The organism is Embleya sp. NPDC055664 (assembly GCF_053618075.1).
This window is the reverse complement of the sequence record NZ_JBSHGZ010000002.1, coordinates 173014-286679: the sequence shown is the minus strand read 5'-3', so window position 1 is coordinate 286679 and position 113666 is coordinate 173014. Positions and strand designations below refer to the sequence as shown.

The following is a 113666-nucleotide window of genomic DNA, read 5'->3' as shown; positions in this document are numbered from 1 at the left end:
CCGCGGAACACACCACGCAGCCGTCGGCCGCCGCACCGCGCGATGACCGCCTCGACCGATCCGGGGGTCGCGGGTGTTGGGTCACGAAGTGGTGGTCACATCCCCGATGTTCCGGCCGATTCAGCACCCGGGATCCAGTGCCGAACCACGATGGCGACGTGCAAACCGTTCGGACGTGATCCCTGCGCTCGTTCGATCGACGGTACGAGCGGCGGCGCGGCGGTGCGCGGTCGTCGTCGAGCCGGCCCCCACACGGCGGGCCCGACGACGACCCGCCTCCCTGCCCTCACGGAACGCAGGCGCGAAGACGGGTTCGGCCATGCCGTGGTCACCCACCACGCCGGGCCATCCCTCCCCCACAGGACCCAACGAAACGGATACCTCCGGGGGTCGGGCAGGCCACCGGTCGACGGCGCCGCCCCCATCCCGCAGCGCACCTCCGACGCCGTATACGTACACGTCGACCCCCGCGAACGGCCCGTCACCGGGCTGACTCGGCCAAGGGTCGTCGTTACCCCCGACGTCGAACGTCCCGCGTCGGTGGCGTGCGCGTGATCCGGATAGCCGGTCGCGGGGTGGGCCATTAGCGTGATCCGCCGACCGTGATCACGCGGTGGCCGATGTGTCGCCGACCCAGCGTGTCCGCGCCATGTGCGGGCAGGAACGGGGATTGATGAGATCCGTTACGTCAGAACGCGGTTTCCGGTGGCAGTCCACGAAGCTGCGACGGCGAGTAGGTGTGGCGGTCGCGTCCGGGGTGCTTTTGACCGGCGGCGCGGTGGCGGTGGCTCCCGGGGCGTCGGCCGCGTCGCACCCGTCGTGCGACGTCGACCTCCGGGACCAGACGGCGAAGATTTCCGGCAGCAATGTTCGCCTGCGTGCCAAGCCGAACACCAACTCCACGGTGTATCGACTGCTGCAGAAGGGCGCCACCGTCACGGTGTACTGCCAGAAGAACGCCGGCGAGGCGAACTGGTGGTACTACGTGAAGCACAACGCCAGTGGGGTCAAGGGCTGGGTGTGGTGGGCCTACGTATAGGTCCGGAAGCACGGACCACGCGACCGTCCGCTGACGGATACGCCTGGTGAATCGCGAGGACCCGCGGGCAACACCCGCGGGTCCTTCGTGTGTCGTCATGTCCGGGTGTTCGCGAGCGGGGGTCGGGAGACGGCTGCGGTGATGTGGTGCGAAGCGGCGGCGACGGTCGGTGACCAGGGTGGCCGCTCGGGGTCGAAGCGGATGACGGATCATGGACGCATGTGTTCCGTCCCCGATACCGTCGCCTATCTCGTCGGCCGCTGGTCCATCGACCGCACCGTAATCGACGAACTCTCCGGCGCCCGGGGCTCCTTCATCGGCACCGCGGAGTTTCGGCGCGTCGGCGACGAGCTGCTCGAAGAGGAGTCCGGCGAGTTCGAGTGGGGTGGCGTGACCAACCCGGCGAGCCGCGGTCACCGGCTTGTGCCGCGCGCCGACGGCACCGCCGACGTACTCTTCGCCGACGGCAGGCCGTTCCACGACCTCGACCTGCGTACCGGCCGCTGGAGTACCCGCCACCCCTGCGCAGCGGACTTCTACGACGGGGAGTTCACCGTCGTGTCCCAGGACGAATGGCACCTGCGGTGGCGGGTCTCGGGCCCGGCGAAGACGCAATTGCTGACCTCCGTCTACCGACGGATCCCCCCGGCCGGCCGGGACGCCGGCACGCCGGGACGAAGTCGCCCCGGCGGTGCCGCTATCGGGTGAAGTACGGTTCGAGGACGGACACGATCACCACACTGCTCCCGGGTGGTCGGGGCGCACGGTCCGGACATCGATACCCCGGCTCGTTACCTCGCGCCGCGATCATGCGCGTGCCCCCGCCGACTCACAGGGTGTCGAACCCCGACCGCCAGGACGGATGGGTCGGGATCCAGCCCCGGTGCTTGCGGGCGAGGTGGTTGTCCGCGCCTCGGGCCCAGGCGGCGTGCGGCACGCCGGCCGCTGCGGCGGGCGATGGCGCGCCCACTGCCCGAGCGAACGCCGGCACCCATTCGTCGGCGGTCGCCGGCTGGTCGTCGACCACGTTGACCACGCCGCTCGGCCAGTGCAACGCGGCCACCGCTGCGGCGGCGGCATCGTCGACGTGGACAAAACTCGAGACGTCCGGGCCGCCGGGCAACCGGCCCGCCCGCGCGTCGGCCGCCTTGGTCCCGTCTGCCGCGAACCACGTACCCGGGCCGTAGAGCAGGCCGTAGCGCAGCACCACCCACTCGGGGAGTTCGCGGACCGCTCGTTCCAGGGCGATCACCCCTTCGATCGTGCCGCGTCGCGGTTCGACGCTCGTGTCGTCCAGCGGCGTCGTCTCGTCGGCGGGCTCGTCTCCCGCCTCGTACACCCACGCGATGCTCTGCGCCACGATGCGCCGAACTCCCGCCGCCTGTGCGGCATCGACGAGATTGTGGGTGCCGACCGTGCGCATCCTCGCGTTGGCCGCGAGGTCGACCGCGGACAGATCGGTGAGTTGATGCATCACGACGTCGGGCTCGGCCCGCCCCACCACGCGGGTGAGCGCCTCGCGATCGAAGACGTCCGCAAACGCGACCTCGGCGCCGTGTGCCCGCAGATCGGCCGCGGCCTCCGGGCGGCGCGTCAGCGCGGTGACCCGGTGCCCCGCGCCGACGAGCGCGGGGACGACCCGGCTGCCCAGGACGCCGGTCGAGCCGGCAACGAGAATATGCATGTTCGGAACTTCGGCTTTCTGTCGGGGGCGGGCCGAGGCTTCGGCGACCCGTCCGGTGTACGGGTTCGGCGGTTACTTCGTCGGTCGAGGCACCCGGCGATCCTGCCGCGCGAGCAGTTCCGCCGCCTCGACGAGGGTGAGCATGGGTTCGCCGGGGACGCCGACCATGACCACCACGAACCGGCTCCACGCGTCGGTGAGATTGTTGCCCGCCTGGTAGTGGATGACATCGCCGCCCGGCTCCCAGAACGCCTCGCCGGCGCGAATGACCCGCTCGGGTTCGCCTTCGAGCTCGAACACCATCTCGCCTTCGAGCATGTAACCGAAGACCGGACCCGAGTGCCGATGGGGCGGCGTGCCCGCGTCACCGGGCGGCAACTCGACCGTCATGGTCATCACTTCGGCGGACGCGGGCAAAAACGGCGGAGTCTGGTGGAGAAGGGTGGTCAGTACGGTCCCACCGCGTTTTTCGATCATGACCGCAACGGTAGGCGTGGTCCGGTCCACACGAATGGTCCACTCGGAGTCGAATCCGATGGACCGGTTACCCGGCGCGCCGCGGGTTCACGATGAGAAGGCGGCGCACCGGACGCTTCACCGGCGTCGGAATATCCATCGCGGTGGCGGTCGCGGGTCTGACCGCACTGCCGGCCGTCGGCACCGCGCAGGCCGCACCCGGGACACCGGGTGTACCGCAGGCACCTGCGGCGATCTTCGCCGAGGGCTTCGAGAACGGCCAGGGTGCGACGCCGACCCTGCTCACGAACTACACCGGCGCTCCGCCGGTGGGCGAGACGTACACCGCCGATCCGGCCTGGTTGACCGCGTGCAACGGCTGGGTCACGTCGCCGGCCGCGTCGACCACGCCGTGACGGCGTACACCGCGGGCAATCCCGGTGCCGACAAGGTGCAGTTGGAAACGGTGACGCCGATTCCGTTGCCCGCCGGTCGGCGCTTCATCGCGTCCTCGGTCGACGTCGGCGGGACGCGCCGGCGTCCGCGACGTAGGCGTCGACGAAGAGGAGTTGCCGGTTTCCGTTGCACTTCGACGATCGATTCGGCGCTCCGGCCGGTGGGGGCGCGTCCGCCGGCCACCGGGTGGCGCGCGGTCACAACGGCGGTCGTTCGTCCGGGTTTTGCTCGCGCCCGCGTGGGCGGCGCGTGCGGGGGCGCGCACCCGTGTGGTGATCTGTGTGCGCTTCGTGCGCCCTACCGGAGTCGTCGAGTCGTCGTGATGATGAGCGAACCACAGGTGGCCCAGGCGACTCCGCATCGGCTCATGACGAGCATGCGGGGCGGAAGGAGTCCGCGTTGTTGCTTCTCATCTCTCCCGACAGTGTCGAGGAAGCCCTGGATTGCGCGAAGGCGGCGGCACATCTCGACATCGTCGACGTCAAGAAGCCCGACGAGGGATCGCTCGGCGCGAACTACCCCTGGGTGATTCGGGAGATCCGCGAAGTGGTCCCGGCGGACAAGCCGGTTTCCGCCACGGTGGGCGACGTCCCGTACAAACCGGGGACCGTGGCCCAGGCCGCGTTGGGCGCGGTCGTCTCGGGGGCCGGCTACATCAAGGTCGGTCTGTACGGATGTACGACGCCCGAACAGGCCGTCGAGGTCATGCGAGGGGTCGTTCGGGCGGTGAAGGACTACCGCCCGGATGCGTTGGTCGTCGCCTCCGGCTATGCCGACGCCCATCGGATCGGGTGCGTGAATCCGCTCGCGCTCCCCGACATCGCGCATCGCTCCGGCTCCGACGCGGCCATGCTCGACACCGCGATCAAGGACGGGACACGGCTGTTCGACCACGTTCCACCCGACGTCTGTGCGGAGTTCGTCCGGTTGGCCCACCAGGCCGATCTGCTCGCCGCCCTCGCGGGCAGCATCAAGGTCGGCGACCTCCGCGAACTCACCGCCATGCATACGGACATCGTGGGCGTGCGCGGGGCGGTCTGTGCGGGCGGTGACCGCGACAGGGGGCGGATCGAGGGGCGATTGGTGGCCGACTTTCGCGCGGAGATGGATCGGCATGCCCGGGCGCACACCACCGGTACGGGCTGAGCACCGTCGTGACGATCGAGGTATCGCGCGAGGTGTCCGAGTCCGGCGACAGACGCTTCCCCGTCGTGGACCCGGCGACGGGTGAACCCTTCGACGAGGCGCGGGATCGGCGGTCGCGGGAACTGGACGCCGTCGTCGTACGGGCCCACCATGCCTGGCGCACCTGGCGAGCCGACTCGGCCGCGCGGAGCGCCGCGCTGCTCGCGGCGGCGGACGCGGTGGCGGCGGCCGCGGGCGACCTCGCGCCGCTGCTGACCCGGGAGCAGGGCAAGCCGCTGGCCGAGTCGCACGCGGAGGTCGCGCGCACGGCAGCGCGGTTGCGGTATTTCGCCGCGCTGGATCCGGGCGTGCACCCGATCGTCGACGGCCGACCGGTGCGCAGCGAGGTCCGCTGGCGCTCGCTCGGTCCCGTGGCCGCGATCGTCCCGTGGAACTTTCCTCTCCAACTCGCATCGGCGAAGTTCGCGCCCGCGCTCGCGGCGGGCAACACCGTGGTGCTCAAGCCCTCCCCGTTCACTCCCCTGGCGACGCAGCTGCTGGGGTCGGTCGTCTCGTCCGTCCTGCCCGAGCACGTCCTGACGGTGGTCACGGGCCGAGAGCCGCTCGGCGCGTGCCTCGCGTCCCATGCGGGAATCCGACACGTGACGTTCACCGGTTCGGTTCCCACCGGGCGGGCCGTCGCACGCGGTGCGGGCGCTTCGTTGGCGCGCGTGACCCTGGAGTTGGGCGGCAACGACGCCGCCGTGCTGCTCGACGACGTGGATGTGGACGGCATCGCGGATCGGCTGTTCCAGGCCGCGTTTCGCAACTGCGGGCAGGTCTGCATGGCGATCAAACGGGTGTACGCCCCGGCCCGACTGTACGCGCGGGTGGTCGAGGCCCTCGCGGAGCGCGCGAGGGCGGTGGTGGTCGGCCCCGGGCTCGATCCCGGTTCCCGGATGGGGCCGGTCAACAACCTTCCCCAACTGGCACGGGTCGAGCGGTACACCGCGTGGGCGCTGGCCGATGGCGCGCGAGCGGCGGCGGGCGGTCGGCGGCTCGACCGGCCGGGCTACTTCTTCGCACCGACGATCCTGGCCGATGTCCCGCCCGACAGCCCGGTGGTGACGGAAGAACAGTTCGGCCCGGTCCTGCCGGTGTTGGCGTACGACAACCTCGATGAGGCCGTGGCGGCGGCCAACGGCACCGGCTTCGGGCTCGGCGGCTCGGTGTGGGGAACCGATCTCGACCGGGCGGAGGCGGTCGCGGAGCGGCTGGAGTGCGGGACGGCGTGGATCAATCACCACGCCGAGTTGTCTCTCGCGCAACCCTTCGCGGGGGTGAAGGACAGCGGCGTCGGCGTCGCGGGCGGTCCCTGGGGGCTGTACGGGAACCTCAGACCGTTCGTGGTGCACCGCCCCGGGGCGAGCGCGGAGCCGGCGACCGAGCAGCCACGGGACCGGGAGCCGGACGGCCGCCGACCGGACGCGGATCCGCCGTCGAGGGAGCGGCCGTGAGATTCGACGCCGCGGTACTGCGCTCCTACGACGGCCGGTTCGTCGTCGAGACGGTGAATTTGGACGGCGGTCCGGGGCCCGGTGAGGTACTGGTCGAGATCGCGGGCTGCGGAATGTGCCGGACCGATCTCGCGGTGCGGCACTCCGCCGGCCGTTCACCGCTCCCGGCCGTGCTCGGCCACGAAGGAGCGGGAGTCGTGCTGGAGACGGGCGGCCCGGACACCGGATCGCAGGTCGGCGACCATGTCGTGCTGAGCTTCGACTCCTGCGGGCACTGCCGGAGTTGCCTGGGCGCGTCCCCGGCCTACTGCGACTCCTTCGCCTCACTCAACCTCTACGGCGGCCGATCACACAACGCGGCCCGCTTCACCGACGCGGCCGGGCAGCGGTTGGCGCCACGATGGTTCGGCCAGTCCGCGTTCGCCGCCTACGCGATGGTCTCGGCCCGAAACGCGGTCGGGGTCGACCCGGCCCTGCCCATCGAACTGCTCGGACCGCTCGGCTGCGGATTCCTCACCGGCGCCGGCGCGGTGCTGAACTCGTTCGGGATCGGCCCCGGCGACACCCTCGCGGTCTTCGGCGCGGGAGCGGTGGGCCTGGCCGCGACCATGGCGGCCGTCGCCGCCGGAGCGTTGGTCGTGGCGGTCGATCGTCGTCGCGAACGGCTGGGACTGGCCGAGCGGTTCGGCGCGATCCCGTTGCCCGCCGCGACAACCGGACTGGCCGATCGCATCCGGCGACTGACCGACGGCGGCGCCCGCTACGCGCTGGACACCACGGGCTCCGAGCGGTTGATCAACGACGCGTTGGAGGCACTGCGCCCCACCGGCCGGCTCGGCTTGGTGGCCCGCCTGCACACCGCGTTGTCGCTCGCGCCGGGATCACTCGACCGTGGCCGAGGGATCGTCCACATCTGCGAGGGCGACGCGGTCCCCGCACTGCTCATTCCTCGACTGACGGCGCTGTGGCGGGCCGGGCTGTTCCCCTTCGACCAGTTGATCCGCACCTACCCGCTCACCGACATCAACGACGCCGAACGGGACTGCGACGCGGGCCTGGTGGTGAAACCCGTCCTGATCCCGTAGGGCGCGGGCGAGCAGGGATCGGCCCACGGTCGGGCGACGACGAACGAACCGCTCATCGTGCGGGCTTGCTCGCGAACACCCAGCGATTGCCCGCCAGCGCGTCGTTGTGTTCGGGCAACGGGCCGCGCCCGTGCCGACGGGTGAAGTCGAACGGGGTGTGGATCGAGGTGGACCAGCCCTTGCCGGCCAACTCGCCCGCGGAATCGGGTCGCGCGCCGTGGGCGAACAGCGCGAGCAGGTCGATGCCGATCTGATGCTTCGTCGAGGTGTAGATCGGACTGTCCCGGTACTCCCACAGATCCTTCTCCAGCTTGACCTCGAACGCGAGTGCGCTGCCTCCGGTGCTCAACCGATCCACCGTGTCGATGAGATACGTCTCGGCGAGGCGGGGCAGGTAGAACAACAGCCCTTCGGCCAGCCAGACGCTGGGAGCGCCCGGTTGGAACCCGGCATCGGTCAACGCACCTACCCAGTCACCGCGCAGATCGATCGGGATCGGTACACGGGCCGACTTCGGCACGGCGGACAAACCGTCGAGCACGTCGTGCTTGAACGCCAGTACGCCCTCCCGGTCGACCTCGAAGATCACACAGTCGGACGGCCATTCGAGGCGAAACGCACGAGCATCCAACCCCGCCCCGAGCAGCACCACCTGGCGCGCTCCGGCATGCACCGACCGAAGGAGAAAGTCGTCCAGGACCCGCGTCCGCAGACCGAAGTAGCGTGCGAAGCGCCCCCACAGGGGGTTCTGGTCCCCATCCGGGACCTGCTCCATGCGCACCGGCCATCCGGCGGACGCCGGGGCGGCCCGCACGAAGTGCTCCGCGTAGACGTCCCGCGCCAGGCTGTCGCGGCGTCGGGTCTCGATCGCCCGCGCCGCGGCGACCATCAGGGCGGTCAGCCCGACGCCTCCTCCCACACCCTCCGCGTGGACGTCCCGACGCACAACGCCGACCATGAGTCCCCCTGAGACGAGCCGTGACCGCGAATGACAAGGACGACGGCCCCGAACCACCGATGCCGAACCGCATCCGAGCACGGAGGCGGACGTCGTCTTCCCATCCACCATCGCGCCGCGCTCCCGCAGCCGCGCCAAAATCGCCCCGATTCCCCCGTTGGAGTGAATTCTTGGTGACGGACGGTCCGGGTCGGGTCGGCTGTCTTACCGAGCCGTCTTCCAGAACGAGAAGGTCCCGGTCGTGGAGTTCCGCGACATCCCCGGCACACGTGATGTTCGCGGAAGTCGAATAGCCGCCGGACCACGGCACGCACACCCCACACGTTCGGGCGTGGCCCGACACCGAGTCCTCGGTCGAAATCGCGCCATGCGTCCAGGGCGATCCACCACCCACACACCGCTCCTCGCCCGGTCTCCGGATCCGTACAGCACTCGATCGGCGGATGGCGCAAAGCCGCGCACCGGGACCACAGTTCCCGAAGGGCCCGCACCGTAGCGGACGGGCCGCCATCGGAAGGACAGGGCAGTGGAATCGCGTATGAACGTCGGCCTGATTCGACCCCGCCCCCGTCGACACGTCCCGGGACGTCGCCTGCCGGTTGTACTGCTCGCCGGCCTCGGACTGGCCGTGTCGACCGTTGCGGGCACGTGGGCATCGCCCGCCGCAGCCGCCGCGCCGTCGATCGCCCCCGCGATCCGAGCCGGCGTCTGTGACCCGGGCCACGTCTGCATCTACAAGGGCGACATCTGGGACGACACCCCCAATCACCCCAAGGTGTACGACTTCTACCGCTACGGCACCTACAACGTGGCCGGCCTCGTCGGCGACTACACCGTGTTGAACTGCCAGACCGGCGGCGCGGGAGTCAAGGGGTATACCGGTCGCAACGGCACCGGCAAGGTCGACTGGGACCTCGACGTCAACAACTGCAACTCCGGCCTGTGGACCAGCCTCACCAAGACCAACTCCGTACGCTTGTACGCCTGAACACCCGCCCACCCCCGCGGGCGCGACAGAGGCAGGTCGGCGGCGCCGCAGTGGGTCGTAGTGCCGGGTCCCGTTTGTCGCGGCGGCGCGCCCGATCCGGTTCGGGCAGGCGGGCAGGCAGGCAGGCGGGCAGGCGGGCGGGCGTCGGAACGGGTGACCCGTGCTGGGGGCCGGTGATCGGCATGCCCTTCCAGATCGTGAATCCGCGGTGTTCGCCGAGGGGTCGCGGGTCGCTGTCGTAGGAGGTTCCGCCCAAACGGGTCACGATGCCGGGGTACGACGCGGGCTGCCGGCGGTCACGCACCCGCCGACGCTCGCGCTCGGTGGCGAGACGCCTCTTGGAGATCCTGTTCTGACGTGCCGTCATACCGTATCGGCGCGATGGCGCCCGTGGCCGACCACCGTCCGGACGCGGGCATCCGTCAGGGCCCGCACGAGTCGGCGGCGGGGATACTCCGGCGAGGGCGTCCGGTGTCCGCTCGGCCTGTCGGGCGGCTCGCCGAATCCCTGCAACGATTTCGGCGATCGATGCTTCTTTTTCCGACAATGGCCGAAAACGATGAAGATCGCGCCTCCCGTCGACAACGCGGGTTATTTCTCGCCTCTACTTTCTCTCGGGTTGCGAGCGGGCGGTAATCGATCAATGGATTCGGGCCGTTGATCGATTCGAAGAATGCTCCCCAAAATCGCCCGAGCACCGAAGAGGGCGCGGCATCGACTCCGGGACGGGGTTCGCATCCGATGGATTCCTCGCCCCCGTACGAACCGACGGGGATCGAGGAAATGGGTCCGACCGGGCCTGATCAAGCCCGGGTCGAGGCTGGGCACAACACGGCAGCCGCGCCGCGGCCGTGGCATCCGCACCCACGCCCTCACCGTCCCGGGCACGCGTCGTGATCGTCGAAGGCGTCGCACCGGGCGAGCCGTCGCGATGCCTTCCGGGAAAACCGGAATGGTCGACGGATTTCCATTCACCACGCGAAGGAATTTATTTCGATCCGGCCCTCTCGATCCGATTGGCCCTGGTCGAGTCGGGTAGCGATCCGGCGAAGGTTTCCATCGGCTCGTGAATCCCCACACATCCGATTCGGCGGGCTCCTTCGATTTCGAGATCTTCGACAGCGGGACACGAATGGTCCCGGTCGAGTGCGATCGGGAGCCGCACGGCTCGGCCGTCCCACGACCGTGGGACGACGCATCGCTGTCGCGTCGGGCAACGCGGCCACCGATCCCCTTCGGGCCGAGAGGCGTACGAACCCTCCCCGCGCGGTCGTGCGACGGCGTCGAACACGGCGCGAGGGCGCGCGGGCGCTGCCCACGGCGATCGAAGCCGGGACGTGACCCGGGCGACACACGGACCCGTATCCGAGAGGTCTCGACGGCCCTGTCCACGACACCGAGAAAGGAACATCGTGAAAGCCCAGGATTGATCGCAAGTATGCGACCCGACGTGGAGCGCTGCATCGCCGACAACGAGACCGTGACACGCGTGCGCGCCCAGGAAGCGGACCGGGACCTGCTGCGCCGGCTGGTCATCGCGGAGTTCAACTGCCAGGAGTCCGAACTGGTCACCTATGGACTGCTGGTCGCCCGACACCACGACCAGACGTCCCTCGACCTGTTCTCCCTCGTCATCCGCACGGTGACCGAGGCGCGCAAACTGCTGAACGAAGCGGCCCGATCGGTGGATCTGGGACCGGAGGACCTGACCCTCGCGGGCGAAGGGCGCCTGGGACGCGCCGTCAGCAGCCTGGTCGCTCCGGGCCTGCTCGGCACGCCCGGAGCGGTGGCGCTCTACCTCCACAGCGATCTCGCCGTGTGGTGCGCCCTGTTCGATCGGATCGCGTCCGCGGCGCGCGAGGCGAACAATGTGCCGAAGCCGCTCCTCGAGTACATGGAGTGGTGGGGAAGCGAACCGTCCGCGGAGTTCGTCGACAACACCGTCGAGGTGATCACCCACAGCCTGGCGCATGGTGAGGATCCGGCACGGATGCTCGCCTCGAGCCGGCAACTGGAGTCGATCGTCTCGGACTACTGGGGCTTCGTGAACCACGGCGGCTAGCGCACGGGGAACATCGCCCTCACCATCGTGCCGCCGGGCGCGGGGCGGCGTCCGGCAGCACGGCCTCCCCGCCCGATCGCGGATCGCCGGCCGGCCCCGGCGCGGCGCCGCCCAACGTCACCTCACCTCACCGTGCGAAGGAGAACCCCCGTTATGCCCACCGTCCGCGACGCCGTGCTCGACGTGTTGCGCCTGCATGGGATGAACACGTTGTTCGGCAACCCCGGAAGTACCGAGATCCCGTTCCTCGCCGACCTGCCTTCGGATTTCTCCTACATCCCGGGCCTGAACGAGGTCGTCGCCGCTTCGATGGCCGACGGTCACGCGCGGGCCACCGGTCGGCCCACGCTGGTGAGTCTGCACAGCACGGTGGACCTGGGCAACGCGATGGGCGCGCTCGTCAACGCCCAGCACGCGCACAGCCCCGTCGTCGCCCTCGTGGGTCAACAGACACGCGCGCTCGTACACTCGCGCGCGGTTCTGACCAACGAACACCCCCACGTCCTGCCGCTGGGCACGGTCAAGTTCGCCGCCGAGCCGGTCCGCGCCGCCCGGGTGCCCGCGGTCCTGAGTCAGGCCATCCACCTGGCCCGACTGTCGCCCGCGGGCCCGGTGTGTGTTTCGGTACCCATGGACGACTGGCACCGGGAGTGCGATCCGCTCGATGCCCGGTACACCCTGCCGCGGCACGTCTTCGCCGACAGCGTCCTGAATCCCTCGGCGTTCGCGCGGCTCCTCGATCGGGTGCGCGCGGCACGCAACCCGGCACTGGTCGTGGGCCCCGCGCTGGACACGGAGGAGGACTATCGCCACACAACCGCGCTCGCCGAGCGGCTCGGCGCCCCGGTGTGGATCGACTGGCTGCCCGACCGCTGCGGCTTCCCCACCGGCCACCCCGCGTTCCGCGGCACGCTGGGCCCCGACGCGCCTTCCACCGCCGCCCTGTTCACCGGACACGACCTGGTCGTGGCGCTGGGCTGCCGGGTGTTCCGCTACTTCGTCGACGCCCCGGCTCCGCACCTGCCCGCTGGGACCGAACTGGTCTCGGTCACCGCCGATCCCCAGGACGCGGCCACCGCCGTCGTCGGCGACTGCTATCTCGGCGCACCCGCCGCCGCGGCCGAACTCCTCGCCTCCGCGCTGCCGGCCACCGCCCGCGCCGCTCCCGGCGGCCGCGTCCTTCCACCGGCGTACACCGACGCGGCCCCGCGACTCCTCACCGCCGACGAGGTGTTCACGACCCTGGCCGAGGTCGTGCCCCCGGAGAGCGTCATCGTCAACGAGGCGTATCGCCAACAGGAGCAGTTCTGGGCACGCGTGCCCGTGGAGCGCCCCGGCGGATACCACCTCGCGGGAGCCGGTGGCCTGGGCTTCGGCATGGCCGGAGCGGTCGGGGTGCAACTGGCCCAGCCTCGGCGACCGGTGATCGCGATCCTGGGTGACGGCGCCATCCAGTACACCGTCCAGGCCCTGTGGAGCGCGGTCCATCACAGGGCCCCGGTCACCGTCGTGGTCCTGAACAACGGGCAATACGCCATCCTCCACGACGTGGAGACCCGGGTGGGTGCGGGTCCGGTACCCGGCCTGCGCCTGCCCGGTCTCGACCCGGTCGCCATCGCACGCGGATACGGCGTCACCGCCACCCGGGTCCACACCACACGTGAACTGCGCGCCGCGCTGATCTCGGCCGTCGAATCCCCCGAACCGCACCTGATCGACGTCGCCTTCGTCGACGATCCGACCCCCGACCCGCCGCGACGAACGGGGTGATGATCAAGACCGTTCGACCGGTCCGAACGGCCTCGTCCCCTCGACCGCACGGCCGGCACGACCACGTGCCACCGCCCTACCGCGCGTCCACGGGTCTCCCGACGGTGCATGCCCCGACCGCGCCGATCGGCGAGATCGCCGCGTGCCTCCGCTCACGCCGCCCCTACGGCCAGACGACTGCGCCGTCACGCACAACCAGCGGCTCGGCCTGCCGCGATTCATGGAACCGGGTCCACCCCAGATCGACACCGCCGTCGATGCGGAGATGACGATCACCGGCCCTGGCCGCCGGCCAACCGAGCAACTCGCCCAGGAGATCGAACTCGTCCGGGTGGATCTCCTGCCGACTGGTCAGGGCCCACCTTCCGTCCCGCCGCCGAAGCAGAACCGACACAAGCGCACCGCCTGCCTTGTACGCCTCACCGTGACGGCCCAGCAAAGGCTCGGGCCGGTCCTCGACGACAGGCGCGCCGTCATCGCCCTCGTACACGAACGGAAACCCGGTCACGATGTGAAGCATCTCCGGCTTCGGACCGAGCCCCAAGTGCCATCGGAGCTCGGTGAGCTCGTCCTCGGACAGTTCATCGCGCAGGTCCACGGCGAGCACGAGCTCGAAAATGTCGGCCATGGACGCACACGCTAGCGTCCGCGTGCGACCCCCACCGGCGTCATTCCCCGTTCGCGAACACGACCCGGCGGCGCAGTTCGGCCATGTCCGGTTTTCCGGTGGGAGTGAGCGGCAGTTCGGAGGTCAAGCCGCCCCACGGCCACGCGTCGGTCGACATCCTGCGCCTGCGGGCGGCAGGCCCCGACGGCCCGCACCCCGGCGGGCCCGGCACCCGAACGGGCATTCTCGTCCGGCACCTGCTGCCACGCCATCAGGCGCTGTGTGTACAGCGCTACATGGCCAACCCCGGCCGCGATCTGCGGATCGTGGTGGTCGGATCGCGGGTCGTGGCCTGCTACGACCATATGAACACCGCGCCCGACGGCAACACCCATCACCCGCTCCATCCACATGGCTGGACGGCAGCCGAACTCCTCCCTCGGGCAGAAGAGTTGGCGCTCCTGGCGACCGGGGTCCTCGGTCTCTGCTCGAAGGTCCGGACGGTCCCGTGGGTCACACCCCGTGTCCTGTGGCCGGCACACGGCGTCGAACGTGGTGTGAAGGATCCGGTTGTGTGGTTTGGGTCGGTGCGCGTGCCGGTACGGAGGCTGTACGCACTGCCACGAACACGGGAGAGACCTGCCGATGGGCACTTCGGAACGCTACATGCGCGCGTGGGAGGGGTTCTGGGCCGAGAACACGGGCGAGCCGGGTGCGGCGTTCTGGGACGCGGACGCGGCGCTGACGGCGGCTCCGCACACCGAGTTGCTCGCGGCCCACGCCGATCCGACGCTGCCGATCGTCGACCTCGGCTGCGGCAACGGCACCCAAACCCGGTACCTGGCCGGGCAATTCCCTCGCGCGGTGGGCGTGGACCTGTCTCCCTCGGCCGTGGCACACGCCCGGCGCGCGGACCGCGACGCGGTGGCCGAGTTCGAACAACTGGATCTCACCGACCTGGCAGAGGTGCGGGGGCTCGGCGACCGGCTCGGCGAGGCGAACGTCTACCTGCGGGCCGTGCTCCACCAGAGCGATCCGGCCGATCGGGCACCCGTCGCGACCGCCGTCGCCCTGCTGCTCGGTAGGCGCGGACGGGGCTTCGTGATCGAGCCGACCGCCGCCGCGAAGGAGGTGCTCCGGCAGGTCGCCGAACGGCCCGGTGGAACACCGGAGAAGCTGCGCCAGGTCCGCAAGCACAACCTGCGCCCGGCCGAGGTCGCGCCGGGGGAATTGCCCGACCTGCTGCGCGGCGCCGGACTGGAGATCCTCGACCAGGGCCGGACCGACCTCGTGATGAGCGAGCGCCATCCGGACCTCAGCCCCGTCACGCTTCCCGCCGACTGGTTCGTGGTCGCCGTGACCGAGGACGGCCGACCGGTCGGCTGAACGAGAGCCGGCGGCGGTCGGAGCGGGCGCACCCCGGGCGGTCGAAGGCCACCACCCGTACGCCGGCACGGTTCGGCCCCTGCCATCCGCCGGGACCCCATTCCCGCATCAGCAGCGTGCCGCCACGACCGATGTCGCCGCGTCGTTCGCGGCACGGCGGCACGGGGCGGGCAGTGGATGCGGACCCCGGGGTCTCGGCTGCCGCGCTCACCGGTTCGCCACCTGGAGCTCGGGCGCGAGCGAGGAGAGGAACCGCGGCTCCCCGTCGGTGAACACGACCGTGTCGACGAGCGGGCCTCGTCTCCGCCCCCCGCGGGTGCGCGAGACGCGGCGCGAGCGGCCGGACGGCGCCCGCGCGGCGTGTACGGGTCAGCTTCGAGGCTGCCGGGTGGGCACCGCCTCCGGAGGCGGTTCACACCCCGGTTCGAGCCGGATCTCGCGCCCGCGCCAGCGCCGACGGAGCCAACGGTCGTGGCAGGCCACCACGATCGCCCCCGGCCCACTGCCCAGGGCGGCCTCCAGTTCGTCGCACAGACGGGGGGAGAGATGGTTGGTGGGCTCGTCGAGCAACAGCAGTTGGGGCGGGCGGGCCACCAGGAGGGCGAGGGCGAGCCGGCGCCGTTGCCCCACCGACAACTCGCCGACCGGTTTGCCCAGGTCCGAGGCGTGCATCAGACCGAGTGTGTCCAGCGGAACCCGCTCGGCCCGCGCCGCGCCCAGCGACAGCTCGTAAGTGTCGCGGACGGTGCGTTCGGGTCGTTCGAAATCGGTGTCCTGGGTGAGCAGTCCCACCGTCAACCCGGGACGCTCGCGCACCTCGCCCACGGCCGTGAGGCGTCCGGCGAGCACGGCGAGCAGCGTGGACTTGCCGACCCCGTTGCCGCCGGTGATCAGCAGTCGGTCGGTCGCCGACACCTCCAGGTCGATCGGGGCGAGCCGGCCAGGCACCCCCGCCCGCCGCAGGGACACCAGCGGCCGCGGGCTCCGCGTCGCCGGCGCCGCGAGGTGGGCGGCGAAGCGCAGGGGGCGCGGCGGCTCGGCGACCCGGTCGCGCTCCAGTTCCGCCAGCCGCCGGGTGGCGTTGCGCACCCGCCGGGAGATTTGGTTCTGCACCCGACCCGCGCGGCGACCGTAGCCCATTTTCTCGTTGTCGGTGGGCCCGCGGTCCGGTGCCACGCGGTGCGCGGTCACGCCCGCCGACCGGCGCAGGTCCGCCAACTCCTCCTGCTCCTCGGCGTAGCGCCGCTCCCAGCGCGCCCGTTCGGCGTGCTTTTCGGCCAGATAGGCGCGGTAGTTGCCTCCGTAGCGGACGGGGCCGTCCAACGCGGGGTCGAGGTCGATCAGGTCGGTACAGACGGCGTCCAGGAACGCCCGGTCGTGGGTGGCGATCACCACGGTCCCGGACAGGCCGCGGACCTGCCCCTCGAGGAAGGCCGCGGCATCGTCGTCGAGATGGTTGGTCGGCTCGTCCAACAGCAGTGCGGATGGCCGCCGTACGAGCAGCGCGGCCAGAGCCAATCGGGCGCGCTGCCCGCCGGAGAGCGAGCCGAGCCTGCGGTCGGGCGTGAGGGCGCCCAGGCCCAGGCCCGCCAACATCAGTGCGGCGCGGCGGTCGGCGTCCCAGGACTCCCGATCGCGAGCCTGCTCCAGCCGCTTCCCGTAGGCGTCCAGGAGAGTGTGCCTGCTCGCATCGTCCTCCGCGACGCGGGCCAACTCCTCGCCCAGTCGGTCCAGTTCGGTGAGGTCCTCGCGGGCTTCGCGCAGCGCCTCGTCCAGCACCGCGGCCGGGGTGGAGTCTGCGTCGAAGGGCATCTCCTGCCGGAGGTAGCCGAGATCGCCGGGGCGGGTGACGGTCCCCGAGTCGGCTTCGTCCACACCTGCGAGCACCCGCAGCAGGGTGGACTTGCCGACGCCGTTCTCCCCGATCAGGCCGATGCGCCGGCCCGGGGAGGCGGTGAGGGAGACGCCGTCCAGGACGCGTCGGCCGCCCAGGGAGAGGACGAGGTCGTGGGCGAGCAGAGCGGGCTGAGGCATGGTCGTCCGTCCGATGTCGTCGGTGGTCGACCCGCCGGGCATGGCGCCTCCGGCGCGCAAGCGACCTCGGAGACGGGAGTGCGGAGCCTGAACTCCGCCCGGCAGGTGCGGGAAACGGGGTACGACGAAAGCGGCCACGTCGGCGGCGCCTCTGGGGCGCCGGCCGGAGGCCGTCACATCCGGATCTCAGCCGGAGATGTCGTCTTCGCCCGCCACGTCTGCAACTCCTCGATGCCTCGAATGCCGATCGCCGGCAGCCTAGCAGCCCACGCCCCCGCTCGATCCGACCGGACACGAACACGCCCTGCCGGGGTACTACCGGTGTACCGCGCCTGGTTGTAGCGGTGGACGCGGGGCGCGGACGGTGTGGTGGATCTGCCGGCCGCGCCACATGCCCGGGAGCATCCACACAGCGGTCCCCAGGGACATCAGCGCGGTGATGGTGCGGCGTGCTCGGGTGCCCGGGTGTCCATAACGAGGAGCCGCCGGAGTGCCGTCGGGGTGTGGCCGAGATATTGGCGCATGGTTCGGCAGAGGTGGGCCTGGTCGGAAAAGCCCAGGTCGGCGGCGAGGGTGGCGAGGCTTTCCTCACCGGCGTCCAGACGGTCGAGGGCGCGGCCGACACGGACCCGGTTGCGATAGCGGGTCAGGGACACCCCCAGTTCGCGGGTGAAGGCGCGGCTCAGCCGGTAGGGCGAGGCGCCGAGGAGTTCCGCGAGCGGCAGCAGTCCTTCGGAAGCGGGGTGGGCCTCGCCGATCGCCCGCCGGGCCGCGGCGACGAGCGGCCCCTCGTCCCGGCCGGGGCGCGCGCCGGTCGGGACGGCTCCGTCGACGGCCTGTCCGACGGTGGCGGCGAGCAGTGCGAGAAGTTCCTCCGTCACGGCGTGGTCCACGTCGCCGGTGTGGGCGGAGGCGAGGACGCGACGGTGGGCCAGATCGAGGCGGGCGTCCACGTACACGCTCTGCCGGGCCGGGCGGGCGTCCTCACCGGCCAGGGTCCGCCACAGCGTGGGTGTCAGGCTGATCGAGGTGCACTCGTCGCCCCCTTCGGCCGGGTGTGCGAATCGCTCCTCCTCGCCCGGTACGCCGAGATACGCCACGGTCGGGTCGACCTCGGCCGGGATGCCGGCCGCCTGCCTCCGGAACCGGCCGCGCCGCACGAGCACCACCCGGTAGTCCGAACGCACCTCCGTCTGTGACCAGCGGGTGTGGTCGTCCCGGCAACTGACGGTGGTGACGCGGAAGTCGGGCCGAGTGGCGAGGACCGTGGTGGTGAGCACTGTCGAACGCTACGTCGCAGGTCCGACAGTCGTCCCGCGCAAGGATCTTCAAGACCGGGAACGGGCGTGCCAGGCAAGCTCGGCAATGTCGTACTCGACGCCGCACCACACTCGAGGAGTCGCCATCATGTCCGTTCTTGCGCAGATCAGCACCGTAGTCATCGATTGTGGTGACCCGATTCGGCTCGCCGAGTTCTACAGCAGGGTCACCGGTTGGGAAATCACCCACAGCGGCGAGGACTTCGCCTCCCTGGCCAACGGGGACCACCCCGGCCTGGCGTTCGTACGCGTCGAGGGCCACCGGGCCCCCGACTGGCCCCACGACGCCAAGCATGCCCACCTCGACCTCACGGTCGCCGACCTGGAAGAGGCGACCGACCGGATCCTCGCCCTCGGAGCGTCGAAGCCCGCGTTCCAACCCGGCAAGGACCAGTGGGTCGTCCTGACCGACCCGGAGGGGCATCCGTTCTGCCTGACCACCGGTTCCTGACAGGTCCCCCTACCGGAGAAGCGCACATGGCTCACGACGATGCGGCCCGCCGGGTGGCCTACGCGGTGATCGGCGGCTCGATGGCGCCGAAGCACCATCATGCCTCGATGCAGGTCCTCGCCGACGCCGAAGGGCACAGCCGTTTCGTCCGGACGATCGACGTGATGCCCGACGAGCTCGCCGGGGCCATGGGCGAGATGGCCGAGCAGGGCGCGCGCGTCATACGGGAGGCGCTGAAGGCCGCCCCGGTCCCGACGCGCGGGTAGAGCCCTCGCGCCGGGGGCCGGACCGAGGGAGTCGCGGTCCGGCCCCCGGCATTGCGACCACGGGTCACCCAACAGGGTTGATCGACCGTGGGGGATGCCACGAGGGTGGTCGAGCCTGTCGAACTCGTCGTACTCGACTGCGACGACGCGCCTTGCCCGCGCGCCGCCACCGGCCATCCCGCCTTGTCGCCATGGCAGCTCTCCCCGCTCGGTGGCACACGGTGGGGCGGTGTTCATGGTGGGTGGAGGCGGTGAGTCGGCTCGGTTGTGGGTGACTTCGGGGAAGCAGGGCGAGGGGCCGTTCCGGAGTTCGCCTCGGTCACCGCGCAGGTGAAGGTCGAAGAAGGCGCGTGGGTAGGCCCGTTGGTGCCATCGTGGCCTCGAGCCGTGTCGTCCATGCCGAGCGGGCGTTGTCACTCGATCGGGTCGGCCTTCGGGGATACGAAGCGCGCCGCCACGGATCGGCAGGAAGATCGTCCTCGGGCCGGTCCACGGCTCGTCGGAGCGCCGGATCCGTCCCGGCGCGACGTCACCGTCACTGCCGGGCCGTGTGTGCCGGGCTTCGTATGGAGGACAACCGTGATCTCGAACGTCAAGAAGGCCGTCGGCTCCCTGGTCATGGCGCTCGCCGCGGCGGCGTCGTTCACCGTCGCCGGACCGACCGGCACCGCCTTCGCCATCGACCACGTCGAATGCGTCGGCGGCGAGAACTTCCTGAAACTCTGGTCCCACCTCGACGGCCGGGAAAGCGTCGACTGCTACGCGAACGCCGGCAGGACCGACTTCGGCGGATGGTGGGTCGACCGGATCTCGACCGGCAACAACGACTTGATCTACTACGACGTCAACGGCGACTCCGTGAGGATCAACAGGTGGACCGACATCACCTTCCCCAACCGTCCCCCGCGCGTGAAGTCCATCCAGATCCTTTGAGCGCCTCGCGCGAGCCGAGACGCCGACGGAGTTCGACCATGAAGTCACACGCCGGCTCGTGGCGAGGCTTCGCGACGGCGCCGACAGGTCGTCAACCGTGCAACCCACGCGTCGTCCGGGCACGGGCCGGCTCGTGGGGGCAGAGGCCGTCGACCTGTTGAGGAACCTCGTCGAACGCATCGGCGCGACATCCGTACACCCGGCCCCGTCCCGTCCCCGACCGGCACCGCGGTGCCGGTCGGGGACGCGGAAATCGCCTGGGTGAACACAGCAAACCGGCTCCCGACCCATCCCAGGACACCCCGCCTCCGGGGAACAAGGACAGACAGCCCACGCCGGAGCCGACTCCGGACGGCCGCCACAAGAAGGACCCCAAGTAGGTGACCGACCCACTCGCGGAACGTCGCCGCATCCTGGACGAGGCGATGCGCACGCGCGGTGCGTGGCCCCAGGACGCCCCGTGGGTACGCGACGCGTTCGACGCGCTGCCCCGCCACGCCTTCGCGCCCGACCGTCTGTGGGACTGGGACGGGACCGGATACGTGCCCGTCGACCGCGGCGCGGCCCCGACCCGATGGGTCGAGCTCGTCTACGCCGGGCCCGACAACGCGGCCCTCACCGAGGTCACCGACGGCATCCCCTCGTCGTCCCTGTCGGCGCCCGCGGTCGTGGCGACCATGCTCGACTCCCTCGACGTCGAACCCGGCCACCGGGTCCTGGAGTTGGGGACCGGGACCGGCTGGAACGCGGCACTGATCGCCCACCGCGTCGGCGCCTCGGGACGGGTCACCAGCGTGGAGGCCTCGCCGGAACTCGCCGACGCGGCGGCCGGGAGGCTGGAGTGTGCCGGGGTGCGCGTGGACGTCGTGGTCGGCGACGGCGACCTCGGTCGGCCCGCAACGGCCCCCTACGACCGGGTGATCGCCACCTACGCCGTCGACCGCGTCCCCTGGGCCTGGATCGAACAGACCGTCCCCGGCGGCGACCTCGTCTTCCCCCTCGGCCGCATGGGGCACTTCGCCGTCACCATCGCCGACGACCATCGCAGCGCCCGCGGCTGGATGCACGGCCTCGCCCAATTCATGAACGCGCGCGACACACCGGCTCCCGCCGCCACCGTCCGCTCCTACACCCAGGTCCGCGCCGGCCGCCCGCCCGACGACAAGCGCGCCGTCGACCGCGACATCACCCCGCTGCACACCGACGTGAACCTGCTCTGGGCGCTGCGCATGGCCCTGCCCGACGTCGTCTACACCACCGACACCGACCAGGACGGCGTCAACGCCTGGATCCACGACGGCACCTCCTCCTGGGCCGTCGTCACCACCGGGCCCGACGGCGACGCACGCACCGAACAAGGCGGACCACGCCGCCTGTTCGACGCCCTCGAAACCGCCTGGGACGCCTGGACCGCGCACGGCGGGATCAGCCGCCGGCACCACGGCATCACCCTCACCGAACACGAGCAATACGTGTGGGAAGGCGACCCCGACACCGGCCGCCGCTTCCACCTCCCCGGTCCGGTACCCGCACACGCCTGAACCGCCACACCGCGACCGGGATCGACAAAAAGGGGTCAAATCCCGTCGGTGGCAAACGCGGTGTCGTCTTCGTCCGCCACGATCGCTCATGGGCGTGTGTTCGGACGCCGCGCCGCCGGACGCACACACCCGCGCGTCATTGGACGGGTGGGCTACGACCTGTGGCGGCGGCGCTTCCTTCCGAGAAGGCCACCACGCACCTGTCGTGAGGAGGCCATTCCCGTGCTTCGGCCCGATCCGGTCTCCGTCCGGCGCGGTTCAGCCCGAGCGGGCGAATCCGGGGACCTCGGTGTCCTGCGCGTCCGCACTCGCGGCAAGGTGCTCGTACTGGGCGAGTGCCAGGCCCAGGCCGAAGAAGGTGGGCGCCCATTCGCCAACGAAAATGCCCCAGCGGTCGGCGCGTTCCGCGTCCTCGGCCTTGTTGCTGACCAGCCACGACGCGAAGGTCAGGCCGATCGAACCAAGCGCTGCGGTGTACGCGTGCTCGCTTCGCAGGCCCATCTTGTACAGCTTCCTGATGATCACGACGTCCTCCGGGGTCGGCGGGGTGTGGTTTGGTCATTCGCTGCCCGGGCGGGCGCCGGGATTGTTCGTGGTCACGACCGGACCGTGTGCGGCTGCCGGCATCGGGGTTTGGGCCGCGGTCGCGGCGACGGCGCCCGACGTCCGCCCGGAGGTGATGGCTTCGCGGAACGTGTCCTCGCGGGCCGCCTGTTCGGGGTGCCGGGAGCGCCAGTAGGGATTGTCGTGCGGAAGGTTGCCGCTGACGCGCCCGTACAGGCCGAAGGTGAGCACCATCAGACCGACGCAGAAGCTGAAGATCACGTTGGGCATACGGAAGGCAAGGATGTTGGCGTCCCTGCCGATCAGCCCGAGATTCACGAAGCCGCTGAGGATGAACGAGGCCCCGACCATGATGTTCAGGGTCGAGGCCAGGTTCCCACCGATCACGGCGCCGGCGATCAAAATCGCGCCGACGACGACGGAGATCGTACTCAGCGCGCCATTGGTGCTGAGCCCGGCGACCCGTTCGCCGGAGGTGTCGAAGAACGTCAGCTGGTCGGCGAATCCCAGGGCGCCGAACACCAACAGCACCATGCCGGTGAAGCCGGCGCCGAAACGGTAGACATAGGCGAGCCGGTGGTCCACCGGCATCTCGTCGGACAACTTCACAACCGCCTCCAATGCGTGAGGCCCCCTACCGCAATGGTTCGCACCACCCGCCGCTTGCACAAGTTGCATCGTTAATGCATCGTTTTTTGGGACCTCGACCATAGAGCCATAGAGGGAGGCCGTTCTTTGTCCGAACCACCACCACCCACGAGCATCGGCCCCGGCGATCCCGAACAGGAGCTGGACCTGACGGCCGGCGCGGCCGCGAGCAGGCTCGGTGTGGCCGTCACCACCCTGCGCTCGTGGGACCGGCGATACCACCTGGGCGCGAGCCGGACCAGCGCCGGCGGGCACCGCCGCTACTCACCCGACGACATGGCCCGCCTCCGGCGCATGTGCGAGCTGGTCGCCGACGGCGTCCCGGTCGCCGACGCCGCCCGGGCGGTCCTCGGCAACGGAAAGGTCGGCCCGACGAAACAGCGCCCGGCCGGGCGGTCCGGAGGAGGTCACACCTTCGCCGTCGGTACCCGCGCAAGCCGTCAAGCGCGCGGCCTCGCGCGCGCCGCGATGCGACTGGACGGCGCGGCCGTGCACGACATCCTGGACCGGGCGATCACCGAACGCGGCGTCGCGGCCACATGGGAGGACCTGGCCCAGCCGGTGTTGTACGGGATGGGGCGCAAATGGGAAGGCGGGAGAGGCAATCGGGACCCGAACACGTACGTGGAGGTGGAGCACCTGCTGTCGGAGTGCGTGCTCGCCGCGCTGCACCGTGCGTGTGGCCGCAGCCATACGACCGAAGCACAGGGACCGTGCGCGTTCGGCACCCGCGGGGTGCTCCTGGCCTGCACGGACAAGGAACTCCACACCCTTCCCCTGCACGCTCTCAACGCCGCACTGATCGAGCGCGGGATTCCCACGCGCATGTTCGGCGCCGCTCTCCCCGCCGACGCCCTGGGCCGGGCGATCGCCCGCACCCGACCCTCTGCGGTTGTCCTGTGGTCCCAGAACCCCGACACCGCGGACGCGCGTTCCCTCGACCTGCTGCGCGACATCCCCGGCACCACCGTGCTCGCCGCGGGCGCGGGTTGGGACGCGACGCCGGCCCGCGGCACCGTCCGACTGACCAGCCTCACGCAAGCACTCGCCATCCTGACCCCGACCCGCCAACCGCACCGCCCGGCATCACGACGCTCGACCGGCAGCCAGACCACCGAGCCTTGGCACGAGCGAATAAACCGCGGGATCACGGCGTTGCCTGTCGTATGGAACGAACGAGGATCACCGTGATGGCCCGGCTGACCGCGAAGCCCGGGTACGAAGAGCAGGTCCGTGCACAGTCGATCTCGCTGGTCGAGCCGTCACGCGCCGAGGCCGGCAACGTGTCCTACAGCACCTTCAACAGCGCGACCGACCCGCGGGAGTGGGTCGTGGTGGAGGAATGGGAGAGCCGCGAGGCATTCGAGCGGCACCTGGCCAGTCCGCACATGCAGGAGGCCTTCACGGCCGGCGCCGAGTGGCCGGCCGGGCCGCCGGTCGACACGGTGATCGAGGGGTGAGCCACGGATCCCCTTTGCGGCACTGTCGAATAGTTCTCGGTTCTCGACCGCGTCGACCGAGTCCGGCCGGTACCGCCGGTCGGAACTCGGCGACGTAGTGGGGCCGGCACGGCCGCGGCGGTGACCGGCAACCCGGCTGCGGCGGCACCTGACCGCGCGGCGTGCGTCGAGGACGTACACGCAGTGGGTGTTCGAAGGGGCGTCTCCGTGGACAGGGAAGCCCTCGCCCTCACCCGTCCGTCGACACACGACGTACACGCGAGCCGGTTTGTACGTCGCGGCGCGCAGCATGCGCAGACGCTTGCGGACCGATGCGCGGATCGGTCGGCGGGGGTGAGGCTTGGCGGTATGCGACGAACAGGCAAAACTCCCAGGCGGACCGGGATCCGCTCTCGACAGGCGACCGGAGGGACGCGACGTGCGCGCGGTCGCGGCGTGGCCGCTGCCGTCGTGGCCCTGCTGACCTTGGCGGCCACGACACCGGCCGCGGCGTCCGGTGAGGCGACGGCGGGGCGCCGGCCCTCCCTTGCCGACCGGCTGGACGAGGACTCGGCGGCGCTCGTGGCCGCGGGTGCCACGGCCGCCCAGGTCCGGGTCGATGTCCCGGGTCTGCACCGGTCGTTCGCGGCCGGGCTCGCGGACGTTCCCGGTGGCGTGCCGATGACACCGGACGCGACGTTCCGGATCGGCAGCACGACCAAGACGCTCGTGGCGACGGTGATGCTGCAACTGGTCGGGGAGGGACTGATCGGGCTGGACGTCCCGATCGAGCACTATCTGCCGGGACTGGTGCCGGGCGGCGGTGCCATCACGGTGCGGCAGGTTCTGGATCATCGCTCCGGCCTGTACGACTACGTGTACGCGTTGGATGTGGGCACCGAGGACTGGTTCACGCACGGCCGGTTCCGGACCTAAACGGCGCGGGAGAAGCTTGCGGCGGGTATACGAATGCCGCCCTACTTCGCCCCCGGGACGGGGTACCGCTATTCGAACACCGACTACATCGTGGCGGGAATGCTGATCGAGCGGGTCACCGGGCGTACCTACGCGGAGGAGGTCACGCGCCGGGTGCTGCGACCCTTGGGGCTGCGGCACACGTCGTTTCCCGGGACGTCGACGGCGACCCCGGGGCCGCACGCGCGCACCTATGCCGAACTGGAGCCCGAGCCGCTCGACGTCACGGAATTCAACCCCTCGCAGGCGGGCGCCTCCGGGGAGGTTCTGTCCACCGGGGGCGACCTGAACCGGTTCGTTCGCGCGTTGCTCGCGGGCACGTTGGTGAGGCCGAAGCAACTGCGGGAGATGAAGGCCACGTTGGACACCGGTCTGCCCTGTCGCTATGGGCTGGGCCTGGAGTCGGAGGTGCTCGCGTGCGGGGTGACGGTGTGGGGTCATCCCGGTGGCGTTCCGGGATCCATGACGGAGATGTGGGCGACGGCGGACGGGCGGCGCAGCGTGTCCTGTCGTACAACCCGCTGGGGTTGAAGGCGAACGACGCGCAGCGCGCGGTGGTGGGCACCTTCCGCAGCAGTGCCTGGTCCTCGGCCACCGCCACGCGCAGCGGGCTCACGCGGCGGCCACCGGTTCGTCGATCGGCAGGCGGGCCAGGATCCGGAAGCCGCGGTCGGCGCGCGGCCCGGCCTCGAGCGTTCCGCCGCACAGGTTGACGCGTTCGCGCATGCCGGCCAGGCCGTGGCCGACGGCATGGGGGGTGTGGCTCGCGCGGCCGAGGTCGCTCACCTGGATCGCCAACTCGGCGGCGCCCCAGGTCAGGTGGATTTCGCACCGGTCGGTGCGCGCGTGTCTGATCACGTTGGTCAGCGCCTCCTGGACGATGCGGTACGCCGACAGGTCGAGCCCGGTCGGCAGGGGGCGGGGTGTGCCGGTGGTGGTGACGGTCACGCGTACTCCGGCGCGTTCGGTGCTCGCGAGCAGCTCGTCGAGCTCGCGCAGGCCCGGCGGCGGGTGGAGATGGCCGTCCGCGGTGGCGTCGGCTTCGCGCAGGACGCCGAGGAGGCGGCGCAGTTCGCGCAGGCCCTCGCGGCTGGTGGCGGCGATCGAGGTGAGCGTGGGTTGGGCCTGTTCCGGGCGGGCGGCGGCGACGTAGCCCCCGAGTTCGGCTTGGACCGCGATCAGGCTCATGCTGTGCGCGACGATGTCGTGCATCTCGCGGGCTATCCGCAGCCGTTCCTCGACCAGGGCGTGACGGGCCTGTTCGAGGCGCGCTTCGGCGGCGGCCTCGGCTTGCTCGCGCAGTCCCCGGTCGTACGCGCGGCGTTTGCGCACGGCCACCCCGATCGCCCACGCGGCCCCCAGACCCACCGCGTCGGGGATCAGCGTGGCGCCGGCGTTCGTCCACCCGGCGCCGCTGCCGTGCACGAAGAGTGCGGCACCGGCCGCCAGGGCGGTTTCGGCGAGCGTGCCCCTCACGTTGCCGGGGAGGTTCGCGGGCGTCCACGAACCGGGCGATCCCGAAGTCGAGGATCCGGGTACGACGGCCGCGTCGCATGCGAGGCGGCCGTCGTGTGCCGGTCGTGTCGCCGGTCAGCAGATCCGAGGCAGTTGCTCCCCGATCGGCATGTCCAGTACCCGCGTTCCCCCCAGCCCGGTACGCGCCACCACCATCCCCGGGTGCGCCGTGACACACTCGCCGATCACCGCCGCCCCCGCACCCAGCGGATGCTCCCGCATCGCCGCGAGCACCGCGTCGGCATGCTCGCGGGGAACGAACGCGACCAACTTGCCCTCGTTGGCCACATACAGCGGATCGAGGCCCAGGATGGCGCACGCGTTGGCCACCTGGGGTGGCACCGGGACGTCGCGTTCGGCGATCTCCACCCCGACCCGGGCCGCCGCCGCGATCTCGTTGAGCACGGCCCCCAGACCGCCCCGAGTGGGATCGCGAAGCACGTGCAGGTCCGGGGTGACCGCGAGCATGGCCTCGACCAGACCGCCCAACGCGGCGCAGTCGCTGCGGATCTCGACATCGAACTCCAAGCCCTCGCGCACGCTCATCACGGCCACTCCGTGGACGCCCATGTCGCCGCTGACGATCACCACGTCCCCCGGGGTGGCGCGCTGCGGGCGCAGATCGACGCCGGCCGGGACCAGGCCGATCCCGGCGGTGTTGAGGTAGATGCCGTCCCCGTGTCCGGCCTCGACCACCTTGGTGTCGCCGGTGGCGATCTCGACGCCGGCGGCTCGGGCCGCGTCGCCGAGCGCTTGGGCGACCCGCGCGACGACCGCCGTCTCGACGCCCTCCTCCAGGATGAACCCCACGGACAGATAGGCCGCCTTGGCGCCGCTCATGGCCAGGTCGTTGACCGTCCCGTTGACCGCGAGACCGCCGATGTCGCCGCCGGGGAAGAACAGCGGTCGAACCACGAACGAGTCGGTGGAGAAAGCCAGCCGGGCCCCGCCGAGGGTAACCACCGCGGAGTCGGCGAGCGAGGCGAGCACGGGCCCGCCGAAGGCGGGGGCGAAGACGTGTTCGACGAGTTCGGCGGACAACGCGCCGCCGCCGCCGTGTCCGGTCACGATCCGCGGATGATCGCGCAACGGGGCCGGACAGGTCCACCCGGAGAAGTCCGGCGCGGAGGGCACGGCGGGTACGCGAGACCCCGCGACGAGAGCGAGGTCGGTGAGTTCAGCCAACGGGTGTCGCCTCCCGGGGCGCGGCGTCGGCGGCGTCGAGCCGACGGTAGAGGTAGTAGGCGGCGCACGCGCCCTCGCTGGAGACCATCGTCGCGCCGAGCGGATTGCGCGGGGTACACGTGGTGCCGAACGCCGCGCACTCGTTGGGCTTGAGCAGGCCCTGCAACACCTCGCCGCTGCGGCACTCGGCCGGTTCCAGGGTGTCGATCCCGGTCACCTCGAAGCGGTATTCGGCGTCGTAGTCGCGATAGCGCGAGGACAGCCGCCACCCGCTGTCCGGGATCACCCCGATGCCGCGCCAGGCCCGGTCGGTCACCTCGAACACGTCGGCCAGCATCGTCTTCGCGGCGGGATTGCCCTGCTCCCGCACCGCCCGGGCGTAGGCGTTGTCCACCGTGTGCTCGCCCCGCTCGAGTTGGTGGATCGTACGCCGGATGCCCTCCAAAATGTCCAACGGCTCGAACCCGGTGACCACGATCGGCACCCGATGCCGCTCGGCCAGTTCCGGGTACTCCTCCACACCCATCACGCTGCACACGTGCCCGGCCGCCAGGAAGCCCTGTACCCGGCAGTCGGGCGAATTCATGATCGCCTCGATCGCCGGCGGCACCCGCACGTGCGACACCAGCAGGCTGAAGTTGCGGATGCCCAGCCGCTTGGCCTGATACACCGTCATCGCGTTGGGTGGTGCGGTGGTCTCGAAGCCGATGCCGAAGAACACCACCTCCCGGTCGGGGTTGTCCCGGGCGATCGTGAGCGCGTCCAGCGGCGAGTAGACCACTCGCACGTCACCGCCCTCGCTGCGTACCCGGAACAGGTCGCGATCGGTGCCCGGCACCCGCAACATGTCGCCGAACGAGCAGAAGATCACCCCCGGGCGTGCCGCGATGGCCAGCGCCTTGTCGATCACCTCCAGCGGCGTCACGCACACCGGACAGCCGGGCCCATGGATCAACTCCACCTCGGTGGGCAGCAGTTGGTCGATGCCGTGCCGAATGATGGTGTGCGTCTGGCCGCCGCAGACCTCCATGATCGACCACGGCCGGGTCACCGTGGCCCGGATCTCGTCCAGCAGTCGTCGACCGATCTCCGGATTGCGGAACTCGTCCAGGTACTTCACCGCAGTGCCTCCTTCGACACATCACTGGGAATCGGGTCGGGGACGACCACGGGTTCCGGCCGGACGAACTCCCCGGACGCCGCGCCCGCCGCCTCCCAGGGATCGCCGAACTCCTCCTGGAGCAGCCCCATCTCGTCGAACAGGGCAAGCGTGCGCAGGGCCGACTCCTCGTCCAGCCGTTGCAGCGCGAAGCCCACGTGCACGATGGCGTACTCGCCGACCTTCAGGTCGGGTACGTACTCCAGGCACACGTCCTTGACCACGCCACCGAAGTCGACAAGGCCCATCCGGGCTCCGTCCCGTTCCTCGATCTTCGTCACTCTGCCGGGCACCGCCAGGCACATCGCTCTCTCCTCGTCGTGCGACAACGACCACGCTCGCGCGTCGTCGACTCATGGGTGATCGGGCGCACGCTCACGGGCGGCTCGACTCGCTCGGCGCCCGCCGACCGGCCCCGACCAACACCTGGCCCAGCGCCAGCCCGCCGTCGTTCGGCGGCACCAGGCGATGGCGCAGCACGGTGAAGTCCCGTTCGCACAGCGCCCGTCCGCAGGCGGAGGAAATGATCGCGTTGGCGAATACGCCGCCGGTGAGCGCGACCGGGGTCGGCCCGTACCGCTCCCGTGTGTGCTCGGCCACCGCGACCACCAGATCGACCACCGCGCGGTGAAAGCGCGCCGCGAGCAATTCCGGGTCGCGGCCGGCCCGCAGGTCGGCGATCGCCGCTGCGAACACCGGGCCCGGGTCGGCGATCAGGGGATCGGCCTCGCCGTCGCCCGGAAGCAGCGCGAACGTGTACCCGTGAACCGATCCGGGCCGCCGAACGGCCGCGCCCTCCAACTCGATCGCCGCTTGTGCCTCGTAGCCGGCCAGGTGGCAGACGCCGATCAGCGACGCGAACGCGTCGAAGAGCCGGCCCATGCTGGAGGTGGGCACACAGTTCAGGTCGCGTTCGAGTTGACGCGCCAACACCCGGCGTTCCTCGTCGGAACCGGCCCGCACACAGGGCAGATCCTCGGACCATTCGATCCCGGCGGCGTACAGATGAGCCAGCGCCATCCGGTACGGCCGGGCCACCGCGGCGTCGCCGCCGGCCAACGGCACGTAGCGCAGGTGCGCCACCCGATGGAAGTCGGCGTAGTCGGCGAGCAGGAACTCGCCGCCCCACACCGCGCCGTCGTCACCGTAGCCGGTCCCGTCGAAGGCCACGCCCAACACCGGTGCGGCGCCGTCCAGTTCGTGTTCGGCCATCGCGGCGGCGATGTGCGCGTGATGGTGTTGGACCAGCCGCACCGGCCGTTGGGCCGCGGCGCGCCGGGCCCACCCGGTGGAGCGATAGCCCGGATGGCGATCGGCGACCAGCACTTGCGGGCGCACGCCGGTGATCGCGCCCAGGTGTTCGATCGTGTGCTCGAAGGCATCTTGCGTGGCGAGGTCGTCCATGTCGCCGACGTGCCCGGACAGCCACGCCTCGCGGCCCTCGGCCAGCGCGAACGTGTTCTTCAGGTCCCCGCCCACGGCGAGCGTCGCGGGCACCTCCACCGGCAGCCGGATCGGCAGCGGCGCCCAGCCTCGCGAGCGCCGGACGAACAGTGGTTCGCCGTCCACCACCCGCACCACCGAATCGTCCAGCGGCACCCGGATGGGTCGGTCGTGGGTGAGCCAGCCGTCCGCGAGTGTCGCCAGCCGAGTCAGCGCTTCGTCGTCGTCGGTCACGATCGGCTCGCCGGCCGCGTTGCCGCTGGTGAGTACGAGCAGGCGTGGCCCGGCCCGGTCGTCGAGCAGCCCCAGGAGCAGGTGGTGCAGGGGTGTGTACGGCAACATGAAGCCCAGATCGGGGCAGCGCGGGGCGATCGCCTCCGACAGCGCGGCTCGGGCCGCGGGGCGCCGCCGCAGCAGCACGATCGGCCGGGCCGCGCCGGTGAGCAACTCCCTTTCCGCGTCCGTGATCGCGGCGTGCGGCTCGATCTCGGCGAGTGTGCGAGCCAGCAGGGCGAACGGTTTGTCGCCGCGCCCCTTGCGCTCGCGCAGCCGAAGCACCGCGTCCTCGTCGGCCGCGTCGCAGGCCAGGTGGTAGCCGCCGATGCCCTTGACCGCCAGGATCGCCCCTTGGGCGAGCATTCGCCGGGCCTCGTCCAGGGTGCCGAAGCCGATCGGGGCCCCGTCCGCGTCGACCAGGGACAGCCGGGGTCCACAGGCGTGGCACGCGATGGGTTGCGCGTGGAAGCGTCGGTCGCCGGGATCGGTGTACTCGCGGGCGCAGTCGGGGCACATCGGGAAGTCGGCCATCGTGGTGTGCGCGCGGTCGTAGGGCAGCGCGGTGACGATGGTGAAGCGCGGGCCGCAATCGGTGCAGGTGATGAACGGGTGCAGGTGACGGCGGTCGGCGGGGTCCTCGAGTTCGGCCAGGCAACGAGCGCACGTGGCGACATCCGGCGGAATCCGGGTGCGGTGCGCGGCGCCCGGCTCGGGCGGCACGGAAGCCACGATCGTGAATCCGGTGTCGCCGCCGATCGCGAGTTCCTCGTGGGTGATCGACTCGACCGAGGCCAGCGCGGGTGCCTCGGTGTCGATCCGCCGGCAGAACGCGGCCACCTCGGCCGGCCCGCCCTCGATCTCGACGAGCACGCCGGCACCGGTGTTGGTGACGTGTCCGGCCAGACCCAGCTCGGTGGCCAGCGTGTAGACGAACGGCCGAAAGCCCACGCCCTGTACGGTGCCGCGCACGAAGATCCGACGCCGCTGCGCGACTCGGGTCGGCCCGGCGGCGGTCAAGACGGCTCCCGCGCCGGAACCGGCCGCGGGTCGATCTCGTGCGTGTGTGCGTGCCCGTGCTCATGCCCGGGTTCACGTCCGTGCCGGTACCCGGGGCCGTTCCCGGTCCCCGGCCCGGTGTCGGGCGATCCGTGCGCGTGTGTAGGTCCGTCCGCCGCGTGCCGTGCCATGACCGGCGTGTGCACCGCCCCGCCGTCGAGCACCGCGACCGCGCGCGTCAACAGGTCGCCGACACCTTGACCGGTCCTGGTCGAGGTGAGCAGCACCTCGACCCCGGGATTCACCCGTCGGACGTTGGCCAGGAAGGCGTGTTCGTCGAATTCGACCGCCTCGGCGAGGTCGATCTTGGTCACCACCACCAGGTTCGCCAGACCGAACGCGGACGGATACTTGAGCGGCTTGTCCTCCCCCTCGGTCACCGAAGCGAGCGCGACCCGCAGGCTCTCGCCCAGGTCGTAGGAGGCCGGGCAGACCAGATTGCCGACGTTCTCCACGAACAGCACGCGAGTCTTCGCCGGCAGCCAGCCCGTGAGTTGTCGACGCAACTGCGCGGCCTCCAGGTGGCACAGCCCGTCGGTGAGAATCTGCTTGACCGGTGCCCCGGACCGGGCCAACCGCGTCGCGTCGTTGTCGGTGGCCAGGTCCGCGGTCAACGCCGCGACCGGCACCGCGCGTTCGCCGGCCAGGCGCAACTCCGCCTCCAGCAGGGCGGTCTTGCCGCTGCCGGGGCTGGACAGCAGGTTGACGGCGATCACCCCGCGTGCGGCCAGTTCGGCGCGCAGGTCGTTCGCCCCGCGATCGTTGTGGGCGAGCACCGCCTGCCGCAACTCGTCGACTCGGCACATGTTAAGTCAACCCTCCTGGGTGGCCTGGGCATATCCGACGGCCTGGACCGGATCCGCCCAGCACACGTCGACGATCTGCAATTCGCGCCCGCACAGCAGTTCGGTGCTCGCGCCCGCGCATTCGGGGCAGCACAGGTCGGGTGGCACGCCCACCGCCCACTCGACGGCGCACACGCCGCAGCGGGCCCGGCCCGGGACGCCTTCGACCACCAACTCCGCGTCGCGCAGCACCGTCTCGGCGCGCGCGACCTCGAACGCGAAGGCCAGCGCGTCGGGAACCACCCCGGCCAGTTCGCCGACCCGCAGCCGAACGGTCAGCGCGGCCCGCTCCCCGGTTCGCGCGGCGACCGCCTCGACCTGCTCGATGACGGCCAACGCAATCGACATCTCGTGCATCGACCCTCTCCCGGGCTCGACGATCCACCGCCGCCGGCTCACCGAGTCGACGGGCCCGCGCTCCATTACAGGCCCCGACGGCGCCGCGCACGGGCACCCACGCCGTGTCCGACGCCGCACGTACGCCGTTCGCCGCAGTGCGGGGCTCCGTCGAGGGGACGCCTCGCGGGGCGGGCTACATGGCTCGCATCCGCAGATAGCGTCGAATGTCCGCCCGGTTCGCGAACGCGACAAGCCCGAACAGGGCCACTGCGCCGATCAGAATCCTTCGCACGTCGGCACCTCTCCAGACTCGAGACCGCGCACCGCGTCCGCGGCGGCGGGTCGGACATCGACCGCGTCCGGCGCGTCCGGCGCACCGGTCGGTGATTCGATGGGCTCCTGCCGGCGCAGCACCCGCAGGATCAGCGCGACCGCCTCGTCCACGGCCGCCGCGACCGGTGGGCTGAGCCCCACCCGCTCGTCCAGGTCGGCCGGTTCGCAGCCGACGACCAGCACCCGGCGAGGCGGGATGCCGCCGGTACCCGCGCTCAGCGTGCCCAGCAGCGCGAGGACCGCGTCAGGCCCCATGCGATGGCCGTCCACGAGCGCCGTACCGGTCTCGACCGAGCCCGGCACGGCGGCCTCGATCAGGTACACGGTGCCCGGTTCGCCGCCACGCGCGGTGGCGTCCACCAGGATCAACGTGTCGTAGCCCTCCAGGAGTTGGTAGGCCAGATGCACGCCGCGCACGCCGAAGTCGACCACCTCGGCACCATCCGGCAACGGGTGCCCGGTCAGCCTGGCGACGGTCTCCACCCCGAAGCCGTCGTCACCGAGAAAGATGTTGCCGACTCCGGCGACGAGCACCCGCTCGACGCCCTCGGCCGGCGGACCGTGACCGATCACGTGTCCTCCAGGACCGTGAGTTCATCCGGTTGGAAATACAGGAACCGGCCCTGGGCCCGCCGGATGTCGGCGCCGGGGTCGCCGTCCACGGTCACCGCGAGGTGCACCGCGCCGTCGACGTCGTGCAGCACCGCCTCGACCAGGGCGTCCCGACCGTGCAGGAACAGGTCCTGGGCGTCGGTACGGCGCGGCCCCGGCCGCAGCCGAACCCGACTGCCGGGACCGATCGAACGCCCGTCGACCGGCACCCGATCCGAGGCGGGATCGAATCCGGCGTCACTTGCCGGGTCCCACCAGGGCCGGTCGGTTCCCGACGTGCCCGGATCGGATGTGCCCGGTTCGATCAGGGTCGTCGGCCCGGCCGACCCGGTGCTCTCACGCAGCGCTCGCACCGTGCCGTGCAACCGGTCCCACACCTCCGGGGGAAGCGAGTCGACCAGGTCCACGGCGGCGCCCGCGCGGGCGTCGGTGCCGCGTGCCTCGCGCTTCTCCCGCTCGGTCAGGGCCGAGGTGCGCAGCGCGAGGATCTCGTCGATCTCGGTCGCGTCGTAGAGCGCGCCGGGGCTTTCCGGGGCCACCCGCGGGTGATCCTCCAGGATGATCGGCGAGGACAACATCACGTCGTCCCGCTCTCCGGCCAGCACCGGCCAGGTCCGTAGGTTCGCACACGTCGCGACGGCGGCCCGGGCCCATTCGGGCGGGTCGGTCACGGACAGGAACGAGCCGTTGTCCAGGCCGAGCAGCACATGTGCCGACACCAGCGCATACGGCAGCGCGGCGTCCCGGTCGGCACCCGCGTCGGGCGTCCACCCACTGGTGTTGGCCACCTCGACGGTCAGCTTGAGTGTGCGGTACGGGCCGGGCACTTCGGTGGTGCGCACCCGGATCTCCCCCTCGACCCGTGCCCGTCGGCGGACCAGTCGCCCGCACACGCGGCCGTCGAGTTCGACCGTCTCGGTCTCCTCGCGCTCGGCCCGATCGAACGGCAGGACCAACCCGTCCCCTGCCGACGCCGCGACCGGCAGCACCAGTTCGACCCGCTCCTCGACGCCCTCGTCCCATGGGACAAGCACCCGATCAGGCAGCTCCAGCGCCTCGGCCGCCGCGAACTCGCCGTCGGCGCCGACCTGTTCCACCGTGCGCCGCTGGGCGTGCAGGAAGCGCAGCTCGATCGAGAGGTTCGCCTGCGCGCGAGGCTCGATCAAACACTCGGTGCGCTGGTCGTGATGTTCGCCGCTGCCCTGCCCCCAGGCGGGCGGCACCAGCACGCCGAACTGCCAGCGCATCCGGTTCTTGGCGGCCGAGGCCCGGTACGGGTACAGCACATAGCCCTCGAAGAGCACGGCGTCGGCGATCTGTCGCGCGACGGCGAACCGCTCCTGGATCGCGGGCTCGAACAGCGTCATCGTTCGGTCCCCTCGGTGAGGCGGCTGCGGTCCGAGGCGCCGGGGCGATCACGGCGAACACCGAAGGCCCGCACGGGCGCGGTGTCCGGCTCCGCGCTCGCCAGCAGCGCCCGCATCGTGGCCTCCCAGGAGGGCAACGCGTGCCGGGCCCGGTAGGCGAGCAGCGCGTCCATCTCCTCGCGCGGTAGCCGCAACCAGCCGCAACCGGGGAAGTGCTGCTCGACCATTTCCCGCCATACGGTGACCGGCATGCGATAGGCGGTCTCCTTGTGCCAGGGCACCGGTTCCACCCGGAAGCCACCCGCGCCGGTGAACGCGGTCCCGGAGAAGAGCATCAGCAGCGGCACCTCTCCCTCGTCCAGCGCGTGGAAGTAGCGGGACGAGGCGATGTCCATGTCGTAGGTACACGGCACCGCCAGATCCACCTCGGTCTCCGCGGTGAAGCCCGGCACGTTCGACGCCACCTGGGCGAACTCGATCGGGTGGAGCGTGCCGCCCCAGCGGGAACGTTCGCCGAACAGCACGCCCAGCCGGGCGCCCTCGACCGTCCCGTAGCGACGCCGGGCGGGCTCGATCCGCATCTGGACACGCAACGCGAGCGCGTGCACCCGGGACCGCTCGGCGGCGGTGATCCGCAGCCGAAAGACCAGCGTGGGGCCCGCCGCGTACCCGTCCGCGCGCACGCCGACGCAGGAGAAGTCCAGCTCGGTCACGGTGCTTCGTCCCCTCCGGGTACCCGCGCGCGCGAACGGACGTCGGCGAGGAACGCGGCCAGGTCTTCACGGGCCTCGGCGCCGCCGTCGAAGCCCCGCCACCGCAGGCGCATCCGGCCGACCAGCTCGTAGCAGACGTCGATCGGGACCAGGAAGCACTCGCTCGACCCGTCGGTGCGGCGCAACAACAGCGCTTCGACGTCGGGACGCAGCAGCTCGGCGAGCCGGCTCTCGCCGAGCACCGCCTGCCACAGCTGTGGGTCCAGATCGCTCTCGGTGGCGCCGGCCGGGCTCGGGTAGAGCGCGATCAGCCGGTCGAGCGCGGCGTTGCGCAGGAAGAACGCCAGGCCGACCGGGATCTGCAGGGCGTCCCAGGCGGCTTCGTCCAGGCTGTGCCCGGGGTCGGCGAGGTAGCGCTCGGGCACCGCCCGGTAGCGACCGCCGGCCGCGCCGCGCCGCTCGAAGAGCATGGCGCAGCCCCGGCACGCGCAGGCCAGGACCCGCGCGTCGGTGTCCACGAGGTGGCGGTGTCCGGCACCGACCTCCTGGGCGCACAGCTCGCAGCGTTCCGGGCGCGGCCCGGTCGGGAGGCGGAATCGGCGCAGCCCTCCCGCCGGTCGAGCGGTCGTCGGGAACGGCGCGTTCACCGTGTGGCCCGGGCCGGATCGGCCGGTCGGGTGCCGATCTGAAGCAGCACGGGTTCGGGCGACACGGCCGGGGCGTCCTCGATCTCGATCCGTTCGACCTCGGGTGCGTAGCCGGCCAGGAGCCCTTCCACACCCTCGGGTGAGCCTGCGGCGTTCCCACTCGCGCTCGCGCATCCGCATCCGCCGCTCGTGGCGGTGATCCGCAGTCGCAGGGTCCGGCTGTGCTCGTCGTAGTCGAGGAACTCGGCTCGGTGTTCGGGGTGCGCCGCGAGGCCTCGCGTGACCCGCGTCGGCACGTCGTCGGGGTGCAGGTCGTGCAGGACGAGCAGACCGGTGACCAGTTCGTCGTCGAGCACGGCGCGTCGATCCGCGCCGGCGTCGCGCAGCAGCGCGGCCAGCCGGGCCAGGCCGGTGCCGTAGAAGTCCATCAGGGCGCGGACCAGTTCCTCGGCACCGACGCGCACATTCGGGTCGGCGCTGTCGCCGAGACGGGTCAGGATCTCCTCGACCCGCAGTCCGGTCTGTTCGGCGTTCATCCGCTCAGTCCGCTCAGCCCGGTGGGCACATGCAGCTTCTGCAGGGTCTTGCCGTCGCCGAGATACATGTGAACACCGCACGGCAGACAGGGGTCGAAGCTGCGCACGGCTCGCATGATGTCGATGCCCTTGAAGTTCTCCGGGGGGTTCTCCTCGAAGATCGGCGTGTTCTGCACCGCGTCCTCGTACGGGCCGGGGGTGCCGAGGGTGTCGCGAACGCTGGCGTTCCACGGGGTCGGCGGGTACGGGTGGTAGTTGGCGATCTTTCCGTCCCGGATCACCATGTGGTGCGAGAGCACGCCGCGCACGGCCTCGGTGAAGCCGACGCCGACCGCCTGCTCGGGCACCTCGAACTTCTCCCACGTCTTGGTCCGGCCCGAGCGCACCTCGTCGAGTGCCTTCTCCGCGAAGTACACCGCCATGGCGGCCATGTACGCCTGGAAGTAGGTGCGCGCGCGGTTGCGCTCCAGGGCGTTGCTCCACTGCGGGATCTTCCACTCGAAGGTGGTTTCGGGTTTGGTCATCGACTTGGGCAGGTTGATCACCACGCTGTGCCCGGTGGCCTTGACGAAGCCGGTGTCGACCAGTCCGTTGAGCGCGGTGGACCACAGTCGGGCAAGCGGGCCGCCGCCGGTGTCCAGGGCGAGGTAGTCGGTGCCGTCGAACCAGCGCGGCGACATGACCCAGCTGTACTTGCCGTCGAAGTCCCGCTTCTGTGGGGCGGGGATGGTGTGTTGGTTCCACGGGTGGCGCGGGTCGACCGGGTTGCCCAGCGGGTCGTGCGTGACGAACGGCTCCCGGCCCTCCCAGTCCTGGTAGTAGGAGCTGCCGAGCAGGATTCGGATGCCCAGGTTGATCTCGGTCAGATCGTTGGTGATCAGCTTGCCGTCGACCACGACGCCGGGGCTGACGTACATGCGCCGGCCCCAGTCGGTCATGTTCCGGTAGGTGAAGTCGCAGTGGTCGGGGTCGTTGAGCGCGCCCCAGCATCCGAGCAACACCCGCCGCCGTCCGACCTCTTCGTAGCCGGGCAGGGCGGTGTAGAAGAAGTCGAAGAGGTCGTCGTGCAGCGGAACGACGCGCTTCATGAACTCGACGTAGCGCATCAGTCGGGAGAGGTAGTCGGTGAACAACTGCACCGAGGCGACGGTGCCCACGCCGCCCGGGTAGAGCGTGGAGGGGTGTACGTGCCGGCCCTCCATCAGGCAGAACATCTCCCGGGTGTAGCGGCTGACCGCCAGCGCCTCGCGGTAGAACTCGCCCTCGATGGGGTTGAGCGAGCGCATGATGTCGGCGATGGTGCGGTAGCCGTGTTCGGCGGCGTGCGGCGCCTCGGTGCGTTCGGCCATGTCCAGTACGCCGGGGTTGGTCTCACGGACCATACGCTCGCAGTAGTCCACCCCGACCAGGTTCTCCTGGAAGATGTTGTGGTCGAACATGTACTCGGCGGCCTCGCCGAGGTTGATGATCCACTCGGCCAGGTGCGGCGGCTTGACGCCGTAGGCCATGTTCTGCGCGTAAACCGAGCAGGTGGCGTGGTTGTCGCCGCAGATGCCGCAGATCCGGCTGGTGATGAAGTGCGCGTCGCGCGGGTCCTTGCCCTGCATGAACACGCTGTAGCCGCGGAAGACCGACGAGGTGCTGTAGCACTCGGCGACCTGCTTCCGCTTGAAGTCGATCTTGGTGTGGATACCCAGGCTGCCGACGATCCGGGTGATCGGGTCCCAGGACATCTCGGTCAGGCCGCTGCCGTCACCGGCCGTCTTGGTCGAGGGTGCCATCGTGTGTTGTGCCCTTCTGCGGTGAGGACTGCGGCACGCTTGGGGCCGGCCGCGGGATCGGGGACTACGCGAAGGCGATCCGCTCACCAGGGCGGGCGGTAGCCGGTGGTCAGCGCGCGCCCGCTGTGGCGCCACTTGGGTTCCCTGTCCACGGTCTTCGCGGTGATCGAGCGCAGCTTGCGGATCACCACGCCGTACGCACCGCTGGTGGTCGAGGAGATCTTGCCGCCGGGCGGTTCGTCCATGAACGGCATGAACTTGTCCGGGAAGCCCGGCATCGTGCACGCGATGCAGATTCCGCCGACGTTCGGGCAACCGCCGACGCCGTTGATCCAGCCGCGCTTGGGCACGTTGCACTTGACGACCGGGCCCCAGCAGCCGAGCTTCACCAGGCACAGCGGCGAGCCGTACTCGTGGGCGAACTGACCCTGCTCGTAGTAGCCACCGCGGTCGCAGCCCTCGTGCACGGTGGCGCCGAACAGCCAGGTCGGGCGCAGCTTGTCGTCCAGTGGGATCATCGGCGCGGACCCGGCGAGTTGGTAGAGCAGGTAGGTCAGCGTCTCGGCGAAGTTGTCCGGCTGGATCGGGCACCCGGGCACACACACGATCGGCAGACCCGCCTTGGACTTCCAGTCCCAGCCCAGGTAGTCGGGAACGCCCATCGCACCGGTGGGGTTGCCGGCCATCGCGTGGATTCCGCCGTACGTGGCGCAGGTGCCGATCGCCACGACGCCGGTGGCCTTGGGCGCGAGCCGGTCCAGCCATTCGCTGGTGGTGATCGGCTGGCCGGTGGCCGGATCGTCGCCGAACCCGCTCCAGTATCCCTCGGTCTTGATCGACTCGTTCGGGATGGATCCCTCGACCACCAGCACGAACGGGTCGAGTTCGCCCCGTTCGGCCTTGAAGAACCACTCGATGAAGGTGTCCGCGCCCTGGACCGGTCCGCACTCGAAGTCGATCAGCGGCCAGTGCACGGCGATCGGCGGCAATCCGGGCAGCGCGCCGGTGACGATCTCCTCGATCGACGGTTGCATCGCGGCGGTCAGCGCCACGGAGTCGCCGTCGCAGCTGAGGCCGGCGTTGATCCAGAGGATATGGATCGGGGACGGTTCCTCGACCGGCGTGGCGGCGGTCGAGTGCCCTGTGGGGTTTTCGGACGTGGCGCGCATGAGGACACCTCCTCAAAGGTTACTTGTCCGATATAACGGACTCTCGGATCTTCCTATCAGTCCGACACGCAACGCGCCTCACATCCGGTCCGTTCGGACGAGTCGCGCCGCGTCCGCCCCGCGACGGCGCCGATCCGGAGAGGGCCGATGGGTGCGGGCGTGATCCGATGGAGATCCGGGCGTGTTCGGCGATGCGGTTGGTCGTGCCGGCGGCGTAGCCGTTCTCGACGATCACGGGGAGCCGTCACGCCCGGCGAGAATGCCGTGCGAGGCCCTGGGCGTTCCGGGGTGCACGTTCCATATACGACGCTCTATACAGGACACGATGCCAATAGGGCAAAGCAGCCATTTTCCTGCAAATATCGTCTTTCGAACGTCACGCGAACCGGTTCACCGCGACTCTCCCAAACGAGAATGGTCCAGACCATTGCCCAGGGGGATCCGGTCCTTCTACCTTGAGGGCGTACGTCCCCGGCACATCATGCTCGGACACCGTGCGACGTCCCCGTCACCGCTCCTGTCGGTGCCCGAGCGGTTCGATCGTCTCCGCATGTCTTCATCCACGAGGAGAGCTCCATGCGCAAGAGGACCATCGTGTCGACCGTGTCGACGCTGGCGGCATCCGCTGTCGCCGCCCCGCTGATGCTGGCGAGTCCCGCCGCGTCCCACGGGTTCGTCACCGGCCCGGCCAGCCGCTCCGCGCTGTGCGGAAACGGCACGGTCAGGAACTGCGGCCAGATCCAGTGGGAGCCGATGAGCGTCGAGGGCCCCAAGGGTTACCCGTCGCGTGGCCCGGCCGACGGCAAGCTGTGCGCCGGCGCCGACGGTCGCTGGTCTCCGCTCGACGACCCGCGCGGCGGCAACTGGCCTGCCACGACCGTGACTTCGGGCGCTTCCACAACCTTCAACTGGAAGATCACGGCGCGCCACTCGACCAGTTCCTTCCGGTACTACATCACCAAGCCGAGTTGGGACCCCACCACACCCATCACCCGCGCTCAGCTGGAGAGCACGCCGTTCCTGACGGTGCCCTACCAGGGTGCGCTGCCGGCCGCACTCACCTCGCACACCGGCACGCTGCCGGCCGGACGCACCGGCCGCGCGGTGGTCTTCGCCGTCTGGGACGTGGCGGACACCAACAACGCGTTCTACTCGTGCTCGGACGTCAAGTTCTGACGTCGGCGTGACCACGGGTCCGGCGGCGCGACCCAGGGGCACGCCGCCGGATCCATGCGGCTCGCTCGGGCCGGCCCGATCGTCGTAGATCCCGGCGAGTTTTCCCTCTGCGGTGGGGACCGTCGTGCGGGTGCCGATGGGCCGCGGGCGTCGGTGGTGCCGATGATGCGGCCGAGGAAGTCGTAGGTGTACGTCCGGGTGTCGCCGCCCGTGTCGGTGACCGACTTCAGCTCCTCGCGCGGGTTGCAACGGCGTTGGTCTATTGGATCCGCAGGCTTTTGGTGATCATGGCGATCTCGTCCCGTCGTGCGGGCGAGCTCGCGCTGTCCGTGAAGAGAACGGCGTCGCCGCCGGTGTCGATGAAGGTGACGCGGGTGCGCAGGGGCGGCCGATCGGTGCCCGGGAGGACGCACTCGCCCTCGGAGTACCAGGCGTCGTGGCCGTCGACCCGGGTGGCCTCGGTGTCCGCGAGGAATCTGCCCTGGTACTCGTCCGGGCAGACGATGATGTTGGTGAAGGTCTTGGCCGTGTTCCGAGTGCCGCCGAACGCCGGGAGTACTTCCCTGCCGATCGTGCCCACATGGACGTACGCCGCGTCGGCGGGCCTGCCCGTGCCGTCCGATGGTTGCCACTGCCTGCCCACTCTCGCGCCGGAGGTCAGCACGCCCGCGGGGTTCTCGGTCATGACCGTCCATCCGGGGGGCAGTACGTAACTCAACCGCGCCTTCGTGTCGTTCACCCTGGCGCCCGTTGTATCGCCGCCGCTCGAGGCGTCGCCGTCCGGCCGCGCCCCCTCGCCCGTACCGGTCGGCGCCGGCGACACCTCGCCCGCGCCGCCCGGCGCTGCGGCATCCCGTGCTCCCGCGTCCGCGCGCCCACATCCGGTGACGAGCGTCAGCGCCGCCGTGGTCACGACGACCGCAGCGAATATGTTCCGACGTCCGATTCCCGCCCGCAGCATGTCTCTCCCGAGGTCGCGTCGACGTCGTGCTCTCGTCGACTTCGAGTCGAAATCTAGGAGCGCCGCACGGCGCGCAGCAGAGTACGCGTACTCAAGTGCACCCGAGTAGGCCCCGCATCCGCACCCTCGGCCCACGACGCGTACAGACCCATGCCGCGACGTGGCCCCGGACTCCCCCGTTCGCCGCAGTGCGTGCCGTCAAAGGGCGGTGCCGGTCCTGTCGACGGTCAGGTCGAGGAAATGGGCGGAGCAGGAGATGCACGGGTCGTGGTTGCGGATGACCCGTTCGCACAGGGTGGTCAGCGCGGCGTCGGTCGCGTCGCCGCCGGCCAGTCGGTCCTGGACCTGGCGGCGCAGGTCCTCTTCGATCGCCCCCTGGTTCTGCGCGGTGGGTGGGACCAAAGAGGCATCGGTGATGGTCCCTTGTGCGTCGAGGGTGTAGCGGTGGTAGAGCAGGCCGCGTGGCGCTTCGGTGGCGCCGTGGCCCGTGCCGGCTCGCGGTGGTACGTCGACGGCGGCACGCGGAGGGGGTTTCGTAGGATTCGATCAGGCGCAGTGCCTCGTCGACGGCGTAGAGCACCTCGACGGCGCGAACGATGATGCTGCGGTAGGGATTTCGGCAGACCGTGCCCTGTCGGGGGTCGCCGAGTCCCGCCTCCAGGGCGGCTTGGAGCGCGAGCGGGGACAGCCAACGCCCGCTGATGGCGTAGCGGGCGAGTGAACCGGTCAGGTGGCGACGTCCGTCGAGCCGCGAGTGCAGCGCCGTGGAGTGAGGCACCGGGTGTTCGACGACGTGGTCGTCGAACGCGGAAACGGCGAATGTGCGCGTGGGCAGTGCCCGGTCGCTGTCCGGGCGCAGGCCGGCGGTGTGCGGGGCCGGCATGAGCGTCGGCGTGCCGACCTCGATGGCGTAGCTGCCGGGTTGCGCCAGGGCGAGGAGGTCGTGGTCGCAGCCGGCGTCGGGGAACTCGAAGCCGGCCACCCAGCGCACCGTCTGCGCGGCGTCGTCCCGGACTCGGCGCAACGTCTGTGCCAGGGGTCGTAGTTCGGCCGGGAACGGGACGCGGTGGAAGCCGCCGAGGCGGACGTTGACGGGGTGGATCGCCCGGCCGCCGAGCAGTTCGAGGATCGCGTTCCCGGCCTGTTTGAGCCGCAGGCCGCGTTCGACGTCGGCGCGATGGGTGCGGGCCAGGTCGATGGCGCTGTCGCGGCCGAGGAAGTCGGGGGCGTGGAGCAGGTGGATGTGCAGCGTCTGGCTCTCGATCCACTCGCCGCAGTAGAGCAGGCGTCGCAGAGCGGCGAGTTGTCCGTCCACCACGACACCGCAGGCGTCCTCGACCGCGCGGCAGGCACTCGACTGATAGGCGACGGGGCAGATCCCGCAGACTCGGGAGGTGATGTCGGGTGGCTCGGTGTAGGAGCGTCCGCGCAAGAACGCCTCGAAGAAGCGTGGGGGTTCGTAGATGGCCAACCGGGCTTCGACGACCCGGTCGCCGTGCAGGTCCAGGTGCAGCGCGCTCTCGCCCTCCACTCGGGTGAGTGAACCGACGTGCAGCACACGCGAGCCGCGATGGGTCACCGGGACTCTTCCTCCTCGCGGGAGGCCGCGTCGAATTCCTCGGCGGCGGTGTTGAAGGTGCGCAGCACACGCACCACGTCGAGGGTGTCCATGCCGTCGCGTCGAAGCAGCGGAATGAAGGCGGGGAAATTGGTGGAGTCGGAGGGGCCGAAGCAGCCGTAGCAGCCGCGCCCGAACGTGGGGCACAGCGCGCCGCATCCGGCGTGGGTGACCGGACCGAGACAGGGGGTGCCGTGAGCCACGGTCACACAGGTCGTGCCGCGCTGCTTGCACTCGAAGCAGACGCTGTGTCGCGGTACACCGGGCGTGCGGCCGGCCAGGTGGGCGGTGATGACTTCCAACAACTGGCCGCGGTCGATGGGGCAACCACGCAACTCGAAGTCGACGGGGACGTGGGCGGCGATGGGGGTGGAGGTGGCCAGGGTGGCGACGTAGTCCGGTCGGGCGTAGACGACGGCCTGGAATTCGGCGACGTCGGCGTAGTTGCGCAGGGCCTGGACGCCGCCGGCGGTCGCGCAGGCGCCGATCGTCACCAGGCGGCGTGAGACGGCTCGCACGTGCCGGATCCGCTCGATGTCCTGCTCGGTGGTCACCGATCCCTCGACCAGGGACAGGTCGTAGGGTCCGGGCGCGACGGCACTGGACGCTTCGAGGAAGTGTGAGATGTCGACGTGCGCGGCGATGCCGAGGAGTTCGTCCTCGCAGTCCAGCAGGGTGAGTTGGCAGCCGTCGCAGGAGGCGAACTTCCATACGGCGAGTTTTGGGCGCGGATGGCCGCCACCCGGCGTGTCGTTGTCGGGCATCGTCACAACTCCCGGACCGCGAGCAGAGGTTCGGCATGGATCCAGTCGACGACGGGGCCGTCGCGGCAGAGCAGCAAGGGACCGAGTTGGCAGTGGCCGCAGTGTCCGGTGCCGCAGTGCATCGTGCGCTCCAGCGAGACCCGGATCCGGTCCTGGGCGACGCCGCGGTGCATGAGGTCGGCGGCGGTGGCCCGGATCATCGGTTCGGGCCCGCAGACGAACGCCGCCGTCCGCGGCGGATCGAATTCGGCCCGGTCGATCAGCGTCGTGACCAGGCCGACGTCTTTCGTCCACTCGGGGCCGGCGCGGTCGACGGTGACGCGGACCCGGGCCGCGGTCTGCCAGGGCTCGTCGGGATAGAGCAGTTCGCCGGGTGTCCGTCCCCCGACGAGTACGTTCAGGTGTCCGTGGCGTTCGGGTGCGGCGAGTGCGGCCAGTACGAGGGGGCGCAGCGGCGCCAGGCCGATACCCCCGGCCACCACGAGGAGGTCGCGTCCTTCGGCTTCGCACAGGTCCCACCCGGTGCCGAAGGGGCCGCGCACCCCGACGGTTTGGCCGACGCGCATGCCGTGCAGCGTGCCGGAGACGGCTCCGACGGCGCGGACGGTGTGCGTCAGGCGTGGGCCGTCGATGCCGCAGGCCGACAGGGGGATGTCGCCGACGCCGAAGGCGTACACCATGGCGAACTGGCCGGGGGCGAAGGGCGGAAGGGCCGCTCCGACGGGTTCCAGGGCGATCGTCGCGGTGTCCGGCGTATCGACCCGGCGCGCCACCACGCGGTACGGGACGGGCGTGGTCATGGTGTCGCGCCGCCGCTGCCGGGAGGTCCGTACAGGTCCAGCAGGCGGGTGCGAGTCGCCTTCAGTCGGCGTGCGATGACCTCGGCGACGCCGTGCGTGAGCGCGAGTCCGAAGTCGGTGTCCTCCTCGCAGGCGGCACGGATCGGCTCGGCGTCGAACTCGTACGCGGTGACGCCGGCGCGGCACCGCGCGCCGAGGTGCCATCGGTAGGGCTCGAACAACCAGGACCAGCCCAGCAGTTCGCCTTGCCCCAGGGTCTCCACGACGGTTGCGCGGCGGCCCGGGACGTGGATGTCCAGCGCGACCAGTCCCGAGCGGACGAGCCAGAATCGGTCGGCGGGGCCTGCCTCCTCGAAGACGCGGGTCTCGGCGGGGAAGCGCACCTCCCGCGCGAAGGCGAGCAACCGCTCGCGGTGCGGGGGCGCGAGGGCGCCGAGGAAGCCGTACCGGGCCACGCTCATCCCACTTCCCGTCCCCGGCCCTGCTCGCGTTCCCGATGCAGTGCGTGGGCCTCTTCCGTGATGTCGATGCCGGTGGGGCACCACACGATGCAGCGACCGCATCCAACGCAACCGGAGCTGCCGAACTGGTCGTGCCAGGTGCCGAGTTTGTGGGTGGCCCACTGCCGGTATCGGCTGCGTGCGGAGTCGCGGACCGGGCCGGTCGAAAGATGGGTGAAGTCCCGGTCGAAGCAGGACTCCCAGTGTCGCCATCGTTCGGCGTGGTCGCCGGTGAGGTCGGTGACGTCCTCGACGGTGGTGCAGAAGCAGGTCGGGCACACCATCGTGCAGTTGCCGCAGGTCAGGCAACGGGCCGTCACGTCGTCCCAGCGCTCGGCGTCCAGGGTCTCGCGCATCAGTGTGCGCAGGTCGACGAGTGGCATCGTTCGACCCATGCGGTCGGCCGCATCGGCGACCCGCTCCCGGGCGGCGGAGCGGGTGGCGGAGTCGGCGACGCGGCCGGGCAGTTCGGCGAGGACCGCCGCTCCTTCCCCGCTTGCGGCCCGGACCAGGAAGCGGTGGCCGTCGGCGTCGAGCACTTCGGTGAGCGCGAGGTCGTAGCCCTGTTCCACGGCGGGGCCGGACCCCATCGACACGCAGAAGCAGGTGGCCCCCGGCTCGGTGCACTCCACCGCCACCAGGAACACGCGGTCCCGGCGGCGGCGGTAGGCCGAGTCGCTGTATCGGCCGCCGGTCAGAACCCGGTCCTGAACAGCGATGGCTCGCAGGTCGCAGGGACGCACGCCGAGGAACGCGTACACCGGCGCCGGGGTGTCGTCGGGCGTCACCACCATGCCGCCGTCGGCGGTGCGGTCGGCGCTCCACTCCCGTACCCGCGGCGGATGCAGGAACGTCTTCCACGACTGTGGGCCCGCGCTGTGCGCGAACACGGCGCCGTCCTCGCGCGCGACGAGTCGATAGCGTCCGGCTTCCAGTTCCACTCCCCAGCCGTAGGGCAGGTCCGTGCCGCCGGAGACTTCGGCGAGGGTGATCGCGCCGTCGCGGACGGTCGGCCCGATGACGGTGCGCCCCCGGCGGGCGAGGATGGTGATCAGGGCGTCCAGACCGTCCTTGTCGATCACCGCGTCGTCGCACCGCATCATTCGCCGACCTCCGCATCGCAATCCGATCCCGCATCAGTATCGTCACGATGTGTGTCACTTCCGTGACCTGTCGCAATCATTCCTGGTCCAGGTGGGCCAATCGTTACCTCGTTCGGGCCCGAACCGACCGTCCGGAGGGTGTGGTGGGGAGGGGAGGTGTCATGGACGTGAGCGTACGAATCGTCGTCATCGGTGTCGGCAACGAGTATCGGCGCGATGACGGCGTGGGATGGGCGGTCGTGGCCCGCTTGGCCGAGCAGGCCGCCACGTCCCCGCTGCCGGCCGGTGTCGCCTTGCGCACGTGCGACGGCGATCCCGCTCGGCTGATCGCGTTGTGGGACGACGTCGATCTCGCCGTCGTGGTCGACGCGGCCCACGCCCACCCCGGACGGCCGGGGCGTGTGCACCGCCTGGTACTCGACGCGGAGCGGTTGCCCCCGTCCGGCGATACGACGAGTTCCCACGGCCTCGGCCTCGGAGAAGCCGTCGAACTAGCCCGCGCGTTGGACCGCCTGCCCGGGCGTTTGGTCGTCTATGCGGTCGAGAGCGCCGACACCGGCCCGGGGAACGGCATGACCGGGGCCGTGGCTGCGGCGGTGGAACCCCTCGCACGGCGAATCTCGCGAGAAATCGGCTCATGTGCCGACTAAGGGATTCTTCGGCAAGGCCCGAACCCTCCGCACGCGCGGGGAACCGACGGGCGGTTCGATCCTTGCCTTCACTGCGCGGAGGGGCGGTCGGGCTGTCGGGCGGGGACGTCGACGACGGAATCGGGCCCAGGATGGGCGCCCAAATGATCGTTCAGGCGGCGCAGTTGCTCCTCCATGGCCTGCAGGCGTTTGTCCAGGCGCGCGTATTCGAGGCGTTCCTCGGCCTGTTGCTCGGGGAGGATCAACCGCGTGGCGATGGTCGCGGTGACCACGCCCATCATGCCGATGCCCACCACCATCAGCACCGCACCGACCATGCGACCCTCGGTGGTAACCGGGTGCAGATCGCCGTACCCGACGGTGGTGATCGTGCTGATCGCCCACCACAGAGCGTCCGGGTAACCCGTGATGTTCGCGTCCGAGGCACGGCGTTCCGGCTCCAGGACGGCGGCGGCGCCGGCGACCAGGATCGTGAGGACCAACACGACCGTGCTCGCCAACAGGCGGCCGGTGCGCCCGCTGCGGGCGACAGCCCCGACCCGACCGATCACCGCGATCAGGCGCAACACCCGCGTCGCGGGCATCGCGACCGCGGCAAGATCCAGCGGGTGGGCGCGCACGAACCTCCAGCGGTCCCGGCTGAGTCCGAGCCTGACGAGGTAGTCGGTCAGGAAGGCCGCCCACACCCCGTACTCGATCCACAGCACCGGGCGCTCGCGGGCCTGCAACGCCTCACTCAGGACGAACGTGGTCAACGAAACGGCCGCCAGGAGAGTCAGCCACGGGGTTATCGCGCTCTCCCACCGCTGATATGCCGTGGTCTCCTGGTCTCCGCTCGGGCCCCGCATCACGAACTCCGTCACGGTAGGGACATCGCCGGACCGACCGAGGGTCGCTCTCCCGCATGCTAGACGACGGCGCGGGCCTCTCGCGAGATCGGCAGGCCCGTCGCACCCGAAGGTCAATCGGGAAGCATATTCGGATGACGAGGGCCACGCTCCCCGTGATCGTCGCGCTTCCCGTACAGGTCCACCAGTACGTCGAGCAGGTCGTGATCGGTCAGTACGCCCACGGGGCGAGTCGTCTCGTCCACCACCAGGAGGGCGTCGACGCCGGCTCCCAGAAGTCGCTCGCTCGCGCTGATCACGTCGATGTCGGGGGCGACGAGACAGGGTTCGGATCCGAGCACGTCCCTTGCCGCGCGGTGCTTGAGTCCCAGGGGGTCGAGAGCCCACACCGACGCGAGGTCGCGGTCACTGAGCAAACCCACGGCGTGGCCCTCGTCGACGACGGCCACGTGGCGCAGATGGGCCGTGAGCATACGATCCATGGCCTGCCACAGGGTGTCCTGGCCGGCGACGGCGACAACGGGGCCGTGCATCACCTCACGAACCGCCGGAACAGGCGTCGCTCGCCCTGGATGAACGTGTGTCGTGGACATGATTCACCTGCTCGGATTCGAGGTTGTACGAGATTCTCCGGGTCGATCGGCGATCAGGACCGCCGCGCCGTGCACTCGATCCGCGGCGAGATCGGCGAGCGCGCGGTCCGCGCGGCCCATGGGGTAGGGGGTGGTCGTCACGTGTAGGTCGATCTCCCTCGCCAGGCGTAGGAACTCGACGCCGTCGTCGCGGGTGTTCGCGGTGACGCAGCGCAGATTACGTTCCCGAAACAGATGCCGCTGGTAGTTCAGCGGCGGAATGTCGGTCAGGTGTATGCCCGCCACCGCCACGGTTCCGGAAGCGTCGAGTGCCGCCAAGGCGGCCGGCACGATGTCGCCGACGGGGGCGAAAACGATGGCCGAGTCCAGCGGTTCGGGTGGGGAGTCGTAGGTGTCGCCGGCGGTGGCGGCGCCGAGTTCCAGGGCCAGTCGGCGGGCCTGTGCGGAGCGGGTCATGACATGGACGGACGCGCCCCGCGCCAGGGCGATCTGTGCGGCGAGGTGGGCCGACGCGCCGAAACCGTAGATGCCGAGCCTGCCACCGGGTGGAAGGTCGGCGCGCCGCAGGGCCCGGTAGCCGATGATGCCCGCGCACAGCAGCGGCGCCAGGTGTTCGGCGTCACGATCGGCGGGCAGCGCGTACGCGTAGTCCTCCGGCACCGAGGCGACGTCGGCGAACCCGCCGTCCGCGTCCCAACCGGTGTACGTCGAATCGGGGCACAGGTTCTCGGCGCCGCGTCGGCAGTGGCGGCATTTCCCACAGGTGTGGCGAAGCCAGGCGATGCCGACGCGGTCACCGGGGACGAAGCGTGTCGCATGCGTGCCGACGGACTCCACGACGCCCACCACTTCGTGCCCGGGGACGGTGTTCGCCCGGTGCGGCGCCAGGTCGCCCTCCGCGAGGTGCAGGTCCGTACGGCACACGCCGCACGCCTCCACCCGCACCAGGATCTCCCCCGGGCCCGGCTCCGCGCGCTCGTGTTCGACGAGTTCGAGGGGATGGGTGTCGATCGGCCCGGGGCGCGTCACCACCCATGATCGCCCGGGGCGCCCACGCGCGGAGGTATCGGTGCTCATGAGTCTCGCCCCCATGCGGGATGGTCGAGCGTGTGCCTTCGTCTTCCAGCGTCGTGGGCGGCGGACCATGGAGCACAGGGCCGATGGTGCCGTACGCCCGGGCCGAAGGTCCTGTCGGCGACCCCGTGCCGTGCCGTCGTTCATCGCGGTCCCGCTCAAGCGGAGCGGTAGGAGCGCCGGATTCGAAGGTGTCACATGGCGCCGGACCAATCGTGGGTGTCGTCGGTGCGGTAGGCGATGTGCTCGTGTACCGAGACCACGCCGTCGACGCTGTGGCACAGTCGTTCGATGATGGGGATTCGACTTTCCGAGTTCACGGCGGCGGCAGGGCTTTCGCCGGCCGCCAACCCCAGAATGCGCCGACGACTCGTGCTCGCACAGGGCCGAACGGCCCGGGCCGACCGAGCGGCGGCTCGACGCGGCACATCGGGTCGGCCGCTTCTCGCCGCACCGGGTCGCGCATGGGACTCATGACCCGGGTCCTTCGGGGACGTCCGGCCCTGTGGCCCCCGGGCCGAATCCCCGAAACTGGTCATATCCGGCGCCGGCCCCGCGGAGGCGGCCCCGACGCGCCGTTCCCGGCATACGGCCGCACCGATGGGCCGTGGGGAGAGATCGATATGGCAAACGCATCCCTGAGTCCCGCGGATATGCGGCATCTGGCTGCCGCGGGCGGCGCGGCACCCTCACTTCACAACAGCCAACCGTGGTACTTCCGAGCCACGAAAGACGATCGCGGGATCACCGTGTACGCGGACAAGACGCGTGCCGTTCCGCTCACCGATCCCGATGGTCGGGCCCTGTACATCTCGGTCGGCGCGGCCGTTTTCAACATGCGCGTCGCCGCCGGACGACTGGGCCGGGATCCGCACGTGACGCTGCTGCCCGAGGGGGTCAAACCGCCTGCGGCGGCCGTACTCGATCTGAGTCGATTCACCCACGACTCGCAGCCGTACGGTCCGGATCTCTACCCGGCGATCGGTGACCGGCACTCCAGCCGACTGCCATTCGCCAACCGTGACGTGCCGGAGCGCGTCGTCGGTGAACTCATCACCGCCGCCGCGGCGGAAGGCGTGGTCCTGGACGTGCTGGAGGAGGCCGACGCCCGCCGCGTGCTGAACCTGACGGCCGAGGCCGAACGACGCACGGCCGCGGACCTCGCCCGGCAGGCGGAAACCCGCACATGGCTGCGCCTCGAGGAACTCACCACCGACGGCATCCCGCGTGCGGCCCTGGGCCCACAGGACCACGACGCCCGGGTGCCGGTGCGCGCCTTCACCGGGCACCCGCCCGCCTTTCCCACCTCCACGCAGCGCTTCGAGGCACTGCCCCAGGTGGCCACCCTGACCACACGCTTCGACCGTCCGGAAGACTGGCTGCGCGCGGGGCAGGCCATGGAGCGGGTATGGCTGCTGGCGACCGTCCACGGCTTGCGTATGTCGGTCCTGCACCAGGCCGTCGAATGGCCGGACACCCGTGCCACCCTGCGCGACCCGCGGACCGGCCCCGGTCATGTCCAGATGGTGCTGCGGATGGGGTACGGGCCTCCCGGAGCCCCAACCCCTCGCCGACCCCTGACGGAGACTCTACGGCCGGCCGCGGACGACGCCGGCACGAAGACCCCGAACGCAACGGTTACGGGAACGGACACGGCCCGGACCTGATCGGCGTGGAACCTCTGATGGGCGTGCCGACCACGTCATGCGCAACGCCGACTACGGCACGGCCCCGGCCTCGGTGTCGTAGGCGACCCCGGCGGCCGTGCGGGTGGCGGTGCGTGCTCGTGGGCGCCCGTCGCCGTGGCCCGTTCCGAGGATGGTCGGGGTGCGCGCGACGGCGGATTCGTTCATCCGCTCCGCAGCCTCGTCCAGGATTTCGGTGGGCGAACGGGAGGCGTCACGCACTCGGTTCGGATCCATGAGATAGGCCGCGACCCTCTCCACGGTAGCCCCGGGGCGGACGGAACAGGAACCGCGCGCCGGGTACGCACGTAGATCCGCGATCAACCCCGCCCCCGCGGTTATCCCGCCGCGCCCTCGTCGTGGATCCGAGTCAGGACACGTACCAGGTCGTGGTTGGTGACGATACCGAGCGGCAGTCGGGATCGACCGGAGACGATCAGTGCGTCGACGCCCGCGTCGAGCATGCGTTCGACGGCCGTGAGCGCGTCGATCTCCGGTCGCACGATCGGCACGCACCGCCGTAGGAGCTCGGTGACGCTACGGGGGCCCCATCCCAGATGCCGGCAGCGGTGCATCGCCCGCGGTTCGGCGAGGTCCCGGTCACGGAGCACCCCCACGGCCTCGCCGTTGCCCGGATCGATCACAACGAGATGGCGCAGTCCGAGCGCGAGCATCAACTCGCGGGCTCTGCGCGGGGTGTCCGTGAGGGACACGTACGCGACCGGCGCGCTCATGACGTCGCTCACCCTGGGAATCGAATCGTGTTGCGTCAAGACCCGCTTCGGTTCCGTCGTCTGCGTCCTTGCGGAGTTCACATCGCTCTCCGTCGATCCGTCCGCCCGGGGCGTCCCCTCGGCGTGGGGTGGATCCGCCTCGTCCACGCCCCCAGCGTCCGACGCGGCGATACCTCCTCGTAAGGGTCGATCGGCCCTGTCGGGTGGGCCGGTCGGCTCCGGTGCTGGTCGAACATTCGACGCACCATGAACACGGAAGCCGGTTCGGCATCCGAGGAAGGTGAGGGCGATGGAAGCGCTTTCGACCCTGGCGGTGGCGCCCGCACGCCACGTGGGACACATGTACGAGGACGACGGCTGGAACTGGGTGTGGGGGTCGGTGATGATGCTGCTCCTGATCGCGGCGATCGTCGCGGTGGTGTGGTTCCTGGCACGCGGCGCCACACACGGCCGCGGACCCTCGGAGCCGGCCGGTCCGTCGGCGACCGAGGTATTGGCTCAGCGCTACGCCCGAGGCGAGATCGACACCGAGGAGTACCGCGAGCGCATGGCGGTCCTGACCACCGGCTCGCACACGCCGGGTGGAAGCAAGGGTCGTGGCCGGGGCGACTCGGACACATGGGGCGGCTGACGCCGCGTGCGTGTTTCAGAGAGTGAACGTACGGCTACCACCGGGCGGGATCTCGACCACCGCGCCGCGGAACCCGATCGGGACCGGACCACCCTGTCCCGGGCGCAGGCTCACGGTCACTTCCCGCCCGTCGACCTCGACCACCACGCCCCAGTGCCCCCGGTAGCGCAGTTCGACCTCCAGTCGACGCAAGCGGGCGGGGAGGCGAGGATCGAGCCACAGTACGTCACCACGCGTGTCCAGCCCGGTGTAGCAGCGTTGCATCAGGTCGACCGTCCCGGCCATGGCGCCGAGGTGGATGCCTTCGGCTGTGGTTCCCCCTTGGACGTCGTGGACGTCACCGCCCAGGGCGTCGCGAAAGAAACGCCACGATCGCCGGCGATCGGTGCGGGCCAGCACCCACGCGTGCACCACCGAACTGAGCGTCGATCCGTGCACGGTGCGGGCCCGGTAGTACTCGACGGTGCGCTGCGTCATCTCGTACGCCGCCGGATAACCGAGGCTTCGCAACAGTCCGCGAATCTCCCGGGCGGGGAACAGGTAGTAGAGCATCAGCACGTCGGCCTGTTTGGACGCCTTGTAGCGGTTCACGCTGTCGCCCTCGGCCTCCAGAATGCGGTCCAGGCGTCGATTGTTCGGGTATCGCCGGCGGTAGCGCGGCCAGTCCAGTTCGGCGAGGCGCTCGTATCCGGCGAATTGACTGGGCACGCCGTCGTGGAAGGGGACGAAGAGTCGACGGGCGACCGTCCGCCATCGGTCGAATTCGTCGTGGGTCAGGTCGAGGCGTTCGGTCAACTCGTCGCGTCGGTAGCCGGGCAGCGCGTCGAGCGCGTCGAGCGCGCGGGACAGCACCCATGCCGCGAGCACGTTCGTGTAGGTGTTGTCGTCGATGCCGGGGTGGTCGGCCCACGGGTAGGCGTCGTGATACTCGTCGGGACCCATCACGCCGCGGATCCGGTAGCGCTCCAAGGCGGGGTCGTACCGGGCGGTGTTTGCCCAGAAGCGGGCGATCTCCAGCAACATTTCCGCACCGGACGTGTCGAGGAAGTCGATGTCGCCGGTGGCCTGGTAGTACTGCCACGTGTTGTAGGCGACAGCCAGACCGACGTGGCGTTGCAGGTGTGTGCGATCGGGGAGCCACCGTCCGGACATCGGGTTGAGGTGTGTGCTCGGGGCCTGCTCGGTGCCGTCGGCGGCGCTCTGCCACGGGTACATGGCCCCGCGCACGCCGATGTCCGCGGCGGCCTGTCTGGCGGCGTCCAGGCGCCGGTACCGGTATCGCAGCACGGCGCGGCTGATCTGCGGCGTACGCAGGTTGAGCGTTTGCAGCACGAACAGTTCGTCCCAGAAGACGTGTCCGCGATATCCCTCGCCGTGCCAGCCGCGGGCCGGCATTCCGGCATCGAGGTCGACGGTGTGTTCGGAGTAGGTCTGCGCGGTGTGAAACAGGTGCAGGTGAAGGGTGTTGTCCTCGCCGGCGCGGTCGGTGAACTCCGCTTCGGTGCGGAATCGGCGCCACAGCTGTTCCCAGCGGGTGACGTGGTCGCGCAACAGGGTGTCGAAGGAGCCCGTGCGCGAGAGCGCGCGCAGGGCTGTGGTCCGTGGATCGCCGACGGCCGGGTCCTTGGACGTGTATACGGCCACCGTCTTGTCCATGGTCAGTGACTGCCGTGCGACGGCTTCGACGGTGAAGATCCGCCCCGGTCGGCCGGGGAGTGACTCGGGTTCGGACTCGACGTCGACGGTCGCGCCGTCGAGGCGGAGGCCGACGCGCGCCGCCACCGCGATGTGCAGAGGGGATCCGAGGGCGTGCACACACAACCACAGGGCCTCCTTCTCGCGCCCCTGCCCGGTCGGAGCCAGGTGGCGGCCGACCAGATCCCGGTAGCGGGCGACTCCGGTGTTGGCGACGGTGCCGTCCAGCGCCGCGCGCACGTGCAGCGGGCCCGACCAGTTCTCCGGGGTCAGCACCGTCTCCAGGGCCGCGATGTGCGGTTCGGCGAGACTGGCGAATCGCCGTTGCCGCAGGCGCGTGCGCCGGCCGGCCGCGTCGACGATCAGCGCGTCGCGTGTCAGTACTCCCCGGCGCAGGTCGAGTTCCAGGCGCTGGGACACGATCCGCGTCGAGGGGTCCTCACCGAACCATCCGGTCGCGCCGCCGGCTCGGAACGTGACCGGCAGCCAGTTCGGGCAATTGATCAGATCCTCGTTCTCCACCCGACAACCGTCGATCGTCGAGACCACCCGATCGTAGCGACCGGCGAGATAGGTGCCCGGGTAGTGGATCCCGTCGGCACGCGACTCCGGCGCGGCCCCTCGGGTCACCAGATAGCCGTTGCCGACCGCGCACAGCGCCTCTCTCCTGCCCTCGTCTTGGGCTTCGTAGCCTTGGAATGCCATAGTCCAGGGATCCTGCGGGGGTGGGCGTCTGGGTCTGCTCATCGGATCGATATCCGCTCTCCCGGGCGAGGCACGACGGCCGTCCAGCCCGGTTCCGCATCGAGTCGGTCCCGCAGTGCCTGGGCGCCTGCCGAACATCTTCAGGGTACGCGCGCCCTCCACCGGGTCGCGCGCCCTTGTGCGCTCAGTGCTCGATGCGGCCGGTCCACGTCGGCTCCACGACCGCCCACTCCCGCTCCCAGTCGCGGGCGCGCCGACGGGAGGTCAAGAGTTGCTCCGCGCCGAACGCCCCGGCCGTGACCATGATTGACGCGGCGAACGCGAGCATCCCGGCGGTGATCGCGTCGACGACGATCGCGTCGTGGGTCGGTGGGGGTGTGGTGGGTCGGCCCTCGGCGTCGAGCCAGATGCCGGTCGTGTCGCCCGCCGCTCCCCCGAGCGGCACCTGCGCCACGCCGGTGTGGGTGGTGCCATCGGCCGCGACCCAGCTCACATCCGCCGCCACCGTTTCGGCGCCGGGTCGGGCCACGATGGGCGGCTTGATCATCAGCACGGCGGAAACCCGGTGCTTGTGCGCGAGTTCGCGGCTCCGAGCCGTCTCGCCGGAGTGGATCCGGACGTGGACGGCCGCCAGGACGACCAGCGGCACCAGGATCAGGGCCAGGATCGTCAGCGCGAGTGTGGACCGCAGGTGTGTGACGTCGCAGCGCCGGTACAGCGGCTCGCGGCCGAGGAGGGCGCGCATGCGGCGTCGCATTCGTGCGCGCGTTCCGGGCGCCTGCCGCCTCGCGGCGTTCATGGCGCGGTCGCGGGTATCGGCACGACGGCCACCGGGCAGGACGCGTGGTGGAGTACCGCGTGGGTGGTGGGGCCCAGGCGCATCGGGAAGGGGCCGTGGGCGCGGTGGGCGGCGACCACCAGCAGATCCGCGTGCGCGGCGACGCCGATCAACGCGTAGGCGGGCGCCCCGGTGGTGACCATGGCCTCGATCGTGACGTCCGGCGCCTTGGCCCTGATCGGCTCCAGAATCTCGGTCAGGAGATGGTCGTGGGTGGTCGCCATGTCCAGCGGGTCGCCCAACAGCGGCGCCACCACGCCCGGGAAGTAGCCCGCCATCGTCAGGGTCCACACGTGGACGGGGATCACCCTGCCGCCGATGAGGCGCGCCCGCTCCACGGCGAACTCGACCGCCGGCGTGTCGCTGTGATCGGCGACGCCCACGACGACGCTCGGGGTGTCCACCTCGTCGGCCTCCGCGGGCACGACCACCACGGGGCAGGACGTGTGCGCGCACACCCGCAGGGACACCGATCCGAGCAGCAGGCCCGCGAAGCCACCGTGGCCCCGCGTGCCCACCACGATCGTCTCCGCCCGTCGGCTCGCCTCCAGGATCGCGTCCGCCGCCGGTCCCTCGAGCAGGGAGGTTTCGACGGTCAGGTGGGGGTATGCCGCGCGGGTCCGGGCCGCCGCCTCTTCCAGGAGGGCCCGGGCGCCCCTGCGGACCTCGTCCGCGCGGGCATGGCCACCGAGGGCGGCCGGCGGGACGGCCATCGTCAGGTGGAGCGGCGTCTTCGCGGCGGCGGCGGCGCGGGAACCCCACACAAGCGCACGCTCACCCCCCGGCGAGCCGTCGTAGCCGACCAGGACCCCGAGGTCGGGGAGATGGGTTCCGGTGCTCATGACTTGTCCAATCGTCGCCGAACGACGTCTCGGTCGGCGGAGTCGGGTTTTGCGACATCCGGTCGGCCCCTCACCCTCAGCGTGCGCCCACGCGACCGGCGGACACAGGGCTGCCCGGTACCGCGGGACCGGGACCTTCGGCCCGGTCGACCATCCCCACCGGCCCTGTGCCGGAGGTCGCGAGGGCTCGATGGTGGAGACAGGGCGAACCGCGCGATCGCGGCCCCGGAGCCACAGGAGGCGAACGCGATGAGGACGAGCAGCGGACCCGCCCTCCCCACGGAGGAGGCCGTGCGGGAGCGGAGCGTGGCCGACGTGATGAGCACGGCCTTGCTCACCGTTGTCGGCGACGAGTCCCTTTTGATGGCCTGGGAGTTGATCCAGCGCACCGGATTCCACCACCTGCCCGTCGTGGACGAGGACGGCCGCTTCGTGGGGTTGTTGGAGCGCGGCGAACTCGCGGTGGCGTGTGCGCTTCCGGCGATCTCGCTCTCCGAACGGTACGTGAGCGAACTCCTGCCCGGCAGCGTGCAACCGCAGGTGTCGATCTCCGCCGGGCTCGCCGAGGCGGCCGAGGTGATGACCGAGCACACGGTGGACGCGGTCGCCGTCACCGACGACAACGACACCCTGGTGGGTCTGGTGACCGCCCGCGACCTCGTCGCGGCCCTCGCCGGACGTACGTCACCGCACGGCCCCCGGGATCACGGCCCCGTGCTGTTCCGGTTGGAACCGGTGCTTCCCCCGTCGCGCCGCTCCTGATCGGCCCGCCCGGAGCACGACGTTCGCCGTTGTCCCGCAACCGAGACCACCAGGATCACCCGAAGGAGAATTCGACATGGAATCGCTCGACACCCGCTTCGACCGGGACACGACGGGCATGGCCTCCCGAGAGGGCGAAGCGCCCGCCGAGAAGGGCACGCAAAACCACCCGAAGAGTCGGATCGTGGTCGGTTTGGACGGCTCGTACGGGTCCGCGATCGCCCTGCGGTGGGCCGCGCGGGAGGCGGCCGAGCTCGGCGTCGTCCTGGACGTGGTCGCGGCATGGACCGACGCAGACCCGGAACTGCCGACCCTGGAACGGCCGGACGCGCCGCTGTCCGTGGCCCGCGAGCGCCTGGAGCACGCGCTGGCCAACCTGGTGCGAGTGCCGATCCCACCGGAGCGCATCGTGGCCACCCCGCTGCACGGCAGCGCCGGGGAGGTCCTGGTCGCCCGCGCACGCGACGCCCGGTTGCTCGTACTGGGCACCAGCGGCATCGAATGCCCCACGATCCCCGGGCCCACCGGGCTGTACTGCCTGCGCCACAGCGCCACCCCGGTGGTGTTCGTCCCCGCCCCGGACGCCTGATCCCACACAATCACCCGGCACCCGGCCGCCCGACTGCCCGAGCCTGACGTCCAGGCTCGGGCAGTCGCCCGTTCACGCCATCCCCGAGGTCCGATGACCAGGACACTCCAACCCGGTCGGGCGCAAGGAACCCGCTCCCCAGGCTCCGATCACATCTTCACTCCGTCGTGGGCCGGGCAGGCATGGAGCGAAGATTCGAGGGCACGCATGATTTCTTCGGATGCACGCGACGGGGGATGCGGGGTGGGCCGTCATGGTTCGGGTCGTCGACGACGGGGACCGGCGGGTGCCGGTCGGGGTGGCCGTCATGGTCACCGCGATGTTCGAGGGCGGCGAGGAGATTGCCACCGCCCGCGCTCTGACCCGCGATTTCCTGACCGACTTGCAGGCCGTGCACGGCCTTCCCGTCTCGAACCGCGTCATGGGCGTGGTGCAACTCGTCGTCAGCGAACTGGTGACCAACGCCCGCAGACACGCCCCCGGTCCGTGCACGCTGACCCTGGAGGCATCGGACGGCACGATCGACGTCACCGTGTGGGACGGCGATCCCACGCTGCCGATCGCCCGCGCCGCCGACCCGGGCAGGGTCGGCCAACACGGACTCGAGATCGTCCTGGCCGTCGCCCGGGGCTTCACCGCCCGCCGCGAACCCGTCGGCAAACGCATCACCGCCACCATCGCCTTGGCCGACGACCCCGCGGGAGACCCCGCCGGCCGCCAACCGTGACGAACCACCGACGGGACCACACCCGCCCCGGAACCGTCCGCGTTGCGCCTCGATCCTTCGGGTGCCCGTAGGCGTACCCGGATCACAGCGACTCCAAGAAGTCGCGGACGACGTCGATGAACGCGACCGGGTCGGTCGCATGAACGGTGTGGCCGGTCGGGAGCTCAGCCAAGCGTGTTCCGGGGCGGCGTTGCGCCATCGCCTTGGCCTCTACGGATCCGAGGATGTCGCTTTTGGTGCCGTGGATGAGCAGGGCCGCACAATCGGTGGCCAGCCATTGGCTCCAATAGTCGCCGACCTGTTGGCGCCCGGAGCGGACCATGTCCTCCCGGTCGAACGCCAGGCCCCACCCGTCAGGGAACTCACGCACGGCACCCATGAGGTAGCGAGCCGAGTCACCGAGCCCTTCGATCAGACCGGATCGAGTCGGCGCCCGACGCGGCCAGGCAAGAGCGAACGAGAGGTCGTGATCCAGTTCGACCCCGATGTCCTCGATGATCAAGGCCTCAACGCGGTGCGGCTCGCGAGCGGCGAGCTGATAGGCATTGACCCCGCCCAGTGAATGGCCGAGCACGACGGTCCGGTCGACGCCGAGGTGGTCCAGCAACCTCACCGCATCGTCGACGTACCCTGCGCGGGAGTAGTCCGCCGTACGGTCCGAGAAACCGTGCCCTCGCTGATCCAGTGCGATCACCCGCCAGTCGGGCGTCAACTCCTCGGCCAGGCGGGTAAACGTGCGGCCTTCGTCGAAGTGGCCGTGCAGGGCGAGGAGGACACGCCCCGACCCGCCGAAGTCGAGGAACGACAAGCTCCTCCCGTCCACGTCCAGACAGGATCTCGACGGTTCGGCGGGGACCTCGCCCGATATCCGTGGTGTCATGGGGAACAGCATGCCGGGGGTCACCGACAGCGAAGCTCACGCCGGGAGGAGGAGCGACGCGAGGTCGAGGAGGTGCGGCTGCACAGCCCGCCATCTTCGACCTGCCCCGCCAGGACCCGGACTTCGTCTCCCTCGCCCACGGCATGGGCGTGCCCGCCACTCGCGCCGGGAACGCCCTCAAGCCCGTCCCGGAATCCGACCGGTCAGCTCGGCGGGCGGATCGACAGGGTGTGACGAAAGACGTCCCGGGGATCCCACTTGGCCTTGACGCGTTGCAGGCGTGGGTAGTTGGCCCCGTAATAGAGGGTGTACCAGGGGACGCCGGAGGTGTTCCGGGCCGGATCCGCCAGGTCGTTGTCGGGGTAGTTGATGTAGGTGCCGTCGCTGACCTCGCCCGGCACCGGGACGCCGCCGGTGTCGGCGTAGACGTCGCGGTAGAAGGCGCGGACCCAGGCCAGATTGTCGGCGTCGTCGTCCTCGCTCGGCCAGAGCGTCTGGTAGACCGCCTTCATGATCGCGCCGCGTTGGGCGATGGCGGTGGCGTCCGGTGCGACCGCGCCGACTCGGCCGCCGTAGCCGATGAGCAGCATGCCGCCGTGCTCGGTGCCGGTGTCGTCGGTCAGGTAGCGGTGGATGGTGTCGAGTTGGGTATCGGTGAGGGAGCGGCGCAGATAGCCGGCTTTGAGCTTGTACCGACGGGTGAACACGTCGCCGGGTTCGCCCAGGCCGGGCCAGGTGGTGAGGTGCATCCAGGGCATGGTCAGTCCCCGGTTCACGATCGGTTCCACGTCGGTGTCGCCACGGATCGCCGTCACGAAGTCGGCCACCATCGCGGCCGCGTTCGGGATGTCCGCGTCGATCTGCACGATCATCTCGAAGGACGCGGCCTTGCGGTGTCTGGGCAGCATGATCGCGTACAGGCCGGCGTACGGCGAGTCCGGTGCGCTCCAACGCTCGTGCCAGCGGCCGAAGTTGCGCAGAAGGGACGTGAACACGTGCGCGGTCATCCGGTCGTCCCATGCCCACACGACCAGGTATTCCACCATGTCGCGCGGCGCGGGCGGCAGCACGTGGGACGGATCGCGGCCCACGGCGTCCGGCGAGCGCAGCCAATACCGGGTGACCACACCGAAGTTGCCGCCGCCCGCACCGGTGTGTGCCCACCACAGGTCGCGATGGGGGTCACCCTCCTCGCGGGTCGCGACCACCGCCCGCGCGGTGCCGTCCCGGCCGACCACTACCACTTCCACGCCGTACAGATGGTCCACCACCGAGCCGTAGCGGCGCGACAGCGGCCCGTATCCGCCGCCGACGAAATGGCCACCGGCGCCCACCTCGGGGCATCCGCCTGCCGGGATGGTCACACCCCAGCCCTTGGCCAGGGTCCGGTACACGTGTCCGAGCGTGGCCCCGGGCTGCACCGCGAACGCGCCGCGTCCGGCGTCGTATCCGACCGCGTCCATCGGTGACAGGTCGAGCAACATCCGTACGGCCGGGTCCGCGGTGAAGTCCTCGAAGCAGTGGCCGCCGCTGCGAACCGCGATGCGCCGACCGGTGCGTACCGCGTCGGAGACGGCGCGCACCACCTGCTCGGTCGAGCCGAGCACCCGGATCTCGCCCGGACGACCCACGAACCGGAAGTTGTTGCCGCGTACCAACGCGCCGTAGCGAGCGTCGTTCGGCCGCACCGTCACGGGCCCGAACGCGGTGGCCTCCGGCGGTGCGGCTTCCTGTGGCGGCGCGGGGGTCTCGGGCGGGGCCGGGGCCGCCGGCGCCTCGGGCGTCGGATCGGCGGGCGCGGCGGTGGCTTCGGGGCCGAGCGCGCCGGCCGGTCCGCCCGCGGCCAACACACCGGCGGCGCCGGCGAGCAACCCTCGACGATCGATCGAGTAGGGCTTCGGATCGGGTGGATTCATCACGATCTCCCTCTGTCCGGACCTGCGACGCCGACCGAACTCCCGCGCGCCGGCGCCCCATACGGCGATCCTCCCGCACCCCGAAGGACCGGGACATCCACCGAATCCCACGACTCGACAAAAACCCCGATGGTGCGAACGGCCACCCCGCCCTCGATGTGTGCCTTGCTCTCGTTCTCGCCTTTGTAGGCTTCGATGCGGACGGGCGCCCCGTCCGTGCCTGCCACAGGGGTGAGGGTGGCCGCGGCCGGAACGATGGCCGGTAACGGGGTGCGCGGGGCATGGCCGGAACGTGGCGGCGGCTCGGTCCGAGGGCCGGGGACTCGCCGGATGGCCGAGCCGACCGCAGCAGCCTTCGTATCCCGCGTGGAACCGCCGGAAGTCCCCCGTGGTCCATCCGCCGACGGCCGTCACACACCGTGGGTCTCGCGCCAGGCTGTCCGGCGAGCCGCCGCTCGTCGCACGCTCGGCCCGGTTCGCGGCGGGTGGGCCCGGTCGAAGCTCGTCCGACACCCGCCGGCGCGCGCCGTGGCAGGCTCCTTGGGGACTCGCCATCGGATGGTCGACGAGCGAGTCGGAACGGTCTTTCCGACACCGGGTGTCGGTTGTCGAGGTCGAACACGCCCCGCGCGACGTAGGCAGGTCGCCCGAACCTCGGCCGGGTTCCGGACCGTCGAACGAGGCTCGGCGGCGTCGGACTCCTCGTTCGGGGCACGCTCGTTCCGGCCGTCGGTGACGGGCACGGTCGTCGGGTCTTGTTCGGATCCGGCGGCGATGTGCGCCCCGTGGTTCCGCTGCCTACGGGGCGGCTCTCCCGGCGGCGCCGGTGGTCGGTTCGTGGTCACTCCGGTCGGGACGGCGCCGCGCGGTAGCGTCCCGGGGTGGTGTGAAACTCGCGATTGAAGGCGTGGGAGAGCGCGTAGGGGGTGCCGTAGCCGACCTGGCGGGCGATGGTGGCCAGGGAGTCGGGGGTGTCGCGCAGGAGGGTTGCGGCGAGGGTGAGGCGCCACCAGGTGAGGTAGTTCATCGGGGGGCGGCCGACCAGGACGGCGAATCGCCTTGCCAGAGTGGGGCGCGACACACCGACCTCGGCGGCGAGGCGGTCGTTCGTCCAGGGCGCCGCGGGATCGGAGTGCAGAGCCCTGAGTGCGGCGGCGGTCACCGGATCGCCCAGTACGGTCGGCCAGGTTCCCGTCGTGTCCTCACTCAGCCACGCGCGGATCATGTAGACGAGGAGTAGGTCGAGCAGGCTGGGGACCGCGACGCAGGCCCCGGGCTGCCGTTCGCCCAGTTCCCGGCCCAGCAGGTCGATGGCGGACCGGAGCGCGGGATGGCCGCCCACCTGGTGCGGGAGGTGTACGACCTGGGGCAGTTCGGCCATGAGCGGATGCATCCGGGCGCGGTCGAGCCGGTACTTGCCGCACAACATGCGCACTTCGTCGGTGTCCGATGCCGGATGGTCGGGGGGACGTGTCGCCTGCCACTGCTCGAACGGGACGGCCCGTTCCCGCGCGGCGGCGTCCGGTTCGGTGTGGCGGTCGGCGATCGTGTGCCCCGCGCCGTGCGGCAGGAGTACCGCGTCGCCGGTGCCGAGCAGGAGCGAGGGGCCGGGGCCGTCGGGCGACAGGCGGCATCCGCCCTTGAGCACGACGTGGAAACCCGCACCGTCATACGGGGCGAGCCGGGTGCACCAGCTTCCGCTGATGCCGACGCGGGTGCAGGAGGGGCGCCCGATCCGTACCGCGCCTATCGCATCGCTCACGACATCCATGAGGTCAGGGTATCCATGAGTCGAAGGAGTGAGACGTACGCGTATCCGAATGAGCTTTCGAGACATTGAGAGCTCCATCCATGCTTTCTAGGGTCGACGGCATGGACATCGAGAACGCACCGAGCATCGTGCTGGGAGACGTCGAGATCATCCGCCTCGTGGAGTGGCAGGGGCCGTACGTACCGGCCCGCACGCTGGTCCCCGACTCGCCGGAGGGATTGTGGAAGGAGAATCGCGACCGACTCGCCCCGGACCACTGGAACCCGGACGACGACCAGGCGGTGGTCGCGTTGCAGACGTGGATCCTGCGCAGCGGCGGCCGAACCATCGTGGTGGACCCGGGGGTGGGCGACGAACGCGAGCGTCCGGGATCGGTGTTCCACCATTGGCGCAGCGACTTCCCCGACCGGCTGACCCGGCGCACCGGAATCCGCCCCGAGGACGTGGACATCGTGGTCAACACCCACCTCCACGCCGACCACGTCGGCTGGAACACCACGGGCCCCGCGGGCGAGTGGGTACCGACGTTCCCCAACGCCCAATACCTGCTGCCCGCCGCCGACGACTTCCACTTCGGCCCGGCCAACGCGTACGGAGGCGAACTGCGCGTGGACGACCGGCTGATCTACGAGGACAGCATTGCCCCGCTCCACCGGGCCGGGCAGGTCGTGTCGTGGGACGGCGCGCACCGCATCGACGCGGTTCTCACGCTGGAATCGGCCCCGGGCCACACACCCGGCTCGTCCGTGCTGCGGGTCGACTCCGGGGGCGAACGGGCGGTCCTGGTCGGCGACTTGGTCCACAGCCCGGTACAGATCCTCGCCCCCGCGTGCAGCAGTTGCCTGTGCCTGGACCCGGTACGGGCTGCGGCCAGTCGACGGCGCGTACTCGAACGGGCGGCTGACGAGCGGGAGTTGGTCATCCCCGCGCACTTCGGCGGAGCCGGAGCCGTGGAGGTCCGACGCGCGGGGAGCGGCCTCACCCTCGGACCGTGGGCCGCCTACCGCACGCTGTGAGTCCGCGGTCGCCCCCTCGGTCCCGGCACTCTCCGGGATTCGTTCGGCGCGCACGAGTCGACGTCCTGCCGAAGTCTGGTGCTCCAGCCGTAGATCGCGCGATCTTGCCGGTCGGCGCTGTGATCATGTGGATGGATGGATATCGGATCGCCTGAGAGGGTCGCCAACTGGCAGGCTGCTTCCATGGATCACGCGGAAGTACTGCTCATAGGTGGGCGGGCCGGTGTCGGCAAGACAACGGTGGGGTGGGAGGTTTCGGCGATATTGCGCGCCGTGGCGGTCTCCCATGCGGTCATCGATGGTGACTTCATGGGACAGGTGCATCCGGCACCAGAGGGGGACCCGAACCGTTCGGAAATCACGGAAAGGAATCTGACGGCCGTGTGGGAGAACTTCACCCGGCTCGGCTACGGCCGTCTGATCTACACGAACACCGCGAGTGTGCTGCCCGAGGCGACCGGCATGTTCGAGCGTGCCATGGGGGCGGGGGTGCGTATCACGCGAGTCTTGCTCACCGCTTCCGACGTCACCGCCGGCGAGCGGCTGGTCGGCCGGGAACTCGGCTCGGAGCTGGAGCAGGAGTTGGAAGGCGGTGTCCGTATGGCACGGCTTCTGGATCAGCGAGCCTGTGCGGGGACCGTGCGGGTGGTGACGGACGGACGGCCTGTCGTGGACATCGCGCGCGAGGTCGCGACCGCCACCGGCTGGACCGGGAAACACGCCACTCGCTGTTGATGATCGCGCTTGTGGGCTGATCCGGGAGCGGATGAGGCCACCGTCGATCCAGCCCGGGCGACCGCACCGATGCCTGGGCGGAGGCGCACGCCGGCAGCTCGCCATCCTGTCCGCCGCGACCTCAGGTGCCGTCGGTGCCGAAGCCTGCGACGGCCAGCCGGAAGGCGCGGTCCGCCTGCATCGCCGGGTCGGCGTGATTCTCGGTGGCCAGGGCGATTCCGACGATCAGTACGAGCAGATCGTCGATGGTGACGTCCGCCCGGACGGTCCGGTCGTCGATGGCCTTGCGCAGCAACACGGCACCGGCCGCACCGATGGCCGGCGCACAGGAGTCCGGGGTGGCCTCCTTCCCGAGAGGCTCGTAGGAGAGGACGTCTGCCAGACCGCGTGCGGCCAGCGAGTAGGCGAGCAGCTCGCGCAGCCATTCCACCAGCGCGGAGCGGCTGTCGTGCTCGCCGCTGAGCGTATGAGCGCGATCACACAGGTCGTGGACGCGCTGTTTGAAGACGGCTTCGAGCAGGGCCTTGCGGGTGGGGAAGTGGCGCCGCACGGTGGCCGATCCGACTCCCGCGATACGGGCGATCCGTTCCAGGGATGCCTGGGCCCCCTGGGCCGCCACCTCGGCCTCGGCCACGGCCAGGATGTGCGTGTGGTTGCGGCGGGCGTCCGAACGCTGGCCGGTCATGATCTCCCCATCATTGATAAACGGCGGCCCCCACCATATCGTAGCGAGCACGAAACGGCGGACCCCGCCGTTTATGCCGCGTGGCCGCCGAGGAGAAGACGTGCACATGACCAATGCCGCGATACCGGTTCTCGTCACCGGCGCCACCGGCCGTCAAGGCGGTGCCGTCGCCCGCGTCCTGCTCGCGCAGGGAACACCGGTGCGCGCCCTGGTGCGCGACCCGAGTACGCCGCGAGCGCGAGCCGTCGAAGAACTCGGCGCCCACCTGTGCGTGGGCGATCTCACCGAACCGGCGACCCTTGAGGCGGCCGTGGACGGCGTGCGGGCCGTCTTCTCCGTGCAGATGCCCGCGTACACCGAGCAGGGATTCGACTTCGCCGGCGAGGTCCGCCAGGCGGACAACCTCATGACGACTGCGCGGGCCGCCGGTGTTGAGCAGTTCGTCCAGTCCTCCACCAGCGGCGTGGGACAGCACGTCGAGGCCCCTGGCTGGGCCGAAGGACGATGGGCGGCACTGGAAGCCCCGCTCGGCACGAAGGCCGCGATCCAGGACCGGCTGCGCGAACTCGACTTCACGTATTGGACGTTGCTCAAACCGTCGTTCTTCATGGAGAACTTCGAGCCGTCCATGCGGTTCTACTTCCCCCGCGGCCTCGAGGGAGGACTGGTCACCATCGTCAAACCGAGCACGCACCTGGCACTCGTGGCAGCCAAGGACGTCGGCCGAGCGGCGGCGGCCGCCATGTCCGCCCCCGTCGAGTTTCATCGAGTGGAACTGGAGCTCGCCGGCGACTACCTGACCATGGCCGAGATCGCCGAGATCCTCTCCCGCGCCGTCGGAGTCCCGCTGAGCGCCCCGGACATGACCGAGGAACAGGCACGTGCGGCGGGCATGGGAGACATGGGTGCCACGCACGAGTTCATCCAGGTGGTCGGCCAGCCGGCCCGGCCGCGGTTCGCTCGTGCGCTGGGCATCGAGCCGACCGGCTTCGAAGAGTGGGCGCACGAGCATCTGCGAACCGCCGCCTGAGCGGGAGCACGATCCATCGCAGTGTGATCACCGGAGTGCGGCCGGGCCGGGGACGGCGTCGGTGTGGCACTCGCCGGCCGAGCCGCCGAGTCGGTACCAGGGCGACCACCGTCGGGGGCACACGACTTGATCCGGCAGCGGCCCCGCTTCGTTGCGATCGCGAAACCGTGATTGGATGACGAGGGTGACGGCAAGCACCGATGACATCGAGAAGGCGGCGGCCGTGTTGCGCGCCGGCGGCCTGGTGGCCCTGCCCACCGAAACCGTCTACGGACTGGGCGCCGACGCCGAGGACCCCGCCGCCGTCGCGCGCATCTTCCAGGTCAAGGGGCGTCCGCCCTCCCATCCGCTCATCGTCCACATCGGCGGGGCGGAGCACCTGGACGACTGGGTGCAGGACGTGCCCGCGACGGCGCGCCTGCTGGCCGAACACTTCTGGCCGGGGCCGCTCACGCTGGTTCTGCGGCGCGGCGGCCGGGTGCCCCTCGAAGCGACCGGTGGCCTGGAGACGGTCGCCGTGCGCGTGCCCGACCATCCCGTGGCGCTCGCGCTGCTGGCGACCTTCGGCGGGGGTGTGACGGCTCCGTCCGCCAACCGGTTCGGCCGGGTCAGTCCCACCACGGCGGACGACGTGCGTGCCGAGTTCGGGGAGGCCGTCGACTTCGTCCTGGACGGCGGCCCCTGCGAAGTCGGCGTCGAATCCACCATCGTCGACGTCACGGGGGATGTCCCGAGCATCCTGCGGCCCGGCGGGGTGACGCGGGAGGACCTCGAAGCGGTGCTGGGGTTCCCGCTCTCGGTCCCGTCGACCAGCCCCATTCGAGTACCGGGCCGGCATCCGTCCCACTACGCGCCGCAGGCGCGCGTCGTCCTCGTCGAGCCCGAGAAGATCGTCGCCGAAGCGGAACTCGCTCGGGATCTGGGACACCGGGTGGGCGTCTTCCTGCCGGCATCCCTCACCGGCACGCAGGTGAAGGCCCACGCCGTGGTGGCGGTGCCTGTTTCGACGGCCGCCTACGCGCGCGGGCTGTACGGGTTCCTGCGCCGACTCGACCGACAGGGATGCGACCTCATCATCGCGTCCCTGCCGGAGGAGGAGGGACTGGGACTGGCGATCGCCAACCGGCTCCGCCGTGCCGCAGGACCCCGACCCACCCCGTAACCGCTGATCGCGATGGGCCTGGGTGCGCTGCGGCATCCGCGTCACGCGGCGATGGCCGGAGTGTTCACGCCTCGTCGAGTCCGCGGGAGGCGACGAGGTGGGCGCTGCCGTCGGCCAGCCGGTAGGACAGGCCCACCACGCCGACGCGGCCCGCGGCCACTCGCTCGGCCAGGACGTGGGAGCGTTCCAGCAGGAGGTCGACGGTGTGCTCGATGTGCTCGGCCAGGATCTCGTCGGCTGTGTCGCGTCCGGCGGCGCGGGCCGCGAGCACACTCGGGGTCACCCGTTCGACGACGTCGCGCAGGAAGCCGCCCGGCGTCTGCCCGTCCTCCAAGGCGGAGTTGGCCGCGGCGATGGCGCCACACGAGTCGTGGCCCAGGACGACAACCAGTGGCGCGTCGAGGACGCTCACACCGAACTCGACGGAGCCGAGCACCTCCGCACCGACGACATGCCCCGCGGTGCGCACCACGAACAGGTCGCCCAGCCCTCGATCGAAGATGATCTCGGCGGCCAGTCGGGAGTCGGAGCACCCGAACAGCACGGCGAAGGGCTGCTGGGAGGGAGCGGTCTCGGCGCGACGCGTCGCGTCCTGGTTCGGATGCTCGGGAGAGCCCGAGACAAAACGTTGATTACCGGCCAACAACAGTTCGAAGGCTTCGCGGGGCGTCGGGATCTGTGGGTCGGTCATGACCGCAGCCTATGTGCAGTGACCAGTGAGGTTGGTGGCGGCCGGCGGGTGGGCGGCCTGTGGGTTCGCCAATCGACGGGGGCATGCCACGCGGACGATCGGACGGACCAATCCGCGCGTCGATCCGCTCCGAAGATCCCGTAAAGGAGACCGAGGCGACCGCGCCGCGGTCCCGACGCGAGGGGCGATCGCATCGATGTTCGACACCGTTTCCACCTCCGTGGGCCATCCACCCGCACGCTCCGGCGCGCGCATGGGCCGGGTGGCGGTGGTGGGTTCAGGGGTGGCCGGCCTCACCGCCGCGTACGAGTTGTCCCGGGCAGGCATCGACGTCGAACTGTTCGAGGCCGACGAGCGCCTGGGCGGCCACGCGCACACCCGGACGGTCGCGGAACCCGACGGCCGGGTCTCGGCGCTCGACACCGGCTTCCTGGTGCACAACGAGCGGACCTACCCGCACCTGGTGCGACTGTTCGCGGAACTCGGAGTGCGTACCCGGGACAGCGACATGAGCATGTCCGTGCGCTGCGACGGGTGCGGCCTCGAATACGCGGGCGCCCGCGGCCTGCTCGGGCTGCTCGGTCGGCCCGATGTCGTGCTGCGTGGCAGATATCTGCGGCTTCTCGCCGAAGTACCACGCTTCCACCGGGCGGCCCGCCGCCTGCTCGCCGACCCTGCGGCAGGTGATCCCACCCTCCGCGAGTTCCTCGCGTCCGAACGGTTCTCGACCTACTTCGTGCACCACTTCATCACCCCGGTGGTCGCGGCCGTGTGGTCCTGCGCCCCCGATCTGGCCGGCGACTACCCCGCGCGCTACCTCTTCGTCTTTCTCGCCAACCACGGCATGCTCGGCGTGAGCGGCTCACCGACCTGGCGCACGGTCGTCGGAGGCTCCCGAACCTACGTCGACAAGATCGCCGAGCGCCTCGCCACCGTGCACCGCTGTGCCCCGGTCCGGGCGGTACGCCGCCACAGTGACGGCGTCACCGTGATCACCGACGACGGACGCGGCACCCCGGCCGACGCCGTCGTCGTCGCCACCCACGCCGACCAGGCTCTACGGCTCCTCGCGGACCCCACCGCGGGCGAGCGCGAGATCCTCGGCGCCTTCACCTACTCGCGCAACCCCACGGTGCTGCACCGCGATTCCACCGTCCTGCCCCGCGCGCGATCGGCCCGCGGCTCCTGGAACTACCGCATGCCGCACTGCTCCGCCCCCTCCGATCGGGTGCGGGTCAGCTACCACCTCAACCGGCTGTTGGGTCTGGAAGGCGTCGGAGACTACCTGGTCACCCTCAACGAGGACCCGCGGCACCCGATCCCCGAACACCTGGTGCTCTCTCGCACCGTGTACGAGCATCCCGTCTACACCGCACGCACCGTCGCCGCCCAGCGCCGCCTGCCCGAACTGGCCCGCGGGCGTACCGCGTTCGCCGGGGCGTACCACGGCTGGGGATTCCACGAGGACGGCTGCCGCTCCGGCGTCGAGGCGGCCGGATCCCTGCTGGGGGTGAACGCACCGTGAACATCCCGCCCGGCCCCTGGGGCGCCGTCCTCTACGACACTCGCATCACCCACGTGCGCACCACACCCCATCGACACGCCTTCCACCACCGCGGATACCTGTGGCTGATCGACCCGGACCGACCTCCGGTCGTGCCCCGACTGCTGCGGCCCCTGGCCCGATTTCGGCCGAGCGACCACATCCAGGACGCCGCCCACCCGGAACTGACGATCCGTCAGGATCTGGCGCGCTACCTGGCCGCCCGAGGCGTGTGGCTCGGCACCGGCCGGGTGTTGATGCTCACCCAGGCGCGTTCCCTCGGATACGTCTTCAACCCGCTGACCGTGTACTGGTGCCGCGACGACCAGGGCCGTCCGCTGTGCACCGTCGCCGAGGTGCACAACACCCACGGTGGCCGGCACCGCTACCTCCTGCGCCCGGATCCCGCGGGTCGGGCCCGAACCGCCAAGGAGTTTCCCGTCTCGCCGTTCTTCCCGGTCGACGGGCACTACCGGTTGGTCCTGCCCGAGCCGGGCGGGCACCTGGACCTGGCCGTCCACTTCGAGCACGCGGGCGTTCGGGCCTTCACCGCCACCGTCCACGGCACCGGTCGACCCGCGAGCCCCATCACCCTGCTGCGTGCCGCGCTCACCCACCCTTTCGCCACCTGGGCCGTGAGCCTGCACATCCGCTACCGGGGCGTGCGTCTGTGGCTGCGCGGCCTTCCCGTCCATTCCCGACCCGGCTCCGATCCATCGGCCGTGAACCCCACGCCCCCCGAAGAGGTGCCCGTACCGTGACCACACAGGCCTCGCCGACGCCTGTCGTCCACCCCGACCGTTGGCCCGACGTCGCCCGCGTACCGCACGCTCCGCTGCGCGCGGCCGTCGTCGAACGCCTCCTGGACCGCGTCGCCGCCCGCCGCGCCCTGCGCGTCGAAGGCCCCGACGGCCGCGTCCTGCGCCCGGCCCCGCCCGACGCACCGGTTCTGCGTCTGCACCGTCCGCGCGCGTTCGCGCACCGCGTCGGCGAGAGCGGCCTGATCGGCTTCGGCGAGGCCTACCAGGCCGGCGACTGGGCCAGTCCCGACCTCGTCGCCCTCCTCACCGCGCTCGCCACCGACCCGCAGAACCTCGTACCGGGATTCGCGCAGCGGCTGAGGCGACTGCACGTTCGACGGCCGCCGCGCGAGGACCTGCCCACCGCCGCGAACGCCAGACGCAACATCCACCGCCACTACGACCTCTCCAACGAGCTGTTCGCCCTGTTCCTCGACCCGACGATGACCTACTCCTCGGCGCTCTTCCCGACCGGGCCCGACGGCAGGCCGATGGCCGGCTTCGCGGGATTGCCGGCCGCGCAACACCGCAAGATCGACCGGTTGCTCGACCTCGCGCACGTCGGCCGCGACACTCGGGTGCTGGAGATCGGCACCGGCTGGGGCGAACTCGCGATGCGCGCCGCGGCCCGCGGCGCCCGGGTGGTCAGCCTGACCCTCTCCGAGGAGCAACTCGCCCTGGCCCGGCGGCGGATCGCCGACGCCGGACAGGAACACCGGGCCGAGGTCCGGCTCTGCGACTACCGCGAGGCCGAAGGCACCTACGACGCCGTGGTCAGCGTCGAGATGATCGAGGCCGTCGGCCGGCCGTTCTGGCCCGACTATTTCACCACCCTCGACCGTCGACTGGCACCCGGCGGCCGGGTTGCCCTCCAGGCGATCACCATGCCGCATCAGCGGATGCTCGCCGCCGCGGATACCCAGACGTGGATCCTCAAGTACATCTTCCCGGGGGGCCTCATCCCGTCCGTGCGGGCGATCGTCGAGAGCGCCGCCCATCACACCCGGCTGCGGGTGGTGAGTGTTCAGGCGTACGGCCCGCACTACGCCGAGACCCTGCGGTTGTGGCGCGAGCGCTTCGCCGCACACGCGCGCGACATCGCCGCCCTCGGCTTCGACGAGGTCTTCCGCCGCACCTGGGAGCTGTACCTCGCCTACTCGGAGGCCGGATTCCGAAGCGGCTACCTGGACGTCCACCAACTCGTACTGACCCGCGAGGAATCGACGCCTTGAACCCGGCGACGGCGCTCGGCGATGTACCGACGCCTCGACCGGGCGAATCGTCCACGCCGTCCGGGCATCGAGTTCTCGCCACCCGTCGATCTGAGGAGCCATCGTGAACGAGGCCGCCTTCTCCGCCAACCTCGTCATCACCGCCGCGGTCACCCTCGGCGTATTCCTCGCCGCGTTCGTCGTCGGTGCGCGCACCGGGCGACACCGCGGCGTGGATGTCGCCTGGGGGTTGGCGTTCGTCGCCGTGGCGGCCACCGGGTACGTCCTGTCCGCCGGGCACGGGGACCCGACGCGTCGAGGACTGGCCACCGTGTTGGTCGTGCTGTGGGGGACTCGATTGTCCGCGCACATCGGGTGGCGGGCCAGGGGCGCACCGGAGGACCGCCGCTACGCCCGCATGCTCTCGCGGGCACCCGAGGGTCCGGCCCGTACCCGGTACGCGCTGCGGATGGTCTACCTGCTCCAGGCGAGCATCGTGTGGTTCGTTTCGCTGCCCATCCAGGCGGCGCAGTACGTTTCGTCCGCGCCCGGCGCGCTCGCCTGGGTGGGTGTGGCCCTGTGGGCGGTCGGCCTGTTCTTCGAGGGGGTGGGGGACCGGCAGCTCGCGCGGTTCAAGTCCGACCCGGCCAACCGGGATCGCATCATGGACCGCGGCCTGTGGCGCTATACGCGCCACCCGAATTATTTCGGCGACGCTTGTGTGTGGTGGGGTCTGTTCCTGCTCGTCGCCGACACGGCCTTCGGTTGGGCTTTCGTCCTCAGTCCGCTGTTGATGACCTATCTGCTCGCTTTCGGCAGCGGGAAGCCGATGCTCGAGCGGCAACTGGCCGCCGAGCGACCCGGTTGGATCGAGTACGCCGACCGCACAAGCGGCTTCCTGCCGCTGCCGCCCCGCCGGGCTCCGGCCACCACGACACCCCGGACGCCGCGGCGGTGATCATCGACGGCCCGCTCCCACCGCATGCGCACCGGCCCGTGGGGGGCCTGAGCGGCGGTTGGTCCCGGGTGCCTTCGGGGCGGCTCATCCCATGACCTAAGCTTCGTTGTCGCATGACAATGGATGCTTGAGGGGAGCACGTCGTGGCTGAACAGGGCGACATCGGGGTTCGCCTCAGGGTTTTGGACCTGTTGAAGTCGAACGAGACCGCGCTGACGGAGCGCTGGTCGGCGAAGGTGGCCGGGAGCCTGCGGGGACGTGTGTCCGCGGCCGAGGTCACCGGCGAGTTGCGGGAGCTGTTCTCGGCGCTGCTCGCCGGGCTCCAGGCGGGGACCCGGGACGACGAGTTGGAGGCTTCCGGGAGCGAGTCGTTCGGCGAGCTGCGAGCCCTGTTGTCGGAATTGTCGCGCAATCGGGCCCGGCAGGGCTTCACGCCGTCCGAGACCGCCATCGGCGTGTTCGGGCTGAAGGAAGTGGTCTTCGACCTCGTCGCGAGCGAGCAGCCGTCGCTGGCGAACTACCAGACCGCGGAAAGGCTCGCGCGGCTGCTGGACGCGTTCGGCCTGTTCACTTTCGAGACGTACTCCAGGGCACGCGAGGAGGTCATCTCCGACCAGACGGAACAATTGCTGGAGTTGTCCACCCCGGTGGTGAAGCTGTGGGACGGAGTCGTGGCGGTGCCGTTGGTGGGCACCCTCGATTCGGCGCGCACCCAGGTGGTGATGGAGAAGCTGCTCCAAGCCCTGGTGGACACGGGCTCGGAACAGGCGATCATCGACATCACCGGCGTCCCGGCCGTCGACACCCAGGTCGCCCAGCATCTGTTGAAGACCGTCGTGGCCGCGCGCCTGATGGGCGCCGAGTGCACCATCTCCGGGATCAGCCCACAGATCGCGCAGACCATCGTCGCACTGGGCATCGAGTTCGGGGACATCGCCACGAAGGCCTCGCTCGCCGACGCGCTGTCCCACGCCCTGCGCCGCAGCGGGGTGGAGGCGCCTCGCTCCTCGCCTGCCCGGAGGTCGTGATGGAACGTGTGCCGATCCTGAAGATCGGTGACGTCCTGTTGGTGTCGATCCAGGTCGACCTCCAGGACGAGAGCGTGCTCGCGTTGCAGGAAGACCTGTCCGAACGCATCGTGCGGACGGGTGCGCACGGCGTCGCCATCGACATCTCCGCCGTCGAGATCGTCGACTCCTTCATCGGCCGTATGTTCGCCACGATCGCGGCCGTCTCGCGCATGCTCGACGCGGAGACCGTGGTGGTGGGCATGCGGCCCGCGGTGGCGATCACACTGGTGGAACTGGGGCTGTCGATGGGTGGGGTGCACACGGCGCTCGACCTGGAGAAGGGACTGGCATTGTTGGCACGCCGGCGGGCGAACCTGTTCGGTGACGCCTCGATCGACGTGTCCGGCGGATGACCACGCCGAGCGCCGGCCTCACGGACGGGGATACCGAGGCCCAGATCCAACCGATCCGCGGCAATGACGACGTGGTGCGCACCCGTCAGGCGGTGCGGGAGTCGGCGCAGCGCATCGGCCTGTCCCTGGTCGATCAGACCAAACTGGTCACGGCGGCCAGCGAACTCGCCCGCAACACACTCATCCACGGCGGCGGGGGCACGGCCTACCTGTGGGTCGTGGAAAAGGGTCGGCGGCGCGGGGTGCGGGTGCGGTTCGTCGACGAGGGCCCGGGCATCCCGGACCTCGACCAGGCCCTGACGGACGGCTGGACCAGTGGCGACGGCATGGGTCTGGGACTGAGCGGGGCACGTCGACTCGTCGACGACTTTCACATCGACACCGAGGTCGGGGGCGGCACGCGCGTGGAGATAGTGAAGTGGTCGCGATGACCGCCGATACGAACGGACCCGTCGACCGCGAGAAAAGCATGTCGCCAAGGCCCGCACGAGCGACGGACGTGTCCTGGTTTCGCCACGGCGATCCGAGCATGCCGGCCGCGGTGCGGCGCGCCGCGGGCGCGCTCGCGCATCGTCTGGGCTTCGACGCCGTGCGTTCCGAGGAGATCGGGATCGTGGTTTTGGAGGCCGCCACGAACCTGCACCGGCATGCGGACGACGGCGCCGTCCTGCTGCGGTCGGTGTATTCGGGCGCGCGCGTCGCGATCGAGGTGGTGGCCGTCGACAGCGGCCCCGGGATCTCCGACGTCGCGTGGGCGAGCACGGACGGCAACTCGAGCCGCGGCACTCTCGGTATCGGCCTGGGCGGCATCCTGCGCCTGGCGGACGACGCCGACCTGTTCTCGCTCCCCGGTCGTGGAGTCACGTTGGCCCTGCGCTTTCGGAGCCGGGCGGCGGGTGACGCGGCATGGGACGAGGTGGCCGGACTGACGCGGCCGATCAGCGGCGAGACGGTGTGTGGTGACGCGTACGCCGTGCGTGTCGACGAGGGGACGACCACCGTCATGGTGTGCGACGGTCTGGGGCACGGCCCGATGGCCGCGCGCGCCTCCGACGTCGCGGTGCAGGCTTTCGAGGCCGCTCCCCCGGGCGGGCCCGACGCCTATGCCGATCACCTGCATCGGGCGATGAACGGTACCCGCGGCGGCGCGCTCTCCATCGCACAACTCGACGCGGCCGGCGGCGTCGTACGCTTTTGCGGCATCGGCAACGTCTCCGGCACGATCCTGAGCGACGGGCCCCGCCGGGGCATGGTCTCCCTGCCCGGTATCGCAGGCCAGCACGCGCGCACCCGGCGCGTGTTCGAGTACGACCTGCCTGCCGGAGCGATGGTCGTGCTGCACTCCGACGGACTGACCGAACGCGGACGCGCCGCCGACGCTCCCGGTCTGACGTCGCACACACCGCTCGTGGTCGCGGCGACGCTGCTGCGCGACGCGGGCACTCGCTCCGACGACGCGTGTGTCGTGGCGGTCAGGGCGCCCCGAAAGACCGGTTGATCGTGGACGACCGACACTCGCAATGGCGGGCCACGATCACGCCCCTGACCAGGTGCCCCCTGCGCGACGCCCATGACGTCTTCGTCGTGCGGCAACTCGCGCGCAACGTCGCCGAGGCCGTCGGTCTCGGCCGTCAGGACCGCGTGCGGGTGGCCACCGCCCTGAGCGAGATCGGCCGCGAACTCATCGACGTCGTCGGCCCGGCCGTCGTCGAGTTCGGCGTCGAACTCGACGGTGTGGAACCCTCTCTCGTGGTGGAGATCGCCTGGGAGACACCGGGTCCGAACGGCGCGGGCGTCATGCCGCCCACGGGCGGCGCCGCGGAACGCCTGGTGGAAGACGTCGAGCGGCTCGAGGGCCGCATCGTGGTCCGCAAACGGCTGGTGGATTTCCGACCCGGCGACGTGGAACCGGCCAGAGCGGCCTTGGCCGCCTCGAGTCCGCGCAGCGCGCTGGAAGAACTCCGCTCCCAGAACCAGGAACTGCTCAACGCGCTCGACGACCTCCAGGCGCGCCAAGACGACCTGCTGCGCCTCAATGACGAACTCCAGGAAACCAATCAGGGTGTCCTGGCGCTGTACGCGGAACTGTCCCAGGAACTCGCGGACACCAACACCGGCGTGGTCGCGCTCTACGCCGAACTGGAGGAGAAGACCCGGCAGTTGCACGTGATCGCCGAGACCCGCACCCGGTTCTGGGCCAATGTCAGCCACGAACTGCGCACGCCGGTCAACTCCGTCATCGGCCTCGCCCGGCTGCTCCTGGATCCCGCCGCCGACCCGCTCACCGAGGAGCAGCGCCGCCAGACGACGCTGATCGAGTCGTCCGGCGCCACGCTCTCGACCCTGGTGAACGAACTCCTCGACATCGCCAAGGCCGAGTCGGGACGCATGGAGGCGCACCTGACCCCGGTCGACCTCGTCGAACTGCTCACTCACATACACGGCGTGATGCACCCGGTCGCGGCCCCGGACGTCACGTTCCGCCTGGACATCGGCGATCATCCGCCCACGGTGGTCACCGACGAGGTCGTCCTCACCCGGGTCCTGCGCAATCTGTTGTCCAACGCACTGAAGTTCACCGAACACGGCGAGGTCGTGCTCGGCGCGGGCCGCGATCCGCTCGCCCAGCAGTTGGTGCTGACCGTCCGCGACACCGGCATCGGCATCACGGCCGACCATCTCGCGCAGGTCTTCGAGGAGTTCTACCAGATTCCCGGACCCTTGCAGACACGGTCGGCCGGCACCGGCCTCGGGTTGCCCTACGCCCGCAGCCTCACCCACCTGCTCGGAGGCACGCTCACCCTGGAGAGCACCCCGAACGTCGGAACCACCGCCACCGTCCGGCTTCCCCTGCCCACCGCGCCCTCCGCGCCCTCGGGGGAGCACGCGCCGCGGGTCGACCACGCACTCGTGATCGACGACGATCCCGCCTTCCGGGAGGTGTTTCGCATGCTTGTTCGGCCGCTCGTCACCCGACTGGTCGAGGCGAGCGACGGAACCCTCGGCCTCGCCCTTGCCGCCGAGGACCCGCCCGACGTGATCTTCCTCGACCTCCACATGCCCGATCCCGACGGATTCGAGGTCATGCGGCGACTCGCGGCGCACCCCACACTCTCGCGCGTACCGGTCGTGGTGGTGACCTCGCTCGATCGATCGATGCTGCTCGAACGCGTCGCGGCGGTGTACAGCCTCCCCAAGACCGGCCTGACCACCGACGACATCGCCCACGCCCTCGACGTGTCGCGAGCCGACCACGCCGACGGAGGCGCCACGTGATGCGACCCCCCGCGACCGCCGCGGATCACCGTGTCGCGCCCCAGGCCGCCGCCACCGTTTTGGTCGTCGACGATACCGAGACCAAGCGCTACATCCTGGGCAGTTGGCTCCGGCGGGCCGGGCACCGCGTCGTCGAGGCCGCGACCGGCGCCGAGGCATTGGACCTGGCCTTCGCCGCCGCCGACGAGGGCGACGCGCTGGACGCGGCCATCGTCGACGTACGCCTGCCGGACGCCAGCGGCTTCGAGGTGTGCGAACGCCTGAAGTCCGACGCCCGTACCGCCTCCGTGCCGGTGGTCCACGTCTCCGCGTCCGCCATCACGGTGGGTGAGCGCGCCCAGGGTCTGTACCGGGGCGCGGACGCCTACCTCGTCGATCCCATCGATCCCGACGTACTGCTGGCCACCCTCGAGTCCGCGCTGCGTTACTCGCGTGCGCGCCGTCGTGCCGAGCACACCGCGGCGGTGTTGTCCGAGCTCGCCCGCGCGACCATGCTCGTGAACGCCGCCTCCACCCTCGAGGAACTCGGCGACGCCATCGTGACGGGCGCCTCCCTGATCAGCCGAGGGCCGGCCGCCTCCTATGTCCAGGGCGAGGGCGGCATCACCCGCCGCACCCTGATCAGCGAATTCGGCCTCGCCCCCCAACAAGGAAACGTTCCACCGACGCTGTTCGACGCTCTCTCGCGTCTCACGAATCTCCACGAGGGCACGGGCTCGAAATCCGTCGTGATCAGTGCCGAGAACTGGCTGCGGACGCTTCCGGACAGCCTCGCGCAAGGCAACGTCCGTCTGGCGATATGCCGGACCAAGGCCAGCCGTCCGCCCACCGCCCTCGCCGTTCCCGCGACCGCCGCCCGCGACCCCGAGGAGGAGCGGGCGCTGCGCGAACTCGCGCGCACCGGAGCCCTCGCCGTCGAGGCGTTCCGCTCCCACGCCCAGGAGCACGCGCTCGCCCTGTCGCTCCAACGCACCTTCCTGCCGTCCCGGTTGCCCTCGTCCGACTCGGTGGACATCGTGGTGCGCTACCGTCCCGCGTCCGACGAGACCGAGATCGGCGGAGACTTCTACGAGGCCGTCCCGATCGGCGACCGCCTGCTCGTCGCCATCGGCGACGTCGCCGGACACTCCCTGCACGCGGCGACTATCATGGGCGAACTACGCCACGGACTACGGGCCTACGCGAGCGAAGGACACGAACCGCACACGATCCTCGAACGCCTCAACGCCATGTTGATGCGCTATCACCCGTACGAGACCGCGACGGTGTGCGTGCTGATGCTCGACCCCCGCACCGGGACGATCGACATCGCCAACGCCGGCCACCTGCCCCCGCTGATCGTGACCGCGGACGGTGATACGCACTACCTCACGGTCGCCGGTGCACTGCTCGGACTGGAAGTGCCCAGGCCCGAGACCGTACGCCACGAACTGCCCGCGAAGGCGACCATCCTCCTGTACACCGACGGCCTCGTCGAGGAACGCACCAGCGACTTGGACGCGGGCATGGCACGCCTGCGCACCGAGACACTCCGGGACGAGTCCTTCCGCACCGACCTGAACGCCCTCGCCGACCATCTCCTGTCCGCCCTCGAAGGAGACGAACGCGACGACATCGCCCTTCTCCTGCTGCGCAGGACCGGGTAGCCGTCCCGCAGGCGGCAGTCGGCGGCCCCGCACGCCCGGTTTCATCCTTTCGGGCGACCAGCCGTAACTCCCCTCCGGTCCCGAGTCGTTGCACGGTCGCGGTATCCGCCGCGAACCATCCATCTGCGAGGTTGACCCATGAACCGCACACGACTTCTCGGCCTGGGACTGGTCGGTCTCGCGGCCGTGCCGGCGTTCGTCGTGGCCGGCGTCGCGAGTCCGGCCGAATCTGCCGCGCGCGCACTGCCGGTGCCCGTGGTGCAGACCTGTACCGGGTACCAGACCGAGACCTTCACTCCGGGGTTGAACTCGACGCTGCGTCAGGTCGCGGGCGAGGGCAGTGGCGAGTTGACGTCCTGCCTGCCGTTCGGTGGCGCGCTGCCCGCCTCGGGCCGCGTCACCTCCACCATGTCGGGGATGATGAGCTGCGACGGGGGCACGCGCACGCGCACGACGACCATCACCTGGGACGACGGCGGCACCAGCACACTCGAGGAATCCGGCGGCGTCGAAACCCCGGTCGGCGGGGGGCGGTCGGCGGTCTTCAGGGGCGAGGTCCGGTCCGGACGTTTCGCGGGCGACACGACGGTCACCACTCGGACGCTGTCACCGTTGCCCAAGCCACAGTGCGCGACCGAAGCGGGCCTGACCGAGGCCGGCGGCCCACTCGTGGTGGAACTCACCCACCTCTCCTGATCCGCCGGCGGGCTCGACTCCCTCAAGATCGAACAAGACGCACCGACACGGCGACCCGCGCGATGAAACGCGGTCGGCGACGGGGTCGTTCGACACGCCGGCCGCCCGACGAACCGGCGCGGCCGACGTGCCGTAGTCGAGACCCTCACCCACAACCGCCCGGGTCACGGACCTGCGTCGGTCGAATGCACGAAACGGCGCGCGGTGTCCCCTGCCGGGCCGTCGCGAAGGACGTGACGGCGTCGGGAGCGGCACACCTACGTTGCGAGGACCGACATGCGGACGGTCGACCGGGAGGCTGACGGTGTGTGGCGGATCGTCTCGATGAACCGGTCGAAACTACAGCGGGAACGTCACTGCGGATTCCTGACGGAGCGAAACCGCGAACGGGAGCGGGACGTCCGACAGGATCCAGAGCTCGACGCCGGGCTCGTCCCAACGCGGACGGCAGGCGTACGCCTTGTAGTGGGGGTTGTTCAACAGGCCTACGGCGTACTGCTCGCAGGCGTAGGTGGACGAGAACGCCCGCTTGTACCGCCACTGGAAGTCGTCCAGCGCGGACGGGCTCGTGCCCGTGGACGTGGTGGCCGCCGTAGTAGGCGCCGTGCCGGGCGCGGCGACGGCCGGAGCGACGGCGGAGAGCGCGCCGAGGGCCAGGCCGATGGCCAGGACTCCCGACGCCCTACGAAGCTTGCGGTTCATGGACCTTCCTTTCGGGGAAACGACCGACGGATGTCGGCCGCCGGATCGAACGACCCGACCATCGGATCGAACCAAGGAAGTACGTTGAAACGCAAGGGAGTTCATGCTCAAAAGGCTCCTCGCCGACCGTCGGGAACCCGCCGTACCGACGGCAGGAACCACTACGGCAGTCGGGTGCCGATGCGGAGGATGACGTCGCCCGAGCCGTCAGGGGACGGGTGTGTCGACCAGACCCGTTCGGAGATCGTGGTGCCGCGGGTGGTGGTGTACTCGGCCACCCACAGGGTCGCCCGCTCGTCCGGATCGATCAGCACCTGTGCGGTGGTTCGCGAACCGTCGGCGAACATCAGGTCGCCCGGTACCCTGCCGGCCCGGTGCGGGTCCGTCGACCCGGGAGTGTGCACACGTACCAACGCGCCGGGATACAGATGTGAGCCGGCGGCCCGCAGGACCGGCCGCTCCGTCGTCTCGCTCATCCGTGTCGATCCTTCCCTCGGGTGCCGCACCGCGCGCCGCGGCAGTCGCGTCCCTGCCGTTCCGCAGCGGGCGGTGGGCGGGTGGGCGGACCCGATCGTCGCCCATGATTCCTCGCCCATCCAATGCCATCCGGTGCGGGAGCGCCCCTGGCGGTGGGCCCTTCGGGTGGGCGGACCCGCGCGGGTGTGCATCGGGGTGAGTCCCCGGCGTGAGGAACCGGGTGGGCGTCCGTGCCTCGGGCGGCGCCACCGTCACCCCGTCCGGCATCTCCGCCGCCTCGTTCCAGCGCGCGACGGCGCCCTCCTACTCGGGTCCGGCAGCTTCGAGTCCACCTGAGGCCACGGGCCGGTGAACCGGCACGGAGGAGATCGACCGTGCCGGGTACTTGGCCCGGCTCCGCTCCCCCGCCGCCGGCCCGCACGTGCGTAGGGCCGGTACCGATGGGTGTCGGCGCCGGCCCCGGGTCGCTCGTGTGCGTCGTCAGTCCTTGAGGGCGTCCTTGACGTGTTCGCCGGCCTGCTTGAGGTCGCCCTTGACCTGGTCCGCACGGCCTTCGGCTTCGAGTCGCTCGTTGCCGACCGCACGTCCGGCGGTCTCCTTGGCCTTGCCCTTGACCTTGTCGGCCATGTTGTCGGCCTTGTTCGCGGCGCTCATGCGTACTCCTCCGGATCGACGATGACGTCCCACGCCTGCCCCGACCTTGCCGATTCACACCCCGGTCGAGACGCCGGAACACGACCTCCGCCCCACGCATGCCGGCGCTGTTGGGCCGCCCACGACCTGTGGCGGCCCTCTTGTCTGCTGCTACCGGTCCGTGTCATCCACCATCGAGTTCCGGGGATCATCCCTTCTCTTGGGCCCGACGGCTTGAATCGAATGATCGAATCCCCAGAATTCGATACGCACGGGAAATGAGAGGTGCCGCGCCACTCCAGTTGCCCAGGGGAATTCGGGCCGATGATTTCCGGTCATTATGGGCGGACAATGCATTGGACCCGGGAAATTGGTGAGGAGCGTCCTGTCAACCGTCAACGAATAATCGAGTGGGCGTGGGTTTCCGGGCTTCCTCCGAGTGTCGCGGCGCATACTGTCGGACCTCGGCGAAACTCCCGGTGCCACTCCCCCACTCTTGGGGAGACAACGATGCGCATCGCGATCATCGGAGCGGGCATCGCCGGGCTGACCGCCGCCTGGCTGCTGGACGAGGAGCATCAGGTCACCGTGTACGAGGCCGCCGATCGCATCGGTGGCAACATTCGTACCGCCACGTTCGGCGGCGCCGGGGACAGCCCGGTCGCGGTGGATCTCGGTGCCCAATTGCTCTCCCCGACGGCGTACCCGTGCCACACGGCGTTGCGCCGGGCCCTGGGGCTGAGCGTCGACCACACGCTGGACGTCCCGTTGACCACGACGCTCTCGCGGGCGGGTCGGGCGGCGCCGACGCTGGTCACCCCCGACTCCTCGGCCGCGGCAACCGAGGGGCGTACGCCGGTGTCGGGCCCGGCGGCACACACGTTCACGGAACTGCTCACCGCTACGGCACGACTGGAGGCCGAGAACGGGCCGGTCACCACGACGGTGGGCGACCTCGCCGGCGCACGGGACTTGCCGGTCGACGAGGTGCGGGACACCTTCTTGGTCTGGTGCGCGTCCCTCGTCGGCTGCACCGTGGACCAGGCCGCCGATATACCCGCACGAGCGGTGGCCGGCTGGATCACGGGCGCGTCGCCCGAGCACCCGGACGCCGCCCCGGTTTGGCACCTGCTGGCGACCGGTCTGGGGGAACTCGTCTCCCGCATCGCCGACTCCCTCGGCAGCAACGTCCGCGTCGGCGCACCCGTACGCGCCATCGACGTCGAGGACGGGCGCCCGTGCCTGCTCGGCGCGGCCGGCATGAGCGCATACGACGCGGTCGTCGTTGCGACCTCGGCTCCCCGAGCCCTGGACCTCGTCGCGGGTTGTTCCGATCTGAAGCCCTCGGCGGAGCTGCTGGCGGCGTTCGACTACGTCCCCACCACGGTGGCCCTGCACCGCGATCCGGCGCACATGCCCGCCGACCGGGCGTACTGGTCCACCACCTGCATCACCACGGATGATCGATGGGCCGAGAGCACCGTTCGGCTGGGGCCGGTTCTGGGCACCGACGTGTTCAAGAGCTGGATCACCCACCGCGCCGAGCCCGAGGACATCATCGCCCGCGCGGACTTTCGCCAACTGCGCCCCACCGTCGCCGGGGCACGGGCCGCCCGGTCGCTCGCAAGTCATCAGGGCCGCCACGGCGTGTACTTCGCGGGCAGCCACCTCGGGGACGCCGACAGCCAGGAGAGCGCGGTGCGCTCGGCGATCCGGGTGGTGCGTGCGCTGGTCACCCGCGGAGACCGATTGGCCGTGGTCGCCGCCGACCCCTCCCGGCACTGACCGGCCGCCCCGATTCGCCAGGCAACGGCCGGCGCCGCCGAGGCGCCGAGGCGGCCAAGCGAGCAGACCGCCGGGCGCGGTGAAAAGGAAACGCGAAGCGGCTTCACGGTTTCCGATTTACGGCATCTTCGGTGATTCGGAGAGGTCCGATTGTCGATCGATCGTTCGGGTGGCGGTGGAGCGTAGGACGCCACGCTTGCCGATGGCGTCGATCCGGGAATCCATGATCGGTATTCGGGCGCCCTCCGATTTCCGCCGGCTCGCGAATTCGCAGACCCGGCGCCATGATCCGGCGCGGACTGCCGACGCTTTCCTTCAGGCCCGTCGAGACATGTATTTCCCATGAGCCTTTTCCATTTTCGGCAGGAGATTCCATGGTCACCTCACATCAACCCCCGTGTCCCGAGCACGCCCGTCTCCGAAACCGCCCGCGCACGGACTACCCGCGCGATGCCGGCATCCCGGCGCTCTTCGCGGAGCAGGTCACCGCGCGCCCCGACGCGCCCGCCGTCGAATGGGTCGGCGGAGTCTGGAGCTACGGCGAGCTGGAAGAGCGGGTTCGCCGCGGCGCCACGGGCCTGCGGGCGCGCGGCGTGGCCAAGGGGGACCACGTCGCAGTGCTGATCGGTCGCTCCGCGGACGCGGTGGCCGCGACCCTCGCGATCCTGTACGCGGGTGCCGTGTACCTGCCCGTCGATCCCTCCTACCCCGCCGACCGCATCGCACGAATCCTCACCGACGCCGACGTCCGCACGGCGGTGTCCGCGCCCGGCGCGGACGTCGAGGTACCCGACGGCGTGGACGTCGTAGGCACGGACGAGTTGTTCGCCGCCCCGGACCGGGCCGACGAGCAATGGTGGCGTGGGCGCGCCGCGGGAGAGGCGGCGTACGTCATCTACACCTCCGGTTCCACCGGCGCGCCCAAGGGTGTGGTGTGTCCCCATCGCGGCCAGACGAGGCTGGCCCGCGACACCGGCGACCTTCGTGTCCTGCCCGAGGACCGATGGCTCGCGACCACGAATCCGACCTTCGACGTCTCCTGCCTCGAAATGTTCGCGACCCTGCTCAACGGCGCCTGCCTGGTCGTCGCCCGCGACGAGGACCTGTTGGATTCCAAGGCGTTGGAGAGCGTGCTGCGCGAAGCGCGGATCAGCGTGACGTGGCTGAGTGCCGGACTGTTCCACCAACACGCCCACGTCGCGCCGGAGATGTTCGCGAGCCTGCGCTGCCTGATCGTGGGCGGCGACACGGTCGGACCGCGCGCCGTGCGGGCCGTGCTGCGCCACGGGCGGCCGGGAATGCTCCTCAACGGCTACGGGCCCACCGAGAATTCCTCGCTGTCCACGACCCACCGGGTCGACGAGTTGTCCGCGCGGGCGGAGAACGTACCCATCGGGATCAACGTCGCGGGCTCGACGTCGTACGTGGTCCGTGACGACGGGACCATCGCCGACCCCGGCGGGACCGGCGAGTTGTGGGTGGGCGGCGACGGCGTCGCGCTGGGCTATCTCAACGACCCGGAGAAGACGGCGGAACGCTTCGTCGAGGACCCCTGGACGCCCCCCGAGGTGCGCTCGCGCCTGTACCGCACCGGCGACATGGCGCGGTGGCGCGAGGACGGCGCGCTCGAGTACCTGGGGCGCCGCGACCGCCAGGTCAAGCTGCGCGGCTACCGGGTGGAACTGGACGAGGTCGAGGCGGTGTTGTCGGCCCACGCACGCGTGCGGCAGGCCGCCGTGGGCGTCGTGGGCGAGGGCGCCGGCGAGGTGTTGGTGGCCGCGGTCGTGGCACATTCCGACCGGGAGCGGCGGCGCCTCGCGCAACGCCTGCACGAGCATGTGCGCGACCGGCTCCCCACCTACATGGTCCCCGCCCGCATCACCGTGGTCGATCGTCTGCCCTTGACCACCAGCGGCAAGATCGACCGGGGCAGACTCGCCGAGTTGTCGGCACCGGCATCGACACCGGGCACCGGCGACGAGGAACCGCGCGGCGAATGGGAACAGGCCGTCGCCCGGGTGTGGCACGACGTCCTGGACGCCGACGCGGTGTCCCGCGACGACACGTTCTTCGCGTTGGGCGGCACATCCCTGCGTGCCACGCGGATCACCGCCGCTCTTCGCGAACGGCTGCACATAGACCCCGGATACGGCCGCACGATGATCCGTGACCTGGTCGGCGACCCGTCGCTGGCCGACTTCGCCGCCGCGGTGCACGCGTTGCACGAGGGACGTGCGCACGACGACACACCCGTGGACTTCGCCGCGGAGGCCCGACTCGCTCCCGAAGTGCGCTTCGACGCGCCCGCGTCCACGCATCCGCGAAGCCCTCGGCAGGTGTTCCTCACCGGAGCGACCGGCTTCCTGGGCGTACACCTCGTCGAGCAACTCCTGGGCGCGGGGGTGGAGCGGGTGCACTGCCTGATCCGCGCGGACGACGCGCAGGAGGCCCTCGACCGCCTGGCCGCCCGGATGCGGCGGCACGGCGTGAACCCCGAACCGCTGACGGACCGCGTCGTCCCCGTGCCGGGCGAACTCGCCGAGCCGCGCTTCGACCTTTCCGACGACGCCTGGAACGGCCTGGCCCGCGGGATCGACCTGATCGTGCACTGCGGTTCGCGCGTCAACTTCGCCTACCCGTATGCGGCGTTGGCGCCGATCAACGTCGGGGGAACCCGTACCGTCCTGGAACTCGCGGGCGAGCACACCCTCAAGCCGGTCCACCACATCTCCAGCATCGCGGTGATCGCGGGCTTCGGTACCGCCGGGATCGAGCACGTCGACGAGGACACCCCGCTCGAGCACGCCGACCGCATCTCCCTGGGCTACCCCGAGACCAAGTGGGTCGCCGAGAAGCTGATCGCCGAGGCCGGCCGGCGCGGTCTCCCGGTGGCCATCCACCGGCCCTACGAGATCACCGGCACCCGCGACCGCGGCGTGTGGAACACCGACACGATGATGTGCGCGCTCTTTCGCACCATCGCCGAGACCGGCCTCGCCCCGGACATGGGCCTGCCCCTGGATTTCGTGCCCGTGGACTTCACCGCCGAGGCGATCGTGCACATCATCACCCACCAGGAACCCGACGGCCGCGTCTATCACCTCACCAACCCCCACGACGCCCGACTGCCGCTGCTGGTCGAGCGTTTGGTCGCCATGGGCTACCCCGTGCGCACCATGCCCTACGACGCCTGGAGTGGCATGCTCGCCGACCTCACCGCCCAACTGCCCGATCACCCCATGGCCCCGTATGTCGCCATGTTCGTCGAACCCGCCCATGACAGCGACGTCACGGTCAAGCAGATGTACACCGACGGCACCTTCCCTCGTTTCGGTCGTCACAACACCGAAGCGGCGCTCGCCGAAAGCGGCCTGGTCTGCCCGCCCGTGGACGCGGAGCTGCTGGATACCTACCTGCGCGAGTTCCGCCGCACCGGGTATCTCGCACCGCCGCCCGAAGGGCACTGACCGCAACCACCCGAGCCCGACGCGCGAAAAATCGCGCGACCGGACCACCACACACGACGAATCAGGAGATCCCCGATGACCCGCATCGACGCCGCACGACTCGTCGAGGAAGTCGAGAACCGGCGCCTCGCCCACCCCGTCCCCAACGCCCTGCTCGCCACCGACACGGAGTTGACCCCGGACCACCTGCGACGCCTGATCGGCATCGAAGCCCAGTGTCACCGCACGGAGTTGGCGGCCTACGGCACGATGCTCTCCCGCTTCCCGCACCGCCCCGCCGCCGACCTGTACCTGCAGCTGGGCCGCCTGGTCCACGACGCGTCCCCCAAGCTGGACGAGTGCGTCCGGGCTCTGGGCCTGGACCCGGCCGAGATGAAGTTCCGGCCGCCGGAGAGCGCGGCGTACGCCTTCGACGGCGTCGTCTCCTGGGTGGCTGTCCAGGGATCGCAGGCGGCCACGGGAATGTCCTCGTACGCCGACCTGACCTGCTACTACTCCGGGTGTGCCGAACTGGTCGCGCGTGTGCGGGCAGTGGGCCTGAAGGTGCCGGACGAGTTCCTGTCCTACTACGAGGACGACAGCCCCGACGAATTGTGTCGCCTCGCGCTGGAGGTCGTCCAGGACGGTCTCGACCGAGGTGACGACCCCGGCGAAGTCCTCCTGTGCGCCCGCCTGTTGGACGACAGCATCGGCGACTTCTGGCGCGCCGCGGCCGCCGTGTGAGCACCCCAGAGCGGTCCGGAGCCGACGCGCCGCCTCGGCGTCCGGTCACCGACCGACGATTCGATCGACAGGAGGAGACCCGGTGAGAATCGGTATCGCGGGGGCGGGTGTCGCCGGGCTGACCCTGGCCTGGTTGATCGACGGAATCCACGACAGCGTCGTACTCGAAGCCCGGCACGACCTCGGTGGAAACTTGCGTTCGCGGCGGTTCGTCGACGCGGGCGGCGTCGCGCGGGTGATCGACCTGGGCGTGTACAGCGTGTCGTTGGAGGCGTTCACGCTCTTCGAGAGCCTGACGCGCAACCTCGGACTGGGCGAGGACGATTGGATCACCACCGCGGCGACCTACACCATCGCGGAGGCCGGACGGGAACTCCCGCTGTTCCAAGGCCCCCTGACCGCGCCGGGCGACGACGAGGCGGCGGAGAGCGGCCCTTCGACCGCGGACGCGCGGCGGGCGATCGCCATGCTCGTGCGCGAGGCCGCCGACTGGATCGCCCAAGACCTGGACTGGGCGACTCCGCTGCGCGACGTCGTGGAACCGTGGCCGCTACCCGCGGCGGTGAAGGAGAACCTGGTCTACGCCCTGCCCTCCTCGCTCTGGGCCTGTGATCTGTCCCGGGCGTCGACGCTGTCCGCGCGGGCGACGGCGGCGGTGTTCGCAAGTGACGCGCCGGCCGGCACGACACCGACCACGCAGACCCTGCGCGAGGGCATGCAGGACGTGGCCCACCGACTGGCCGCCCGACTGAATACCGCGGACCTGCGCCCCGGCACCGCGCTGCGGCACATCCGCCGCGTGGGCGATCGACTGGCGATGATCGACTCTCGGGGCGACACGCACACCGTGGACGCGATCGTCCTGGCCGTTTCGGCCGACACCGCCGCGGAGGCGCTGCGGGACCTGCCGGAAGCGGACATGGCCCGCCGCGCGCTCTGCGCATACCGCTACGCGGACATCGCTCACGGCGTGCACCTGGATCCCTGCTACCTCTGTCCCGACTCCCTGTACCGATCCACGACGAACGTCACCGTCGACGGTGGCCGGGCACTGAGCACCGTCCGACGCCGATTCGACGACGGCGGCGAAGCCTTCGTCAGCCGACTCGACCACCGCGAAAGCCTGCCGCGTCGCCTCCTCGCCCGGGCCGGGTTTCGCACCCTGTTGCCGTTCCCGGCGACGTTCGCCGCACAAGGCCGACTCCGCGAACTCCAGGGCCACCGCGGCCTGTACTTCGCCGGCCACGTCATGACGCAGGTCCCGACCCAGGAATCGGCCGTGGTCTCGGCCGTGGACGTGGCACGAGCCCTGGCCCCCGACAGCCCCCGCCTGGCAGCACTCACCCCACCTCGGAAGGCGACACCATGACCACCCCCACGCCCGTGTTCCGAAACCGCGAGGCCCACATCGGCGACCTCGTCATCCCCTGTATCGACGTCTCCCGCGGCGTCACCACCGAACCGTCCGCGATACCCGGGCTGCGCAACCCGTCGGACGTCGTCGAGATCACCCGGGCCTACGCCGCCGGCAGCGCCCGAAAGGTGTTCCTCGACGTCTTCGACACGTGGGAGCGCATCGACTACCTCCCCGGCGTGCTGCGCGGGATCAAGGAGGTCGGAATCGATCCGCTGGTCTCCGTCGAGCACGGTCGTCTCCCGTCCGTACGGCACATGGGAGACCTGCTGGCGGCCGGCGCGGACGTCGTGTCCGTCAGCACCGCGATGGTGGACGACCCGCAGATCGTGGAAGCGGCTGTGAGCGAATACGGCGGGGAACAAGTCATGGGCGTCATCAACAGCAGGCGGACGGGTCCGGACGATTGGGAGGCGTACGTCCGCGACGGCGAGCAGCCCTCCGGAGCCACCGCCGCGTCCATGGCGGGCCGATTCGCCGGCTTGCGGGTCGGAGCGATCCTGGCGAACAGCATCGATCGCGAGGGAACCGGGCAGGGCTTCGATCTCGCCCTGACCCGTGCCGTGTCCGAGGCCTCCGGACTGCCGGTCATCGCCTCCGGAGGGTGCGGCACGCTCCAACATCTGCGTGACGCCCTGCGCGACGGCCACGCCACCTACGTACTGGTCAACAAGATGGTCCACGACGGCAAACACTCCGTCGCCGAGATCCGGGACTTCCTCCTCGCCGACAGCCTCTACCGGCCGGGCCACTGATGCGCACCGTCGTCTTCCGAGAGCACGGGGAACCCGCCGACGTGCTGTCCGTGACCGACATCGCGCCGACCGACCCCCTCCCGGGTGAGGTCCGCGTACGCCTGACCGCGCGCCCCATCAACCCCTCGGACCTGCTGTGGATCCGCGGACGCTACGGCCGAGCGGCCCGCTTCGGGCCGCTCGCACCGGGCTGTCCACCGGCCGCCCCGGTGGGTTTCGAGGGAGCGGGAGTCGTGGACAAGGCGGCTCCCGACGTGCACCTGCGGCCGGGCAGCCGCGTCGCGGTGTCCGCCGACGGAACCTGGCGGGAGTACCTCAACGTGCCCGTCGCGGACGTGATCGAGATCCCCGACTGTCTGCCGGACGACCTCGCCTGCCAGATGACCGTCAACCCGATGACCGCGAACCTGCTCCTGGACGACCTGGATCTGGCCGCGGGTGACGTGCTCCTCCACACCGCCGCCACCTCCACGGTGGGTCGGATGATCACGGCGTTGGCGCGACGACGCGGCATCCGGTGCGTCGGTGTGATCCGCCGACGTCACCGCGGCCTGACCCCGTCGGACGACGATTCGGCGGAAGTCCTCGCCGACCCCCCGGAGCGGGCCCGTGAGCAGATCGCGATCTTCGCCGGAGCCGGGGGCGTCACAGCCGCCCTCGACGCGGTCGGGGGCGCCACCGGCCGACTCGCGCTGGACTGCGTGCGCAACGGCGGACGGATGACCGTCTACGGCATGCTCTCGGGATCCGACATCGCGCTCCCACCCGACTCGCTGGTCTTCCGCGGCGTCACCCTCGACGGTTTCTGGCTCCCCGAACGCCTGAAGGCCATGCTGCCCGAGGAGGTCGGCGAACTCGTGCGCACGGTGACCGATCAATTGGCACACCATCACCTGGACGCGCCCGTCGCGGGTCGCCACGACCTCGCGGACGTCGGCAACGCCGCCCGAAACGCCGAAAGCCGCACGGGCACAGGCAAGATCCTGCTCGTAGGCTGACTGCCGAAAGCGTGCACAGGCGACTCCCCTCCCGCCGGGCGCCATACCCGGGGTGGGACGGCTCGCCGCCGTGTCGTTGAACGGGCGACGGCACCGCCCGCCTGGTGGTCGCCACCACGGATCCGGCCGCCCTGCCCGCGCGATTCACCTGGTACCTGGCCACCAACCCGCCCCGGCCAGGATCGCTCCGCGAGGCCACCAGTCGACACCCGGCCGCCGACCCGGCGTCCCGGTCCGATGGACCAAAGCGCGACAGTTGTCACCAACGACCCACACCGAGCCGCGGTTTCCCCGGGACGGGGCGTCCGCAGGAGGCGAGGACGGCGGGGTCGTCGTCGCGGTGCTCGTCGGCCCGGAACGACCGAACCCCACCGCGTACCGGCACCGCCGCAGTCGCCATTCGCCCGGCGACCACGGCCACGCCCGCCGCGAAGTCTCCGTCCCCGGGGGGACTTCGCGGGCCGGGTGCCTCCCACAGCCCCCGGCGACCCGGGCCCACGCACGGCCCGAAAGCAAGAGTTGCGCGATAGCGGCGCCGGACGCCGATTCGCCCGTCCGACGGCCCTTGACTTTCCCAGTGGGAAAGTCGGATGCTTACTTTCCCACTAGGAAAGTGAGGTTCCATCATGACCGACACCGCTCCGGAGCAGGCCCGCGCCGCGCTGGACGCCGTCGACCGTGCCCGGCGCCACGTGGCCGACGAAGTCGGTCTGCCCCGCGGCTACTGGTGGGCGATGGCCGCCGCCTGGAGCGTGCTGGGCGTGCTCGGCAGCGTATGGCCGTGGCTGGGGGCAACCGCGGCCGCGGCCTTCGGCACCGGTCACGCGATCGTCGCGACGCGCCTGCTCGGCGGACGCCGACGCACCGGCCGGGTGCAGGTCAGCGCGGCCGTCGCCGGGCGCCGCACCCCACTGGTGGTGATCGGCATGCTGGTCGTGCTCGTCGGCGCCACCATCGCCGCCGCGCTCGCACTGGACGCCGACGGCGCGGAGCACGCCGCCATCTGGGCCGCGGTGCTGATCGCCGCCGTCATCGGCTTCGGCGGACCGGACATCCTGAGCGTTGCGCGCCGGTGGGCGCGGGCATGACGGCGCCGCGGTTCGACGAACTGATCCACCCCAGCACCCGGTTGACGCTGGTGGCGACGCTGGCCGCCACCGACTGGGCGGAGTTCGCCTACCTCAAGGACCGACTGGGGCTCTCCGAATCGGCGCTGTCCAAGCAACTCGCCACCCTCGAAGAGGCCGGATACGCAACCACCGAGCGCCGCATCAGCAGCGGTCGCCGCAAGGTACGCGCCCGCCTGACCGGCGCCGGCCGAAACGCCTTCGACGGGCACGTCGCGGCGCTCCAGGCCATCGTCGCCGGCGCCACAACGCCCATCGACAGTCCCGCCACCCGCTCCTGACACCGGCACGGCCGCGCCGGCGCACCACCCGCCCGGCGCGGCACGACCGACGCCGGCAACGACCCCACTCCCGGTGCCGCCATCCACGCGTGGGCGATCCGCCTGACGATCGGATGAGTTCCTGGCCGACCCGTGATGGCGATCTTTGAAGGTGGCCGTGACGCACAATTCGCGAAGGTGCGCCACGGCCACGTTCGCGGGCAACCGTCGGCATCCCGCCGTCGGCTCGGGAGCCGAGCGCCTAGCTAGGCCCTGCCCGGCGGATCTTGGTGGATCAGGCCGCGTCGTCCGGTGCCGGGCGGCGCGGACCCGCCAAGATCCGCCGGACAGGGCCTGGGCGTGGGGCCGGGGCGGGGACATCGCATGGGGCCCGGAGTACTCCTGCCCACCGGTGCGGTTCGTGCCCTGTCACCGCTCCGGCCCGCGCCCCGCGCAGAGGCGGTGAGGAGGCGAGCCCGCGTCGGACCGGGCAGGTCAGGCGTGCCGCCGCGATCCGAGTTCCAGGGCCAGCGCCCTCCGTAGCAGGAAATGCGCCCGATCCAGGGGAAGTGAGCCGGCCAACCAGCGCTCGCTGAGGCCTTCGACGAGGGCGGTGAGTCGCTCGGCCGCGTCGACCGGGGCCACGGTCGAGGCGATGTCGCCGCTGTCCTGCCCACGGCGGATCAACTCCTGCGCATCCCGCACCCAGTGCGTAGTGGCTTCGCGCACCTGAAGACCCAACTCCGGCACGAAGACGGCGCTCGCCCGGAACTCTCCCCAAGCCGTGCTGTTCTCCCGCACCTCGGGGGCGTCCTGGAGTTCGAGCATCAGCATTTCCTCCAGCCGGCGGCGCGGATCCAGGTCCGGATCGGTCTCGGACCGCGTGTAGCGCTCGGCGCGCTCGTTGATGAACTCCCAGGTGTGCCGCATGAGTCCCACCCGGTCTCCGAAGTGGTAGTAGACCAACCCGACGGACACTCCGGCCTCGGCGGCGAGTTCCTCCACCCGCAGGCCGCGCACCCCGCGCCGGGCGATGAGCCCGGCGGCGGCTTCCAGGATCAACAACTGACGGCTCGACACCCTGCCACCCCACCGGGGCGGCACAGGGCCACCCATTCCTTGACTGACTGAATATTCAGTCATCGTAGCGTGCGGCCAAGTCCTCGATCACCGCCTGGCAACGGGTGTGGCACACGGTGCACGGGGGGCCAAAGGGTAGGGTGTCGAGCCATGGCCGCCGACCGTCGTACCGTGATCATGGAGGCCGCGGCGCGGCTCATCGCCCGCCGCGGGGTACGCGGGCTGCGCATCGAGGAGTTGGCCGCCGAGGCCGGCGTGTCGAACGGGCTGATCTACTACCACTTCAAGGACCGCGCCGGGGTCCTGCGCGCGACCCTGGGGTTCATCAACGACCGGGCCGAGCGGTACACCGCCGACCGCGTCGCCGCCGAGCATCCGACAGACCCGCGGGCCGTGCTGGAGCAGACGCTGCTCCTGGAGTTCCAGGACACCGCCGAAGTCCGCGAGAACAGCACCGCGTGGGGCGAGTTGAGGGCGAGCGCGATGTTCGACGCCCTGCTGCGCGCCGACCTCGCCGAGGCCACACATGTGTGGGACGGCGAGGTCGCCGACCTGATCACGGCGGTCCTGCCGGCCGCGCCCGCGGGGCGGGCGCTGGAGGCCGCCCAACGGCTCACCGCGCTCCTCGAAGGACTCAGCGGGCGCTGGCTGAGCGAGGGACTGACGCTCGACCACGCCCGCACCCTCATACTCGCCGCGATCGACACCGAGCTGTCCCACCTAGACCACGGCTGAGAGACCCCCGGCCGTCGGCCGAAGCGCCCTGCGCGGCACCTGCCCCCGCAGGACGTGCCTGCGGGCGCCACACCGCCCCCACCGAACCTCTGATCTCCGGGCCCGTTCCCGCATCGCTTGATCCGCGCCGCGGGGCGGCCGATCGATGCCTCCGCCCACCCCCGCGAACACCGCGGGGCCCGCCCACGCGGACGCGACCGGTCCCCGAGCCCGCCCGAAACCCCAGCGGCCGTTGTCGCTCCGAGCTATTGACTGAATTTTCAGTCAGTGAAACAGTGTGGGCACGCCGGACCGGGACCGCAGGTGCCAGGTGCGCCCTGTGCCGTCGGTAATCCCCACGCATCCGCGAGTTCGTCCATCCGTGCCGCCGAGCGGCGGAGCTACCACCCGACAGGGAGAGTCAGCCATGCATGGATCGCGCACCACCTTTTCCGGTTCCACACCGGAGTCCGTCGCCGGACCCTCGCGTCGCCGTGTGCTCGGCGTCGTCCTCGGCGCCGCCGGTCTCGCGGTCGGCGGCCAGGCGGTCCTGGCCCCGGCCGCGCGCGCCGCGGCGGCCCTGCGGGTGCCGGCCGACGACGTCGCGCACGTCCGCACCTGGATGGCCTGGCCGACCAGTTCGTCCATCTGGGGCCGTCAGCTGAGCGGCGTGCAGAACGACATCGCCCTGATCGCCAGGACGATCGCGCGCTTCGAGCCGGTGGTCATGTGCGCGCCGGACGCCTCCGGCGCGAGCGCCGCGCGCGCCAAGTGCGGCTCGACGGTCACCGTCATCAGCTCGATTCCCGTCGACGACCTGTGGGCCCGCGACACCGCGCCCGTCTTCCGCACCGACGGCCAGGGCGGACGCGACGCCGTCGGCCTCGGCTTCAACGGCTGGGGCAACAAGCAGACCCACGCCAAGGACGCCCGCGTCGCCGCAGGCATCGCGGCGTACGACCGACTCGCCTTCACCCGCGCCGGATTCACCGGCGAAGGCGGCGCCGTCGAGACCGACGGCGACGGCACGGTCCTGGCCACCGAGTCCAGCCTGGTCGACAGCAACCGCAACCCCGGCATGACCAGGGCACAGATCGAGCAGGCGGTGCTGGCCGCCTACGGCGCGAGCAAGATGATCTGGGTGCCCGGGATCAAGGGCCAGGACATCACCGACGACCACATCGACGCCACCTCGCGCTTCATCGGCCCCGGCATCGTGATGGTGCAGGTCCCGCCCGCGAGCCGCACCGATATCTGGGCGCAGGACGCCCGCAACCAGCTCGCGATCCTGTCCGCCGCCACCGACGCGCGGGGCCGTCGGCTCCGGGTCATCCGCGTCGACGGCCCGGACACCATCCGTTCGACGAACCCGGACTTCGTCGACTCATACGTCAACTTCCACGTCTGCAACGGCGGCGTGGTCATGTCACAGTTCGGCGACCGCGCCAAGGACGAGGCGGCCCGTCAGGTCGTCGCCGCCGCCTTCCCCGGCCGCCGGGTGGTCCAGCTGGACACCGACCGCATAGGCGGCGGGGGCGGCGGCATCCACTGCTCCACCATGCAGGAACCGGTGGCCTGACCGCCCCGCCCCATCCCATCCCCCATCGGCACCTGGCGTTCCCGACGCCCACCGCACGACCCCTCCCGGAGTTCCCCATGTCCGCTGCCCTCCCGTCCCGCCGCGCCGTTCTGCGTGGTCTACTCGGTGCCGGTGTCGTCGCCCTCGGTGCCGTCGCCTGCACCGAGGACTCCACGTCCGACGCTCCCGGGGAGGGTGCCGGTCGCGGAGCGCCGGGAGGGGGCCCGGAAACGGCCAAAACCGGATCACGGAGGTTCGGAGCCGAATGGGACCGGCACGAGCGCACGTTCATGGCCTGGCCCGCCTCGGCCGGGATCTGGGGCGCGGACCTGCCCGCCGTACGCCAGGACATCGCCAGGCTGGCACGAGCCGTCGCGGAGTACGAGCCGGTCGTCGTCCTGGCCGGCGCGGACCAGCAGGCCGCGGCGCAAAACGCCTGTGGGAAGGACGTCGAGGTTTTGGCCATGCCCGTCGACGACCTGTGGGCACGCGACACCGTCCCGGTCTTCGTCGAGGAAGGCGGCGCGGTCACCGGCGTCGATCTCAACTTCAACGGCTGGGGGAACAAGCAGCGGCACGGCAACGATGGCCGGGTCGCGCGCGGTGTCCTCGCGCACTACGGCCTCCCCCGCAACCAGGCACCCCTGGTGGCGGAAGGCGGCTCGTTCGAGACCGACGGCCACGGAACACTGCTGGTCACCGAGAGCTCGGTGGTCAACGACAACCGCAACCCCGGCAAGTCCCGGCAGCAGATCGAGGACGGGCTCAAGCAGACCCTGGGCGTTACCCGGGTCGTCTGGTTCGCGGGCGTCCGCGGCGAGGACATCACCGACGCCCATGTCGACTGCCTGGTCCGGTACGCCGCGTCCGGCGCCGTCCTGCTGGACACCGCGTTCCCCGGCGGCCCCGTGGACTCCTGGTCGCGGGCCGGCGACCAGGCCCGCTCCGTGCTGAAGACCGCCGTCGACGCCCGGGGCAAGCCCTTCGAGGTCGTCGACCTCCCGCAACCCGACCCGGACCTGATCACCGGCCGCGGTGACGCGTTCGTCTCCAGCTACGCCAACTTCTACGTGGCCAACGACGCGCTGTTCATGCCGCGCTTCGGCGACAAGCGCGCGGACGACCGGGCGCGGCAGATCCTGCGCGACCACTTCCCCGGCCGCGAGGTCGTGCCCGTCACGATCGACGCCATCGCGTCCGGCGGCGGAGGCATCCACTGCGCCACCCACGACCAACCCGCCGCCCCGGCATCCAAGTAGGCGCTGCCGAGGGCGGACCCGCACTCCTCACGCGAGGACTAGGGCGTCTTCAATCTCCCGCCGAGCACCACGACGCCCGGCACCGCACCTCACCGCCCCGGAGAAACAGGCGAATGGAACCACCATGCACCTGCTTCTCCGGCACACCGATGCACGGCATCCGCCCTTCGGGCTCCTCGCTGCACTCACGCCGCGGAGCTCGACGAGAGATTGAAGACACGCCCTAGTGCGATGCCCCGTCCCGCATGTCACGAACCACCTGGAGACACCGTGCAGTTGACCCCGACCGAGCGCGATCGGCTGCTGCTGTTCACGGCAGCCGAGCTGGCGCGCCGTCGCCGGGACGCCGGGTTGCTGCTGAACATGCCCGAGGCGACCGCGCTGATCGCCGACACCGTGTGCGAGGCGGCCCGCGCGGGACACCGGCTCGCGGACGCCCTCAAGGCCGCCCGCTGTGTGCTCGGCCCGGACGACGTGCTGCCCGGCGTCGTCGACTTGGTCACCGAGGTGTACGTGGAAGCCGTCTTCCCCGACGGCACCCGACTTGCCGTGGTGACCGACCCGTTCGGCCATCCCGGCCACGGCGACGCGGCGCCGGGCGCGGTGATCCCGGCGACCGGGGCCGCCGCCGGGCCCGAGCCGGTGACTCGGATCACGGTGCGCAACACCGCCTCGGTGCCGGTCAGCGTGACCTCACACTTCCACTTCTTCGAAGCCAACCCGCGCCTCGACTTCGACCGGGCGGCGGCCTACGGCATGCGGCCGGCGGCGCCCGCGGGCGTGTCGACCCGGTTCGACCCCGGCGCCGACGTCGAAGTCGGCCTCGTGCCGATGGGCGGCGCGCGCGTCGCGATCGGCTTCGCCGGCCTGGTCGACGGACCGCTGGACGCGCCGGGCGCCAAGGCCGAGGCGCTGCGCCGCGCGGCGGCGTGCGGCTACCTCGGCGCGGCCCCCGGCGCGGGCGACGCCCCGGGCGCGAGCACGCCGAAGCCGGGGCACGGGAAGGAACTCGCATGAGCGGCAGCCCCCTCGACGCCCGTGAGTACGCGGCCGTGCACGGCCCCCGCGTGGGAGACCGGATCCGCCTGGGCGACTCCGGTCTGGTCGTCCGGGTCGAGTCCGACGCGCAAGCCGCCGGGGACGAGTTCCTCGCGGGTTTCGGCAAGACCGCCCGGGACGGCCTGCATCTCAAGGCCGTGACCGTCCGCGAGGCCTGCGACGTGGTGATCAGCAACGTCGTGGTGATCGACGCGATCCAGGGCATCCGCAAGGTGTCCATCGGCATCCGCGAGGGGCGCATCGCCTCGATCGGGCGGGCCGGAAACCCGGACACCCTCGACGGTGTCGACGTCGTCGTGGGCACCGGCACCGCGATCGTGTCGGGGGAGGGCCTGATCGCCACCGCAGGCGCCATCGACACGCACGTCCATCTGCTCAGCCCGCGGATCATGGAGGCGTCGCTCGCGTCGGGCGTGACCACGATCATCGGCCAGGAGTTCGGCCCGCTCTGGGGCGTCGGCGTCAACTCGCCGTGGGCGCTGCGGCACGCCTTCAACTCCTTCGACGCGTGGCCGGTGAACATCGGCTTCCTCGGTCGCGGTTCGGCTTCCGACCCGGCGCCACTCGTGGAAGCGCTCGCGGAAGGCGGCGCCTGCGGGTTCAAGGTCCACGAGGACATGGGAGCACACGCCCGCGCCCTCGACACCGCGCTGCGGGTGGCGGAGGACCACGACGTGCAAGTGGCGCTGCACAGCGACGGGTTGAACGAGTGCCTGTCGGTCGAGGACACCCTCTCCGTGCTCGAAGGGCGCACCATTCACGCCTTCCACATCGAAGGCTGCGGCGGCGGACACGTCCCGAACGTCCTCAAGATGGCCGGGGTCGCCAACGTCATCGGCTCGTCCACCAATCCCACACTGCCGTTCGGACGCGACGCCGTGGCCGAGCACTACGGCATGATCGTCTCCGTCCACGGCCTCAAGACCGACCTTCCCGGCGACGCCGCCATGGCGCGCGACCGCATCCGGGCGGGGACGATGGGCGCCGAGGACGTCCTGCACGACCTGGGCGTCATCGGCATCACGTCGTCGGACGCCCAGGGCATGGGCCGCGCGGGCGAGACCGTGCGCCGTACCTTCGCGCTCGCCGGGAAGATGAAGCACGAGTTCGGCCCGGCGGACGGGGACGGCCCGCACGACGACAACGCGCGCGTGCTCCGCTACATCGCCAAGCTCACCATCAACCCGGCCATCGCGCACGGACTCTCCCACGAGGTCGGGTCGCTCGAGGTCGGCAAACTGGCGGACATCGTGTTGTGGCGCCCGGCGACGTTCGGGGCCAAGCCGCAGATGGTCCTCAAGTCCGGATTCCCGGCCTACGGCGTCACCGGCGACCCGAACGCCGCCACGGACAACTGTCAACCGCTGGTGATGGGTCCGTTGTTCGGCGGACACGGCGCGACACCCGCCGACCTGTCCGTGGCCTTCGTCAGCCGAGCCGCCGCGGAAGCCGGGTCGGCCGACCGGCCGTACGACGGCATGACCACCCGCCGCCGCCGGGTCGCCGTCCGCGGCACCCGCGGCATCGGCCCCGCCGACATGGTGCGCAACGCGCGCACCGGCCGGGTGCAGGTGGACGCCCGCACCGGCCTGGTGACCCTGGACGGCGCCCCGCTGCACTCCGAACCCGCGGACGAAGTCTCCCTCAACCGCCTGTACTTCCTCTGAAATCCCGGGCATCCCCGGAACCCGTCGGCCCGCACCGAACCGCGCCTCACCGCGCACGACGAAACGAGAAGCCCATGACGTACCGAATGCCGGCCGAGTGGACCCCTCACGACGGCTGCCTCATGGCCTGGCCCACCCGGCCCGACCTGTGGGGCGACTTGTTCGACCACGCCAAGCACGAGTACGCCGCCGTCGCCCGCGCCATCGCCGAGTTCGAGCCCGTCACCATGGTCACCGTCCCCGGTGCCGCCGAGGACGCTCGCGCACTCTGCGGCGACGGCATCCGGATCATCGAACTGCCCATCGACGACTCGTGGTTCCGCGACTCCGGCCCGATCTTCGTGCTCGACGAAGCCGGCTCGCGGGCGGGCGTCGACTTCCGCTTCAACGCCTGGGGCGGCAAGCACCATCCGTGGGACGCCGACGACAGGATCGCCGCAGCCCTGATCGACGCGCTCGGCGACCCGCCGATCGACTCCCCGATGATCCTCGAAGGCGGCGCCATCACCGTCGACGGCGAAGGCACACTCATCACCACCGAGCAGTGCCTGCTGCACCCCAACCGCAACCCGGGCATGACCCGCGCCGAGATCGAGACCGAACTGAAGGCGCGGCTGGGCGTCACCAAGGTGATCTGGCTGCCGTACGGCGGGCTCCTGGACACCGAGACCGACGGACACGTAGACGGCGTCTGCGCGTTCACCGCCCCCGGCAAGGTCATCGTGCAACTGCCCGCCGACCCGGCACACCCCGACTACGCGCGCATGCGCGCCAACCGCGCGGTACTGGAGGCCTCCACCGACGCGCAGGGACGCCCGTTCGAGATCGTCGACGTCCCCCAGACGGCGTTCGTCGCGTGGGGCGGCAGCGACATCGAGGTCTGCTACCTCAACTTCTACATCGCCAACGGCGGCGTGATCGTTCCTATCGCCGACCACCCCGAGGACGCGGGTGCGCTCGCGATCGTCCAGTCCGCCTTCCCCGACCGCAAGGTCGTCGGCGTCCCGACCCGCACCGTGGCGTTCGGCGGCGGCGGCGTCCACTGCATCACCCAGCAGATCCCCGCAGCGCACCCGACGACCACCGAAGGGAACCTCCGATGACCAGATCCCGGCCCACCCCCCTCGGACGAGCGCGACGGGCCGCGCCGCCCGCGGTCGCCGCCGTGGCCGCCCTCGCCATGGTCGCGGCCTGCTCCGGACCGCCCAAGCACGACCCGGCCCGACAGGCCGCGAACTACCGACTCTCCCCCGGTACCCCGCCGGCCAAGGGGAACATCGACTCGTTCCGCTGGGCGCTGTACGCCGAACCGCTCTCCCTGGACTACATCACCGCGTTCGACTATCCGCAGAACACGGTGCTGTCCAACGTCTGCGAGAGTCTGATGCGCTGGACGCCGCAACTGACCCTGGCACCGGGCCTGGCCGAGAAGGCGGCCAACCCGGACCCCACCACGTGGGTCTACGACCTCAGGCCGGGCGTGAGATTCCACGACGGGTCGGTGATGACCGCCGACGACGTCGTCTACAGCTTCGGCCGCCAGATGAACCCCGACCTGGGCGCCGCGTGGGCCGAGTCGTTCGAGAACGTCGACACCGTCACCGCGACCGGACCGCTCCAGGTGAGCGTCAAACTCAAGCAGGCCGACTCCCTCTTCCCCCAACTGATGGCCACCGCGGCCGGCGTCGTGGCGAGCAGGAAGGGCGTCGAGGCCGCCGGCAAGGACTACGGCACCACCGGCGGCCTCGCCTGCACCGGCCCGTACAAGCTCGGCGGCTGGGCCAAGGGCCAATCCCTCGAACTCGAACGCTTCGACGACTACTGGGGCAGCAGGGCCAGGGCCAAGCACGTCGAGTTCAAGTTCCTCACCGACGCGTCGGCGCGCACCAACGCGATGCTCGGCGGCGAGGTCGACGGCGGCTTCCTCATACCGAGCGAGAGCTACGAGCGGCTGCGTACCAGCGGCACGGGCACCCTGTACTTCGGCGAAGGTCTGAGCACCCTCAACGTCAACGTCACCAGCATGAAGGGCACCCTCTCCGACGTCCGGGTGCGCAGGGCCCTGTCAATGGCCCTGGACCGGCCCGGGATCGTCAAGACCGCGCTCGCGGGCAACGGCACACCCACCGCCTCCCTCACCCCGCGCGCCGCCTGGGCAGGTGCCCCGGACGACGCGAAGTCCGCCGCGTTCGACCGCCTGCCGTCGAGCACGCAGGACATCGAGCAGGCGAAGAAGCTCGTCGAGGAGGCCGGAGCCAAGGGCAGGACGGTCACCGTCGCCACCAGCCCGATCGGCCAGGACGTCTCCCTCGTCGCCACCGCGATCCAGGACGCCGGCACCAGGATCGGTCTCAAGGTCGAGTTGAAGACCATCGCCCCGGACGCGTTCTCGGCGCTGTTCACCGACCCCAAGGCCCGCGAAGGCATCGACATGTTTCCGGAGACGTACTACCTGTCCGTCACCGACCCGGTCGATCTGCTGCGCAACTTCCGCACCGATGGCTACCAGAACCACGCCGGCTACAGCGACCCCGAGTTCGACACGCTGGTCGCGAAGATCACGGAGACCTACGACCCGGCGCAGCGGTTCGCGCTGGAGGCGAAACTCCAGCGGAAGGCCGCGGACGACGTGCTGTGGATGCCCATCGCCGAATGGCCGTCCACGGTCTTTTTGAACAAGAAGATCACCGGCGCGCCGACGACCATCGCGTACATGTACTACCCGTGGGCGGCGGATGTGGGGGCCGCGGGGTGAACTTCGTGAGATTCGCCGTCCGGCGGCTGCTGGAAATGGCCGCCACCTTGCTCGGCGCTTCGTTCGTGGTCTTCGGCGCGATGTACCTCGCGCCGGGCAATCCGGCGAGTTTCCTGCTGGGAGGGCGGTCGGCGTCCCCGGCCGCCCTCGCGGCGATCGACAGGCAATACCACCTGAACGACCCGTTCATCGAGCAGTACGCGCGCTGGCTCGGGAACATCCTGCACGGCGACTTCGGCCGTTCGATCGAATACCGCACCGACGTGTCCCACCTGCTCTCCTCCCGCCTGCCCACCACACTGCTGCTGGTCGGCATGGCCCTGGTCCTCGTGGTGCTGCTCGGGCTCGCACTCGGCTGGGCCGGCGCCGTGCGCGGCGGCGCGACCGACTCCGCGATCCTCGTCGGCACCACCTTCGCGATCGGCACCCCGGCGTTCGTCGCGGCCATCCTGCTGCAAGGCTTCCTCGCGGTCGAACTCGGCTGGTTCCCTTCCAGCGGGAGCGGCAGCGGCGACGGCATCGGCGCCATGCTGTGGCACCTGACCCTGCCGGCCATCGCGCTCGCGCTGTACCTCGTCGGGATGCTCGCCCGGGTGACCCGCAGCGCCATGCTCGAGCAACTCACCTCCGAACACGTCGCCGTCGCTCGCAGCCGCGGCATCCCGGAACGGCACGTCATCAGCCGTCACGTCTTCCGCAACGCCCTCGGCGCGGTGCTGACCACCGCCGGACTGATCGTCTCCAGCCTGCTGGTGTGCACCGTCCTCGTCGAGACCGCGTTCAGCGTCGGCGGCGTCGGCCAACTTCTCGAACTCTCCTCCACCACCAAGGACTTCCCCGTCGTCCAGGCCATCTCCCTCATCATCGTCGCACTGTTCATGACCGTGAACCTGATCATCGACCTCCTGCTGCCCGTCGTCGACCCGCGCATCACCCTGGGAACGAGGGCCACCGGATGACCATGACGCTCGTACGCCGCCCCGGACTCGCGCGGCTGCGCGCACCCGGCCGCGGTCCCCTGTACCTGGCGAGCGCCGGCTTCGTCGGGCTCGTCGTGACGGTCGCCGTGCTCGCGCCGTGGATCGCCCCGCACGACCCCAACACGGTGGAGCTGGGCAACGCCCTCGCGGCAGCGTCCGGCAACCACCCGCTCGGCGTCGACGCGGCCGGACGCGACACGCTGTCCCGACTCGTGGTGGGCGCCCGCACTTCACTGCTCGGCCCGCTCGGGGTCGTGGTGTTCTCCACACTCGCGGGCGGCGCCGTAGGCGTGGTTGCCGGGTGGCGGGGCGGATGGCTGGACTCGCTCCTGTCCCGCACCACCGAACTGACGCTGGCCTTCCCCGGACTGCTCCTCGCGATCCTGTTCACGTCGGTATACGGAGAAGGCCTCCTCGCCCCGGTGGTCGCGCTGTCGATCGCGTACCTGCCCTATGTCGCCCGGCTGGCCCGCTCCCTCGTGCTCACCGAACGCGAACGCCCGTACGTGGCCGCATATCGCGTCCAGGGCCACTCGGCCACCGACGTCTGCCTGCGGCACGTGGTCCCCAACATCGCCCCCGTCGTCCTGGCCCAATGCACCGTCAACTTCGGCTACGCCCTCATCGACCTGGCCGGCCTGTCCTTCCTCGGACTGGGCGTACCCGCGCTCACCCCGGATTGGGGACGCATGGTCTTCGACGGCAAGTCCGCCATCCAGAGCGGCTACCCGCTGTCCGCGATCGTCCCCTGCCTGGTGATCATCCTGACCGTCGTCGCGTTCAACGTGGTCGGCGAACGCTGGGCCGACAAGGTCGCCGGGAGGAACCGATGAACACCACGAAGCACAACCCGGCGGGCAAGGCGCCGTCCGCGGCCCATGAGGTTTCCCACGCCGCGCTGGAGATCCGCGGCCTTCGCATGCGCCTGCCGCGCACCGCCCGACCGGTCCTGGACGGCATCGACCTGACCGTCGGCACCGGCGAGACCGTGGCCCTGGTCGGCGAATCCGGCTCCGGCAAGACACTCACCTCGCGCACCGTCCTGCGTCTCCTGCCCGCCGGGGCCGGCACCGAGGGCACCGTGCACGTGGCAGGCGACGACGTCCTGACCATGAATGCCCGACAACTGCGCCATCTGCGCACGCGGACCGCGGCCATGATCTTCCAGGACCCACGCGCCGCCATCAACCCACTGCGCCGCGTCGGCGACTTTCTCACCGAGAGCGTGAGCCTCAACAAGCTCATGCCCCCCGCCGCCGCACAGGCCCGCGCCGGCGAACTCCTCGAAGCCGTCGGACTGACCACCGACGTGCTGCGCCGCTACCCCGGCCAACTCTCCGGCGGCATGCTCCAACGAGTGATGATCGCCGCCGCCCTCATGGGCGACCCGACCCTGCTGCTGGCCGACGAACCGACCACCGCGCTGGACGTGACCACCCAGGCCGAGGTCGTCGCCCTGCTCGGCGATCTGCGCGCACGCTTCGGCACCGGACTGTTGTTCGTCACCCACGACCTGGGCCTCGCGGCGGCGATCAGCGACCGCGTCTACGTCATGTACGCGGGCCGTATCGCCGAAACCGGCCCCGCCGCATCGGTGTTCGCCCGACCCCGCCACCCCTACACCAAGGCACTCCTGGACTCCACGCCCGGACTGGACGCCCCACAGGGCCGACTCGCCGCCATCGACGGCCAACCCCCGGACCTGCGCCGGGAACTGGCCGGCTGCCCCTTCGCACCGCGCTGCGCCCACGCCTCCGACCTGTGCACCACCGAGGTGCCCCGAAGCATGCCCGCGCGCGGCGAACCCGCACACACCGCCGGCTGCCACCACAGCGACCGTCTCGAAGGGACGCCCGGCAATGCCTGACCCCCTCCTCGAAGTCCGCGGGCTGTTCCGGACGTTCGGCGACGTACGAGCCGTCGACGACGTCACCTTCACCCTGCCGGACGGCGGCTCTCTCGGGATCGTCGGCGAATCCGGCTCCGGGAAGACCACGACGGCCCGCATCGTCGTCGGACTGGACCGCGCCGACGCCGGGCACGTCCGCGTCCGCGGACAGGACCGCACGACGCGACCCCGAGGCCGCGCCGAACGCCTCGCCCGCGCCCGTCAGATCCAGATGGTCTTCCAGGACCCCTACTTGTCACTCGACCCGCGCACCAGCGCCGAGGCCGTGCTCCGCGAGACGCTCAAACTGCACCGGCCCGGCACGGATCCGGCACCGCGGATCCGCGAGCTCCTCGACCAGGTCGGCCTCGGCACCCGGGCCGCCGCCGCGCTCCCCCGCGAACTGTCCGGCGGACAGCGGCAACGCGTCGCCATTGCCCGGGCACTGGCCGTCGAGCCCACGATCCTCGTCCTCGACGAGGCCGTAGCCGCACTCGACGTGTGCGTACAGGCGCAGATCCTCAACCTGCTCGCCGACATCCGCGACGCCACCGGCATCGGCTACCTGTTCATCACCCACGACCTCGGCGTGGTCCGGTGCGTCACCGACCACGTCATCGTCATGCGCCGCGGCCGGATCGTCGAATCCGGACGCACCGCCGATGTACTGGCCCTGCCGAACCACGCCTACACCCGACTGCTCATGAACTCCGTGCCTCGACCGGGCTGGGACCCACACGCCATCGGCGCGGCACGGCGCGCACTCCGGAACGACGACACGACAGCGTGATACGGCTTCGCCACCCCGGCCCCGGCCCCACGGGCACCGTGCGTCACCCGATCCGACGCGGCGCGGGCGTTTCGGGCGTCCCTCGCGAATTTGCGGGTACAGGCTGCCGACCGGATCCCCCCGGGGATGACGGTGCCACATCCGCCGAGTCGACTTCGGAGCCGCCATGTCCGTCGCGTGGTCCCGTCGTGCCGCGTTGAAATCGCTCGCCGGATTGGCCGTGCTCGGGTCCGCGGCGTCCGCGTGCGGGGATTCGGGCGGATCCGACACGGCGAAGCCGTCGACCGCGCCGTCGCCGCACGCCTCGGGGACGGCGGCGCCGCAGTCCCCGCCGGCCTCGGTCGGCGGGCGCGTGTTCGGAGCGGAATGGGAGCGCCACGAGCGGACGTTCATGTCGTGGCCCTCCTCCGCGGCGATCTGGGGCGACGACCTGGGGCCCGTGCGGGACGACATCGCCCGGATCGCCCGCGCCGTCGCCGAGCACGAGCCGGTCGTCCTGATGGCTTCCCTCGGCCAGGAGAACGCGGCGCGCGACGCCTGCGGAGGAGGGGTCGAGGTCATCACGCTCGCCGTCGACGACCTGTGGGCGCGCGACACGGTCCCGGTGTTCGTCGAGGACTCCGGGACGGTCACCGGGGTGAACTTCAACTTCAACGGGTGGGGGAACAAGCAGCCGCACGGGGACGACGCGAACGTCGGCCGGACCCTGCTCGCGCGCTATGGCATTCCGCGGGTGGTCGCTCCACTCGTCGCCGAAGGCGGGTCGTTCGAGACCGACGGCCGCGGGACCCTGATGGTGACCGAGAGCTCGGTGGTCAACGCCAACCGCAACCCGGGCAAGTCGCGGCAACAGGTCGAGGACGAACTGCGGCGAACCCTGGGAGTGGCCCACGTGATCTGGTTCGCGGGTGTGCGGGGCGAGGACATCACCGACGCGCACGTCGACAGCCTGGTCCGGTTCACCGCGTCGGGCGCGGTCCTGCTCGACCGGGCATTCCCCGGGGCTCCCCCGGACTCCTGGTCCCGCGCGAGCGACCAGGCAAAGGGTGTCCTGACCGACGCCGTCGACGCCGCCGGCAAGCGCCTGGACGTCGTGGAGCTTCCGCAACCCGATCCGGACGCGATCACCGGGCACGGCGCGAGCTTCGTCTCCTCCTACGCGAACTTCTACGTGGCCGACGGCGCGGTGTTCGTGCCCCGGTTCGGCGACGTCAGGGCCGACGACCGCGCGCGGCAGATCCTGCGCGACCACTTCCCCGGCCGCACCGTGGTGCCGCTGTCCATCGACGCGATCGCCGCGGGCGGCGGCGGCATCCACTGCGCCACGCACGACATGCCCGCCCCGCCGTCGCCCGCGGGCCGATGACCGGACCCGGCGGCCGATTCGGCGGGACGGGGACGGACGCGCCCCGCGAGGCCGCGCCGCCGGACGTGGGGACCTGGCTGGTGGTGGCGGGGCGAACCCGCGTCGGGCGATCCCCGCTGTCCTGTCGTCCCCGCGCGGCGCGCGCACGGCGCCCAACCGCTCCCGAATCGGAGAGGCGTATGCCCGAACAACCCTCATCCCGCAAAGGCCTCCTGCGGCGTGCCGCCGAGTGGGGCGCCGCCGTCGTCGGCGCCGGGCCCGCGTCGGCGGGCACGGCCGCGGCGTCGGTCGACGAAACACCGCGACGTCGGGTACCCGCCGACGACGTCCCCCACGCACGCACCTGGATGTCGTGGCCGGCGAATCGTTCGATCTGGGGCCGCCGACTCGGCGGTGTGCAGGCGGACATCGCGCTGATCGCCCGGACGATCGCCGCGTTCGAGCCGGTGGTGATGTGCGCGATCGACGAACGCGCCGCGGCCGAGGCGCGCGCCCGCTGCGGTTCCGGTGTCACGGTCACCGCCGAGATCCCCACCGACGACCTGTGGATGCGCGACACGTGCCCGCTCTTCCGGACCGGCGACACGGGCGGACTCGACGCGCTCGGGCTCGGCTTCAACGGCTGGGGCCGCAAGCAGACCCACCGCAACGACGCGCGCGTCGCCGAGTACGTCGCCGAATACGAGGGTCTGGCCTTCGGTCGCGCGGACTTCGTCGGCGAGCCGGGCGCCGTCGAGACCGACGGCGACGGCACGGTCATGGCCACCGAAAGCAGCCTGATCAACGCCAACCGCAACCCGGGACTCGACAAGGCGCGGATCGAGGCGGCGGTGCTGCGGGCGTACGGAGCCGACACGATGCTGTGGGTACCGGGCATCAAGGGCCGCGACATCACCGACGACCACATCGACGTCACCTCGCGCTTCATCCGGCCCGGCGTCGTCATGGTTCAGGTTCCCCCGGGTGACCGCGACGATGTCTGGGCACGGGACGCGCGCCGGCAACTCGCCGCCCTGTCCACCGCGACCGACGCCCGGGGCCGGCGCCTCGCGGTGATCACCGTCGAAGGTCCGGACACACCCCGCTCCACCGAACGCGACCTCGTCGACTCCTACCTGAACTTCCACGTGGTCAACGGCGCCGTGATCACCGCGCAGTTCGGCGACCGCCCCAAGGACGAGGCGGCCCGCACCACTCTGGCCGCCGCGTTCCCCGGACGCACCGTCGTCCAACTCGACGTCGACCGGCTGATGGGCGGAGGCGGCGGCATCCACTGCGCCACGATGCAGCAGCCGGCCCGATAGCGCCGCGAAGGGGCGCCGGTGTCGCCGGCCGCCAAACGGGCAGGCGCTTGCGGCGGTCAACCGGTCGTGACGTCGTAGGCCACCAGGCCCGGTCGGCTGCGGCTGTCGATCGCGACCACGAGGGTTCCGGTGGCCACCACCCGCTCGGCCGAGCCGAGGACGAATTCCTGCGGGAGTGTGCCGGTCGCGACCACCGTTCCGTCACGGAGTCGACGCTCCCGCACCCGAACGTCCGGCCGGTCGAAAGCGGTCGACGTGCGCTCGACCGTGAATACGGACCCACCCTGGATCGCCGGCACCGCGAAATCCTCCACGGTGGCCAGCGGAACATGCCAGCGGACCGTCCCGGAAGCGGCGTCCAAGGCGACGATCTCGGTCGCCACCGTGCCACTCGCGTCGCGCTTGTCGGCCGTTGTGACGAAGGTGTCCGCGTCGCCGAAACCCAGCGTGGAGATCGTGCCGAACGGCTGCGCCAAAGGCAGTCCGCGGGTCCTGCCGCCATCGGGCCGCACGAAGACGAGGCCATCGGGCTTCGTCTCGTACGCGAACGTCTCCGCCTCCAGGGCCAAGTTCGCGTCGGGCAGGTCGATCCGGCCACGGACCCTGCCGGTGGCCGGGTCGATGTCGAGTATCCGGTAGGCGAGCGTCAGACGGGGATCCTCGCATCGCTCGCGAACGCGCAACGCGGATCGGGAGAGGGTGACGTCCAGCCGTTCGCAGCCCGCCTCGCGCCACGGGATTCGCCAGCGTTCGACACCGCCCGAACGATCGAAGCCGCGGATGCCGTCCTCTGCCGCGACGGTGGCCACATCACCGTGTACGGCCGCCAGATTCGGGCCGTCCGGTCGGCCGACCGTGTGGTGCCACAACAGGCGCCCGGTCGCCATCTCGTACGCGGCTGCCTCCTCGCAGGTGGTCGGGCTCTCGAACGGCTTGCCGAACACGACCACGCCCACCCCGTCGCTGGTGGCCGTGTTTCCGTTCGACGCGTGGCACGGGACCAGATCGGGTGCCGGTGGTGCGGCGATCCACAACTGCCGTCCGGTCTTCGCCTCGTACCCCCGCACTCCCGAGGCATCGATCCGCACGATCACGTTGTCGTCGCTCCACACTCCCCACAAACGTGTGTCCACGCTCTTGTCGACGTTGTACGCGGTCCAGATCCGGCGCCGATCGCCCGCCGCGGTCACTCCCGCGACGCGCGCACCGGACGGCTTGCCCGCTTGGGCACTCGTGCGCGGCCGCGACCGATCCTCGTGGTCCGGCCCGAGCAGCCACAGGCCGGCCGGCACGCACAGGATCAACGCGACCACGCCGAAGGCGAGTACACCGGAACGCGATATCCGGGCGGGCCCCTTCTCGTCCGAACCTTCGCGTTCCGCGATGCGCAGGGTGGGCGCGGGCGGGAACGGGGCCGAGGTTTCGCGATCGTCCGCATCAGGTGTCACCCGCTCGTCGACCGGGGGCACCGCATCCTCGCCGCCGTTCGACCGCGCCGGCTTCCCCAACCGCGATTGCGCGGCGCGCGCCGCGGCGATGACTTCCCTCGGCGTCGGACGCCGGCCGGGATCCTTGGCGAGACAGGACTCCACGAGATCGCGCAGGAGTGCGGGAACACCGGTCAAATCCGGTGCCTGATGTACCGTCCTGTACACCACCGCGGCCTGCTGACCGTCCCCGAAGGGTTCGCGACCGGTGGCCGCGAACAGCAACACCCCGCCCAGCGCGAACACGTCACCGGGCGCACCCACCGGCTCGTCTCCGGTCAGCTGCTCGGGCGAGGCATACCCCAGGGTGCCCAACGCGGCGCCGGTGCGGGTGAGTTCGTCGTCGTCGGCCGCGCGCGCGATCCCGAAGTCGATCACCCGTGGACCGTCCTCGGCCATCAGTACATTCGACGGCTTGAGGTCACGGTGCACGATGCCCGCGGCGTGGATGACGATCAACGCCTCGCCGAGCGCGGCGGCCAGGGTACACAGCCGCCCGATAGACAGCGGTCCGTCTCGGCGCACGAACGCGCCCAGAGCCGGCCCATCGACGAACTGCGTCGCCAACCACGGCACTTCGGCGTCGGGGCCGGAGTCGACGAGAGGCACGGTGAAGTAACTGAGGACCTGCTCCGCCGCGTTCACCTCGCGCCGAAAGCGAGTGCGGAAATCAGGATCCGCCGCGAACTCGGCGTGCACGACCTTGACCGCGACCCGATGGCCTTCATCGTCCTCGGCAAGGAACACGCGCCCCATGCCGCCGTGTCCCAGTCGCGCCACCAGCCGATACCCGCCGATTCTTTCCGGATCGCCCGGCTCCAACGGCTGCGCCCCGTCGCGCGTCATGGTCGCTCCTCACATCTGCGCACGAGGCGCCTACCCCTGCGGCTTCCACATCGTGACCACTCCCGGATCCGTTGTCCGGCCGGTGACCAGCATCAGATTGTTTCCCGCCAGTCGGGCCGCGGCGTAGTTGTAGGAGGCCTGCGAACCGCCTTCGAGCAACGTGCCGGCAGGGCGGGGCGCGCCGTCTGCCAGGGCGTACCGGGTCAGCCCGCGAGGCTCGTCCGCGGCGAGCGCCAGGACGCCTTGGTCGTCGACACCCAGGATGAACGTCTTACCACCCTCGGGCCTGCTCCGATGCCAGCGCACCCGCCCCGTGTCGGCGTCGACGGCGGCGATCCCCCTCGGCATGTTCCAGCCGCCCTCGGTGACCAGGACCACGACGGTGTTCTTCCAGCCGAAAACGGCCGGGGCGAGTTGGAGGTGGTTGCGCTCTTCGGGCGCCAACGCTCCGAAGTCCTGGGAGGTCTGCAGGCGGGGGCCCGGCTTGCCGTTCGCGTCGAACACGACGAGCGGTCCCGGATCGCCGCCGGGACCGGGCAGGCTCACGGTCACCGGTTCCGCGATCTCGATCCGGTCGATCGGTACCCCGCCGGGCAGCGAACTCGTCCAGCGCACACGGCCGTCCGCGACGTTCACCGAACGGATCGTCCGCGCCCGGTCGGTACCCTTCCTGTCGCGGGGGCCGCACACCACACCCTCGGCCACGGTGGACGGCCCCACGACCGCGGTCTGCAGCGAACAGCCCTCCGCCGCGAGGTCGTGCTCCCATTCGAGGGCACCGTCGCGCAGGCTCCAGGCCGTCAGCACGTCTCCGGAGCGCAGGACGACTCGGTCGTGGCCGACGCCGACCGGCTGTGCCGAGGCATCGTTTTCGAAGTGGTCCGTGTTCCGGCCCGGGCGGGGCTTGTCCCACAACGCCTCGCCGGTAGAGATGTCCACGGCGACCACACGATCGCATGTGGGAATCCTGTTCACGACCGCGCCGAAGATCACGATCCCGACGTTGCCGTCGAGGTCGCGCGCCGCCTGGCAGGGGTACATGCCCGCCCCGGGCGGCCGTAGTGTCCACAACCGGCGGCCGGTGTCCGGATCCGTGCCGCGAACATCGGTGCCGCCGACACCGACCAGCACCCGATCGGTCAACCACGCGTCGATCGCGTAGGGCCCGTCCGCGCTCCCCGGCGGATTCGTCGTGGAGACATCCCGCGACGCGAACGTCTCGTTCCAGGCGCGCGTCCACGACGCCGGCGACGCGGCCCCGGTGAGCGCGCTCGTGGGATCGGGAAGCTTGGGGGCGGGCGGGTACGCCGAGGCGGTGGGTTCGGCCGTCTCGATCACGGGTGGCCGCGCGGCCGGCGCCGTGGACGTGGTTGACGGGCCGCCCGCGGCGTCGGGTGCGGCGCCCTCGTCGCCGAGCGTCATCGCGACACCCGCCCCCACCGCGACGGCCAACGAGGTCACGGCCGCGAGCACGGGTCGCCATCGCCGTACCCGCACGGGTGCCGGCGACGGCGAGGCCCTGTACCCCTTCGGATCGA

General features: G+C 70.8%; 105 protein-coding genes and 7 pseudogenes (1 of these 112 running past the window's edge). 61 read left to right on the top strand and 51 right to left on the bottom strand.

Translation table 11 applies throughout. The features are described from left to right. The first annotated feature begins 739 nt into the window (after nt 1-739). Nucleotides 740-1039: an SH3 domain-containing protein gene (locus ACWGR4_RS04420; RefSeq protein WP_380030275.1), complete on the top strand. Its 300-nt coding sequence runs from the start codon at nt 740-742 to the stop codon at nt 1037-1039. A gap of 219 nt (nt 1040-1258) precedes the next feature. Then, complete coding sequence (locus ACWGR4_RS04415; protein ID WP_452128033.1) at nt 1259-1747, top strand: DUF6314 family protein; 489 nt, start codon at nt 1259-1261, stop codon at nt 1745-1747. 121 nt (nt 1748-1868) lie between these two features. Here the strand turns inward: ACWGR4_RS04415 and ACWGR4_RS04410 are convergent, their stop codons facing one another. Together ACWGR4_RS04410 and ACWGR4_RS04405 are read right to left on the bottom strand one after the other, a co-directional pair. Then, nucleotides 1869-2723 (bottom strand): NAD-dependent epimerase/dehydratase family protein, encoded by an 855-nt coding sequence (locus tag ACWGR4_RS04410; protein WP_452128034.1) that lies wholly within the window; start codon nt 2721-2723, stop codon nt 1869-1871. Between the two features lie 72 nt (nt 2724-2795). Continuing rightward, the gene (locus ACWGR4_RS04405; RefSeq protein ID WP_380005791.1) at nt 2796-3200 is read right to left on the bottom strand and encodes a cupin domain-containing protein; all 405 of its coding nucleotides are present in this window, start codon (nt 3198-3200) and stop codon (nt 2796-2798) included. Nucleotides 3201-3292: 92 nt separating this feature from the next. Between ACWGR4_RS04405 and ACWGR4_RS04400 the strand changes: the two genes are divergently transcribed. From ACWGR4_RS04400 to ACWGR4_RS04385, 4 genes are all read left to right on the top strand, one after another. Further along, nucleotides 3293-3595, top strand: a complete 303-nt coding sequence (locus ACWGR4_RS04400; RefSeq protein WP_452128035.1) for a hypothetical protein — start codon at nt 3293-3295, stop codon at nt 3593-3595. A 439-nt stretch (nt 3596-4034) separates the two neighbouring features. Then, the gene (locus tag ACWGR4_RS04395) at nt 4035-4781 is read left to right on the top strand and encodes a (5-formylfuran-3-yl)methyl phosphate synthase (RefSeq protein ID WP_452128036.1); all 747 of its coding nucleotides are present in this window, start codon (nt 4035-4037) and stop codon (nt 4779-4781) included. 8 nt (nt 4782-4789) lie between these two features. After that, a complete protein-coding gene (locus tag ACWGR4_RS04390; RefSeq protein WP_452128037.1) occupies nt 4790-6277 on the top strand; it encodes an aldehyde dehydrogenase family protein in 1488 nt (495 codons plus the stop codon). Further along, the gene (locus ACWGR4_RS04385; RefSeq protein ID WP_452128038.1) at nt 6274-7362 is read left to right on the top strand and encodes an NAD(P)-dependent alcohol dehydrogenase; all 1089 of its coding nucleotides are present in this window, start codon (nt 6274-6276) and stop codon (nt 7360-7362) included. Before ACWGR4_RS04390 ends, ACWGR4_RS04385 begins: the two co-directional genes overlap by 4 nt. Before the next feature lie 52 nt (nt 7363-7414). Here ACWGR4_RS04385 and ACWGR4_RS04380 read toward each other — a convergent pair whose 3' ends face one another. Beyond that, nucleotides 7415-8320: a class I SAM-dependent methyltransferase gene (locus tag ACWGR4_RS04380; RefSeq protein WP_452128039.1), complete on the bottom strand. Its 906-nt coding sequence runs from the start codon at nt 8318-8320 to the stop codon at nt 7415-7417. Between the two features lie 526 nt (nt 8321-8846). Between ACWGR4_RS04380 and ACWGR4_RS04375 the strand changes: the two genes are divergently transcribed. From ACWGR4_RS04375 to mdlC, 4 genes are all read left to right on the top strand, one after another. Then, nucleotides 8847-9308: a hypothetical protein gene (locus ACWGR4_RS04375; RefSeq protein ID WP_452128040.1), complete on the top strand. Its 462-nt coding sequence runs from the start codon at nt 8847-8849 to the stop codon at nt 9306-9308. Between the two features lie 893 nt (nt 9309-10201). Continuing rightward, nucleotides 10202-10378 carry a hypothetical protein gene (locus ACWGR4_RS04370; RefSeq protein WP_452128041.1) on the top strand — a complete coding sequence of 59 codons (177 nt, stop codon included), beginning with the start codon at nt 10202-10204 and terminating at the stop codon, nt 10376-10378. A gap of 368 nt (nt 10379-10746) precedes the next feature. Continuing rightward, the gene (locus ACWGR4_RS04365) at nt 10747-11370 is read left to right on the top strand and encodes a hypothetical protein (RefSeq protein WP_452128042.1); all 624 of its coding nucleotides are present in this window, start codon (nt 10747-10749) and stop codon (nt 11368-11370) included. Between the two features lie 153 nt (nt 11371-11523). Further along, on the top strand, nt 11524-13140 hold the full coding sequence (mdlC, locus tag ACWGR4_RS04360) for a benzoylformate decarboxylase (protein ID WP_452128043.1): 1617 nt from the start codon (nt 11524-11526) through the stop codon (nt 13138-13140). Between the two features lie 163 nt (nt 13141-13303). Here the strand turns inward: mdlC and ACWGR4_RS04355 are convergent, their stop codons facing one another. After that, entirely contained in the window at nt 13304-13768 is a 465-nt protein-coding gene (locus ACWGR4_RS04355; protein WP_452128044.1) for a hypothetical protein, read from the bottom strand. A gap of 624 nt (nt 13769-14392) precedes the next feature. Between ACWGR4_RS04355 and ACWGR4_RS04350 the strand changes: the two genes are divergently transcribed. Beyond that, nucleotides 14393-15133: a class I SAM-dependent methyltransferase gene (locus tag ACWGR4_RS04350; protein WP_452128045.1), complete on the top strand. Its 741-nt coding sequence runs from the start codon at nt 14393-14395 to the stop codon at nt 15131-15133. Between the two features lie 369 nt (nt 15134-15502). Here ACWGR4_RS04350 and ACWGR4_RS04345 read toward each other — a convergent pair whose 3' ends face one another. Continuing rightward, nucleotides 15503-17167 carry an ABC-F family ATP-binding cassette domain-containing protein gene (locus tag ACWGR4_RS04345; RefSeq protein ID WP_452128046.1) on the bottom strand — a complete coding sequence of 555 codons (1665 nt, stop codon included), beginning with the start codon at nt 17165-17167 and terminating at the stop codon, nt 15503-15505. Nucleotides 17168-17595: 428 nt separating this feature from the next. Next, nucleotides 17596-18447, bottom strand: a complete 852-nt coding sequence (locus ACWGR4_RS04340) for a helix-turn-helix domain-containing protein (protein ID WP_452128047.1) — start codon at nt 18445-18447, stop codon at nt 17596-17598. A gap of 127 nt (nt 18448-18574) precedes the next feature. On the opposite strand from ACWGR4_RS04340, the gene ACWGR4_RS04335 reads away from it, so the two are divergent. The 4 genes from ACWGR4_RS04335 to ACWGR4_RS04320 all read left to right on the top strand — a co-directional run bounded on the left by ACWGR4_RS04335 (nt 18575) and on the right by ACWGR4_RS04320 (nt 21677). Then, nucleotides 18575-18937, top strand: coding sequence for a VOC family protein (locus ACWGR4_RS04335; RefSeq protein ID WP_452128048.1), 363 nt, complete (start codon nt 18575-18577; stop codon nt 18935-18937). Between the two features lie 26 nt (nt 18938-18963). Further along, a complete protein-coding gene (locus ACWGR4_RS04330) occupies nt 18964-19203 on the top strand; it encodes a hypothetical protein (RefSeq protein WP_452128049.1) in 240 nt (79 codons plus the stop codon). A 618-nt stretch (nt 19204-19821) separates the two neighbouring features. Then, complete coding sequence (locus tag ACWGR4_RS04325) at nt 19822-20136, top strand: beta/gamma crystallin domain-containing protein (protein WP_380030466.1); 315 nt, start codon at nt 19822-19824, stop codon at nt 20134-20136. Nucleotides 20137-20516: 380 nt separating this feature from the next. Further along, nucleotides 20517-21677: a methyltransferase domain-containing protein gene (locus tag ACWGR4_RS04320; RefSeq protein ID WP_452128050.1), complete on the top strand. Its 1161-nt coding sequence runs from the start codon at nt 20517-20519 to the stop codon at nt 21675-21677. Between the two features lie 258 nt (nt 21678-21935). On the opposite strand, the gene ACWGR4_RS04315 is transcribed toward ACWGR4_RS04320, so the two are convergent. Both ACWGR4_RS04315 and ACWGR4_RS04310 read right to left on the bottom strand, forming a co-directional pair. Then, nucleotides 21936-22178 carry a hypothetical protein gene (locus tag ACWGR4_RS04315; RefSeq protein WP_380006105.1) on the bottom strand — a complete coding sequence of 81 codons (243 nt, stop codon included), beginning with the start codon at nt 22176-22178 and terminating at the stop codon, nt 21936-21938. Nucleotides 22179-22235: 57 nt separating this feature from the next. Then, nucleotides 22236-22952 (bottom strand): DUF4383 domain-containing protein, encoded by a 717-nt coding sequence (locus tag ACWGR4_RS04310; RefSeq protein WP_452128051.1) that lies wholly within the window; start codon nt 22950-22952, stop codon nt 22236-22238. 24 nt (nt 22953-22976) lie between these two features. Here ACWGR4_RS04310 and ACWGR4_RS04305 point away from each other — a divergent pair, with 24 nt between their 5' ends. The 3 genes and pseudogenes from ACWGR4_RS04305 to ACWGR4_RS04295 all read left to right on the top strand — a co-directional run bounded on the left by ACWGR4_RS04305 (nt 22977) and on the right by ACWGR4_RS04295 (nt 25834). Next, complete coding sequence (locus ACWGR4_RS04305; RefSeq protein ID WP_452128052.1) at nt 22977-24080, top strand: MerR family transcriptional regulator; 1104 nt, start codon at nt 22977-22979, stop codon at nt 24078-24080. After that, the gene (locus tag ACWGR4_RS04300) at nt 24080-24349 is read left to right on the top strand and encodes a putative quinol monooxygenase (RefSeq protein WP_452134173.1); all 270 of its coding nucleotides are present in this window, start codon (nt 24080-24082) and stop codon (nt 24347-24349) included. Before ACWGR4_RS04305 ends, ACWGR4_RS04300 begins: the two co-directional genes overlap by 1 nt. 348 nt (nt 24350-24697) lie before the next feature. Next, nucleotides 24698-25834 (top strand): annotated as a pseudogene (locus tag ACWGR4_RS04295) (serine hydrolase domain-containing protein). An 81-nt stretch (nt 25835-25915) separates the two neighbouring features. Here ACWGR4_RS04295 and ACWGR4_RS04290 read toward each other — a convergent pair. From ACWGR4_RS04290 to ACWGR4_RS04215, 16 genes and pseudogenes are all read right to left on the bottom strand, one after another. Beyond that, nucleotides 25916-26779, bottom strand: coding sequence for a sensor histidine kinase (locus ACWGR4_RS04290; protein WP_452128054.1), 864 nt, complete (start codon nt 26777-26779; stop codon nt 25916-25918). Nucleotides 26780-26893: 114 nt separating this feature from the next. Further along, nucleotides 26894-28003, bottom strand: coding sequence for a hydrogenase expression/formation protein HypE (hypE, locus tag ACWGR4_RS04285; RefSeq protein WP_452128055.1), 1110 nt, complete (start codon nt 28001-28003; stop codon nt 26894-26896). Beyond that, nucleotides 27996-29123, bottom strand: coding sequence for a hydrogenase formation protein HypD (hypD, locus tag ACWGR4_RS04280; protein WP_380005835.1), 1128 nt, complete (start codon nt 29121-29123; stop codon nt 27996-27998). The genes hypE and hypD overlap by 8 nt, the downstream gene beginning before the upstream one ends. After that, entirely contained in the window at nt 29120-29467 is a 348-nt protein-coding gene (locus tag ACWGR4_RS04275) for a HypC/HybG/HupF family hydrogenase formation chaperone (RefSeq protein WP_452128056.1), read from the bottom strand. The genes hypD and ACWGR4_RS04275 overlap by 4 nt, the downstream gene beginning before the upstream one ends. Nucleotides 29468-29537: 70 nt before the next feature. Beyond that, the gene (gene hypF, locus ACWGR4_RS04270) at nt 29538-31898 is read right to left on the bottom strand and encodes a carbamoyltransferase HypF (RefSeq protein WP_380005837.1); all 2361 of its coding nucleotides are present in this window, start codon (nt 31896-31898) and stop codon (nt 29538-29540) included. Next, on the bottom strand, nt 31895-32743 hold the full coding sequence (gene hypB / locus ACWGR4_RS04265; RefSeq protein ID WP_452128057.1) for a hydrogenase nickel incorporation protein HypB: 849 nt from the start codon (nt 32741-32743) through the stop codon (nt 31895-31897). The genes hypF and hypB overlap by 4 nt, the downstream gene beginning before the upstream one ends. 6 nt (nt 32744-32749) lie before the next feature. Continuing rightward, entirely contained in the window at nt 32750-33139 is a 390-nt protein-coding gene (locus ACWGR4_RS04260) for a hydrogenase maturation nickel metallochaperone HypA/HybF (RefSeq protein ID WP_452128058.1), read from the bottom strand. Nucleotides 33140-33314: 175 nt separating this feature from the next. Then, nucleotides 33315-33389, bottom strand: coding sequence for a DUF6893 family small protein (locus ACWGR4_RS04255; protein ID WP_452134179.1), 75 nt, complete (start codon nt 33387-33389; stop codon nt 33315-33317). 8 nt (nt 33390-33397) lie between these two features. Next, the gene (locus tag ACWGR4_RS04250; protein WP_380005845.1) at nt 33398-34027 is read right to left on the bottom strand and encodes a hydrogenase maturation protease; all 630 of its coding nucleotides are present in this window, start codon (nt 34025-34027) and stop codon (nt 33398-33400) included. Then, entirely contained in the window at nt 34024-35433 is a 1410-nt protein-coding gene (locus tag ACWGR4_RS04245; RefSeq protein WP_452128059.1) for a hypothetical protein, read from the bottom strand. The genes ACWGR4_RS04250 and ACWGR4_RS04245 overlap by 4 nt, the downstream gene beginning before the upstream one ends. Continuing rightward, complete coding sequence (locus ACWGR4_RS04240) at nt 35430-36146, bottom strand: DUF6084 family protein (RefSeq protein ID WP_452128060.1); 717 nt, start codon at nt 36144-36146, stop codon at nt 35430-35432. The genes ACWGR4_RS04245 and ACWGR4_RS04240 overlap by 4 nt, the downstream gene beginning before the upstream one ends. Continuing rightward, nucleotides 36143-36793: a DUF5947 family protein gene (locus ACWGR4_RS04235; RefSeq protein WP_380005851.1), complete on the bottom strand. Its 651-nt coding sequence runs from the start codon at nt 36791-36793 to the stop codon at nt 36143-36145. The genes ACWGR4_RS04240 and ACWGR4_RS04235 overlap by 4 nt, the downstream gene beginning before the upstream one ends. Then, nucleotides 36790-37329 carry a hypothetical protein gene (locus tag ACWGR4_RS04230; RefSeq protein WP_452128061.1) on the bottom strand — a complete coding sequence of 180 codons (540 nt, stop codon included), beginning with the start codon at nt 37327-37329 and terminating at the stop codon, nt 36790-36792. The genes ACWGR4_RS04235 and ACWGR4_RS04230 overlap by 4 nt, the downstream gene beginning before the upstream one ends. Then, on the bottom strand, nt 37326-39110 hold the full coding sequence (locus ACWGR4_RS04225) for a nickel-dependent hydrogenase large subunit (RefSeq protein WP_380005855.1): 1785 nt from the start codon (nt 39108-39110) through the stop codon (nt 37326-37328). The genes ACWGR4_RS04230 and ACWGR4_RS04225 overlap by 4 nt, the downstream gene beginning before the upstream one ends. Nucleotides 39111-39193: 83 nt before the next feature. Continuing rightward, nucleotides 39194-40279 (bottom strand): NADH-quinone oxidoreductase subunit B family protein, encoded by a 1086-nt coding sequence (locus ACWGR4_RS04220; protein WP_452128062.1) that lies wholly within the window; start codon nt 40277-40279, stop codon nt 39194-39196. Nucleotides 40280-40439: 160 nt separating this feature from the next. Beyond that, nucleotides 40440-40514, bottom strand: a pseudogene (locus ACWGR4_RS04215) (TetR/AcrR family transcriptional regulator); the annotation flags it as partial. A gap of 341 nt (nt 40515-40855) precedes the next feature. On the opposite strand from ACWGR4_RS04215, the gene ACWGR4_RS04210 reads away from it, so the two are divergent. Continuing rightward, on the top strand, nt 40856-41455 hold the full coding sequence (locus ACWGR4_RS04210; protein WP_380005859.1) for a lytic polysaccharide monooxygenase auxiliary activity family 9 protein: 600 nt from the start codon (nt 40856-40858) through the stop codon (nt 41453-41455). A 259-nt stretch (nt 41456-41714) separates the two neighbouring features. Here ACWGR4_RS04210 and ACWGR4_RS04205 read toward each other — a convergent pair whose 3' ends face one another. The 6 genes and pseudogenes from ACWGR4_RS04205 to ACWGR4_RS04180 form a co-directional block, all read right to left on the bottom strand. Then, a complete protein-coding gene (locus tag ACWGR4_RS04205; protein ID WP_452128063.1) occupies nt 41715-42194 on the bottom strand; it encodes a hypothetical protein in 480 nt (159 codons plus the stop codon). A 420-nt stretch (nt 42195-42614) separates the two neighbouring features. Then, nucleotides 42615-43995 (bottom strand): annotated as a pseudogene (locus ACWGR4_RS04200) (Ni/Fe hydrogenase subunit alpha). Next, nucleotides 43992-44798 (bottom strand): NADH-quinone oxidoreductase subunit B family protein, encoded by an 807-nt coding sequence (locus tag ACWGR4_RS04195; RefSeq protein WP_380005867.1) that lies wholly within the window; start codon nt 44796-44798, stop codon nt 43992-43994. Before ACWGR4_RS04195 ends, ACWGR4_RS04200 begins: the two are co-directional and overlap by 4 nt. Nucleotides 44799-44800: 2 nt before the next feature. After that, entirely contained in the window at nt 44801-45598 is a 798-nt protein-coding gene (locus tag ACWGR4_RS04190; RefSeq protein ID WP_452128064.1) for an FAD/NAD(P)-binding protein, read from the bottom strand. Beyond that, complete coding sequence (locus ACWGR4_RS04185; RefSeq protein ID WP_452128065.1) at nt 45595-46059, bottom strand: cyclic nucleotide-binding domain-containing protein; 465 nt, start codon at nt 46057-46059, stop codon at nt 45595-45597. Before ACWGR4_RS04185 ends, ACWGR4_RS04190 begins: the two co-directional genes overlap by 4 nt. Then, complete coding sequence (locus ACWGR4_RS04180; protein ID WP_452128066.1) at nt 46056-47201, bottom strand: 4Fe-4S dicluster domain-containing protein; 1146 nt, start codon at nt 47199-47201, stop codon at nt 46056-46058. The genes ACWGR4_RS04185 and ACWGR4_RS04180 overlap by 4 nt, the downstream gene beginning before the upstream one ends. Nucleotides 47202-47362: 161 nt before the next feature. On the opposite strand from ACWGR4_RS04180, the gene ACWGR4_RS04175 reads away from it, so the two are divergent. Continuing rightward, nucleotides 47363-47851, top strand: a complete 489-nt coding sequence (locus tag ACWGR4_RS04175) for a hydrogenase maturation protease (RefSeq protein ID WP_452128067.1) — start codon at nt 47363-47365, stop codon at nt 47849-47851. A gap of 68 nt (nt 47852-47919) precedes the next feature. Here ACWGR4_RS04175 and ACWGR4_RS04170 read toward each other — a convergent pair whose 3' ends face one another. The 4 genes and pseudogenes from ACWGR4_RS04170 to ACWGR4_RS04155 form a co-directional block, all read right to left on the bottom strand. Continuing rightward, nucleotides 47920-48714: a potassium channel family protein gene (locus ACWGR4_RS04170; RefSeq protein WP_452128068.1), complete on the bottom strand. Its 795-nt coding sequence runs from the start codon at nt 48712-48714 to the stop codon at nt 47920-47922. Between the two features lie 98 nt (nt 48715-48812). After that, entirely contained in the window at nt 48813-49232 is a 420-nt protein-coding gene (locus ACWGR4_RS04165; RefSeq protein WP_452128069.1) for a CBS domain-containing protein, read from the bottom strand. A 63-nt stretch (nt 49233-49295) separates the two neighbouring features. After that, nucleotides 49296-50369 carry a zinc-dependent alcohol dehydrogenase family protein gene (locus ACWGR4_RS04160; protein WP_452128070.1) on the bottom strand — a complete coding sequence of 358 codons (1074 nt, stop codon included), beginning with the start codon at nt 50367-50369 and terminating at the stop codon, nt 49296-49298. A gap of 191 nt (nt 50370-50560) precedes the next feature. Then, a pseudogene (locus tag ACWGR4_RS04155) lies at nt 50561-50674 on the bottom strand (CBS domain-containing protein); the annotation flags it as partial. A gap of 315 nt (nt 50675-50989) precedes the next feature. Between ACWGR4_RS04155 and ACWGR4_RS04150 the strand changes: the two are divergent. Beyond that, nucleotides 50990-52033: an Acg family FMN-binding oxidoreductase gene (locus ACWGR4_RS04150; RefSeq protein ID WP_452134172.1), complete on the top strand. Its 1044-nt coding sequence runs from the start codon at nt 50990-50992 to the stop codon at nt 52031-52033. A gap of 51 nt (nt 52034-52084) precedes the next feature. On the opposite strand, the gene ACWGR4_RS04145 is transcribed toward ACWGR4_RS04150, so the two are convergent. Together ACWGR4_RS04145 and ACWGR4_RS04140 are read right to left on the bottom strand one after the other, a co-directional pair. Next, nucleotides 52085-52273 (bottom strand): hypothetical protein, encoded by a 189-nt coding sequence (locus ACWGR4_RS04145; protein ID WP_452134171.1) that lies wholly within the window; start codon nt 52271-52273, stop codon nt 52085-52087. A 116-nt stretch (nt 52274-52389) separates the two neighbouring features. Then, nucleotides 52390-52797 carry a CBS domain-containing protein gene (locus ACWGR4_RS04140; protein ID WP_452128072.1) on the bottom strand — a complete coding sequence of 136 codons (408 nt, stop codon included), beginning with the start codon at nt 52795-52797 and terminating at the stop codon, nt 52390-52392. Between the two features lie 277 nt (nt 52798-53074). Between ACWGR4_RS04140 and ACWGR4_RS04135 the strand changes: the two genes are divergently transcribed. Next, nucleotides 53075-53416 (top strand): SHOCT domain-containing protein, encoded by a 342-nt coding sequence (locus ACWGR4_RS04135; protein WP_452128073.1) that lies wholly within the window; start codon nt 53075-53077, stop codon nt 53414-53416. Between the two features lie 15 nt (nt 53417-53431). On the opposite strand, the gene ACWGR4_RS04130 is transcribed toward ACWGR4_RS04135, so the two are convergent. From ACWGR4_RS04130 to ACWGR4_RS04120, 3 genes are all read right to left on the bottom strand, one after another. Further along, nucleotides 53432-55816 (bottom strand): glycoside hydrolase family 65 protein, encoded by a 2385-nt coding sequence (locus ACWGR4_RS04130; RefSeq protein ID WP_452128074.1) that lies wholly within the window; start codon nt 55814-55816, stop codon nt 53432-53434. A gap of 184 nt (nt 55817-56000) precedes the next feature. Continuing rightward, nucleotides 56001-56561: an Rv1733c family protein gene (locus ACWGR4_RS04125; RefSeq protein ID WP_380030358.1), complete on the bottom strand. Its 561-nt coding sequence runs from the start codon at nt 56559-56561 to the stop codon at nt 56001-56003. 50 nt (nt 56562-56611) lie between these two features. After that, nucleotides 56612-57496, bottom strand: a complete 885-nt coding sequence (locus tag ACWGR4_RS04120; protein WP_452128075.1) for a universal stress protein — start codon at nt 57494-57496, stop codon at nt 56612-56614. 249 nt (nt 57497-57745) lie between these two features. Between ACWGR4_RS04120 and ACWGR4_RS04115 the strand changes: the two genes are divergently transcribed. The 3 genes from ACWGR4_RS04115 (at nt 57746) to ACWGR4_RS04105 (ending at nt 59574) form a co-directional block, all read left to right on the top strand. After that, the gene (locus tag ACWGR4_RS04115; RefSeq protein WP_380030360.1) at nt 57746-58258 is read left to right on the top strand and encodes a CBS domain-containing protein; all 513 of its coding nucleotides are present in this window, start codon (nt 57746-57748) and stop codon (nt 58256-58258) included. A gap of 76 nt (nt 58259-58334) precedes the next feature. Continuing rightward, nucleotides 58335-58847: a universal stress protein gene (locus ACWGR4_RS04110; protein ID WP_452128076.1), complete on the top strand. Its 513-nt coding sequence runs from the start codon at nt 58335-58337 to the stop codon at nt 58845-58847. Between the two features lie 253 nt (nt 58848-59100). Beyond that, a complete protein-coding gene (locus ACWGR4_RS04105) occupies nt 59101-59574 on the top strand; it encodes an ATP-binding protein (RefSeq protein WP_452128077.1) in 474 nt (157 codons plus the stop codon). Nucleotides 59575-59656: 82 nt separating this feature from the next. Here the strand turns inward: ACWGR4_RS04105 and ACWGR4_RS04100 are convergent, their stop codons facing one another. From ACWGR4_RS04100 to ACWGR4_RS04090, 3 genes are all read right to left on the bottom strand, one after another. Further along, nucleotides 59657-60382 (bottom strand): alpha/beta fold hydrolase, encoded by a 726-nt coding sequence (locus ACWGR4_RS04100; protein ID WP_452128078.1) that lies wholly within the window; start codon nt 60380-60382, stop codon nt 59657-59659. A 275-nt stretch (nt 60383-60657) separates the two neighbouring features. After that, on the bottom strand, nt 60658-62370 hold the full coding sequence (locus ACWGR4_RS04095; protein ID WP_452128079.1) for an FAD-binding oxidoreductase: 1713 nt from the start codon (nt 62368-62370) through the stop codon (nt 60658-60660). A gap of 841 nt (nt 62371-63211) precedes the next feature. Beyond that, nucleotides 63212-64141: an AraC family transcriptional regulator gene (locus tag ACWGR4_RS04090; protein WP_452128080.1), complete on the bottom strand. Its 930-nt coding sequence runs from the start codon at nt 64139-64141 to the stop codon at nt 63212-63214. 101 nt (nt 64142-64242) lie between these two features. On the opposite strand from ACWGR4_RS04090, the gene ACWGR4_RS04085 reads away from it, so the two are divergent. Together ACWGR4_RS04085 and ACWGR4_RS04080 are read left to right on the top strand one after the other, a co-directional pair. Continuing rightward, nucleotides 64243-65157 (top strand): MBL fold metallo-hydrolase, encoded by a 915-nt coding sequence (locus ACWGR4_RS04085; protein WP_452128081.1) that lies wholly within the window; start codon nt 64243-64245, stop codon nt 65155-65157. A 183-nt stretch (nt 65158-65340) separates the two neighbouring features. Next, a complete protein-coding gene (locus ACWGR4_RS04080) occupies nt 65341-65892 on the top strand; it encodes a hypothetical protein (protein ID WP_452128082.1) in 552 nt (183 codons plus the stop codon). A 121-nt stretch (nt 65893-66013) separates the two neighbouring features. On the opposite strand, the gene ACWGR4_RS04075 is transcribed toward ACWGR4_RS04080, so the two are convergent. After that, on the bottom strand, nt 66014-66577 hold the full coding sequence (locus ACWGR4_RS04075; RefSeq protein ID WP_452128083.1) for a TetR/AcrR family transcriptional regulator: 564 nt from the start codon (nt 66575-66577) through the stop codon (nt 66014-66016). Nucleotides 66578-66683: 106 nt separating this feature from the next. Between ACWGR4_RS04075 and ACWGR4_RS04070 the strand changes: the two genes are divergently transcribed. Together ACWGR4_RS04070 and ACWGR4_RS04065 are read left to right on the top strand one after the other, a co-directional pair. Next, nucleotides 66684-67607: an NmrA family NAD(P)-binding protein gene (locus ACWGR4_RS04070; protein WP_452128214.1), complete on the top strand. Its 924-nt coding sequence runs from the start codon at nt 66684-66686 to the stop codon at nt 67605-67607. 175 nt (nt 67608-67782) lie between these two features. Then, nucleotides 67783-68769, top strand: a complete 987-nt coding sequence (locus ACWGR4_RS04065; protein WP_452128084.1) for an L-threonylcarbamoyladenylate synthase — start codon at nt 67783-67785, stop codon at nt 68767-68769. Between the two features lie 64 nt (nt 68770-68833). Here the strand turns inward: ACWGR4_RS04065 and ACWGR4_RS04060 are convergent, their stop codons facing one another. After that, nucleotides 68834-69460 carry a carbonic anhydrase gene (locus ACWGR4_RS04060; protein ID WP_452128085.1) on the bottom strand — a complete coding sequence of 209 codons (627 nt, stop codon included), beginning with the start codon at nt 69458-69460 and terminating at the stop codon, nt 68834-68836. Between the two features lie 253 nt (nt 69461-69713). Between ACWGR4_RS04060 and ACWGR4_RS04055 the strand changes: the two genes are divergently transcribed. From ACWGR4_RS04055 to ACWGR4_RS04005, 11 genes are all read left to right on the top strand, one after another. Next, entirely contained in the window at nt 69714-70985 is a 1272-nt protein-coding gene (locus ACWGR4_RS04055; protein WP_452128215.1) for an NAD(P)/FAD-dependent oxidoreductase, read from the top strand. Then, nucleotides 70982-71764 (top strand): DUF1365 domain-containing protein, encoded by a 783-nt coding sequence (locus ACWGR4_RS04050; protein ID WP_452128086.1) that lies wholly within the window; start codon nt 70982-70984, stop codon nt 71762-71764. Before ACWGR4_RS04055 ends, ACWGR4_RS04050 begins: the two co-directional genes overlap by 4 nt. After that, nucleotides 71761-73035, top strand: coding sequence for a class I SAM-dependent methyltransferase (locus ACWGR4_RS04045; protein WP_452128087.1), 1275 nt, complete (start codon nt 71761-71763; stop codon nt 73033-73035). The genes ACWGR4_RS04050 and ACWGR4_RS04045 overlap by 4 nt, the downstream gene beginning before the upstream one ends. Nucleotides 73036-73138: 103 nt before the next feature. Next, nucleotides 73139-73972 carry a DUF1295 domain-containing protein gene (locus ACWGR4_RS04040; RefSeq protein WP_452128088.1) on the top strand — a complete coding sequence of 278 codons (834 nt, stop codon included), beginning with the start codon at nt 73139-73141 and terminating at the stop codon, nt 73970-73972. 143 nt (nt 73973-74115) lie between these two features. After that, on the top strand, nt 74116-75000 hold the full coding sequence (locus ACWGR4_RS04035) for an STAS domain-containing protein (RefSeq protein ID WP_452128089.1): 885 nt from the start codon (nt 74116-74118) through the stop codon (nt 74998-75000). Continuing rightward, nucleotides 74997-75395, top strand: coding sequence for an STAS domain-containing protein (locus tag ACWGR4_RS04030; protein ID WP_078980827.1), 399 nt, complete (start codon nt 74997-74999; stop codon nt 75393-75395). The genes ACWGR4_RS04035 and ACWGR4_RS04030 overlap by 4 nt, the downstream gene beginning before the upstream one ends. Next, nucleotides 75392-75826: an anti-sigma regulatory factor gene (locus tag ACWGR4_RS04025; protein ID WP_452128090.1), complete on the top strand. Its 435-nt coding sequence runs from the start codon at nt 75392-75394 to the stop codon at nt 75824-75826. The genes ACWGR4_RS04030 and ACWGR4_RS04025 overlap by 4 nt, the downstream gene beginning before the upstream one ends. Before the next feature lie 68 nt (nt 75827-75894). Continuing rightward, nucleotides 75895-76893, top strand: coding sequence for a SpoIIE family protein phosphatase (locus ACWGR4_RS04020; RefSeq protein ID WP_452128091.1), 999 nt, complete (start codon nt 75895-75897; stop codon nt 76891-76893). 2 nt (nt 76894-76895) lie between these two features. Beyond that, a complete protein-coding gene (locus ACWGR4_RS04015) occupies nt 76896-78671 on the top strand; it encodes an ATP-binding response regulator (RefSeq protein WP_452128092.1) in 1776 nt (591 codons plus the stop codon). After that, complete coding sequence (locus ACWGR4_RS04010; protein WP_452128216.1) at nt 78671-80317, top strand: SpoIIE family protein phosphatase; 1647 nt, start codon at nt 78671-78673, stop codon at nt 80315-80317. Before ACWGR4_RS04015 ends, ACWGR4_RS04010 begins: the two co-directional genes overlap by 1 nt. A 138-nt stretch (nt 80318-80455) precedes the next feature. Further along, the gene (locus tag ACWGR4_RS04005; protein ID WP_452128093.1) at nt 80456-81013 is read left to right on the top strand and encodes a hypothetical protein; all 558 of its coding nucleotides are present in this window, start codon (nt 80456-80458) and stop codon (nt 81011-81013) included. 339 nt (nt 81014-81352) lie between these two features. On the opposite strand, the gene ACWGR4_RS04000 is transcribed toward ACWGR4_RS04005, so the two are convergent. The 3 genes from ACWGR4_RS04000 to ACWGR4_RS03990 all read right to left on the bottom strand — a co-directional run bounded on the left by ACWGR4_RS04000 (nt 81353) and on the right by ACWGR4_RS03990 (nt 82846). Then, a complete protein-coding gene (locus tag ACWGR4_RS04000) occupies nt 81353-81715 on the bottom strand; it encodes a hypothetical protein (RefSeq protein ID WP_452128094.1) in 363 nt (120 codons plus the stop codon). Between the two features lie 161 nt (nt 81716-81876). Beyond that, nucleotides 81877-82191: a carbohydrate kinase family protein gene (locus ACWGR4_RS03995; RefSeq protein WP_380005933.1), complete on the bottom strand. Its 315-nt coding sequence runs from the start codon at nt 82189-82191 to the stop codon at nt 81877-81879. A 481-nt stretch (nt 82192-82672) separates the two neighbouring features. Beyond that, complete coding sequence (locus ACWGR4_RS03990) at nt 82673-82846, bottom strand: CsbD family protein (RefSeq protein WP_380005935.1); 174 nt, start codon at nt 82844-82846, stop codon at nt 82673-82675. Between the two features lie 489 nt (nt 82847-83335). Here ACWGR4_RS03990 and ACWGR4_RS03985 point away from each other — a divergent pair, with 489 nt between their 5' ends. The 8 genes from ACWGR4_RS03985 (at nt 83336) to ACWGR4_RS03950 (ending at nt 93375) form a co-directional block, all read left to right on the top strand. After that, complete coding sequence (locus tag ACWGR4_RS03985) at nt 83336-84610, top strand: FAD-dependent oxidoreductase (protein ID WP_452128095.1); 1275 nt, start codon at nt 83336-83338, stop codon at nt 84608-84610. A gap of 374 nt (nt 84611-84984) precedes the next feature. Then, on the top strand, nt 84985-88077 hold the full coding sequence (locus ACWGR4_RS03980) for an amino acid adenylation domain-containing protein (RefSeq protein ID WP_452128096.1): 3093 nt from the start codon (nt 84985-84987) through the stop codon (nt 88075-88077). 75 nt (nt 88078-88152) lie between these two features. Then, nucleotides 88153-88800, top strand: coding sequence for a hypothetical protein (locus ACWGR4_RS03975; protein WP_452128097.1), 648 nt, complete (start codon nt 88153-88155; stop codon nt 88798-88800). 82 nt (nt 88801-88882) lie between these two features. Further along, entirely contained in the window at nt 88883-90169 is a 1287-nt protein-coding gene (locus ACWGR4_RS03970) for an FAD-dependent oxidoreductase (protein WP_452128098.1), read from the top strand. Next, the gene (locus tag ACWGR4_RS03965) at nt 90166-90969 is read left to right on the top strand and encodes a HisA/HisF-related TIM barrel protein (RefSeq protein WP_452128099.1); all 804 of its coding nucleotides are present in this window, start codon (nt 90166-90168) and stop codon (nt 90967-90969) included. Before ACWGR4_RS03970 ends, ACWGR4_RS03965 begins: the two co-directional genes overlap by 4 nt. Further along, nucleotides 90969-91967 carry a zinc-dependent alcohol dehydrogenase family protein gene (locus ACWGR4_RS03960; protein WP_452128100.1) on the top strand — a complete coding sequence of 333 codons (999 nt, stop codon included), beginning with the start codon at nt 90969-90971 and terminating at the stop codon, nt 91965-91967. The genes ACWGR4_RS03965 and ACWGR4_RS03960 overlap by 1 nt, the downstream gene beginning before the upstream one ends. A gap of 626 nt (nt 91968-92593) precedes the next feature. Next, on the top strand, nt 92594-93055 hold the full coding sequence (locus ACWGR4_RS03955) for a hypothetical protein (RefSeq protein ID WP_452128101.1): 462 nt from the start codon (nt 92594-92596) through the stop codon (nt 93053-93055). Further along, nucleotides 93052-93375 (top strand): transcriptional regulator, encoded by a 324-nt coding sequence (locus ACWGR4_RS03950; protein WP_452128102.1) that lies wholly within the window; start codon nt 93052-93054, stop codon nt 93373-93375. Before ACWGR4_RS03955 ends, ACWGR4_RS03950 begins: the two co-directional genes overlap by 4 nt. Nucleotides 93376-93849: 474 nt before the next feature. On the opposite strand, the gene ACWGR4_RS03945 is transcribed toward ACWGR4_RS03950, so the two are convergent. After that, on the bottom strand, nt 93850-94434 hold the full coding sequence (locus tag ACWGR4_RS03945; protein WP_380005955.1) for a TetR/AcrR family transcriptional regulator: 585 nt from the start codon (nt 94432-94434) through the stop codon (nt 93850-93852). A gap of 150 nt (nt 94435-94584) precedes the next feature. On the opposite strand from ACWGR4_RS03945, the gene ACWGR4_RS03940 reads away from it, so the two are divergent. The 12 genes and pseudogenes from ACWGR4_RS03940 to ACWGR4_RS03885 form a co-directional block, all read left to right on the top strand. Beyond that, nucleotides 94585-95169, top strand: coding sequence for a TetR/AcrR family transcriptional regulator (locus tag ACWGR4_RS03940; RefSeq protein ID WP_380005957.1), 585 nt, complete (start codon nt 94585-94587; stop codon nt 95167-95169). Between the two features lie 475 nt (nt 95170-95644). Then, entirely contained in the window at nt 95645-96727 is a 1083-nt protein-coding gene (locus tag ACWGR4_RS03935; RefSeq protein WP_452128103.1) for an agmatine deiminase family protein, read from the top strand. A gap of 77 nt (nt 96728-96804) precedes the next feature. Continuing rightward, the gene (locus tag ACWGR4_RS03930; protein ID WP_452128104.1) at nt 96805-97986 is read left to right on the top strand and encodes an agmatine deiminase family protein; all 1182 of its coding nucleotides are present in this window, start codon (nt 96805-96807) and stop codon (nt 97984-97986) included. Nucleotides 97987-98256: 270 nt separating this feature from the next. Then, complete coding sequence (ureA, locus tag ACWGR4_RS03925) at nt 98257-99003, top strand: urease subunit gamma (RefSeq protein ID WP_452134170.1); 747 nt, start codon at nt 98257-98259, stop codon at nt 99001-99003. Further along, on the top strand, nt 99000-100712 hold the full coding sequence (locus tag ACWGR4_RS03920) for an urease subunit alpha (protein ID WP_452128106.1): 1713 nt from the start codon (nt 99000-99002) through the stop codon (nt 100710-100712). Before ureA ends, ACWGR4_RS03920 begins: the two co-directional genes overlap by 4 nt. 74 nt (nt 100713-100786) lie before the next feature. Further along, a complete protein-coding gene (locus tag ACWGR4_RS03915; protein ID WP_452128107.1) occupies nt 100787-101815 on the top strand; it encodes an agmatine deiminase family protein in 1029 nt (342 codons plus the stop codon). Next, nucleotides 101812-103467 (top strand): ABC transporter substrate-binding protein, encoded by a 1656-nt coding sequence (locus tag ACWGR4_RS03910; protein WP_452128108.1) that lies wholly within the window; start codon nt 101812-101814, stop codon nt 103465-103467. Before ACWGR4_RS03915 ends, ACWGR4_RS03910 begins: the two co-directional genes overlap by 4 nt. A 5-nt stretch (nt 103468-103472) precedes the next feature. Next, nucleotides 103473-104426: an ABC transporter permease gene (locus ACWGR4_RS03905; RefSeq protein ID WP_380005971.1), complete on the top strand. Its 954-nt coding sequence runs from the start codon at nt 103473-103475 to the stop codon at nt 104424-104426. Continuing rightward, a complete protein-coding gene (locus ACWGR4_RS03900) occupies nt 104423-105280 on the top strand; it encodes an ABC transporter permease (protein WP_452128109.1) in 858 nt (285 codons plus the stop codon). The genes ACWGR4_RS03905 and ACWGR4_RS03900 overlap by 4 nt, the downstream gene beginning before the upstream one ends. After that, nucleotides 105277-106314 (top strand): ABC transporter ATP-binding protein, encoded by a 1038-nt coding sequence (locus ACWGR4_RS03895; protein WP_452128110.1) that lies wholly within the window; start codon nt 105277-105279, stop codon nt 106312-106314. Before ACWGR4_RS03900 ends, ACWGR4_RS03895 begins: the two co-directional genes overlap by 4 nt. After that, on the top strand, nt 106307-107125 hold the full coding sequence (locus ACWGR4_RS03890) for an ABC transporter ATP-binding protein (RefSeq protein WP_380005977.1): 819 nt from the start codon (nt 106307-106309) through the stop codon (nt 107123-107125). Before ACWGR4_RS03895 ends, ACWGR4_RS03890 begins: the two co-directional genes overlap by 8 nt. 166 nt (nt 107126-107291) lie before the next feature. Beyond that, nucleotides 107292-108452 (top strand): annotated as a pseudogene (locus tag ACWGR4_RS03885) (agmatine deiminase family protein); the annotation flags it as partial. Here the strand turns inward: ACWGR4_RS03885 and ACWGR4_RS03880 are convergent. Further along, nucleotides 108337-108930, bottom strand: a pseudogene (locus tag ACWGR4_RS03880) (hypothetical protein); the annotation flags it as partial. The pseudogenes ACWGR4_RS03885 and ACWGR4_RS03880 sit on opposite strands and share 116 nt — an antisense overlap. Here ACWGR4_RS03880 and ACWGR4_RS03875 point away from each other — a divergent pair. Further along, nucleotides 108812-109795: pseudogene (locus ACWGR4_RS03875) on the top strand (agmatine deiminase family protein); the annotation flags it as partial. The pseudogenes ACWGR4_RS03880 and ACWGR4_RS03875 overlap by 119 nt on opposite strands. Before the next feature lie 56 nt (nt 109796-109851). Here the strand turns inward: ACWGR4_RS03875 and ACWGR4_RS03870 are convergent. Beyond that, nucleotides 109852-112128, bottom strand: a complete 2277-nt coding sequence (locus ACWGR4_RS03870; RefSeq protein WP_452128111.1) for a protein kinase domain-containing protein — start codon at nt 112126-112128, stop codon at nt 109852-109854. A gap of 30 nt (nt 112129-112158) precedes the next feature. Next, on the bottom strand, nt 112159-113666 hold the 3' portion of the coding sequence (locus ACWGR4_RS03865; protein ID WP_452128217.1) for a protein kinase domain-containing protein. Its footprint extends 817 nt past the window's final position; the window shows 1508 of its 2325 coding nt (coding positions 818-2325); its start codon lies beyond the right edge, outside the window; the stop codon is at nt 112159-112161.

Excerpts from the sequence above, each read along its gene's own strand:
- ACWGR4_RS04125 (WP_380030358.1), bottom strand. The coding sequence starts at position 56,561 with ATGCGCGCCCTCCTCGGCCGCGAGCCGCTGTACCGGCGCTGCGACGTC.
- ACWGR4_RS04415 (WP_452128033.1), top strand. The coding sequence starts at position 1,259 with ATGTGTTCCGTCCCCGATACCGTCGCCTATCTCGTCGGCCGCTGGTCC.
- ACWGR4_RS03960 (WP_452128100.1), top strand. The coding sequence starts at position 90,969 with ATGCGCACCGTCGTCTTCCGAGAGCACGGGGAACCCGCCGACGTGCTG.
- ACWGR4_RS04135 (WP_452128073.1), top strand. The coding sequence starts at position 53,075 with ATGGAAGCGCTTTCGACCCTGGCGGTGGCGCCCGCACGCCACGTGGGA.
- ACWGR4_RS04335 (WP_452128048.1), top strand. The coding sequence starts at position 18,575 with ATGTCCGTTCTTGCGCAGATCAGCACCGTAGTCATCGATTGTGGTGAC.
- hypB (WP_452128057.1), bottom strand. The coding sequence starts at position 32,743 with ATGTGCCGAGTCGACGAGTTGCGGCAGGCGGTGCTCGCCCACAACGAT.
- ACWGR4_RS04120 (WP_452128075.1), bottom strand. The coding sequence starts at position 57,496 with ATGAGCACCGGAACCCATCTCCCCGACCTCGGGGTCCTGGTCGGCTAC.
- ACWGR4_RS04150 (WP_452134172.1), top strand. The coding sequence starts at position 50,990 with ATGGCAAACGCATCCCTGAGTCCCGCGGATATGCGGCATCTGGCTGCC.
- ACWGR4_RS04230 (WP_452128061.1), bottom strand. The coding sequence starts at position 37,329 with ATGAACGCCGAACAGACCGGACTGCGGGTCGAGGAGATCCTGACCCGT.
- ACWGR4_RS04110 (WP_452128076.1), top strand. The coding sequence starts at position 58,335 with ATGGAATCGCTCGACACCCGCTTCGACCGGGACACGACGGGCATGGCC.
- ACWGR4_RS04090 (WP_452128080.1), bottom strand. The coding sequence starts at position 64,141 with ATGGATGTCGTGAGCGATGCGATAGGCGCGGTACGGATCGGGCGCCCC.
- ACWGR4_RS03950 (WP_452128102.1), top strand. The coding sequence starts at position 93,052 with ATGACGGCGCCGCGGTTCGACGAACTGATCCACCCCAGCACCCGGTTG.
- ACWGR4_RS04350 (WP_452128045.1), top strand. The coding sequence starts at position 14,393 with ATGGGCACTTCGGAACGCTACATGCGCGCGTGGGAGGGGTTCTGGGCC.
- ACWGR4_RS03900 (WP_452128109.1), top strand. The coding sequence starts at position 104,423 with ATGACCATGACGCTCGTACGCCGCCCCGGACTCGCGCGGCTGCGCGCA.
- ACWGR4_RS03955 (WP_452128101.1), top strand. The coding sequence starts at position 92,594 with ATGACCGACACCGCTCCGGAGCAGGCCCGCGCCGCGCTGGACGCCGTC.
- ACWGR4_RS03965 (WP_452128099.1), top strand. The coding sequence starts at position 90,166 with ATGACCACCCCCACGCCCGTGTTCCGAAACCGCGAGGCCCACATCGGC.
- ACWGR4_RS04070 (WP_452128214.1), top strand. The coding sequence starts at position 66,684 with ATGACCAATGCCGCGATACCGGTTCTCGTCACCGGCGCCACCGGCCGT.
- ACWGR4_RS04175 (WP_452128067.1), top strand. The coding sequence starts at position 47,363 with ATGGACGTGAGCGTACGAATCGTCGTCATCGGTGTCGGCAACGAGTAT.
- ACWGR4_RS04365 (WP_452128042.1), top strand. The coding sequence starts at position 10,747 with ATGCGACCCGACGTGGAGCGCTGCATCGCCGACAACGAGACCGTGACA.
- ACWGR4_RS04075 (WP_452128083.1), bottom strand. The coding sequence starts at position 66,577 with ATGACCGGCCAGCGTTCGGACGCCCGCCGCAACCACACGCACATCCTG.
- ACWGR4_RS04400 (WP_452128035.1), top strand. The coding sequence starts at position 3,293 with ATGAGAAGGCGGCGCACCGGACGCTTCACCGGCGTCGGAATATCCATC.
- ACWGR4_RS04405 (WP_380005791.1), bottom strand. The coding sequence starts at position 3,200 with ATGATCGAAAAACGCGGTGGGACCGTACTGACCACCCTTCTCCACCAG.
- ACWGR4_RS04065 (WP_452128084.1), top strand. The coding sequence starts at position 67,783 with ATGACGAGGGTGACGGCAAGCACCGATGACATCGAGAAGGCGGCGGCC.
- ACWGR4_RS03975 (WP_452128097.1), top strand. The coding sequence starts at position 88,153 with ATGACCCGCATCGACGCCGCACGACTCGTCGAGGAAGTCGAGAACCGG.
- ACWGR4_RS04185 (WP_452128065.1), bottom strand. The coding sequence starts at position 46,059 with ATGAGCGTGGCCCGGTACGGCTTCCTCGGCGCCCTCGCGCCCCCGCAC.
- ACWGR4_RS04225 (WP_380005855.1), bottom strand. The coding sequence starts at position 39,110 with ATGGCACCCTCGACCAAGACGGCCGGTGACGGCAGCGGCCTGACCGAG.
- mdlC (WP_452128043.1), top strand. The coding sequence starts at position 11,524 with ATGCCCACCGTCCGCGACGCCGTGCTCGACGTGTTGCGCCTGCATGGG.
- ACWGR4_RS03895 (WP_452128110.1), top strand. The coding sequence starts at position 105,277 with ATGAACACCACGAAGCACAACCCGGCGGGCAAGGCGCCGTCCGCGGCC.
- ACWGR4_RS04315 (WP_380006105.1), bottom strand. The coding sequence starts at position 22,178 with ATGGGCCTGCGAAGCGAGCACGCGTACACCGCAGCGCTTGGTTCGATC.
- ACWGR4_RS04105 (WP_452128077.1), top strand. The coding sequence starts at position 59,101 with ATGGTTCGGGTCGTCGACGACGGGGACCGGCGGGTGCCGGTCGGGGTG.
- ACWGR4_RS04260 (WP_452128058.1), bottom strand. The coding sequence starts at position 33,139 with ATGCACGAGATGTCGATTGCGTTGGCCGTCATCGAGCAGGTCGAGGCG.
- ACWGR4_RS04115 (WP_380030360.1), top strand. The coding sequence starts at position 57,746 with ATGAGGACGAGCAGCGGACCCGCCCTCCCCACGGAGGAGGCCGTGCGG.
- ACWGR4_RS03995 (WP_380005933.1), bottom strand. The coding sequence starts at position 82,191 with ATGAGCGAGACGACGGAGCGGCCGGTCCTGCGGGCCGCCGGCTCACAT.
- ACWGR4_RS04085 (WP_452128081.1), top strand. The coding sequence starts at position 64,243 with ATGGACATCGAGAACGCACCGAGCATCGTGCTGGGAGACGTCGAGATC.
- ACWGR4_RS04130 (WP_452128074.1), bottom strand. The coding sequence starts at position 55,816 with ATGGCATTCCAAGGCTACGAAGCCCAAGACGAGGGCAGGAGAGAGGCG.
- ACWGR4_RS04310 (WP_452128051.1), bottom strand. The coding sequence starts at position 22,952 with ATGGTCGAGGTCCCAAAAAACGATGCATTAACGATGCAACTTGTGCAA.
- ACWGR4_RS03930 (WP_452128104.1), top strand. The coding sequence starts at position 96,805 with ATGTCCGCTGCCCTCCCGTCCCGCCGCGCCGTTCTGCGTGGTCTACTC.
- ACWGR4_RS04190 (WP_452128064.1), bottom strand. The coding sequence starts at position 45,598 with ATGACCACGCCCGTCCCGTACCGCGTGGTGGCGCGCCGGGTCGATACG.
- ACWGR4_RS03940 (WP_380005957.1), top strand. The coding sequence starts at position 94,585 with ATGGCCGCCGACCGTCGTACCGTGATCATGGAGGCCGCGGCGCGGCTC.
- ACWGR4_RS04210 (WP_380005859.1), top strand. The coding sequence starts at position 40,856 with ATGCGCAAGAGGACCATCGTGTCGACCGTGTCGACGCTGGCGGCATCC.
- ACWGR4_RS04220 (WP_452128062.1), bottom strand. The coding sequence starts at position 40,279 with ATGCGCGCCACGTCCGAAAACCCCACAGGGCACTCGACCGCCGCCACG.
- ACWGR4_RS04025 (WP_452128090.1), top strand. The coding sequence starts at position 75,392 with ATGACCACGCCGAGCGCCGGCCTCACGGACGGGGATACCGAGGCCCAG.
- ACWGR4_RS03870 (WP_452128111.1), bottom strand. The coding sequence starts at position 112,128 with ATGACGCGCGACGGGGCGCAGCCGTTGGAGCCGGGCGATCCGGAAAGA.
- ACWGR4_RS04245 (WP_452128059.1), bottom strand. The coding sequence starts at position 35,433 with ATGACGCTGTTCGAGCCCGCGATCCAGGAGCGGTTCGCCGTCGCGCGA.
- ACWGR4_RS04355 (WP_452128044.1), bottom strand. The coding sequence starts at position 13,768 with ATGGCCGACATTTTCGAGCTCGTGCTCGCCGTGGACCTGCGCGATGAA.
- ACWGR4_RS03920 (WP_452128106.1), top strand. The coding sequence starts at position 99,000 with ATGAGCGGCAGCCCCCTCGACGCCCGTGAGTACGCGGCCGTGCACGGC.
- ACWGR4_RS04095 (WP_452128079.1), bottom strand. The coding sequence starts at position 62,370 with ATGAATCCACCCGATCCGAAGCCCTACTCGATCGATCGTCGAGGGTTG.
- ACWGR4_RS04380 (WP_452128039.1), bottom strand. The coding sequence starts at position 8,320 with ATGGTCGGCGTTGTGCGTCGGGACGTCCACGCGGAGGGTGTGGGAGGA.
- ACWGR4_RS03890 (WP_380005977.1), top strand. The coding sequence starts at position 106,307 with ATGCCTGACCCCCTCCTCGAAGTCCGCGGGCTGTTCCGGACGTTCGGC.
- ACWGR4_RS03985 (WP_452128095.1), top strand. The coding sequence starts at position 83,336 with ATGCGCATCGCGATCATCGGAGCGGGCATCGCCGGGCTGACCGCCGCC.
- ACWGR4_RS04330 (WP_452128049.1), top strand. The coding sequence starts at position 18,964 with ATGGCTCACGACGATGCGGCCCGCCGGGTGGCCTACGCGGTGATCGGC.
- ACWGR4_RS03910 (WP_452128108.1), top strand. The coding sequence starts at position 101,812 with ATGACCAGATCCCGGCCCACCCCCCTCGGACGAGCGCGACGGGCCGCG.
- ACWGR4_RS04160 (WP_452128070.1), bottom strand. The coding sequence starts at position 50,369 with ATGAGCACCGATACCTCCGCGCGTGGGCGCCCCGGGCGATCATGGGTG.
- ACWGR4_RS03980 (WP_452128096.1), top strand. The coding sequence starts at position 84,985 with ATGGTCACCTCACATCAACCCCCGTGTCCCGAGCACGCCCGTCTCCGA.
- ACWGR4_RS04345 (WP_452128046.1), bottom strand. The coding sequence starts at position 17,167 with ATGCCTCAGCCCGCTCTGCTCGCCCACGACCTCGTCCTCTCCCTGGGC.
- ACWGR4_RS04010 (WP_452128216.1), top strand. The coding sequence starts at position 78,671 with ATGCGACCCCCCGCGACCGCCGCGGATCACCGTGTCGCGCCCCAGGCC.
- ACWGR4_RS03915 (WP_452128107.1), top strand. The coding sequence starts at position 100,787 with ATGACGTACCGAATGCCGGCCGAGTGGACCCCTCACGACGGCTGCCTC.
- ACWGR4_RS03990 (WP_380005935.1), bottom strand. The coding sequence starts at position 82,846 with ATGAGCGCCGCGAACAAGGCCGACAACATGGCCGACAAGGTCAAGGGC.
- ACWGR4_RS04325 (WP_380030466.1), top strand. The coding sequence starts at position 19,822 with ATGGCGCTCGCCGCGGCGGCGTCGTTCACCGTCGCCGGACCGACCGGC.
- ACWGR4_RS04060 (WP_452128085.1), bottom strand. The coding sequence starts at position 69,460 with ATGACCGACCCACAGATCCCGACGCCCCGCGAAGCCTTCGAACTGTTG.
- ACWGR4_RS04080 (WP_452128082.1), top strand. The coding sequence starts at position 65,341 with ATGGATCACGCGGAAGTACTGCTCATAGGTGGGCGGGCCGGTGTCGGC.
- ACWGR4_RS04300 (WP_452134173.1), top strand. The coding sequence starts at position 24,080 with ATGGCCCGGCTGACCGCGAAGCCCGGGTACGAAGAGCAGGTCCGTGCA.
- ACWGR4_RS04005 (WP_452128093.1), top strand. The coding sequence starts at position 80,456 with ATGAACCGCACACGACTTCTCGGCCTGGGACTGGTCGGTCTCGCGGCC.
- ACWGR4_RS04195 (WP_380005867.1), bottom strand. The coding sequence starts at position 44,798 with ATGCCCGACAACGACACGCCGGGTGGCGGCCATCCGCGCCCAAAACTC.
- ACWGR4_RS04275 (WP_452128056.1), bottom strand. The coding sequence starts at position 29,467 with ATGTGCCTGGCGGTGCCCGGCAGAGTGACGAAGATCGAGGAACGGGAC.
- ACWGR4_RS04165 (WP_452128069.1), bottom strand. The coding sequence starts at position 49,232 with ATGCACGGCCCCGTTGTCGCCGTCGCCGGCCAGGACACCCTGTGGCAG.
- ACWGR4_RS04410 (WP_452128034.1), bottom strand. The coding sequence starts at position 2,723 with ATGCATATTCTCGTTGCCGGCTCGACCGGCGTCCTGGGCAGCCGGGTC.
- ACWGR4_RS04000 (WP_452128094.1), bottom strand. The coding sequence starts at position 81,715 with ATGAACCGCAAGCTTCGTAGGGCGTCGGGAGTCCTGGCCATCGGCCTG.
- ACWGR4_RS04180 (WP_452128066.1), bottom strand. The coding sequence starts at position 47,201 with ATGATGCGGTGCGACGACGCGGTGATCGACAAGGACGGTCTGGACGCC.
- ACWGR4_RS04055 (WP_452128215.1), top strand. The coding sequence starts at position 69,714 with ATGGGCCGGGTGGCGGTGGTGGGTTCAGGGGTGGCCGGCCTCACCGCC.